The organism is Bacillus basilensis, assembly GCF_050630465.1.
GTDB lineage: Bacteria > Bacillota > Bacilli > Bacillales > Bacillaceae_G > Bacillus_A > Bacillus_A basilensis.
The window spans coordinates 115,344-203,256 of record NZ_JBNTQO010000008.1 but is presented as its reverse complement, the minus strand read 5'-3'; the positions used below and the strand labels follow the sequence as shown (position 1 = coordinate 203,256).

General features: G+C 32.7%; 71 protein-coding genes and 7 pseudogenes (1 of these 78 running past the window's edge). 23 read left to right on the top strand and 55 right to left on the bottom strand.

The genetic code is table 11. The features are described 5' to 3' along the window. Positions 1-138: 138 nt before the first annotated feature. The 7 genes from ACQVV1_RS17570 to ACQVV1_RS17540 form a co-directional block, all read right to left on the bottom strand. Positions 139-1,308 (bottom strand): serine hydrolase domain-containing protein, encoded by a 1,170-nt coding sequence (locus ACQVV1_RS17570; protein ID WP_431169269.1) that lies wholly within the window; start codon positions 1,306-1,308, stop codon positions 139-141. A gap of 1,065 nt (positions 1,309-2,373) precedes the next feature. Beyond that, positions 2,374-3,780: an MFS transporter gene (locus tag ACQVV1_RS17565; RefSeq protein WP_431169267.1), complete on the bottom strand. Its 1,407-nt coding sequence runs from the start codon at positions 3,778-3,780 to the stop codon at positions 2,374-2,376. Between the two features lie 570 nt (positions 3,781-4,350). Further along, complete coding sequence (locus ACQVV1_RS17560) at positions 4,351-4,776, bottom strand: MarR family winged helix-turn-helix transcriptional regulator (protein WP_199710729.1); 426 nt, start codon at positions 4,774-4,776, stop codon at positions 4,351-4,353. 579 nt (positions 4,777-5,355) lie between these two features. Next, positions 5,356-6,378 (bottom strand): sensor histidine kinase, encoded by a 1,023-nt coding sequence (locus ACQVV1_RS17555; protein WP_431169266.1) that lies wholly within the window; start codon positions 6,376-6,378, stop codon positions 5,356-5,358. Next, on the bottom strand, positions 6,375-7,046 hold the full coding sequence (locus ACQVV1_RS17550) for a response regulator transcription factor (RefSeq protein WP_431169264.1): 672 nt from the start codon (positions 7,044-7,046) through the stop codon (positions 6,375-6,377). The genes ACQVV1_RS17555 and ACQVV1_RS17550 overlap by 4 nt, the downstream gene beginning before the upstream one ends. An 81-nt stretch (positions 7,047-7,127) precedes the next feature. Next, the gene (locus ACQVV1_RS17545) at positions 7,128-9,110 is read right to left on the bottom strand and encodes an FtsX-like permease family protein (protein WP_431169262.1); all 1,983 of its coding nucleotides are present in this window, start codon (positions 9,108-9,110) and stop codon (positions 7,128-7,130) included. After that, positions 9,100-9,867 (bottom strand): ABC transporter ATP-binding protein, encoded by a 768-nt coding sequence (locus ACQVV1_RS17540; protein WP_431169260.1) that lies wholly within the window; start codon positions 9,865-9,867, stop codon positions 9,100-9,102. The genes ACQVV1_RS17545 and ACQVV1_RS17540 overlap by 11 nt, the downstream gene beginning before the upstream one ends. 534 nt (positions 9,868-10,401) lie before the next feature. Here ACQVV1_RS17540 and ACQVV1_RS17535 point away from each other — a divergent pair. The 5 genes and pseudogenes from ACQVV1_RS17535 to ACQVV1_RS17515 all read left to right on the top strand — a co-directional run bounded on the left by ACQVV1_RS17535 (position 10,402) and on the right by ACQVV1_RS17515 (position 14,464). Further along, positions 10,402-11,163: an ABC transporter ATP-binding protein gene (locus ACQVV1_RS17535; protein WP_431169259.1), complete on the top strand. Its 762-nt coding sequence runs from the start codon at positions 10,402-10,404 to the stop codon at positions 11,161-11,163. A 16-nt stretch (positions 11,164-11,179) separates the two neighbouring features. Then, the gene (locus ACQVV1_RS17530; protein WP_431169258.1) at positions 11,180-13,042 is read left to right on the top strand and encodes an FtsX-like permease family protein; all 1,863 of its coding nucleotides are present in this window, start codon (positions 11,180-11,182) and stop codon (positions 13,040-13,042) included. 327 nt (positions 13,043-13,369) lie between these two features. Then, positions 13,370-13,525: pseudogene (locus ACQVV1_RS17525) on the top strand (recombinase family protein); the annotation flags it as partial. Beyond that, complete coding sequence (locus ACQVV1_RS17520; RefSeq protein WP_431169276.1) at positions 13,470-14,303, top strand: hypothetical protein; 834 nt, start codon at positions 13,470-13,472, stop codon at positions 14,301-14,303. The pseudogene ACQVV1_RS17525 and the gene ACQVV1_RS17520, both read left to right, overlap by 56 nt. A 2-nt stretch (positions 14,304-14,305) precedes the next feature. Next, positions 14,306-14,464: a hypothetical protein gene (locus tag ACQVV1_RS17515; protein WP_252209292.1), complete on the top strand. Its 159-nt coding sequence runs from the start codon at positions 14,306-14,308 to the stop codon at positions 14,462-14,464. Positions 14,465-14,776: 312 nt separating this feature from the next. Here ACQVV1_RS17515 and ACQVV1_RS17510 read toward each other — a convergent pair whose 3' ends face one another. From ACQVV1_RS17510 to ACQVV1_RS17500, 3 genes are read right to left on the bottom strand one after another with little or no spacing between them, the layout of a single operon-like run. Then, positions 14,777-15,295 (bottom strand): hypothetical protein, encoded by a 519-nt coding sequence (locus tag ACQVV1_RS17510; protein WP_431169257.1) that lies wholly within the window; start codon positions 15,293-15,295, stop codon positions 14,777-14,779. Positions 15,296-15,304: 9 nt separating this feature from the next. Further along, positions 15,305-16,117: an SAR2788 family putative toxin gene (locus tag ACQVV1_RS17505; protein WP_252209294.1), complete on the bottom strand. Its 813-nt coding sequence runs from the start codon at positions 16,115-16,117 to the stop codon at positions 15,305-15,307. Positions 16,118-16,130: 13 nt separating this feature from the next. Further along, positions 16,131-17,024, bottom strand: coding sequence for a S8 family peptidase (locus tag ACQVV1_RS17500; RefSeq protein WP_431169256.1), 894 nt, complete (start codon positions 17,022-17,024; stop codon positions 16,131-16,133). A gap of 1,001 nt (positions 17,025-18,025) precedes the next feature. Here ACQVV1_RS17500 and ACQVV1_RS17495 point away from each other — a divergent pair. Together ACQVV1_RS17495 and ACQVV1_RS17490 are read left to right on the top strand one after the other, a co-directional pair. Beyond that, positions 18,026-18,208: a hypothetical protein gene (locus ACQVV1_RS17495; protein ID WP_431169255.1), complete on the top strand. Its 183-nt coding sequence runs from the start codon at positions 18,026-18,028 to the stop codon at positions 18,206-18,208. 104 nt (positions 18,209-18,312) lie between these two features. Then, positions 18,313-19,155 (top strand): M23 family metallopeptidase, encoded by an 843-nt coding sequence (locus ACQVV1_RS17490; protein WP_242253583.1) that lies wholly within the window; start codon positions 18,313-18,315, stop codon positions 19,153-19,155. Between the two features lie 576 nt (positions 19,156-19,731). Here ACQVV1_RS17490 and ACQVV1_RS17485 read toward each other — a convergent pair. From ACQVV1_RS17485 to ACQVV1_RS17470, 4 genes are all read right to left on the bottom strand, one after another. Next, entirely contained in the window at positions 19,732-19,914 is a 183-nt protein-coding gene (locus ACQVV1_RS17485; RefSeq protein WP_242253584.1) for a hypothetical protein, read from the bottom strand. A gap of 92 nt (positions 19,915-20,006) precedes the next feature. After that, positions 20,007-20,234: a hypothetical protein gene (locus ACQVV1_RS17480; protein ID WP_000206850.1), complete on the bottom strand. Its 228-nt coding sequence runs from the start codon at positions 20,232-20,234 to the stop codon at positions 20,007-20,009. A gap of 158 nt (positions 20,235-20,392) precedes the next feature. Then, entirely contained in the window at positions 20,393-20,992 is a 600-nt protein-coding gene (locus ACQVV1_RS17475; RefSeq protein ID WP_252209298.1) for a hypothetical protein, read from the bottom strand. 447 nt (positions 20,993-21,439) lie between these two features. Continuing rightward, positions 21,440-21,658: a hypothetical protein gene (locus ACQVV1_RS17470; RefSeq protein ID WP_252209299.1), complete on the bottom strand. Its 219-nt coding sequence runs from the start codon at positions 21,656-21,658 to the stop codon at positions 21,440-21,442. A gap of 370 nt (positions 21,659-22,028) precedes the next feature. On the opposite strand from ACQVV1_RS17470, the gene ACQVV1_RS17465 reads away from it, so the two are divergent. Together ACQVV1_RS17465 and ACQVV1_RS17460 are read left to right on the top strand one after the other, a co-directional pair. Continuing rightward, complete coding sequence (locus ACQVV1_RS17465; RefSeq protein ID WP_242253587.1) at positions 22,029-23,129, top strand: response regulator aspartate phosphatase; 1,101 nt, start codon at positions 22,029-22,031, stop codon at positions 23,127-23,129. Continuing rightward, positions 23,129-23,287: a Phr family secreted Rap phosphatase inhibitor gene (locus ACQVV1_RS17460; protein WP_000721407.1), complete on the top strand. Its 159-nt coding sequence runs from the start codon at positions 23,129-23,131 to the stop codon at positions 23,285-23,287. Before ACQVV1_RS17465 ends, ACQVV1_RS17460 begins: the two co-directional genes overlap by 1 nt. A gap of 250 nt (positions 23,288-23,537) precedes the next feature. Here the strand turns inward: ACQVV1_RS17460 and ACQVV1_RS17455 are convergent. The 8 genes and pseudogenes from ACQVV1_RS17455 to iolG form a co-directional block, all read right to left on the bottom strand. Further along, positions 23,538-23,954: pseudogene (locus ACQVV1_RS17455) on the bottom strand (Rpn family recombination-promoting nuclease/putative transposase); the annotation flags it as partial. A 3-nt stretch (positions 23,955-23,957) separates the two neighbouring features. Then, positions 23,958-24,749, bottom strand: a complete 792-nt coding sequence (locus tag ACQVV1_RS17450; RefSeq protein WP_336376782.1) for a 5-deoxy-glucuronate isomerase — start codon at positions 24,747-24,749, stop codon at positions 23,958-23,960. Positions 24,750-25,152: 403 nt separating this feature from the next. Beyond that, complete coding sequence (locus tag ACQVV1_RS17445) at positions 25,153-26,040, bottom strand: class II fructose-bisphosphate aldolase (protein WP_431169254.1); 888 nt, start codon at positions 26,038-26,040, stop codon at positions 25,153-25,155. Between the two features lie 128 nt (positions 26,041-26,168). Beyond that, positions 26,169-27,065 carry a myo-inosose-2 dehydratase gene (gene iolE / locus ACQVV1_RS17440; protein WP_252209302.1) on the bottom strand — a complete coding sequence of 299 codons (897 nt, stop codon included), beginning with the start codon at positions 27,063-27,065 and terminating at the stop codon, positions 26,169-26,171. 122 nt (positions 27,066-27,187) lie between these two features. Next, positions 27,188-29,122, bottom strand: a complete 1,935-nt coding sequence (gene iolD, locus ACQVV1_RS17435) for a 3D-(3,5/4)-trihydroxycyclohexane-1,2-dione acylhydrolase (decyclizing) (protein ID WP_431169253.1) — start codon at positions 29,120-29,122, stop codon at positions 27,188-27,190. Between the two features lie 154 nt (positions 29,123-29,276). Next, positions 29,277-30,740, bottom strand: coding sequence for a CoA-acylating methylmalonate-semialdehyde dehydrogenase (locus ACQVV1_RS17430; protein ID WP_431169252.1), 1,464 nt, complete (start codon positions 30,738-30,740; stop codon positions 29,277-29,279). A gap of 77 nt (positions 30,741-30,817) precedes the next feature. Next, positions 30,818-31,816 carry a 5-dehydro-2-deoxygluconokinase gene (iolC, locus tag ACQVV1_RS17425; RefSeq protein WP_431169251.1) on the bottom strand — a complete coding sequence of 333 codons (999 nt, stop codon included), beginning with the start codon at positions 31,814-31,816 and terminating at the stop codon, positions 30,818-30,820. Between the two features lie 103 nt (positions 31,817-31,919). Continuing rightward, entirely contained in the window at positions 31,920-32,945 is a 1,026-nt protein-coding gene (gene iolG / locus ACQVV1_RS17420) for an inositol 2-dehydrogenase (protein ID WP_431169250.1), read from the bottom strand. Positions 32,946-33,435: 490 nt separating this feature from the next. Between iolG and ACQVV1_RS17415 the strand changes: the two genes are divergently transcribed. Further along, positions 33,436-34,716, top strand: coding sequence for an MFS transporter (locus tag ACQVV1_RS17415; RefSeq protein WP_431169249.1), 1,281 nt, complete (start codon positions 33,436-33,438; stop codon positions 34,714-34,716). 86 nt (positions 34,717-34,802) lie between these two features. On the opposite strand, the gene ACQVV1_RS17410 is transcribed toward ACQVV1_RS17415, so the two are convergent. The 5 genes from ACQVV1_RS17410 to ACQVV1_RS17390 all read right to left on the bottom strand — a co-directional run bounded on the left by ACQVV1_RS17410 (position 34,803) and on the right by ACQVV1_RS17390 (position 41,786). After that, on the bottom strand, positions 34,803-35,807 hold the full coding sequence (locus tag ACQVV1_RS17410; RefSeq protein WP_431169248.1) for a LacI family DNA-binding transcriptional regulator: 1,005 nt from the start codon (positions 35,805-35,807) through the stop codon (positions 34,803-34,805). A gap of 743 nt (positions 35,808-36,550) precedes the next feature. Continuing rightward, complete coding sequence (locus ACQVV1_RS17405) at positions 36,551-37,117, bottom strand: acyltransferase (protein WP_431169247.1); 567 nt, start codon at positions 37,115-37,117, stop codon at positions 36,551-36,553. Beyond that, positions 37,110-38,240 carry an aminotransferase class I/II-fold pyridoxal phosphate-dependent enzyme gene (locus tag ACQVV1_RS17400; RefSeq protein WP_431169246.1) on the bottom strand — a complete coding sequence of 377 codons (1,131 nt, stop codon included), beginning with the start codon at positions 38,238-38,240 and terminating at the stop codon, positions 37,110-37,112. The genes ACQVV1_RS17405 and ACQVV1_RS17400 overlap by 8 nt, the downstream gene beginning before the upstream one ends. Positions 38,241-38,259: 19 nt before the next feature. Then, a complete protein-coding gene (locus ACQVV1_RS17395) occupies positions 38,260-40,818 on the bottom strand; it encodes a glycosyltransferase (RefSeq protein ID WP_431169245.1) in 2,559 nt (852 codons plus the stop codon). A 176-nt stretch (positions 40,819-40,994) separates the two neighbouring features. After that, entirely contained in the window at positions 40,995-41,786 is a 792-nt protein-coding gene (locus ACQVV1_RS17390; RefSeq protein ID WP_431169244.1) for an enoyl-CoA hydratase, read from the bottom strand. A 343-nt stretch (positions 41,787-42,129) separates the two neighbouring features. Here ACQVV1_RS17390 and tnpA point away from each other — a divergent pair, with 343 nt between their 5' ends. Beyond that, positions 42,130-42,528 (top strand): IS200/IS605-like element ISBth16 family transposase, encoded by a 399-nt coding sequence (tnpA, locus tag ACQVV1_RS17385; RefSeq protein ID WP_000762752.1) that lies wholly within the window; start codon positions 42,130-42,132, stop codon positions 42,526-42,528. 11 nt (positions 42,529-42,539) lie between these two features. Next, on the top strand, positions 42,540-43,652 hold the full coding sequence (locus ACQVV1_RS17380) for an RNA-guided endonuclease TnpB family protein (protein ID WP_431169243.1): 1,113 nt from the start codon (positions 42,540-42,542) through the stop codon (positions 43,650-43,652). 699 nt (positions 43,653-44,351) lie between these two features. Here the strand turns inward: ACQVV1_RS17380 and ACQVV1_RS17375 are convergent. The 3 genes from ACQVV1_RS17375 to ACQVV1_RS17365 form a co-directional block, all read right to left on the bottom strand. Further along, a complete protein-coding gene (locus ACQVV1_RS17375) occupies positions 44,352-45,161 on the bottom strand; it encodes a class I SAM-dependent methyltransferase (protein ID WP_431169242.1) in 810 nt (269 codons plus the stop codon). A 384-nt stretch (positions 45,162-45,545) separates the two neighbouring features. Then, positions 45,546-45,956: a hypothetical protein gene (locus ACQVV1_RS17370; RefSeq protein ID WP_431169241.1), complete on the bottom strand. Its 411-nt coding sequence runs from the start codon at positions 45,954-45,956 to the stop codon at positions 45,546-45,548. A 114-nt stretch (positions 45,957-46,070) separates the two neighbouring features. Beyond that, positions 46,071-46,259: a helix-turn-helix transcriptional regulator gene (locus ACQVV1_RS17365; RefSeq protein ID WP_001213250.1), complete on the bottom strand. Its 189-nt coding sequence runs from the start codon at positions 46,257-46,259 to the stop codon at positions 46,071-46,073. Positions 46,260-46,418: 159 nt separating this feature from the next. Here ACQVV1_RS17365 and ACQVV1_RS17360 point away from each other — a divergent pair, with 159 nt between their 5' ends. Further along, a complete protein-coding gene (locus ACQVV1_RS17360; RefSeq protein WP_000468121.1) occupies positions 46,419-46,742 on the top strand; it encodes a helix-turn-helix domain-containing protein in 324 nt (107 codons plus the stop codon). 193 nt (positions 46,743-46,935) lie between these two features. Here the strand turns inward: ACQVV1_RS17360 and ACQVV1_RS17355 are convergent. The 5 genes and pseudogenes from ACQVV1_RS17355 to hsdR all read right to left on the bottom strand — a co-directional run. After that, positions 46,936-47,129 (bottom strand): annotated as a pseudogene (locus ACQVV1_RS17355) (DnaD domain-containing protein); the annotation flags it as partial. Between the two features lie 260 nt (positions 47,130-47,389). Beyond that, complete coding sequence (locus ACQVV1_RS17350; protein WP_098646208.1) at positions 47,390-47,842, bottom strand: JAB domain-containing protein; 453 nt, start codon at positions 47,840-47,842, stop codon at positions 47,390-47,392. A 550-nt stretch (positions 47,843-48,392) separates the two neighbouring features. Next, positions 48,393-49,883 (bottom strand): restriction endonuclease subunit S, encoded by a 1,491-nt coding sequence (locus ACQVV1_RS17345; RefSeq protein WP_431169240.1) that lies wholly within the window; start codon positions 49,881-49,883, stop codon positions 48,393-48,395. Further along, positions 49,880-51,316: a class I SAM-dependent DNA methyltransferase gene (locus ACQVV1_RS17340; protein ID WP_431169239.1), complete on the bottom strand. Its 1,437-nt coding sequence runs from the start codon at positions 51,314-51,316 to the stop codon at positions 49,880-49,882. Before ACQVV1_RS17340 ends, ACQVV1_RS17345 begins: the two co-directional genes overlap by 4 nt. 90 nt (positions 51,317-51,406) lie before the next feature. Continuing rightward, positions 51,407-54,625 carry a type I restriction-modification system endonuclease gene (hsdR, locus tag ACQVV1_RS17335; protein WP_431169238.1) on the bottom strand — a complete coding sequence of 1,073 codons (3,219 nt, stop codon included), beginning with the start codon at positions 54,623-54,625 and terminating at the stop codon, positions 51,407-51,409. A 182-nt stretch (positions 54,626-54,807) separates the two neighbouring features. On the opposite strand from hsdR, the gene ACQVV1_RS17330 reads away from it, so the two are divergent. Further along, a complete protein-coding gene (locus ACQVV1_RS17330; RefSeq protein WP_431169237.1) occupies positions 54,808-55,728 on the top strand; it encodes a DUF5655 domain-containing protein in 921 nt (306 codons plus the stop codon). 238 nt (positions 55,729-55,966) lie between these two features. On the opposite strand, the gene ACQVV1_RS17325 is transcribed toward ACQVV1_RS17330, so the two are convergent. Further along, the gene (locus tag ACQVV1_RS17325) at positions 55,967-57,079 is read right to left on the bottom strand and encodes a tyrosine-type recombinase/integrase (RefSeq protein ID WP_431169236.1); all 1,113 of its coding nucleotides are present in this window, start codon (positions 57,077-57,079) and stop codon (positions 55,967-55,969) included. A 374-nt stretch (positions 57,080-57,453) separates the two neighbouring features. On the opposite strand from ACQVV1_RS17325, the gene ACQVV1_RS17320 reads away from it, so the two are divergent. Beyond that, positions 57,454-58,479 (top strand): hypothetical protein, encoded by a 1,026-nt coding sequence (locus tag ACQVV1_RS17320; protein WP_431169235.1) that lies wholly within the window; start codon positions 57,454-57,456, stop codon positions 58,477-58,479. Between the two features lie 2 nt (positions 58,480-58,481). After that, positions 58,482-58,988, top strand: a complete 507-nt coding sequence (locus tag ACQVV1_RS17315) for a Bsp6I family type II restriction endonuclease (RefSeq protein ID WP_431169234.1) — start codon at positions 58,482-58,484, stop codon at positions 58,986-58,988. A gap of 113 nt (positions 58,989-59,101) precedes the next feature. Here ACQVV1_RS17315 and ACQVV1_RS17310 read toward each other — a convergent pair whose 3' ends face one another. The 4 genes from ACQVV1_RS17310 to ACQVV1_RS17295 form a co-directional block, all read right to left on the bottom strand. Beyond that, entirely contained in the window at positions 59,102-59,968 is an 867-nt protein-coding gene (locus ACQVV1_RS17310; protein WP_431169233.1) for a ubiquitin family protein, read from the bottom strand. A 201-nt stretch (positions 59,969-60,169) separates the two neighbouring features. Continuing rightward, positions 60,170-60,391 carry an HNH endonuclease gene (locus tag ACQVV1_RS17305; protein ID WP_431169275.1) on the bottom strand — a complete coding sequence of 74 codons (222 nt, stop codon included), beginning with the start codon at positions 60,389-60,391 and terminating at the stop codon, positions 60,170-60,172. Between the two features lie 10 nt (positions 60,392-60,401). After that, complete coding sequence (locus ACQVV1_RS17300; RefSeq protein ID WP_431169232.1) at positions 60,402-60,617, bottom strand: hypothetical protein; 216 nt, start codon at positions 60,615-60,617, stop codon at positions 60,402-60,404. Positions 60,618-60,686: 69 nt separating this feature from the next. Next, entirely contained in the window at positions 60,687-61,448 is a 762-nt protein-coding gene (locus ACQVV1_RS17295; protein WP_431169231.1) for a hypothetical protein, read from the bottom strand. 350 nt (positions 61,449-61,798) lie between these two features. On the opposite strand from ACQVV1_RS17295, the gene ACQVV1_RS17290 reads away from it, so the two are divergent. Beyond that, the gene (locus ACQVV1_RS17290) at positions 61,799-62,263 is read left to right on the top strand and encodes a hypothetical protein (RefSeq protein ID WP_431169230.1); all 465 of its coding nucleotides are present in this window, start codon (positions 61,799-61,801) and stop codon (positions 62,261-62,263) included. 251 nt (positions 62,264-62,514) lie between these two features. Here ACQVV1_RS17290 and ACQVV1_RS17285 read toward each other — a convergent pair. Beyond that, positions 62,515-62,620, bottom strand: a pseudogene (locus tag ACQVV1_RS17285) (recombinase family protein); the annotation flags it as partial. Positions 62,621-62,976: 356 nt separating this feature from the next. Between ACQVV1_RS17285 and ACQVV1_RS17280 the strand changes: the two are divergent. Next, positions 62,977-63,483 carry a hypothetical protein gene (locus ACQVV1_RS17280; protein ID WP_431169229.1) on the top strand — a complete coding sequence of 169 codons (507 nt, stop codon included), beginning with the start codon at positions 62,977-62,979 and terminating at the stop codon, positions 63,481-63,483. Between the two features lie 540 nt (positions 63,484-64,023). Here ACQVV1_RS17280 and ACQVV1_RS17275 read toward each other — a convergent pair. The 5 genes from ACQVV1_RS17275 to ACQVV1_RS17255 all read right to left on the bottom strand — a co-directional run bounded on the left by ACQVV1_RS17275 (position 64,024) and on the right by ACQVV1_RS17255 (position 70,638). Beyond that, positions 64,024-64,590: a hypothetical protein gene (locus ACQVV1_RS17275; RefSeq protein WP_431169228.1), complete on the bottom strand. Its 567-nt coding sequence runs from the start codon at positions 64,588-64,590 to the stop codon at positions 64,024-64,026. A gap of 120 nt (positions 64,591-64,710) precedes the next feature. Continuing rightward, entirely contained in the window at positions 64,711-65,310 is a 600-nt protein-coding gene (locus ACQVV1_RS17270; RefSeq protein ID WP_431169227.1) for a protein kinase domain-containing protein, read from the bottom strand. After that, on the bottom strand, positions 65,300-69,148 hold the full coding sequence (locus ACQVV1_RS17265; RefSeq protein ID WP_431169226.1) for a hypothetical protein: 3,849 nt from the start codon (positions 69,146-69,148) through the stop codon (positions 65,300-65,302). The genes ACQVV1_RS17270 and ACQVV1_RS17265 overlap by 11 nt, the downstream gene beginning before the upstream one ends. An 11-nt stretch (positions 69,149-69,159) precedes the next feature. Beyond that, positions 69,160-70,365: an MBL fold metallo-hydrolase gene (locus ACQVV1_RS17260; RefSeq protein WP_431169225.1), complete on the bottom strand. Its 1,206-nt coding sequence runs from the start codon at positions 70,363-70,365 to the stop codon at positions 69,160-69,162. Positions 70,366-70,509: 144 nt separating this feature from the next. Beyond that, positions 70,510-70,638 carry a hypothetical protein gene (locus ACQVV1_RS17255; protein ID WP_431169224.1) on the bottom strand — a complete coding sequence of 43 codons (129 nt, stop codon included), beginning with the start codon at positions 70,636-70,638 and terminating at the stop codon, positions 70,510-70,512. 655 nt (positions 70,639-71,293) lie between these two features. On the opposite strand from ACQVV1_RS17255, the gene ACQVV1_RS17250 reads away from it, so the two are divergent. Further along, the gene (locus tag ACQVV1_RS17250; RefSeq protein WP_431169223.1) at positions 71,294-72,262 is read left to right on the top strand and encodes a DUF4062 domain-containing protein; all 969 of its coding nucleotides are present in this window, start codon (positions 71,294-71,296) and stop codon (positions 72,260-72,262) included. 1,647 nt (positions 72,263-73,909) lie between these two features. Here the strand turns inward: ACQVV1_RS17250 and ACQVV1_RS17245 are convergent. From ACQVV1_RS17245 to ACQVV1_RS17235, 3 genes are all read right to left on the bottom strand, one after another. Beyond that, the gene (locus ACQVV1_RS17245; protein WP_431169222.1) at positions 73,910-74,524 is read right to left on the bottom strand and encodes an SLATT domain-containing protein; all 615 of its coding nucleotides are present in this window, start codon (positions 74,522-74,524) and stop codon (positions 73,910-73,912) included. A 599-nt stretch (positions 74,525-75,123) separates the two neighbouring features. After that, complete coding sequence (locus ACQVV1_RS17240) at positions 75,124-76,143, bottom strand: DUF4062 domain-containing protein (protein WP_431169221.1); 1,020 nt, start codon at positions 76,141-76,143, stop codon at positions 75,124-75,126. 978 nt (positions 76,144-77,121) lie between these two features. After that, complete coding sequence (locus ACQVV1_RS17235; RefSeq protein WP_431169220.1) at positions 77,122-77,655, bottom strand: hypothetical protein; 534 nt, start codon at positions 77,653-77,655, stop codon at positions 77,122-77,124. A gap of 675 nt (positions 77,656-78,330) precedes the next feature. Between ACQVV1_RS17235 and ACQVV1_RS17230 the strand changes: the two genes are divergently transcribed. Next, a complete protein-coding gene (locus ACQVV1_RS17230) occupies positions 78,331-78,558 on the top strand; it encodes a hypothetical protein (protein WP_431169219.1) in 228 nt (75 codons plus the stop codon). 315 nt (positions 78,559-78,873) lie between these two features. Here ACQVV1_RS17230 and ACQVV1_RS17225 read toward each other — a convergent pair whose 3' ends face one another. The 3 genes from ACQVV1_RS17225 to ACQVV1_RS17215 form a co-directional block, all read right to left on the bottom strand. Beyond that, the gene (locus ACQVV1_RS17225; protein ID WP_431169218.1) at positions 78,874-79,152 is read right to left on the bottom strand and encodes an AbrB/MazE/SpoVT family DNA-binding domain-containing protein; all 279 of its coding nucleotides are present in this window, start codon (positions 79,150-79,152) and stop codon (positions 78,874-78,876) included. After that, a complete protein-coding gene (locus tag ACQVV1_RS17220) occupies positions 79,149-79,604 on the bottom strand; it encodes a (deoxy)nucleoside triphosphate pyrophosphohydrolase (RefSeq protein WP_431169217.1) in 456 nt (151 codons plus the stop codon). Before ACQVV1_RS17220 ends, ACQVV1_RS17225 begins: the two co-directional genes overlap by 4 nt. A 426-nt stretch (positions 79,605-80,030) precedes the next feature. Then, the gene (locus tag ACQVV1_RS17215; protein WP_431169274.1) at positions 80,031-80,840 is read right to left on the bottom strand and encodes an HNH endonuclease; all 810 of its coding nucleotides are present in this window, start codon (positions 80,838-80,840) and stop codon (positions 80,031-80,033) included. Between the two features lie 239 nt (positions 80,841-81,079). Here ACQVV1_RS17215 and ACQVV1_RS17210 point away from each other — a divergent pair. Continuing rightward, a pseudogene (locus ACQVV1_RS17210) lies at positions 81,080-81,898 on the top strand (DUF5123 domain-containing protein); the annotation flags it as partial. 160 nt (positions 81,899-82,058) lie between these two features. On the opposite strand, the gene ACQVV1_RS17205 reads toward ACQVV1_RS17210, so the two are convergent. Next, complete coding sequence (locus ACQVV1_RS17205) at positions 82,059-83,549, bottom strand: hypothetical protein (RefSeq protein ID WP_431169216.1); 1,491 nt, start codon at positions 83,547-83,549, stop codon at positions 82,059-82,061. A gap of 130 nt (positions 83,550-83,679) precedes the next feature. Further along, on the bottom strand, positions 83,680-84,369 hold the full coding sequence (locus tag ACQVV1_RS17200; protein WP_431169215.1) for a hypothetical protein: 690 nt from the start codon (positions 84,367-84,369) through the stop codon (positions 83,680-83,682). A 215-nt stretch (positions 84,370-84,584) separates the two neighbouring features. On the opposite strand from ACQVV1_RS17200, the pseudogene ACQVV1_RS17195 reads away from it, so the two are divergent. Further along, positions 84,585-86,396 (top strand): annotated as a pseudogene (locus ACQVV1_RS17195) (DNA/RNA helicase domain-containing protein). Positions 86,397-87,018: 622 nt separating this feature from the next. Beyond that, positions 87,019-87,439: pseudogene (locus ACQVV1_RS17190) on the top strand (DUF2691 family protein). Positions 87,440-87,497: 58 nt separating this feature from the next. Here the strand turns inward: ACQVV1_RS17190 and ACQVV1_RS17185 are convergent. After that, positions 87,498-87,913, bottom strand: the 3' portion of a protein-coding gene (locus tag ACQVV1_RS17185; protein ID WP_431169214.1) for an N-acetylmuramoyl-L-alanine amidase. 631 nt of this gene lie beyond the right edge of the window; 416 of the gene's 1,047 nt are visible here — the last part of the coding sequence; its start codon lies beyond the right edge, outside the window; the stop codon is at positions 87,498-87,500.

The following is an 87,913-nucleotide window of genomic DNA, read 5'->3' as shown; positions in this document are numbered from 1 at the left end:
CGTGACCATCAACTTAAGAAGAATAAACGCCACCAAAACAAAAAAAGCCCCAAATTTTTCTTGAAAATAAGTTGGGGCTTTCGAACCAGAAAAGTATATTTTTAACTATGAAAACTACGATGAATTTTTCCTTTTTTCCTACTTGCTAAATTCAGCAAGTAAAATATTTTTAAAAGGATTAGGACTGTCAGTTCTACCCAAACTATTCCAATTGACGACCAACGTATGCTTGCCTCCAAGTTTACCTCCAACAAGAGTTGTAAACCCTAGAATGCCACCTGTGTGTCCCCATATCGAGACACCGCTTGGAAGCTTAGTTTCATGGATTCCAAGACCATATCCATCGATTCCTTCTTTTCCTGTAGGAACTGTAGTAAGCATTTGTTTTAGTTGCTGTTCCTTCAGTAATTTGCCACCGAGCAAGTAAGAGAAGAATTTGTTTAAGTCATCAGCAGTAGAAATCATATCTCCAGCCGAGCTAGCTGCACTTGGGTTATAATAAGTAACGTCTTTTAGCTCACTTGCTCGGTCTGGTTGGACATATCCACGGGCATGGTTAGTGCCTGGAATAACACTTGAATTGCCTGGTAGGAATGTATTCGACAATTCAAGTGGTTCAATAATCCGATTTTCAATCTCTTCCGCATAGCTGTTTCTAGTTACTTTTTCAATAAGAATGCCCAGTAATACGTATCCTGTGTTTGAATAAGACCAGCCCTTTCCTGGGGCAAAGTCTGGAGGCAGAGAAACCCCCATCTTCACTAACTCTTCAGCCGTATACGATTTTTTTGTATCCGTAAAATCAGCGTCTTTTGACCTTGAGTATTCAGCGATACCACTTGTATGGTTCAATATATGCCGGATAGTAATCTTGTTACCATCATATCCATTTCCTTGAATGACACCAGGCAACCAGTCTTCGATGTAGTCGTCTAGATTCAGGCGATTCTCTCCAGCTAATTGAAGTACAACTGTTGCGGTGAACGTCTTCGTCACACTCCCAATGCGAAAGCGAAAATCTGTTTTCATTGGTTTCTTGGTTCTCAGATCCGCTATTCCAGCGGCATACCCCCACGTTTTTCCACCCTCAGAAGTTTTAGCAAGTATCCCCGGGTATCCAAGTTGCAATGTATCCCGCATTGCTTGCTTGACGGAAGTACGATCTCGTTGAGTATTTGTTTGTAACGAACTAGATACATTTTGAGTGAGCTCTGCTTTTACAATTGAAGTTGGTGTTGTATATAACAGGGAACTTCCAGCTATTAAAAGGGCCAGACTTGCACATGTAATTTGACTACGTATTTTCATAAGGCATTCCTCTCCTCTATTCATATTGTATAAGTGTTTGCTTACTGTTCCTTACTTCCTGACAAGACTTAAGGAAAGGCCTTCACGCATATAGATTAAAGCCCCATTACAAAGGTATCTATCAATACCAACAATTTGAGCCATTTAAATCTCCATCCCTCCTATAACAAAATTATCCAAAGGTATGAAAGCATACTATGTACCCTTAGTTATTGTTAGTATTAACACAACATAAGACATAACCCCAACCCATATTTTACTTTATTTATCCATAATATGTATTGAGAAATAATGTAAATTCGAATCCTTTCCGTAACACAACTATTTATCGTTTTTTTTATCTATTATAATTAATTATTTAGAATTTCATAATAAAAAACTGTAAAAAAAATAACGAGTCACTTAACGTACAGGAAGCGGTTGAAAAATATGTCTATACGCACAGTTTTCTTTTTTGATATGGTGAACCCATCGCCATCAAGGTAAGGTTTTGAAGTACCCACTAAATGAAATTTTTTCTTTCTCTACAGGTAGTTATTTTGAGAAGTCATCTCATTTTTTGTTTTTGAGGTGTTACTTTTTCTTAAGTTGATGAATGTGGGGTACCGCCACATCACTATCAAGCTTAGAAAAGCAAATACCCCCAAGATGAAAAATTAGTTGTTTTCTGTAAAAAATACACAAAATTTTCATCTTGAGGGTGTAAATTCTTAAGTTGATGGGCATAGGGTATCCCACATGCCTATCAAGCTAAAAAATGGTATCCATAAAAAGAAAAAAACGCTATTCTTTTTGTAGAAATATACAGAAAGGATGGCGTTTTGTATGAATCTATTAATTCAAGATAAGTTTCATTTATTCGCTAAAGAACTAAAGCGATACCTATCTCCACATGTCCTTCAACACCTCGCACAGAAGACAGGATAGTATGTGATGGTATCCCAGTCCTAGCCCATTAGAATTATTAGAAGCTGGATTAATTTTTTAAACTTCAAGTCTATTTTTTAAAGCACCATAGCCGAAGCGTTAAACCTTAATATTATGCATTTCTGGGCTCACCGAACATCATTTCGGTATTGATAAGTCGTCCTCAGAGGCTAATTTCGTCTGTTTTATACGAAAGGATATCGACAAACTCAGAATGACGAAAAACAATTGAAGAGACAAAGCCAACAGAATTCCCGTTAACAACCACAAATTTAGCGATTGACTAACGGCAATGAAAGCACCGCCGATTCCTATACTTAAACCCGGACTGAATGCGTCTGTAAATTGAAGGCTGGCAGATATCTCCCCTTCTTCACCTGCATTCGCATGCTGCAACGCAATAGCTCCGGTGGTTGGATGTGCTAACCCTATACCAAATCCGATGAAAATTTGCGAAATCACTGCAAATACGATTCCCCCTCCGTGCAGACCTACAGCTAGCATAACAGCGGCAACACCAATGACCATAAAACAAATACCAGCCGTTACCCGTTTGTTTCGACCTGCCCCGTGGTCTTTGGCATCAAACTTTGACTGGATCCAAGCTGCCATCGACCAACTTAATGCACCCGCCGCCACAATTAACCCAGCCAGATCTGCAGGCATTTTTTTCACTTCTGTCAATGCTAGGACAACATAACTTTCGGTAGCAGTATAACAAGCGACAAACAAACCTCTTGACGCAATAGTCGCAGGCAAACCTTTCCTTGCACTAAAAGTACCCCCGGGCAGCAACTTTCGCAAAGGTTGGATCATGAAAAGCACCCCCACCGCCGAAAGTACCATACCCTTCCAATCGGTTATAGAACCAAGGCCCATCATCAACAAGCCCGTTCCAATGGCCAGCACCACCGCATATCCTTCTTTCTGGATATTTTTAGAAGCTTCTTTTTCCTTCACCGAAAATTTGCGATAAGCGGGAAGCGTCAGCACTACAGCCAAACCAATGAAAGGAAGCACCATCCAAAAAACAACTCTCCAGGAGAAAAACTCAGCTAAAAGTCCAGCGATATAGGGTCCAATTAAGGCAGGTAAAATATAAGCACTTGAAAACACGGCAAGTATTTTCGTTCTCAGCTTATCGGGATAGCCTAAAGTAATGCTATAATATACGCACGTAATGATTGCTCCTGCGCCAAACCCCTGAAACACTCTCCCTGCGATTAGCATAACCATATTCACCGAGGTGGCCGCAATAACAATGCCAATCACGAAAAAAAGAATCGATGCCATAAACGATGTAAAAACGCCGTTTTTGTTAATTCGCTGACCTATAATCATGGTTCCGACGATTTGTGCCAAAAGAAAAGAACTGAATATCCAACCATACAAATGAAGAGCATGTAAATTTCGCGCTAAATTTGGAGCAATAGTGGTAATCGCCAGTCCTTCAAATGCCACGGTAGTCACAGCAAGTATGATCCCTATAGTCAGAGCTCTATACTTGGCGTCAAAAATCCCGATACTTTTATCTAATATATCCATCCTGTATCCTCCTCATTATTGTTGTCGTAGCAATACTTGACACGACAAGTATTTAATCTGTTAATATTTTTCCTAAAAAAAAGCATAGAAATAATAGTCTTGATTATAATGGTCGCAGCAACTATATATCCCATCTATTAACACTTACCAGTCCGACTCATCGATTCTATCAAGTTTCTTTTAAAACACCTAAATATTTACTCCACAGCCCACGCAGAGAGTGATTCCCTTAATATAACGACACCGAAATCATGATGCCAACCCTTGAATTTGATTAATTTTAAATATATTATTTTTTCTGACTTTTAATCAGAGTGAGAAAAACAATCAAATGAGGGAAACGCTTTACTTTCATATACCTTAAGAATAAATTCTAATCATGGTATCCAATTATTTTTCTCTCCCTCAATGAGATGCTCAATCACTTTATGGACATTCCAGGTTTCTTCACTTTCATTGCTACTCTCGGATAAACCGGATAAAAAAATACTCCAATGTGTGTGATGTACGCTCGAGTACCTCAATCCCTTCTTTTAAGATTGAAATGCATTCCTCTACTCTTCTCTCTGATTATAAATCCTTTACATTGTTATACATTACAGAAAGAATTCTCCTAAATGTTTCTACTTCCTCTTCAGACAAACCCTTGATGGTGTTCTTATACGCCTCTATGGATGGAGAAAGGATGTCATCTTTACTTTCGCGACCTTTAGGAGTCAAATATACACGTAAAGACCTTCGATCAGTTTCATGGACTACACGATAAATAAATTCCTTCTTCTCCAGTTTGAAAAGCATTCGTGCAACGTTTGTCTGATCCTTGTGCAATCTTTCAGCAAGCTCTTTTTGGGTAATCCCTTCTTTTTCCCAAAGAACGACCAATATTTCCCACTGATCCACAGTAATATCAAAAGGATTCACCACTTTTTGATAATAGTTATTCAGCTTAAGAGCCGCACGCTGTACATTAACACCCATATATTTTTCTAATTCCACGGTCGGCCCCCTTTATAATAGACATGACTATAGTTGCTACGATTATTATATTCGTGTCTCTTTCCATTGTCAATTTCCCTAAAATAAGGTACCGTTACATCGCTATCAAGCTAAGCAAAAAAACAATAAGCTGTCCATATGGACAACTTATTTACATAATTCCCGTTAGCTGAAGTCATTTTAAAATTCTATATGTCGATTTTTTCTTTGCCCTTGCGTATAAACCACCATATCAAAAAAAGAAAATTGTACGTTTGGACACAATTTAGAAACAAAATATCCGATTCCTTGTACGATAAGGGATCGGATATTTATTTTACTGTTTTATATAGTGTACAATTTCTCGCTTACGAGGTCTGTGTAGCAACCGAATCAAATCTTACGTTAAGTATTAGTGGCCATCAAAAATAGTAATGACTACTTCAGATTAACATCCATCCGATTCATAATTAAATATACCAATATGTTAAATGGCTAAATAATACAAACGGTATGAAGAGAATTTCTACTCTTTGCATACTGTTTTACATTTGTTTATAAGTTTCATACGAAATTCATGGAAAGATGGCAGCATCTCTTTTATAAATAAGTCTCAAAAGTTACCATACCTGATAAAGGAAATATTAATGTAACTCTAGTTCCTTTATTCATTTCAGATTCAATGCCAATTTGCAATCCTAATTTTGAACACAGTTTTTCGCATAGATACAAGCCCATTCCTGTACTTTTGCTAAATCTCCTTCCATTCTCTCCAGTAAATCCTTTTTCGAAAACTCTATTTATATCTTTAGGTATTATCCCTACTCCATTGTCCTGTATGGTTAGTATTACTGAGTTAGCTTTCTTAATTGCATATATACGTATCATTGATTCTTTGTTATTTGAGTACTTTATGGAATTTCCTATTATTTGATTAATAATAAATTCAATCCATTTTCCATCACTATATACAATCTCATCAATATCCTGTATATCTAATTTTATTCTCTTATGAATAAAATCCCTATAGTTTCTTTTAATTACACTCCTTACTACATTATCAAGGTTAATTGGCTTTATCATATAGTCTTTATTAACATTATTACTTCGAGAATAATACAGCACCTGTTCTACAAACCCTTCGATTCGATCCAATTGTGAGTCTATTTTATTAGATATTTCGTTTTGATTATTTTCAATTATTAGCTTTGTAGAAGCTATCGGCGTCTTAATTTCATGTACCCATGTTTCTATATATTCTCTGTAATCTATTTGCATATCTCTATAATATTTTACATTTTCATGCATATCTCTACTTACTTCTTTCAGTATAGCGTTAAGCTTTTCCCCATGTATAAAGTTTGATTCCCTTACTACCTCTGGAAGTAGGTATTTTTTCTCCAAGTTTTCTAATATGCCATTAATCTCATTATAATAATTTTTACATTTTATAAATTCTATAGCCATATATATAATCAATGGAAAAAACCAAATACAAAAGACAAAGAATATGATAATGAACGGAACATTCACAGTCAGCAATATACCTGCTAGTATAATAAATACCAGTACATTAGATAGCATTACTACCATTTTATCTTTAGTAAATTCACCTATATTCATGGCATTATATACCCTAAGCTTCTTCTTGTTGCAATTGGATTTTCTATACCTATCTCTTCAAGCTTTTTTCTTAATCTATTTATATTAACAGTTAAGGTGCTATCATCCACAAAATAATCAGATTTCCATAAAGTTTCTATGAGTGAATCTCTTTTTACAATATTTCCGCGATTATTTATTAAGCATGAGAGTATTTTAACTTCATTTTTAGTTAATTCTACAGACTTGTCTTGATAAGTAACTGTTGCATTTGAAAGATTTAAATTAAAATCCCTATAAATTAAGATATGATTCATCTTGAAATCTCCAGATGTTCTTCTTAAAATGTTTGTTACTCTTGCTAATAGTATTTCTGTATTATAAGGCTTTGTTATAAAATCATCTGCTCCTAAATTCATACTTATCAGTTCATCTACATCACTATCTCTACTTGTAACCATGAAGATTGGAATATCTGAAGTTTTACGTATTTCTCTGCATATATAATAGCCATCGAACACAGGAAGATTTATGTCTAGTAATATAAGGTCTGCATTCTCACTTTCTATATATTCAATAATATGATTAAAATCTGTGGGAGCCTTTACTTCATATCCATACTTTATAAAAAAATGTTGTAATTCTTCTCTGATGATTTCATCATCTTCAATTAGAATGATTTTTCCCATGACTTTTCTCTCCCTATACAGAATATAAGGCTATTACATCTTGAGAAACAAGGTGTAATAGCCCTAATGAGCATTATAAAATCAAGTATTACTTTTTACAATATTTTTATACCCGACATATGTCGTGTAGAAATATACTACATAAACTACAAGAAATACTAAGCCCGTCATCAATGCTGGTAAAATAATGTCTGTTTGTTGAAATGTGTTAATATAATAATTGACTACATAAATTCCAACTATAGAATGAATTATGGCAAGAAAAACTGGAAGACTAAAATATACGAAAGTTTGAATGAAAATCGTTTTGTCGATCATTGTTCCGTTTGAACCAATTCTCTTCAAAGATTTATATCGATCTATGCTATCACTGGCTTCTGATAATTGTTGAAGAGCTAATACAGCCATACTCGTTATAAAAAAAACAATACCTATATATATCCCAATAAACAGTACGATAGTTTTCAATCCCTTACTTCCTGCATAAACTTCATCCTTTGATTTGCCTGCTATACGATTAATATTTAATTTCGGACCATTTTCGTCATAAAAACCTCGTGCAACGTTATCATATTTTTTATTATATTCTTCCCTATTTCCATCTAAATAATTTACATTAAGTACGGATGCAGTAATTTTGTGACCTGATAAAAACTCATCATTTATAACAATTGTGAAGTAATTAGTTCGCACATCATAAGTATAAAGATTCTCTTGTATAACTTTAGCGTTTTTTACCAAATATTCTTTTTCTTTAATATTCACCTTATTGCTATTTTTTAATCTTTCATTTATCGAATTAACCAATCGGCTTTCATTTGATAAAAGTAAAATTTCATTGTTATTTAAAGTGATTTCCTTTTCACCTTTAAGATTTAAAATTCTATTATAATCAGATACTTTAATGAAATCTATACTGTTATTATAATCTTTAAGTTCTGGTACAAAGTCCACCACTTCCATCCCTGTTCGATATACATTATAAGATACATATTTTTCGTTATTACTTATTTTAAAATTAAATTTATTTAATACTTCTTCTATAGTGTAACTTTCATCCTTATTCTCCAACGTAATACTGGCATCAAATGGTGTTACTTCTTTCGTTGTTGCATCCATCATTCTGTTAAAGCTGATTCCTGTAGATAAAGCCACCATTGTAAGGCATAACATTAAACAGATTACAGACATTGATATAAAATTTGTATTAACCTTACTATTTATTTGTTTGATGATAAATATATTTAACCCTTTAAAATAGACTTTTCTATTCTTCTTTACAACATATAATATAAATCCAGATAAACTAAAGAAAAACAGCAATGTACCTAATATGCCAATAATGATAGATACCACGAGCATAGGATTAGTAAAATTCAATCCGATTTTTAGTACAGTCACATATGCATATCCAAGTGATGCTACACACAAAATAAATGTGATTACATAGATAAGAGGATTTCTAAATTTTACATCTTCGTTTTTTCTACCTGCTGTTAACAAATCAATTATTTTGTATTTAGAAACAACATATACATTAAATAACATAACAAGTAAAAACATGATTCCAAAGTATAATGAGCTTTTAACTATAGCACCTGTTGAAATTGCAAATTTATATTTATTGATGGGCAAGTCAAATAGCTTTAATGCAAATGTAGATAACCCCTGCGATACTCCAATACCTATTATAAGTCCACTCACTAAAGATATAACGCCAACTAGAAATGTCTCTGTTACTAATATTCTGGATATGTTTCTTCTTCCCATACCTAAAGTCATGTATATTCCTAATTCTTTTTTACGTTTTTTAATTAAGAAATTATTTGCATACAATATTAAACCACCTAATATTACGGATACAAATACTGACACATTTGAGATAGCGTTCATTACTGTAGGCACATACTTTCTATCTGAAGCGTTAATTTCCATAAGTGCCTTTTGTGATTCTATTGAGTTAAAGCTATAAAATATACAAACAGCCAGTGTTAGTGTCAAGAAATATATTGCATAATCTTTAAAACTTTTCTTTACATTCCCAATAGCAATCTTAGAGTACATTATTATCGTCACCTCCAAGAAGGGTTATAACTTCGATAATTTTAGTAAAGAATTCTTTTCTGGAATCATTTCCTCTTACCAACTCGATAAATATTTTGCCATCATTAATAAAAAGAATTCTACGAGCATAGCTTGCTGTAAATGCATCATGAGTAACCATAAGAATTGTAGCTTTTAAATCCTTATTAAGACTTTCAAATCTTTCGAGTAATAATCTAGCCGATTTAGAATCTAACGATCCTGTTGGTTCATCTGCGAGTACTAAAGATGGCTCTGTTACGATAGCTCTTGCCGAAGCAACCCTTTGTTTTTGTCCGCCTGATATTTGATAAGGGTATTTGCTTAATACTTGTTCAATGTCTAAATATTTTGCAACTGCTTGTATTTTGTCATCAATTTTTGAACTTTCCTCACCTTTTATAGTTAACGCTAGGGCAATATTTTCATAAGCAGTAAGGGTATCTAATAAATTAAAGTCTTGAAACACAAACCCTAATTCATTTTTTCTAAACTTATCTAGTGACTTTGATTTTAACCGAGTAATGTCACTATTATTGATTATTATTTTTCCCGTCGTAACATGATCAATCGTTGATATACAGTTAAGTAGTGTAGTTTTGCCACTTCCTGAAGGCCCCATAATACCAACAAATTCCCCCTCATCTACCTTAAAACTAATATTATCTATAGCCTTTGTTACATTATCTTTATTACCATAATATTTTTCAATTTTTTCTACACTTAATATATTTTGCATTAATACTTCTCCTTTTTCATTATAAAAATTCTTTAACTCCCATTCATTTATGTTATTCATTTTATATAATTTCATTTATAGTATCGATGGAATTACATTTCATTAACATTACATTTTTGTTATATTGAGCGATACCTCTACATGTAAGTTACCAGAAATTGCGATAGTATAAGTAGGGTGTTTTTGCCCATCCCCTCGAAATGGGGGAATAAGCAAATCAATATCGCATATCCCTAACGTTCATATATATATATGAATTATATAGTTCATAAAAGTGTATATTTGAGGTCATTTAAACCATTTATCCTTCATTGTAACAATCCGATCCGCATTTGGTGTTTTTTTATGTGTATCCTTCCTATATTAAAGTAGATGGTTTCAAGCGAAAAAAATACCCCCTTATATACCACAGAACTCATTACCGAATGAATGGATTCTTACAAAAATGTTAGGTTACTGTTATATAAATCAATTGCAGTTCATCTCAAAAAAACGCAAAATAGGCAATGGAAAAACAAATGTAGGAGGATATATATGATAAAACCAGTTGTAGACGTGAAAAACGTTCAAAAAGTGTATGGTAAAAAAGGTGAGAACCAATCACACGCATTAAAAGGTGTATCATTCTCGATTCAAGAGGGGGAGTTTGTTGGTATTATGGGGCCTTCTGGTTCTGGTAAAACAACATTATTAAATGTAATTTCAACGTTAGATAAAGCAACGGGCGGCATTGTTGAAATTACAGGTACGGATATAACGAAAATGAAGCAAGGTGAGCTTTCGGATTTCCGTTCACAAAAGTTAGGATTTATTTTCCAAGACTTTAACTTATTGGAGAACTTATCTATTTACGAAAACATCGCTCTTCCACTTTCCCTTCAAGGTGTCTCATCACGAAATATTGGAAAGAAAGTAGAAAAAGTAGCTGATGTGCTAGGCATTACAGAAATACTTCAAAAATATCCATCTGAAGTATCTGGTGGGCAGAAGCAACGTTCAGCAGCAGCGCGCGCGTTAGTCCATGAACCAGCAATTATTTTAGGGGACGAGCCAACAGGAGCTCTTGATTCTAAAAATGCAACAAGTTTACTGGATGCGATGACAAACTTAAATAAAGAACAAGGTGTATCTATTATGATGGTTACGCATGATCCGTACAGTGCAAGTTACTGTCAGCGTATTTTATTCATTCAAGATGGTGAGCTATATAAAGAAATTCACCGTGGTGGTTCACGTGAAGAGTTTTATAAAGAAATTTTAGATGTGCTTGCGGACTTAGGCACACAAAAAGCGTAAGAAAGAAGGATCATGTATGTTATTTAAACTTTCCATGTCAGGACTAAAAAGTAAGTTTCAAGACTATATTGTCTTACTTGTTGGTCTTATCGTATCTATTTCTACTTTTTATATGTTTCAAACGTTATCACTAAATAAAGCGTTCCTTGAATCCAATCCACATGCTGATACAGTTGCAATTGCATTCCAAATCGGTTCCTTTTTATTAGCGATTGTAACGTTTTTCTATATTTTATATGCAAATTCTTTCTTATTATCTCTTCGCCAAAAAGAATTTGGTATGTACATGATGTTAGGGGCAAAAAAGCATAAAGTTACCTTACTTATGTTTATCGAAACAATCGTAATAGGTGCCATATCTCTTGCAATCGGAATCGCAGTTGGTGTAGGGCTTGCAGAAGGTATTGGTCAGTTATTAATGAAGCAGTTGGAATTCTCTGGTGAAGATTATAAAGCATTTTATATTCCATCTATGACTGTTACTTGCCTGTATTTCTTTGCACTATTTATAGTATCAGCAATCATGAATAGTATGAAATTATCTCGTATTTCTGTATTACAACTTGTACATGCAGATGCAAAAACAGAGCGTATCGCTGTAAAAGGAAAAATGACAGGTATAGTTGCATTTCTTGGTCTAATTTTGCTAGGTATTGGGTATGCATCACTGATCCATATAGCACATTTACAGGAAAAAGAGCTATTAACCGTACCTAAATTCATGGGTATTGGATTAATTACAGCAACAGTCGGTACTTACATGTTATTTGGATCACTTCTCCCAGTTATGCTTAACAAGATAAAGAGTAATAAAAAACGTCGTGAAAAAGGGCTGAATGCTTTTACTTTTGCACAATTGAATTTCCGAATTAATAGCCTAACACGGGTACTTGCAACGGTAGCAATCCTAGTAGCTCTTGGCGCTGGTGGAATTGCGTGTGGTATGGCATTTAAAAATAACGTTCTAAAGACGACTGATAAGGAAAAAGTTTACGACTCAGTCGTTCATAATCCAACAGCGGAAGAAAAGAAAATTTTGAGTGGCATCTTATTTCAAAAGAAGTTTGAATATCGATACAAGGTAGATAATCAGTATGTGTATTATATAAAAGAAGATGTAGAGAAAAATCGTCCTTTAGCACAAGATAGTGAAAATAGGAAGAAGATGAAAGTTTCAGAGGAATTTCCTAAGGATGCATTTACATTGCCAAAACAACTGTATAAATTGTATAACGATGATACGAAAACAAAACAATGGAAAGAAGCTTTCTTCACAATCCAGCCAACTTATATGTATCCTGATCATGAAATAAAAATTATAGACCAAAGCATATACGATAGTATGAAGGATAAAGAAAATACTGTGTTTATTGGGAAAACAGATGATTTTGGAGCAAATTTAAAAGAATGGAAAAAACTTGATGAATTACAGGTAGCGAAATATAAAAATGTGAAAGCGGAGGAATTAGGTAGTACGTATCAAATGTATAATCTGAGTCATGGTATGGCCAGTGGATTCATGTTTATGGGCCTCTTCGTTGGAATTGCGTTCTTAGCAATGATGGCAAGTTGCCTAATGTTTAAAATTCTATCTGGCGCATCGAAAGACAGCACACGTTATCAAATGCTTCGTAAAATTGGTGTCCGCCGAGGGTTATTAACACAATCGATTTATAAAGAGCTGTTCTTCATATTCTTAGTACCGGCAATTGTGGGTATTGCTCATATATTAGTTGGTATGAACATGTTCGGTCCGCTTTTGATTGATCCGTATTTCCGAATTTGGTTACCACTTGTCATTTTCGTAGTGATTTACTTAATTTATTACTTGATTACAGTTCAATTGTATAAAAGAATTGTACTTCCGAAAGAAAAATAGTTTTACAAAACATACAAAATGTTAAACTCATAAAGCCCAGTAATATCGGTACCTATGCATGATATTACTGGGCTTTTATTTGGATATTCAACGGCGTGTATTACAAATTATACAAAAATACCTAAACATAGTTTTACTTTTTACATATGAACCTCTTAAAAAAACACTTCAAAAGGTACACCTTTTGAAGTATCTTAAAATCCACTCGTTTCAATATTTCGAAAGGTCAAAAAACAAACTTTTGAATTACTAAATAATTATTGACGCCTTTTGAAGTTTTTTGTGCAAATTTTATTAGAAACACTTTTGAAAAAATGGCTTTTTATTTTGAATACAAGAAAAAATGGATATATAAGGGTTAGTAGGAAATATCAAAATGAAAATCGATAACTCGAAGCAATAAAACAACATATCACTGACGAACAAGATGTTTTTATCGACAAACAAAGCAGAAGAGATTTTAATCGTAATCAATACCACCTCTTCCAAACTTATCAACTTTTTGAACAATACCAGTTACTCTCATAATATTATTCCCCCAATTGAACTTCGTTTAGAAGTGAACGTGGGGGTAGTTCAAAATAATGCCTTTATAAATCTTACTGAGCAAATACCTTTATCAAAAATTCCAAGTATTCTTGAAGAACTTACAACGGTACAGTATAAAATAAAAAATTCTGTTTATGCAGCGACACTTATTGAAATTGCCTTAGTTAAGCTTCTTCAGCTGGAGCAGGAAATATCAACTGAACAACCGAATATCAAAAATAATAAAAATGAAGCTTCTAGTGAGCTTAATCAGACATTATTACAAAGTTTACTTGATACCATCGCAACATTCAATCAACGCTTAGACAAATTTGAAAAACAAAAAGAACAACCAATTACTAATCAAAGACGCAGAAACATCCAAATTTATCGTGATTCAAAAGCTAAGGAAACTGCAAAAGATATTGTATTACCAGAAATCACTTGGGAAACCAGCAAATTATTAGAAAAATCCCTCCCTAACTGTATTGCTCATACAAAGAAAGATAATCCTTTAATCGCAAATAGTTTAGGAGAAATAGTTCATGCTACTGGATCAAAGCACCATATTATTTTCGTGATGGAAAATCCCCAACAAGTTGAAACATTATATAATCCATTAAATGACTACATAGTTACTAAAACCATTTCACAATTACTTAGACGTCACATTAAAATGATTTACTTAGAAAAAAGTGAGTGGGAAGAGATAAATACTAATAAGGAAGTGTAGAAATGAATCGTATCAAAGTACCGTTCGGAAGAAAAAAGAAACCTAAACTCCCAGTTGAAGATATTTCCGCCTTATCTTCTATGGAATTTGATCATCTATTGTATGTACTTAACGAACTTGCAAATAAATTAACAAAGCAGCATACATTCTCTAATATCTAATTAGGTGTCCTAAACGTTATACTTGAAAACAGGCTCCTACCAATTGAGAAAAGTAATAAATTAGGTGATTTTGTATTATTAGAGGAAATTGATAAGCAAAACAATTCAAATGAATTTATTACCCAATTAATAGAAAATGACTTTCAATTAGTTGAGAACATTGCATATGTACGGATAAATAACAACACTCAATGTAATTAAATACTTCATTATGGAAGAAAAATTAAAAAAGACCAACCTCTTAATAAATAAGGGGTTGGTCTTTTGGGAATTCTCTATAATCTCTTAATATATTCCTTTAAAATATATCAATTACTCATAATATTTATCATATTCCACTGCATATTTAGTTTTTAATTGTTCTATTAACTTCTCATTAAATGAAATTATATCAAGTACATCCTGATTTATATACAATAAATAATTGTCATTATAAAATGAGATATATGCTGATGGATGCCCTTGTGATACATTTTGACAGTATTTATATACATCTTGATAATTTAAATTTTTTATAGATGCAAAAATTGTTGAACTTGTAAAATTATCGTTTTTTATTAACATTTCTTTCCAATTTATAATTTTAGTAAATTTACCTAAACCTGTTTTTTCATGAATTCTTTTACCATTTATAATATATCCACAGATAAAGGAAGAATTTATTTTTTCGTTTTGATTGAATAAATTATCCAAGATATTTTTTAATAATCGAGTGTTATTATTCACAAATAAATCCATATCGAATCTAATTCTATGATTCGAAGTTACTTGAAAAAAGGGAGTTTCTTCAGTATTTGTAAAATCTACTTTAAATTTTTTAAATTTATCCATAATTAGTTATTAAGCTCCGATTCTTCTTAATTCTAAATCATAAGTTCCAGATCTAGTTTTCTTATTTGCAAGAGCTTTTACTGTATCAGCACCTTTAAAAGCTCCACCAATGTGGCCATCTTTGTCTCTAGTTATATATTTAGGTTTTCCTTTTTTGTTATAATATACTCTTGCACCATGAGAGTAAAATTTTGTTTCTGCGTATCCTAATCTGCTTGCAACTGCTTTAGCAAGAGGTTCAGAGTTTTTCATTAGAGTTCTAATAGCAGTTGGTCCATATTTTTTTATAGCTGCTTTTAGACCGCTTTTAACTATGAATGCAACAAGAACGGGAACCAAAGGAAGAGCAGATGCAGTTATTTCTTGTGTATCAATAGAATATTGCTCACCAGTTTCTTGATCCACAAAAATGGCTTTTAAATCTTCACCTTCTACATCAGTCACAAGAATTGAAAAATTCTTCTCTATTTCATTTCCATTCTCATCATTTAGTATTGCTTTAGCACTCATTTCACTTGTTTCAATATTATATTCCAATGTACTTTCCATTTGTACTTGATCAGTATCTAATATTGATTCAAAAGTGTCTACATTATCAACAACATTTTCAGTTATTTCAATTTGTTCGGATGATTCTATCCCTAAATCTTCCTTTACATCAACTTTAACTTCGGCATCTATTTTACTAGTTTCAGTGTTTTCGGTAACATTTACAATTTCTTTTAATGCAGAATCATTTTCTTGCGCTGCATATACAAACCCTGTAGGAACATATGTAATGAAAAGCGCTGTAATTATACTGAAGATAAAATATTTCTTCATTAAATTCTCCACCTTATTCTTTTATTTGTACTAATCCCATCCCAAATTTTTCTTTCGCACCTAATTTTATTGCTCCAAAGCGTAGATCCTTTTCTATGTCTTTACTCCCATTTTGAAGCAATATAGAAACAATCCCTGTTGTATAAGCTGTTGCATAAGAAGTCCCGCTTTGCATTTCAACCTCTCCATGTATATTTAATACAGGTACATCTACGCCTGGTGCCACAAAATCAACCTTGCCTTGGCCGGCATAAGCATATAATTTCATATCCTTATCAATAGCAGAAATAGATAATACTTCAGGGTATTTAGCAGGGTAATCAGTAGATAAGCCAATGGTATTTCCTGTAGCAGCAATAATTATTATCCCTTTATTTGATGCATTTCTTATCGCTTCCCTTAGGTTAGGGTCATCTTTAGAAAAGCCAAAACTTAAATTGATAATATCAACACCTTGTTCAACACTCCAGTTTATCCCTGATATTATATCCGCTATTTTTCCACTACCCTTTTCATTTAAAACTTGAACATCATACAATTCAACAGCAGGATTAATTCCCACCACATTATTTCTACTTTTTGTAGAAGCAATGATACTTGCAATCATAGTTCCATGATCTAATATAGCCTCTGTCTCAAAAGTATTATTAAGCGCATTATAACTTTTCTTTACCTGGCCTTTAAGTCCCTTTATGTCCTGATTAATCCCACTATCTAAAACAGCTACTTTCACAGTTTTAGAACCTGCAATTTTGATTACATGTTCAGGAAATAACGTACAAACTGCCCAGTTTTTCTGGCAACTTTCCTCTGAGATAACATAATTATTAGATACTTTTTTAGTACATCCAAACATGATAAATAACACTAAAGCGCATACAAATAATATTATTTTCTTTATTAACACCACTCCTTTTTAACGATTCCTTCAAAAAACGTCCCCTTGTAATGAAGAGGATTAATCAACACAAACTTAAAGTTCATATGACCCTTTAAATATTAAAGTCAATTGAATGTAATAAAAAGACTGTTTTTTACCAATATTTTCTGGTATATTCAATGAGAACAGATACCATTATTTAACTTATTTTATTATTCATATAATACTATAAAATAATTTTTAATAGATACGATTACTCAATAAATACGGATGAAAATTATCCAAAAATAATATTATTGCATATATAATTATTTAGGTTCCAAAGTTTAATAGGACAAAAATTAGGAACAGAAGCAATACATAAGTTATAAATCAACATAAAAATCAAAAATTACCTCCCCGAAAAATACTGTAAGAGATTATTGCAGTTATTTAAAATGACATTATTACGCATAAAAGATTTTTGGACATAGCTTTATCAAAACTACCATAATTTCCCAAAACCATCTTTCCATGCCTAAAAAGCCTTATCAAAATATAATTTTTCAGCTTTTTCATTACATATCAATTCTGAAACTAGTAACTAGCTATACCCATTATGATACGATCCCATATAAAATTAAAACATTCTATCTAACAGATAAATTAACAAAACAGCAACCCTATTGAAATATTGAATTAAAAATTCTAAACCTTATACTTATGCATAGAAACGTAGCATCTACTAAACGGAATAATAGCTAACTGAAATTCAAAACATGCTATAAAGGCCTCTTCAGTTCATTTGAAGAGGCCTTTATAGCATGTTTATAGATAAATAAACTACTGATAGGTTAAGGGATGTTAACTTTAGATGATTATTTTACAAAAGCTTGGCAAATGCCGTTTCAAGGAATAAACAAGCTGCATTTATTAATAGTACAAGCTATGAAGGGAGGATAATCTAAAACATGCCTAAACATAATTCTCATGGACCTAGAAAGAATAGAAATTGTAATTGTAACAAAAAACAAAAGGATTATAATTTTGTGGTTACTAGCACGCATGTAAATTGTAAAGAACCAATTTTAATTGGACCACCACCAACTTCAACCCCATCAACTCAACCACCACTAAATGGACCACCACCAACTTCCATCCCATCAACTCAACCACCACTAATTGAATCACCACCAACTTCCATCCCATCAACTACTCAACCAGGTTATTAGTTTTTGTTTTTTGTACAAAATGCATTCATAGAAGTAAAAAATGGATACTAATCCTAAAATTTTTAATTTCAATATATTAATTTAATAGGAAGGATGAATAAGATTTGCCTTTTCAGTATCAACGTAATCCCTTTAGAACATCAGAACAAGTTGTAATGACCGATGGTTGCCATGAAACAGGGGCTAAAGATTTAGGCTTTAATAATATGGAATTTGGAACACAAGTTTTTGCTGTAGAGAGTGGCACAGTAGCATTTATCAGACGCGATGCCCAATGTTTCAGCAGACCAACTGAAAACCCCAATGATGGGGCTAATATGTGGGAAGTGTTTGATATTAACACCAATGATACAATATTAACTTTTGATAGAAGCAGTCTTCAAAGTATAGAAAATGCTAGAAGGTTGTTACCAGATATGTGTGGCGCTAATGAGATAGTAGTTAGAGGTAGTGATAACTTCTTTACTGTCTATGCTCACGTTCTCCCTAGTAATAATTTAGCAGTGGGTTCCATAATTCGAACTGGAGATTTACTTGGCGAAATAGACGATTCAGCTTTAGTATCAGGACCCCATATTCATTTTGAACGCATTAGACCTAATCCTGATTTTGATCCGACTAATCCTTTTAATAGCCCTTATTGGACTAATGGTGGAACTTGTAATTGGACGATGTTTAACGTCTCAGGCATTGTTCCTACTCCCCAAAATGGATGGGTAGAAGATGAAGATAGCGGAATATGGTACGCTTATATTAATCGCACGCGCCAGAGAAACCGATTTGTGTCAACTAATAACATCAGATGGTACTACGTAGATAATAACGGATTCTATACAGGAAGCTTTTACTACTTTGATAATGATCCAAATAGACAATATTTTCGCTTGTGGTGGGCTCCTAATCGGACATGGTATAGATGGAATGGTTCGGAATGGGTAATTGAATAAAAAAGTAATGCACTTTTTAGCACAGTAGCCTCTAACCAACTCACTATATTATTTCATAACGTTATTCAAAAGCAACTATACTAAGTGAATCGTATTTCGTTACCGATATAGGTAATAATTTTCTTTTTCAAAAATAGGTGTAATAATAGCAAAGCTTACAATATATCACACTTATCGCCAAGCTTTCCTAGAAAATAAGCTGAATTAATAGGGAAGCTTGGCGAAGGACTAAAACTAGTATATAAGTTTCAACTTCAGAACAACTATCAAACTATCGTTAATTGTGTAAAAAATATAAATACATACATCATTATCTTTCGTAGCCCAATTATTTTTATAACCTTAGGTCACTACGATAGTATAAGGTGTTGCAAAGTACATAAAAATGTATAAAGAAGTAGATATAGTCTTATAATTTAGATGCATAAAAAGTAAATCCTAAACCTTTATTAAAGACATCATAAATACTGCCCTTTACAAAAACAGTTATAACATAGTTATTCTTTTTAAAAAGCATGAGATTTTAAAAAAAATTAATCAAAATAATATCTCGAAAGCCCCATTCCAATATAGCTTTTAAGCCTTTTCATTTCTTATCACTTCTAAAACAATAGCGTTCCCTTTTTCATCTTTAATAATTTTTATGAATTCTACTTCTTGAATATCCCCTTCACTATTAGGGTTATCCAATAATATAAACCCAGATGTCCCCTGGTCACCAATTGCTGCTTCCTTAGTTCTAAATAACCTGCTGTCCATCAGTATTTAACTTCAGCTCCCATTGAAATCATCCTTTCTGATTGCACTAAAACTTTGTAAATATATTTGAAACTGATAATCCTATTATGAATTTATCTGTCACCCTTTATTTTATATATACTACTCTTTAGCTTAGGCTTCTTGTGTAACCGTACTTTAGTTCCATTAATATCTAAGTCAATTTTTTCTTCCTCTAAAACCTCCATTTTCTCTTCATGTTCCTTTTTAATTCTGTCTCTTTCTTCTTTTTTCTTAGTTGCTTTTGGACCAATTACGAACAGAATTAAGAATATACTTACCATTACAACAAAAGTAGTCACTAGCACCTCTCCCCCTTGGCCAAAGCCACGTACCATATATTTTTTAATCTATTAGATTTAACCTTGAAATCGACAGGAGAATGAGCACTAGCATCATTACACAGAAATATTATAGAAATTACTTGCACTACTCCTCCTTCTCCTTTTATAAACCGAAATTATAAATGACGCAGTAAGGCCGGTACTAGTAATGTCATTACAAATATAAAAATGGAACTATATCTCAAACTTGAACTCCATTTTCCATATTTGGGATGTTCTAATTTCTTATAAAGCATACCTAATGCTAAAGATATCAAAAACATTAATACAGCTGTTCCTAAAATTATAGAAGTAATTAAGCCCACCATATTACTCATAAAGGTTTGAAAATCAAAAGAACGTGTCGTCAACATTAACACTGGTAGAATCCTTATTAAAAGTATGAGAATAAATGAACCTACTCCAAAATATATAGATCTTTTTTTCCACTTTATATGTTTAAACCATAACGAAGCCCCAAAAACTAATAATGATATTAAAATTACTACAGAAAGTATAAGGAAAATAACATCAAAGAATGCAGGCACACTCGCATGGACTACACCATCTATTTTACCTCCCCCATCTTTTATTACATCACTGCCACCATTAAACAAAGAACCAAACCAGTCTACAATCCAATCGGTCATCCACGAAATATCGAATGGTAAATCTTCGTTTTTTGTTTGCGCAGGAGCAACTGAGGTGAAAATTTTCAAATTCTCCTCCCCCTTCATTAAAAATTATCCCCTTTACTTTAAGTATATAAATTTCCTTAACCAAAACTAAGAAAGTATTAAATCATCCTTGATTAAATAGAAGAACCACACTTATGAATAGAAATTTCATTTGTTACATTTGTACACTCGCTTTTTGATAACTATCCATTGCATTTAGCTTTGTCCCTATTTTGGAATAAGTAAAAAAGTACCCATCCAATTGTGATACACATAATAATTGGATGAGTACTTCATTACACATTCTTTATTCTATTTTTATTGATATAGAAGAGGTTTATACATTTCATGGTGATAGAAACTATAGTAACCAATTAAATAATTGTTAAATATTACTACGTAATTCAATCGATATAAGAAAATAAAATTTTACAAACCTTTGATGATAGCTTCTTGGTTTATCGGATAGAACATATGTATGAAAAACGCAGTATAATATCGGTTTTTCTAACCTTGTAAATGACTTAATATATATCTTTGCGTATTTATGTCTTGGCGTTTTAATGCCGTTACTAATTCTCGATTAACATCTGATACAGGTAATGGTTCTCCATATATATCAAATAATCTTATACCGAACTTACTTAAAATCCGTATATTATTAAGATTCCTACTCTCTTGTGTATAACTAATAATATGGCGGAAATTAATCCCAAAACTTATCATAAACTAATGCTCCCTCTTCAATGTAAATAGATATTGATATACTTCTATTTATTCTCGAGGAATCCCTTGAAGCTTAATAAGCCCTATATATTTCTCAATACCATAACAGTATAAGCTCTCTCTTTTTCTACTATAGTGCTACGCCACTTCTTATAAGAAGTATTCAATAGACAACAATTGATAAATCAAAATCAAAAAAAGCATTAACGAAACTTGTACTGTCTTAACTATACTTTTTCAAAATTAAAAGCATGTACATTATTACGATTCAGAATATTCTGTATATTAGTGAAAAAAAACGTAGTTAAATTTAATTTATCTAATTCCTGTTATTATCAGAATAAGCCTTTACAGAGAAATGGGGGATATTATGACTGTTCAAGAAAAAAGTAATAAGCAATTGATGGAATTATTACATGAATGGTATGAAGAAATTCGTTTATATCATGTAAAAGAAGCAAAACAGACATATCTACAAGTAAAAGAACGTTTAAAGGAAATAGAAACAGACCAATATGTATCATTCTATTATTCCCTACTAAATTTTAGATATAAAGTCTTGGTAGATGGAATGAGTATTACAAAAGATTCTTTTAATCAAATAGAAAAACTCCCTAATATTAAAGAGGAATTTTCATTTTTAGCTTACTATTATTATTTCTTTAAGGCAATCCACTCTACAATTTTAGCAAATTATACTGAAGCGAAAACACACTATGAAAAGGCAAAAGAACTTTTAATTGATATACCTGATGAAGTAGAAAAAGCCGAGTTTGAGTATAGATTTTCAACTTACTGTTATCAATCTTATCAACCATTTGAAGCGATTCAACATGTAGTAAAATCCAAAGAAATATACCGGAATCATGTAGGCTATGAAATTAATATTGCTTTATGCGACAATGTATATGGACTGGCTTGTATAGATCTAAGAGAATTTGAAAGAGCGGAAGAATGTCTCAATACGGTTATTGATGTTTGTAAGAAGTATGATGAAGAACAATTATTATTACGAGTACGATCCAATTTAGGCTGGTTATATAATATTCAAGATTTATATCCATTGGCGATTAGACAGAGTTCTGAAATTATAAATACCATACCGAACCATTTTAAAGCATTATTTGTCTTAGCAAGAGCATATTATAAATTAGAAGGCGTTGAAACAGCAAAAGCATATATCGAGAAAGGAATAAAGTATACAAATGAATCAGGAAATGAGGAATATAAGCATCGTTTCGCAGTTTTAAATGAACTAATCACAGAACTACCTAGAATTAAACTAGAAAAAGTTGTTACTGATGCAATTTCTTATTTTGAAAAAGAGGACATGTGGGATTGTGTAAAAGAATATGCAGAGATTTTAGCACTCCAATTTTACGAGGCAAATAATCATGTTAAAGCGAGCAAATATTTCTATATTAGTAATAATGCTGATAAGAAACATTTGAGAAAAGGAGCGTTAAAGTAATGAAAAAAATAAAAAAAGTGTTATTGAGTATGGTAGTAGTAAGTGCATTAGCATGTAGCATGATTAGTTTAAATGTATCACAAAACTCTTCGTTTAATGGTGGAGATACGCCAGCACCAACAAAACCGATTGTCTCTAGCGGGGTATCTATTGATTAACGAAATACATTTTTCTCGCTTTTTAAATCAGAAAATTCAGCCTATTAACCCTTGAAAAATGTTGAATAAAATGGATAAAATATCGAACCCCTAGTCCGAAACACATTTGTTTCGGACTATTCACGTTCTTCTTTCAACTTTTCTATATAATTGTGAGCAGAATGAAAAATATCAAAAAGTTGATTGAGAAAAAGCACTGCTAAAATCTTCAGCAATGCTTTACGATTAGACGTACCATGATAATGAGGATCTACTTTCTTTTATTCATGAGTACTATAGGTTCATATATATTTACTTTAAATTTCAAGATACGTTCTATTTCCTCTACACTCAACTTACTTGCTTTTGCAATAGTTTCAAGTGGTACGCCAATTCCATGCATTCCTCGGATCATTTGCATCTTACCTTGCTCAATGCCTTTTTCCATGCCCTCTTGTTCTGCATGCGCTAGCTTAGCCTATTCATCTAGAAGTAGTTTCTCTCGAGCTTCATATGCTGTTCGGAAAGAAGAATCATGGCTCATATTTTCCCATTTATTTATTGCCTTTTGTAAGATTGGATCTTGATTCATTGCAATCTCCTCCAACGTTTGAGTTAAATGTTCATCTTCATGTGCTGGTAATAATAACATTCAACGAACAAATGTATTTTCCCAAAACTTTATTTTCGTTTATTCTTTTTCTGGCCAAATTTTCGCGTTTGGTTCTAATAACCACTTGTGGTCTTCCTCCATGATACGATCATTCCATGGGTTATTCTCAAGATGTCGAATCATCCAACAAAAATACATTGCATATCCAGGCGCAGTTGCTTGCGGATGGTCTAGTTCACCTGGAATTGTAATAAAACTATTATGTACAACGCGATAAGCATCCTCACCTACCATCGCACATCCAAATCCCTGTGGCTTGTTAAAGCGATAATAATATACCTCCGGTTGATCATGGTGATGCGGTGGATAACTGGACCATCTCCCTGGATAAGAAATAACTTCTCCTACAACCATATTCGAATATGCTGCATTGTTATAGTCAAAAATTGTACGAATAACACGCTGAGCTGTTCCCTCCCATACGCCTTCTCCAGCTACGACACTTTGACAATCATTTGGAGTATATAACTTTGACGCAAATTCTTGGTCATTATCTGTTTTTTGGACAAGCACTTCACTATCTGAAAGAGCAGTAATTGTAACCTTCACATTTTTAGCCACATGTAAACACCAAGGATTTTCTTCAAAAACAGACTGCCTTTGAATAACTTGTTCCATTCCATCCCACTCTAAGCATATTGCCCCTTCTAGTAAAAGTACTGCCGTTTCATTCTTATTATCAAATAACAGCTCTTCTTTTCCATTAAACATCTTATATATGCCTATATCCATTAACATATCACCGCAATGACCGTTCATTTCTGTTAATACATTATATCCTTCATTTAATTCACCTAATTTACCTAACATGATGTTCTCCTCCTTTTTTAACGTATTCCCCGCAAGAATTCTCCTTCCTCAAGCGTGTGAAGGGCGTAGCCCTACGATAGGTGGGAGATGACTTTCGGTTTGGCATAGCCAAAAACTTTTGATAAACTTGCTATTTGAAGTTCTTTGATAACTTGATATAGAAGGTTGCAAGAAGAAAATAGAGTGCGAAAACCAAGCCATTCGGTTCCTGCGTAAAATATCAACCGTACCAAAAGAGCATCCATGCGTTGGACATCTAGGGGTGGAACACCCCGAAGTAACGCTCAGGGAGACGAAAGGTTACTTTCGTCGTGGAACTGAGAAGCTCCCACTTCAAGCTTTGCTAAGTGGCGAGTAGTTCACTGGCTACTCTATCATTCTCTACCTTTGTCAGCTAACTAAATTATGAGTTCCTTCTATTATTTAATGAAGAAACCTTTTCTGGTTGTGCTTTGTTTTCACTTCCGAAAATGAGCATATGATTTTTAACGTTTTCGTATGCGGCCTCAATTACATCTTGATGATACATAAAGTAATCTGAATAAGGAGTATTTAGGACAGCAGTGTTAACCGTAGAAACTATATTCTGAAACGTCGCTGTTGCTACATTAATTTTTCGAACACCATGTTGAATACATTGCTTGAAATCCTCCGGGCTAATGCCAGACCCACCATGTAATACTAAAGGAATATCGACTATCCCATTAATCTCCTGCAAGCGGTCTAATCGTAAATCAGGGTCTCCATTGTACATCCCGTGCGCATTTCCAATCGCAACAGCTAACGCATCAACATCTGTTTCTTCTGCAAATCTTTTTGCTTCTTTAGTATTTGTCAGCATCATTTCAATATCTTCTGATCCGTCCTCACTACCACCTACTCTGCCAATCTCAGCCTCTACTGTCGCTCCGTACTGTTTCGCAAGCTCCACAACTTCTTTTGTCCTTTGGATATTCTCTTCTAACGGATAGTGAGAGCCATCAAACATAACCGAACTAAAACCAATTTCTAATGTCTCTTGAATCTTTTCAAATGTCATACCGTGATCAAAGTGAACTGCTACTGGAACAGTTGCTTTTTTCGCTGCAGCTACCATCAAAGGACCAATTATATGAATGGGCGAATGATTCAAACGAACTTCCGCAATTTGTAGAATGAGCGGGGAACGTAACTCTTCAGCTGCTTGAATAGCTCCCATTACCATTTCCATATTAGCGACACTAAAAGCACCAACCCCATAATTCTCTTGATTTGCCTTTATTAAAATATCCTTCATTTGAACTAATGGCATTACACATTCACCTTTTTCAATATTATTTATTAAATGTAAAATCAACCTTCTCGTCTTTTTACCCCTTTTGTAAGAAGACATGTTGATTACCATACCATTTACTTAGGGATAATCTTAAAACGCTTAAATTACAAACCTGCTTTTTCTTGTATAAATTTTCGAGCTTTTAATGCGTATTCAAAAGGATTCGCTAGAGCCGGGTCTTGCTCTGCTTCTACCACAAACCATCCTTTATACTCAGAGTTCGCAAGGGTATTAAACACTTCATCAAATACAATTACGCCATCTCCAGGAACTGTAAATGCACCATTCTTCACTGCCTGTAAGAAGCTTAAATTGTTTTCCTTTACAGCATCTACTACTTCCTGGCGAATATCTTTTAAATGTACATGTTTAATACGAGGTAAATATTTTTTCAAAACATAAAGCGGCTCTTCTCCTGAAAAAACAAGATGACCTGTATCAAAAAGTAGGGATACAAGCTCTGGATTCGTCATATCCATTAACTTTTCAATTTCTGCCGTTGTTTGAACACCCGTACCCATATGGTGATGGTATACAATATGTAGCCCCTTTTCCTGAGCTAATTTACCGAGGTGATGTAACCCATCCGCTAGCTTTTCCCACTCTTCTTCTGTAAAAACGGGTTTATTGCGAAATAGTGGTACATCCATTAAACCTTGAATACTATGTCCTTGCTCTGAAACAACGATGACTTTTGCACCCATATCATGTAAGAAATCCCTATGCTTAATAAATTCTTCTACCGTCTCTTCAATCGGATTCGTTGTTAAAAACGTACTAAACCATGCACTAGCAATCTCCAAGTTTCGTAATTCCAAAGATTTTTTTAATACAACTGTATTTCTCGGGTATTTATTCCCTACTTCACTTCCATTAAATCCAGCTAGTGCCATCTCACTAATACATTGTTCAAACGTATTTTCTGCTCCTAGCTCCGGCATATCATCATTTGTCCAAGCAATTGGTGCAATTCCAAGTTTAATTGCATTTTCTTTGAACATCCCCTTGTCTCTCCTCTTTACAAAATGTGATAGAATTTCGCCAAATTCTCTTAACTGGTCATTAAAAAGAGAGCTTCCTAATCAATATGCATGTAGATAAAAAGCTCTCTTTGTGCTCTAATCTAATAAGACCTTGCCTGTTGCAAGTTGCTTATTTTATCCTCGTACGCAGCTTGTACACTTTGACTATTAGATACCTCTGCAACACCTACATGCCACCATGAATCGTATCCATTTGTCATTGTTTTTGGTAATACTTTAATATCAATTAATGTAGAAACTGTTTGTTTTTTCGCATCCTTAAGCGCTTCCTGTAATTGTTCCATTGATGTAACTTGATACGTTTTTACGCCATATCCAGCCGCGCTAGCTGCAAAATCTATTTTCATAATAGCCCCGTTTAATTTACGAGTTTCCTGGTTTCGGTAACGAAACTCTGTTCCGAAGCTCCCCATTCCATTACCCATTTGTAAGTTATTAATGCAGCCAAATCCAGAGTTATCAAACAATAAAACATTAATTTTTTTGTTTTCTTGAAGACTTGTGACAAGCTCAGAATGTAGCATTTGGTAACTTCCATCCCCTACCATTGCATATACTTCCTTCGATGGTTCAGCTAGCTTTGCACCAAGCGCGCCGGCAACCTCATAACCCATACAAGAGTATCCATACTCCATGTGATATGTATTAGGTTTTCTAGGTGCCCACATTCTTTGTAAATCACCTGGAAGACTTCCTGCTGCACCAACAATAATCGAATCTTCGTCAAGTAATGTATTGATTTGTCCAATGACGGCAGTCTGTGTTAATTCTGTACCAAGTGCGTCTACATACTCATTTAAATTTCCATCGAAATGGCCTTCAACTTCTGGCGTAAAATCTTGACCTGTAAAGCGAATATTATGTAGACGTGATAATTCTGTTTTCCAAGCCTCTTTTGCATCAGCAATTTCTACCGTATAACTAGATCGATAATCAATTACTTGCAGTTCATCTATTAAAGCAAGAAGCGCTTCTTTCGCATCTGCTATAATCTTTAATGCATCAAGCTTATTCGCATGGAATTCTGAAATGTTGATGTTTAAAAACTCAACCTCTTCTTTTTGGAATAATTGCTTAGATGCCGTTGTAAAATCAGTAAATCTCGTCCCAATTCCAATAACAAGATCCGCTTCCTTTGCAATTGTATTAGCTGCTAAATTTCCAGTTACCCCAATACCGCCAAGATTATATGGATGATTGCTTTCTATCGCACTTTTCCCAGCTTGTGTTTCTCCAAATGGAATACGGAATGTCTCAGCAAACTGTTTCAGCTCCTCTGCCGCTTCGGCGTATCTTACACCACCACCGCAAATCATAATTGGCTTTTTCTTTCTCTTAATCATTTCAACCGCATCCGCTAAGCTTGCTTTTGTAGGTAGGCGACGCTCAATACGATGAACGCGCTTTTGGAAGAAGTAACTTGGAAAATCCCACGCTTCCCCTTGGACATCTTGTGGTAAACAAATTGTTACAGCTCCTGTATCTGCCGGATTCGTTAAAACACGCATGGCTTGAATCATAGCTGTCATCAATTGTTCAGGACGATTTATCCGGTCCCAGTACTTACTTACCGCACGAAAAGCATCATTCGTAGAAATAGATAAGTCATGCGTTTGTTCAATTTGTTGAAGAACAGGATCAGGCTGTCTCGTTGCAAATACATCTCCTGGAAGTAATAAAACGGGAATATTATTTGCAGAAGCAGTTGCTGCAGAGGTAATCATATTTGCTGATCCAGGACCAACTGAAGAAGTACATGCCATAATTTGTTTTCTATGTTTTTGTTTTGCAAAAGCCATTGCAGCATTTGCCATTCCTTGCTCATTTCTCCCTTGATATACTTCTAATTCCCCTGCGTCTTCTTCTAAAGCTTGACCTAGGCCTACTACATTTCCATGACCAAAAATCGTAAAGATTCCCTTAACAAACTTTTGTTGCTTTCCATCAAACTCTACATATTGCTGATTTAAAAATTTTACCAATGCTTGCGCCGTCGTCATTCTAACAGTTTGCATATGATTTGCTCCTTTCTATCTCTAACAGTCATTCTGCATATGAAAAAGGAGTATTAGGAATTTGATAGACTCCTAATACTTCCTTCTTATGTTTTACTACTTTCCTTACTTTTGCTTACAAGCAACTAGACAGATTCTACTTTTCACTTAAAGATTACTTTTCCCAACGAGATGTAAGCATTTTCTTTCTTGTATAAAACTCAACGCCGTCCGTACCGTTCGCATGAAGATCACCATAGAAAGAGTCTTTCCAGCCAGAGAATGGGAAGAATGCCATTGGTGCTGGAACCCCAACATTCACACCTAACATACCTGATTCAATTGTTTCACGGAATTGACGTACACTTGCCCCGCTATCTGTATAAATACAAGCTCCATTTGCAAAGCGAGACTCATTCGCAATTTCAATTGCTTCATCTAATGATTTCACACGAACAATGGATAAAACAGGAGCAAAAATCTCATCTTGCCAGATTTTCATTTCTTTTGTAACATGGTCAAAAATTGTTGGGCCAACGAAGTAGCCAGCTCCTTTTACAGCCGTATCTTCGCGTCCATCACGAACTAATGTAGCTCCCTGTTCTACACCTGAATCGATGTAACCAATTGTACGCTCTTTATGGTTATCACGAATAACTGGTCCTAAAAATACATCTTCATCAAGACCATTGCCGATTACGATTTTATTTGCTTCTTCTACGAGTCTTTCAACTAATTGATCAGCAATTTCTTCTTCTACTGTTACAACAGAAGCAGCCATACAACGTTCACCAGCTGAACCGAATGCAGCACTAATAATTTGCTTTGTTGCTAGTTCAAGATTCGCATCATTTAATACAATGGAATGGTTTTTCGCACCTGCTAATGCTTGCACGCGTTTTAAGTTTTCTGTTCCCTTTTTGTATACATATTCTGCGACAGGCTGAGAACCTACAAATGAAATTGCCTTCACTAATTTATGTTCCAGAAGACCGTTTACTACATCGTGAGCGCCATTTACGATATTTAATACACCCTTTGGTAAGCCTGCTTCTTCAGCTAATTCGGCTAATTTTGCTGCTAAGAGTGGTGTACGCTCTGAAGGTTTTAATACAAATGTATTACCACAAGCAATTGCAAGTGGGAACATCCAGCATGGAACCATCATTGGGAAGTTAAAAGGTGTAATGCCGCCTATAACACCAATTGGGTAACGATACATACCAGACTCAATACCTGTCGCGATATCAGGAAGTTGTTTTCCCATCATTAATGTAGGAGCACCTGCAGCAAACTCCACGCACTCAATACCACGAAGAACTTCACCGTAAGCTTCGTTATAGCTTTTTCCGTTTTCAATCGTAATCAGTTTCGCTAACTCTTCCCAGTTATCTACTAATAATTGTTGATATTTAAATAGAATACGAGCACGTTTTGGCACAGCCGTTTTGGACCAAGATTTGAATGCTTCATTTGCTGCTAATACAGCTTGTTCAACATCTACTTTTGTTGAAAGTGGTACCTGTGCAATTACTTCTCCTGTTGCAGGATTATATACAGCTTCCAACTTAGTTGAAATAGATTCTACCCATTCGCCGCCAATGTAGTTTTTTACAATTTGTGCTGTTTGTACTGTCATATTCATTCTCTCCCTTTTATGTAATGTAGAAGCGTATATAAGATACGCCCTTGCTTAATTAATGGTTTATGATGTTTCTATACAATTTCCTCAGCCGTTTCCATGAATGTAGAAATCTCTGCCCTTGTTGGCATTGCATCCGAACAGCTATGTTTAGAAATAACAATGGAAGCAGAAGCACCACCTAATCGCATCGCCTGAGGAATTTCAAGCCCTTGCATTAAGCCATAAATAAACGCAGATGCATACGAGTCGCCAGCGCCAAACGTCTTTAATACCTTTGTTTTAAAGATACCGCCGCGGTGCGATTGACCGTCTCTCGTATAAGCGATTGAACCATCCCCGCCATGCTTAATTACGACGATTTTTGCATGATGAGAAAACCATCTTTCAGCTGTAACTTGATCATTAGATTGTTCGTAGTTTAATAGTTTTTCCATCATATCGAATTCTTCACGCGTTCCAATAATGACATCAGATTTTTCAGCCGCTAGATTGTAATACACAGCCGTTTCAGCTTCTGACTGCCATGTATAAGGGCGGTAATCAACATCAAAAAATACGACTACATCATGTTTACGCGCATATTCTAGCGCTAAAAATACCGCCTCGCGAGAAGGACTTTTCGCTAAAGCTGTTCCTGAAATTAAGAGAGCCTTTGATTGTTTAATATAGTCCTCAGATACTTCTGTTGGATCAAGATTTAAATCTGCGACATTGTCGCGGTACATTAAAATACTACAATCTTCAGGGCTTTTAATTTCTGTAAAAGCTAGACCTGTCACTGCACCAGTGCGATCAATACATATCTGATCCGTATTAATATTGTTGTCCTTTAAGTAGCCTGTAATAAAGCGGCCCATTTGATCATCGGACACTTTACCGATAAATCCTGTTTGTAAGCCAAGACGTGCCGTACCAATTGCGATATTCGCAGGAGATCCCCCCACATACTTAGTAAACGTTCTTGTTTCTTCCATAGGACGTTGTGTTTCATTGGCATTTAAATCAACGCATAAACGTCCAACTGCAATTAGGTCTAATGGACAATCTTCTTTAAAAATAAGTGGATTCATTGTTACTACCTCCTATGCTTTATGAAAGAGTGAATGATATGGTTCATATTTTTATAAACCTAATATTCATAACCCTTTATCTTTCTAGAAGTAAGCGCTCTCTTTATTGGTTTAACGCAGGCTGTTTATGTTCAATTTGAACAGGTTTTCCTGTTAGTAAAGATTCCTTCGCAGCTTTCGCAATTCGTTCTGCTTGTAACCCATCATTACCACTGCAAATAACAGCTTGTCCTTCTATAATTGACTTTGTAAATTGTGTTACTTCCTCAATGTAAGCTTGCGTGTAGCGCTCTAAGAAGAAATAAAGCGGCTTATCTTTTACAACACCTTCTGTTTTTGAAACTTGTACTGTTGTCGGGCAACAATTATCCGCAGCAACCGCGCCTTTTTCACCAAACACTTCCACACGCTGGTCATATCCATAAACAGCTTGGCGGCTATTATCAATTACCCCTAAAGCTCCATTCGCAAATTTTAATGTGACAATTGCAGTATCAACATCATTTACTTCCTGAATAGATGGATCAATTAATGTTGTTCCATATGCAAATACTTCAACAACTTCACTATTCATCAAATATCTAGCCATATCAAAATCATGAATCATCATATCCATAAACAATCCACCTGAAGAACGAACATATTCTATACTTGGCGGTTGTGGATCTCTAGACGTAATTTTTAAAATATGTGGGTGTCCCACTTCTCCTTGTTGAATAAGATCATAGACTTTTCTGAAGTTAGGATCGAAACGACGGTTAAAACCTACTTGAAGAGATACTCCTTGTTCTTTTACCACTTCTAATGCATCTAATGTTTCTTCTACTGAGAAACTAACAGGCTTTTCGCAGAAAATGTGTTTTTTCGCAAGAGCCGCTTCTTTAATAATTTGCGCATGTGTATTTGTTGGTGAACATATAAAGACAGCATCAATTTCTGGATCTGCTAATAAATCCTGATAGTTTGTAGTCAGCGTGGAAATCCCTTTATCTTCAGCCCACTTTTCTAGATGACTAATCACTACATCTGAAACCGCTTTAATTTTTACTTGTGGCATAAGCTGCAAATTATCTACATGCAGTTTCCCAATTCGTCCAGCACCAATAATACCAATCGTTAAAACATTCATATGATTTCTCCCTCTTTATTAAAATTTAAGAAACGAAATGAAAGTCTATAAGGTTTAGCACATCAATTTAGTTAAGCGCTTTCCCTGTTTTTCTTCATTATACACACTTGATTCTAAATTGAAAACATTTTTATTTTTTGAATACTTTTCTTTTCATCCGAATTTTGCATTCCCTCAATATACGTATTACATAAAAATAAAAATTAATAATTAGAAATAAACACTCTAAAAAGCTACAAATATATTCTTTTAAAATACTGATATAACAAAGAAAACCCAGCCTTTTAAATAGTAACCCCCCATCTATAAGGTATGCCTTTCTTTTCATATTCATCATTACTTTATTCTCCAATAAGTAAATAGAATGTTCTATAAAAGAAAGTTGTAAATTGTCAAAAAATTTAATTGACGCCTCCCATAATGTAAGCGTATACTTTTTTTATCAAAAATAATTAAGCGCTTAACCAAAAAACTTATCGGTGGTGGGAGAATGAACGCTATTAGTTCAAACAAAACATTTATGGACAAGATTGGTATCCCTTCTAATTTAACTTGGGGATACATAGGAATTATCGTTTTTATGATTGGGGACGGGTTAGAACAGGGATGGTTATCCCCTTATCTCGTTGAAAAAGGACTAACGCTAGAACATGCTGCATTTTTGTTTACTATTTACGGTATTACTGTATCTGCTTCCTCTTGGTTTTCAGGGGTATTTGTACAAATGTGGGGACCAAGAAAAGTAATGACATTTGGTTTAGTATCATTTATTTTAGGATCAATTGGTTTCATCGGTATAGGAATTCAACATATGAATTATCCAGTAATATTAATTTGTTATGCCCTACGAGGGTTTGGTTATCCCTTATTTGCTTATTCTTTCCTGGTTTGGGTATCTTACAGTACTCCGCAGCAAATGCTCTCAAGAGCAGTAGGCTGGTTCTGGTTCGTATTCCAGCTTGGACTTAGTGTTATCGGAGCCTTCTATTCTAGCTATATGGTTCCTAAAATCGGAGAAATCGCTACTTTATGGAGTGCTTTAATTTTTGTTGTCGTCGGGGGATTGTTCTCAATTGTTGTAAATAAGGACAGATTTAAAGCACAAACCGTAAGCGCTAACAAATCAAGCGAATTACTAAAAGGCATTACCATCGCATTTGAAAATCCTAAAGTTGGTATAGGTGGTATTGTTAAAATTATAAACTCGGCCGCTCAGTTTGGATTTGTTGTTTTCCTGCCTACTTATATGATGAAATATAATTTTACGATGACTGAATGGCTTCAAATTTGGGGTACTCTATTCTTTGTAAATATGGTGTTTAATATTATTTTTGGTATTGTTGGAGACAAGTTTGGCTGGGTAAATACGATTAAATGGTTCGGAGGAGTCGGTTGCGGAATTGTAACTCTTGCACTCTATTATGTACCACAAATGGTAGGGCATAATTATTGGGCTATATTATTTGTTGCATGTTGCTACGGAGCAACACTTGCCGGTTATGTACCTCTTACAGCGTTAGTCCCATCTTTAGCTCCCGAAAATAAAGGAGCTGCAATGTCAGTCTTAAATTTAGGTTCAGGATTATCAGCCTTTGTTGGACCATTAGTCGTAACTGTTTTCATCGGTCCATTAGGTGTAGGCGGTGTGATGTGGCTCTTTGCTGGATTGTACTTCTTTGGGGCATTTTTAACTCATTTCCTTACTATTCCAAAGGAAAATGAGATGGAGCAGGATTTAAATACGAAAAGTGGAGAGCAATTCTCTGTATAAATCCTATATATAATAGAAGGTCATCATAACTGTATATGGTTAAGATGACCTTCTTTTTGTTACATTCAAGTAGGATATCGAAAATGCTAACATGTAATATCTTTTACTGATGATCGCTCTACTAATTGAGGAATAATAGTAATTTTTTGCTTAGCATGTTCCTTCATTTCCATCGTTTTTAAGAGTTGTTCAAACGTACAAGCTGCCATTTGTGTAATTGGCTGTTCAATCGTCGTTAACCCCGGATCTGCAATCTCAGCATAGATTGTATTATCAAATCCGATAATTGATAAATCTTCTGGAATCGAAAGCCCTTGTTTTCTTGCTTCATTCAATAGGCATATAGCAATCAAATCTGTACAAGCAAAAACCGCTGTAGGTCTGTTAGGCAAATGAAGTAACTCTTTACTTGCACGTTTGCTATCTTCCACTGTCGAATAGCAACTAATAATAGCATCGTCATCTAACGAAATTCCTGAATCCGTAAGAGCTTGTTTGAAACCAGTCAATCTCCCTAAGCTACTTTTTCTATCCTTCTCCATCATAATCGTTAAAGATGTATGGCCTTTCTGCGTTAGATAACTTCCAGCTAGATAGCCTCCTCTCATATCATCAGTTGTCACAACATGAGTCGTGATGGAAGGATGATCTACAGTGAATAATACAAGTGGCAAATCTCGATTTACGATTTTTTTTACAAGTTTATAATCATTTAGCTCCGTTGCTATAATAATGCCATCTACTTGCTTTTTAAATAATAAATCAATGTATTCATGCTCACGTTTTGTTTGATGGTCTGTACTACATAAAATGAGTGTATACCCTGATTCTCGTGCACTATTTTCGAACGCTCTTGCTACTTCAGCAAAAAAAGGATTTGAGATATCTGGGACAAGTACCCCAATTGCATATGTTTTTTTACCTGTTAACGCTGCCGCTACACTACTTGGCTGGTAATCTAGTTCATCCATTACCTGATTTACTTTGTTTATTGTTTTTTCACTAATACGCCCAGTTTGATTAATTACCTTGGATACTGTCGCTATTGATACACCTGCTTTTTCTGCAACATCATAAATTGTTGGTTTCACTTTAATTATCCCTTCTTAATCATCTTTTTCTATATTTTATCATAAAAATATTTTGCTTCTTGGTACACAAATGGAATTCTTTTAAAATTTGTAAGTATTTCTATCTTATAGCGTAATGCTTCATATTTACGAATTAATCTACCTTTATGAAACACCTGTAGAAAAAATTTGACAAATTTACTTAATAGACATTTAATATCCAGATGCAAGGCTCATTACAACCAGAGCATGCAGTAATACTTATGGTTCTTTCTCCTATTTACACCACCTCACGGTAATCTTTACTTCTTTATTGTAATTCCTAATATTAAGATGTAAAATAACATTATCTTATATGCGCTTAAGATAGATCGGAATAAGAAAAGGGACCCTTCTGGGTTCCTTTTTCTATGCAAAATAAAAAAGCATCCCATTTAGATGCTCTCTGCACTTATTTTTTCTATATAACACTAATTCCTATTGCCCTAAGGATACCTCATACAATACATACCATACTAACCCTACTCATATATAAATTTAATCGAGAAATTCATAAAAAAAACGTTATTCTTTCCTATTTAGCTTATTTAGAAAGAATAACGTTTTTTTACTTTGGAATAGCAATGTGTTACAACAACCCTCTTTACTACAAAAAGACAACTATAAAGATAGCCCCATAAATAATACAGTAATCACATAATATCCCCTCATACATGTCTTTTTTTATTTTTTTGAGAAATGCTGCAACAAAATCTTTTAAACACTCAGGAATTAATGCTTTTTAAAAATTCATTTTCTAATTCTACTATCTTTTTTTTACGAGCTTTTATTTTTCTTACGGGCACCCCAACATACATATACCAATCATCTAAACTTTCTTTTACCATACTCATCGCACCAACTGCCGCTCCTTCTCCTATTACTACATTTGGAAAGATAATAGAATGCGTACCAACAATGGCATGCTTTTTTAAAATAACTTTTCCAGCTTTCACATTTTTATATTGATGTGGAACAGTCGGTCCCATTAATGTATTTCCGCTAAAATCATCGATTGCTGCATATACAATTGTTTTTGATGAAATATTTGCAAAATCATGCATTTCAATCCCCATTTCTCCTCCAAATAACGCTGTATATGCCGCTATATGCGAATAACTTCCAATTGTAATTTTGCCACTTAAAATGCAAAAGTCATCGATTCTTACATTATTTCCAACAGATATAGCACCTGGATTATATATGCTGGTTTTTTTACTTATTAATACATTTTCCCCGACAGATAAAAAGCCAATTTCGCTCAACTCTTCTTGACTATAAAAACTATTCATCTGTGGACATCCCCTTCTGCATTAAACATATTATAATTTTCTCTACGATTTCTTTTTTCATTCCCTCCCATAAAGGTAGACTAATTATTCGTTTTGATATTTTATTTGTATTTGTTAAATCTGTAGACTTATATTTTTTAAAAAAATCTTGTTGATGACAAGATGGTGAAAAATATGATCTAGCTTCTATCTTTTGCTTTTTCAACTCTTCTATTATCTGCATATTGTTAATTTTTTCTGAAGAGAGGATAGGCATAAATTGATGAATAACTGCTTTTGTCTTTTGAACTTGCCAGCCTTTTTTTATTAATCCCGTACTTTTTAATAACTGTTTATACCATTCAGAGATACGAGTTCGTTCTTGCATTTTTTGATTCCATTTATTTATCGTTGTAATCCCAATAGCTGCTGCATATTCAGTCATTTTACAGTTAAACCCCATCATCGTACATTCACGATTATGATCAAATCCAAAATTACCCATTCTTTTAATTTGATTTATCTCTTCCTCATTATGGCTATATATCATACCACCTTCACCAATTCCGAAAGGCTTTGTTGCATGAAAGCTATATACAATCATACCACTAAAATTCTGACCGTAATGTACACCCTCATGCATTAATCCAAACCCTGGTGCTGCATCTACAACAACCGGAACGCCCTTTTTCTCTAATTCTTCATAGTCTTTCAAGTCCATCCATGATCCGAATGTTGCATATGGAACAACAACTGCAACCTCTTCTTTTAATTCATCAATCTTATCCAAAAGTACCGTTTTATCCATACACCAATCATCTAATGAAATATCAATAAAATAAGGCTCCAAGCCACACCAAATAGCTGCCAATGGAGTAGCAGGGAATGTAAAACTAGGCATAAGAGCATACTTTCCTTTTTTTCTTTTCTTACATTGAATTGCCGCCATTAACCCTAGCGTTGCGTTTGCTACTGTTGTAACTGCTCCCCTGTTCTGAAAAAATTCCGACATAATTGTTTCTTCAAAACGTTGATTTATAGGTCCATAATTTGTATATATGTGGGATATATCAATTTGCTCTAATTCATCTAAGTACTCGTTTGCAGGTACAATTGAAGCACGTAAAAAAGGAATATTCTCCATATGCATCTATTCCTTTCTATCATTTTCGGACAATATAGAGCATATCCGTTTCAGATAATCCGAATTTCCTAGCAATTTCTATTCCTTGTTTCTGAGCTATGTTATACAATTCCACCTTAAAGCCCGCATCTGTTAATCGTTGAATAAATCCCGATCGATTATAAATCCTAACATGATCTTCTTGACCAAAGGCTATTTTTCTCAATAATGGCGTTACAATAGATTTATCCTCTATAATAAAATCTACATTCATTACGATTGGCACTTGAATAATTCCCCATCCATTTGGCTTTAGTACCCTATATAATTCTCGCATTGCTTTTTCATCGTCAGGCACGTGTTCTAATACATGACTACATAAAATAACATCAAAGGTATTATTTTCGTATGCAATTCTCGTAATATCAATTTCCTCCATTAAAGAATCCTTTGGTTCTAAATCCCCACATATATAAGTAATGTTTTTAAACTGGTTAAGCCATCCTCTTACCTTCACTTCAGGTGCAATATGAAGCATAGTATAATTCCTACTTAACAAATCCGTTTCTGTTTCAATGTACGCACGATACAACCTGTCACGATCCATCGAATAGCAAACTGGACAGATACCTGTATCTTTATTCCACATCTCAAATTCATATTTTAGAAAATCATAATGTGCTGGCCAAGGAGAAAAACTTTTAAATTCTTGATTGCAATATTGGCAATAACAAATATTTTTCTCAAATATATGAGTAACTAGTTTAATTAACCCGCTTTTTATCTTTTCATTATAAATTTGATCTAGTTCTCCACTTCTTACTGCATCCTTAAGTATAAATCCCGCATTCTCCAAACAATAAGATAAGCTCTCTTTATAATCTTGTTCAGTATTTAAAAACCCACTATTATGTGCATCTGTAATTAATTCAATCCATTCTTCAATTGTCATTAATATAAAGTACATTTGTTTTTGATTTTGTCCACTATGTTGTCTAAAGTAGCTAAGAGGTTCCTCTATATAAACTACTTTTCCTTTCCTCATCATATCTAACCAAGTTGCAATGTCATTAATAGACGAATACGCTTTCCCCTTAAAATAACCAAATTTTCCTCCAAAAAAATTGCGATTAAACAAAACCGTTGTCGGTTCTCCAACTACGTTTTTCAAGTGTTTCAACATATAATTCCCTAGTGTTTCCCCTTCAAAAATTGTAGTTTCTGTGGCAATTTTCACATTCAATGTTGAGGGGGGTAATACCTCTCCATTCTCATCAATCAGTTCACGGTACGACGTCACAAATGCAATATTTTCACATTCAAAAAAGTATTTCATCATTCTCTCAATCTTTTCAAGATGAAATAAATCATCATCTAATAAAAAATTTATATATTCACCAGTAGCAAGCTCTATACATTGATTAAAATTTTCAGCCACCAATGGATTTTCATTTTTAACATATGTTATACATTCATGTTCTTTTAAGTATGGCTGGATCATTGTTTTTACTTCATCATTTGTACTATCGTCAGAAATTATAATTTCAATATTTTCATAGGTTTGATTCAAAGCACTTTTGAGGGCTAATTCTAAGTAATGAGGTCTATTGTAGGCAGGAATTAGTATACTGACTTTTGGGAGGTGCGAGTTGATATTCATACGCTGTTTTTTCTTTTCAATATTTATTTTCTTTAGCTTGATTTGTTGATAGTAGTCTAATGAATATAATATGGATGATGGAACAATTCTTCTTGCATAGTCTAGAAAATTTGTAATAGCTCTGTCTAACTCCTCTTCGGAGGATAAGAAACCATATTTTTCTCCAGCTATAATAATACTATGAGAAAAATCTTCTAACCCATCCATCATTTTATTAGATTCATTTAACTGCTGATTTGAATGTAATCGAAAGTAACTGAGTGTCTCCGCTATATATACTGCTTTCCCTTTACTCAGTAAGGATAACCATGAAGCTACATCTACGTTGCAAAGATACCGCCTTTTATCAAATACACCATACGGTTCTGTTAAATCACTTTTACGAAATAAAACCGTTGTCGGTTCTCCTATATAATTCTTTTGATTCGTAATCACCATTTTTCCTAATTGTGGCCCATCTATAATCGTATCTGTATAAAATAAACGCATCGTTGAATAAACATCTGGCAATAAGTTTCCTTCTGCATCCATTACTTGGCGATGGGATGTTACAAGCTTAATTTCATTATCTAGGTCATTTAAAAAGTATTTCATCATTTTTTCAATTTTATTTACATGAAATAAATCATCGTCCATTAAGAAGTTTATATACTCACCTTTCGCTTTATGAAATAACATACGTGAGTTCTCAAATTGTCCAAGAGTTGACTTATTTTTTATATAAATAATATTTGAATGATCATACAAGTACTTTTGTAACACTTTCTCTGTTTCGTCGTTTGTACTATCATCCCCTATTATAATTTCTATATTAGGATACGTTTGTTCTAATACACTACATAAAGCTTTTTCAAAGTAGTGTGGACGATTATACGTAGGAATTAATACACTTACTAAAGGCGTTTGATTTATTTCCTTTTCATTTGTACCATTTTCCATTCTATTCCTCCGCCTTTTTATTTATTTTCACTTTTGAAATAGACATGCTACTACAAATCTATTTATTAGACGAACTAGATCTGAAAGGTGTTACGAAAAACAAATAAATAGCTTTAAAAACAGCAGCTATGTTGACATAGTGTAGAATAAACCTGGATAACTTTTTTCGTCCCATTCTATTTATTTGTAAAATGCGGCATTCTTTTTTCAATAAATGCCTTTACCCCCTCCTTCACATCTTCTGTTTGAAATACTTTTCCAAAGTAACGCGCTTCAATCTCAAGCCCTTCTTGTAAAGGTACTGCTGCCCCTTCGCGAATTGCCAACTTCATATAGGCGAGAGCTGGAAGAGAAAATTTACTTATATCCCTTGCAATCTCTTTTGCTTTATTTAACGCCTCTCCTCGAGGGGTAATGTAGTTAGCCAAGCCTATTTCTTTTGCTTCTTTAGCTGTAATCGATTTCCCTGTGAACATCATCTCTTTTGCTTTCCCTTCTCCAATTAATCTAGGTAAGCGTTGGGTTCCTCCAGCCCCAGGAAATAAACCTAACGTAATTTCGGGTAATCCAATTAAAGATTGTTCTTCTATTATCCTTAAGTCACACGCAAGTGCTAATTCACATCCACCACCTAGTGCTACCCCATTAACAGCAGCTATAGTCGGTTTGGACAGATTCTCTAGTTGATTAAGGGGTTGTTGCAATTCTAATGATTTCATCTCGGCATATTTTTCACCTTTGCCCATCCAATCTGGAAATTCTTTTATATTCCCTCCTGCTACAAAGGCCTTTTCTCCACTTCCAGTTATAATTACGACTGAAATATCATTATCAATTTCTATTTCCTCTAATACATCTACTAATTGTTGAACTACTTCTAAACTTAAAGTGTTGACTGGTGGATTTTGAATTGTAACGACTGCAATACTTCCTTTTTTATTACAAGTTACTACTCGTTCATTCTTCATAAAAAATCCCCTTTTAAACTACCTAATTTTTCACAACACCAAGCATCTTTACTTCCCTCACCATCAGCCTAAAATTCCGAATATAGTTACGCTTTTAAAAATTCATCAATTTATTGTATGAACTGTAGAAGCATAAAATGAGCAATCCTTTCTTGGCACCATTTTATAATCACAACATATTTTTAACGAATTTCCCGAAAGAATTCTCCTTCCTCAAGCGTGTGAAGGGCGTAGCCCAACGGTAAGTGGGAGATGAATTTCGGTTTGGCGTAGCCAAAAGGTTTTCCTTTTTATTTTGCCTCTGATATAATCAGTCTTATAAATGATAAAGGCTGGTATATAAATGAAATTAGATAGTAATAACCATTCAGTATTCTTGTTGTATTATCACCTTGTGTTGGTCGTGAAATACAGAAGAAATGTGTTTGATGATGATATGTCAGACTATGCAAAAGATATGTTTGTTCGACTATCTGAAAACTATAACATCACATTAGTTGAATGGAATCATGATGTAGACCATGTTCATATTTTGTTCAAGGCACACCCTAATACAGAAATGACAAAATTCATCAATGCTTATAAAAGTGCAAGTTCTCGACTTATTAAAAGAGACTTTCCACAAGTGAAAAAGAAACTTTGGAAAGAGATGTTTTGGTCAAGAAGTTTTTGCTTGCTAACTACTGGTGGCTCGCCAATAGACGTAGTAAAAACATATATTGAAAATCAAAGTGAAAAGTGAGGTGAAATGATATGACAAAGCAGAATAAAGCATATAAATTCCGTTTGTATCCAACAGAAGACCAAGCACATCTTATGCGTAAAACCTTCGGTTGTGTACGTTTCGTGTATAACAGAATGTTAGCTGAACGGAAAGAAGCGTATGAAAAACATAAAGATGATACGGATCAACTAAAGAAACAAAAGCTTCCCACTCCTGCGAAATACAAAGCAGAATTTGAGTGGTTAAAAGAAGTTGATTCATTAGCTTTGGCAAATGCTCAACTAAACTTGCAAACTGCCTATAAAAATTTCTTTCGTGGTCAAAATGACTTCCCAACATTCAAAAGCAAAAAAGACAGAAAGTCTTATACAACGAATGTAGTGAACGGAAATATTATGTTGCTTAACGGTCATATCAAATTGCCAAAACTGAAAATGGTACGTATCAAACAGCATAGAGAAATACCACAAGGCCATATAATCAAGTCATGTACGATTTCTATGACACCCACTGGTAAATACTATGTGTCCATTTTGACTGAATACGAAAAAGAGATCGTACAAAAAGAAGTAGAAACAGTTGTTGGATTAGACTTTGCGATGGATCAATTATACGTCAGTTCTGAGGATGAGAGAGCCAATTATCCTAAGTTCTATCGTGAAATGTTAGACCGATTAGCAAATGCTCAACGAGTATTATCAAGACGTACAAAAGGTTCAGGGCGTTGGAATAAACAACGTATCCGTGTAGCTAAGCTACATGAAAAAGTAGCAAACCAACGTAAGAACTTCCTTCATCATAAGTCTAAAGAGTTAGCTACTCATTTTGATGTTGTAGCTATTGAAGATCTAAATATGAAGGGAATATCGCAAGCACTTCATTTTGGAAAAAGCGTCGCTGATAATGCTTGGGGTATGTTCACTTCTTTCTTAGCTTATAAACTAAATGAACAAGGCAAACGGCTTGTGAAAATAGACAAATGGTTTCCTTCCACAAAAACATGTAGCAGTTGTGGAAATGTGAAAAATATGTCATTGTCTGAGCGAGTCTATTCTTGTATATGCGGTGTAAATCTCGATAGAGATTATAACGCAGCTATCAATATCAAAAATGAAGCAATACGCCTATTGGCGTTAGCATAGATAGCAATAAAATAACCCTTGGAACAAGGGAGTTAGCTCGGCTGTCTTAGGACGAATTCGTTAGCTACCAAAAGTAACGACTAACCGAGAAGCCCCCACTTCAAACAATCCGTTAGGACGTTAAGTGGCGGGTAGTTCACATTGTTCTTTTACTGTATTAATTTGGCTTCATGTTTCTTTGGTTTCCGTTACACAGTTTCTGAAGCTGGGATGACTCTTAGAAAAAATGAGATAAGAAGACTGTTACATGAGGAACATTAAATGAGAACAGTTTAAGAAAGACACTATTTTAGTAACCACTTGTATTTAAGTCTTTCTTAACTAATTTGTTGTAATTACAATTGAACTACCCCCACTTTCACTTCGTTTAGAAGTGGGGAATTCCTAAGTAAAGAGTTCTATCGAACGCTAAATAAAAAAGCTTATCCTTTAACACGTAATGATAAGCTTTTTTATTATTCTTTTCATTTTTTGTTTTCGGAAGTATTTCTTTAAGTTGATAGCAATGCGGTGCTATCCCATCACTATAAAGCTAAAACTTTATAGTGCCCTCAAAACGGAAACAACAAGTTGCATTTATATAAATAGCTTTTAAAAATTGATAATTTTGTTTAGGGATACTTTAAGATTTTAGCTTGAGAGGCATATAGTGCAACCTCATACAGAGTGATTAGGATATTAAACTTAAACGTGTTATTTTTAGCATTCTAAATAATCGGGTTCAATGTATTTTTCTGTTTCAGGAGAGCTTTTAATTTCTATAGGATATTTCTTAAAAGCTACAACAGTAACCCTATCTTCTTGAACTAAACTTCTGGATTCATTTATAGAAGAGAAACCTGTTCGCGTTAAAAAATTGTATAGAGAGGATTTTGTCATCCAAAAACTAGTAATGTTATCTAATGATGCCCATTTTGATTTTAAACGTTCTTCTATTGATGAATTAGCAGAGTGTTCTAGCATTGTGTGCCCCTTATATTCATAATTTTTATAGAGTACTGATACATTGGGAGTATGAGTGATATGAGTATCAATTATTACAAACCTTTTGCATACTTCATACACTTTTTCTAAAAAAGGGAATACATCTGAGCAATCTAAATGATATAAAATACCAGAGCATAAAACAATATCAAATTGACCATATTTTTCGGCACTTAAATTTCTTACATCATCTTGATAAAAGGTTAAGTTTTCCAACCTTAATAAATCTTTAGCGAATATAGCTTTTTGTACGTTTGATTCTCTTCCTTCTATCCCTACAACAGTTGCTCCTTGCATAGCAAACTCAATAGCGTAATGCCCCTCTAAACAAGCTAAATCTAAGATTCGAAGATTTTTAAAATCACATTGTGTGATATCTTGAATCATTGTCACAATTTTTTTTAACGCAGGATTTGGTTGTCGAATACCTCTTGTATATAGAGTATCCGTTAATTTAATATCATAAGCGGTCCATTCACCATATTTACGAATAATGTTTTCTTTTTCGAGAACAAAATCTTTCATGATACAATTCGCCACCTTTAACATAATATTATGTGTAATATATACCTTTATAAGATCAATATATGTGTGTATAACTTGTATTTAGACGAAGGTAAACATTTTAAGTCTAATTCTAGAGTATTCCTGTTAAATAAAATTCTGACTAATAAAAAATATGTTATATAACTATAAAAACTCTACCAAATTATTAAAGGAATCTCCTTCCCCCTATCGAATTATTGTATAGGAAAGGAGAGGAATACATGGAAATTCTAGGATTAGATCCTCGCGCATTAGCGACTTTAGGTGCACTTGAATACACCAATCGTCGCAATAAATTAATCGAAGACTCGGAGAATAACATATACGAGTGTAAAGAAATAAAAGAAATACTTCAATCACTCCCTAAAGAGAAGCAGATTGAGGTTCTTGAGAATCAAGCTCACTTTGAAGCTGTGGCAAAGATGATTGAACAAAACAACTTAATTCTTTTAGAACAGATGAAAGCTCTACAGCTAATTCAGAAATAACAAACTTATGATTAATTAATTCTACATATGCTTCTATATATAATGTCTCTTTATCTATACTACCAGCCTCTGTTTTTACAGGGGTTTTTGTTATGCGTTGATTCATATTTTGAATTTGAATGGTTTCTTTCACATGTATGAATAGATCTTCTAACAAACCTGGTGTAGACTCTAATTCCTGCTTTTCAATTTCCTCTGTGACGGCATTGATAAATTCCCATAGTACTTTTGCACCTAGTAGTTCTGCTAAACGTTTTTCACGCATTTCAAATGTTTTCATGTTCATATTAAACACTTCCCTTCTCTAATATTTTTTTAAAAATAAGTAATAATTTATTTCGTTTTAGGAAAACAATATAGAAATTAAATTCTCCCTCTCGAAATTACACGTATCGTGACACTAATCTTCAAAAAAAAGAGTCCAATCAAAATTTAGTACCTTAGCTATATTCTTTGCGACAGGAACACTTGGATTTCTTTCACCACTTTCAATCATTGCATACATACTTCTAGATATTCTTGCCTTATATGCAATACAATCTTGTGTTTTCTCTTTATTTTTACGTTTTTCTAATAACCAAAACCTCATTATTTCCCCCTTTCATTGTCACAAAATGTGTAATTAATAATTATATTACACAATGATAAGTATGAAATCAATGTTTTTTACACATTTCGTGTACTTTGTTAAATGTTACATATTGTGACGTTATAATTGATATAGAAAACACCTAAAAGGAGGTAGCATATGTTTGGCACTAGACTACACACTCTTCGAAAAGAACGCAAACTGCGTCAAGAAGACATGGCAAATCAACTAGGGATTGCTCGAACTACATATGCAATGTATGAACAAGGAAATCGAGAACCTGATTATAATACATTGATAAAATTAGCGACTTTCTTTGAAGTATCAATTGATTACCTCCTCGGTACAACTGAAATGAGACAAGTTACAGACATACAAGATCCTGAGCTTTATCAATGGTTTGAAGATATAAAAAATGCGACTCCTCAAAAGCGAGAGGAATTAAAGAAGTTTTGGGAATTTATAATACAGAAAGAAGATTAATATATCAAAAAGACCGCCACCTTAACAAGGTGGCGGTCGCTGGTTCGAACCCAAACAAGATTATACCGTTCTCTCCTTGATATTCAAGGGGGCTTCTTATGTATAACAATGGAACAGCTCTTTTAGGGAAGAAAATTCCATTTGACTTAAGCTTCTTTTCGATATTTAGCTAATACTTGTTCTAAACGTTTACGTTCACCTTAGGCGCATTCTTTTCTAAGGCTATTTCCATTGCTTTGAGAACAAGTTGTGTATTCAAATCTTCAATCCCCTTATTATTCCCTTCAGCCACAAATGGTTTACTAACTCCAAAGTTTACTCGTTGAATGCTATTGGATTTTCTTCTACTACTTTTCTATCACTTGGGCAGCTTGCTACTTCTTTTTCCTTCATATCAAAAGCCTTTAAGCTAATTTTGCTCGCTTTAGGTTAGAGCTATCTTGTTAGTTTATTAGGCATAGATCCTTTTTTCTTATCCTATATTTCTGACCTTTTAATCTGACCATTTCCACGAATCACATATTATGAATACATTTATAAATCACCCTTACAAATATAAAAATAAGAAGATCCATGCGAATAAACGCTTTAGAATCTTCTTATTCCTCCATACACACCCTTAAAAATAGTTGACTTATTGCTTTGTATTAGATAATCCCCTTTTTCAATAAACTTACATAACTATTATCTCCAATGATGACATGGTCTAGAAGAGGGATACCAATAATAATTCCACATTCCTTTAATCGCTTAGTTACTTCGACATCTTCATGGGATTCCATACTATGGCCTGAAGGGTGGTTGTGAAAACATACTATTGAAGATGCATTGTTTAATATTGCTGTGCGGAAGGTCTCACGCGGGTGAACGAGCGATGAATCAACAGTTCCTTCGAACACAATGCTACAGCCAATGATTTCATTCTTTGTATTTAAGTTAAATACACCAAAAATTTCATTTGGCCTTGATTCTATATCAAATATAATCTGTGCAAAGCGTACAGCATCAGCTGGACAAGTGATTTTCTTTTTCTCAATATCATAAATCCGATTACTGTCTTTTACCAACTTTACAGATTGAACCATAATTTTCTTACCCATGTCCTTCTCCTTTCGAAATAAAAAAGACGAGACTGCTCTTCTCATCTTTTTTCACCTTCTTTTGTAATTTGAAATCCAAAATTCTCATTTCCCCACTACAATTCTTAATAATTTAAGATAATCCATCACATCCTTGTTAGTTCATTACTTGTCCTATTCCTACAACGCAAAAAAACCTCCCAGGAATACATTCGTATTACAAATTAGCGTATATGTTTTATACACTTCCTTGTAATGCATCGTAAACCCGAGAGGTTTGTGGTTATTTAGGAATGATTAAAAAGGAAAAAATTTCTTATTGTTATTATACAATAAACGAAACATTCTTTCAATTACTCTTTAGAACATATACTATTTAATATTTTCTAAGAACACCCAACAGTTAAGAGCTTTCAGTAATAAAAATAACTATTTCAATCTAAATTCTACCCAAACTATATCAAAACTTTATTAAGGCTCCGTTCATCTATTAAAATTTAATTTACAAGTATCTACTACCTTGCTTATAACAAAAAAGGGCATCCTGAGATAGATGTCCTTTTTTATTAATTTATTTAATTTTTTCTTGTAATATTTCTTTTAACAATCCCAAAGAACTTTCCTCATTCAAATCGTTTGTACCTAACTCTCCACGAAATGCTTTATTCAATATGGATTGCTTTAGGATCTCTAATTGCTTTTCCATACTTGCTAGTCTCAGTGATTCCGTCTCATTTGTAAGTAATTTCTCAACCATATTAACAATAAACTGCTGTTCTCCTATTGGTGCCAAAGGAATTTTAATATTTTTAATATCCTCAAGGCTTAAAACTGGTCTACCTATTCCATAAGCTCTTTTTTCAAGCTCTTTACCTCCACCACAAGGAGAAAGTAAACTTAAATGAACATATTTAGCAATAGACTTTTCTATAAGTTTAGTAAGCGCAACAGACTGACTAACATATGCCTCTTTAATATCGGTTTCAACTAAAGCACATTTTCCAACATTTGCCCCCGTAATAGTAGTTAATATATCCGATTTCTCTACTAAGCTTCTTTTTCCCTCTACCTTTTCTGGTAATGAAACAAAGGCGATATCATCAAGGTTTAAGCTATTTTTGTTTATATCCTGTGTTCTTATAAACATTGCCCCTTCACTTGAATAATATTTTGACCAATCCCTTGAACCACTTGTTACATAATAAGAAATTTCCCCTAATCTAATCCATACCCATCCCTTGGGCAAGTCAAATGGTTCTTCTTCTTTAGTTACTGAATTAATTTTTAATGTATTTGACTTAATGGAACTATTTCTTTTTTTTGTTTGAATTCGTTCTAAAAGTGAAAATGCATCCTCAACAACAAAATTATCTTCACGCCATTGGGCCGACAACTCCCCACGAAACGCTTTATCCAAAATAGCCGCTCGACGAAATTCAAACGTTTCCTTCGCATCATCAATCAACTGTTTTGCTTCCTCAATTTTGTTTAAAAGACGCTCTACTTTCTTAACAATACGTTTTTGTTCATTCATAGGAGGTAGAGGAACTGGTATTTTTCTACATTTCACTCCTGAGAGCTCCTTAAATGTACTTCCACTAGCCATTGATTCTAGATAAAGTTTTGAAGCTTTTAAATACCAATATAAATATTTAGGATAATAAGCATTACTTGGAACAAAACTCTTAAATCCTTGATTTGTACATAACTCTTCAGCAGCTATTGCAACATAACCTATTGGAGCTCTAGAAGATAATAATACCGTATCTACAGGCAACATTTTAGCAGAACTTTTATTTAGACCTAGTAATGTTATGTTGCGATTCCCCTTACTAATATACATACTTTGATATTTCGATAGGTCAGCTGGTGTTATCCACGGTATAGTCCCATCTTCATAATATTCCTTGGCTGTAGACTTGGGTGTTCCGCCACTTCTTACTTCAGCAACAGTACCTGTCCATGTCCATACCCAATTTACAGGCGTATGAAATCTTTGTTCATCCTTTGGCACTAATGCCTCTTCTAATAACTCCTTGATGTTTTTTTTTTTCTTACTCATTGTTTGACCACCTCATCTTCTTCCACTGCTCGTAGCTCTTCGACAACCTCGTTTAATAGCTCCATTGCTTGTTGAAGTTTTACAATCGCTTCTTCTGCTGATTCAATCGGATTGGATAAATTTTCATAAAGGAATAACGATTCATCTGCAATAAGCCCAATATCTAAACTGTCCTCGTTTTTTGCAATTTCTTCACGTGTATACTTATTCCAGCGTTCATCCTCAATAGCTTCACGATTTTCAGCGCAATATACTTTTATAAAGTTCTCAAAGTGTTTATCCGTTAAAGGTGTACGTTTACCAAATGATGGCATATTGGTACGTAGATCATACACCCACACATCTTTCGTATTATCTTTGTCTGTTATGCCACGATTAAAGAATAAAACATTGGTTTTTACACCTTGTGCATAGAAAATACCTGTTGGTAAGCGCAGGATAGAATGTAAATTACACTTATTCATCAAATCACGACGAATTTCAGCACCTACACCACTTTCAAACAATATGTTATCCGGTAAAATAACGGCTGCACGTGCGTTGCCATTTGTTTTTAATGAGTTGTAAATTAACTGCAAGAAATTGAACTGTTTATTTGACGTTTCAAATGTTAAGTCATCACGTGTTGCTCGTTCGCCACCTTTTTTCGTACCAAATGGAGGATTTGTTAATACAACATCAAAATTTTTCATCCACTTACCATTGGCAGATAGTGTATCACCTTGCTCCAGTGGACCTTCAATATCATGTAATAAAGCGTTCATGAGAGCTAATCGGTGAGTATCTTTTACAAGTTCCATACCAGTAAATGCTTCATTCTTTTGGAACTTTGCTTGATCTGGTGATAATTCAAAATAATCATCTGTTTTTTCTTTTAAATAGCGATCAGCCGCAATCATAAAGCCGAATGTTCCCGCTGCCGGGTCATTCAATTTTTCACCTGGTTTTGGATCCATTAATTCAACCATTACATCAATAAGTACACGTGGCGTAAAGTATTGTCCTGCACCTGATTTTTTCTCACTGGCATTCTTCTCAAGAAGACCCTCATATAAATCACCAAGTCCCTCTTCTTTTGCATTGTACCAATCTAATTCATCAATAGATTTAATCAATTTCTCTAAATTTTTGGGTTCATCGATGCTTGTAGCTGCCCCACTATAAATCGCACGTAAACGTTCATTTTCTGTTTCAGAAGATCCTAGTTTTAATAGTAATGCTTGATAGAATTCTTTTAACTCAATACCTTCTTTTGAAAGTAAATCATCCCAGCGATATCCTTCTGGAATAACACTCTCCGTTTCTTGCTCTTTCATCATTTTTAAGAACAATATATATGTTAATTCAGTTACATATTGTTGATATGTAATCCCATCATCACGTAATACATTTGCTAATCCCCATAGTTTTGAAACAATCTCGTTGTTATTCATAATCTTCCTCCTAAAATAAAACACTGTCTATTATTATACCTTTTTTTTATTCAAATCAAAAGGAGCTCAATAATAGAGCTCCTTTTTACATTAACTAGCATAAAGACCCTCATTAATAGCATAAACCAATTGATTTACTTCTTCTTCACCTAGATCCTTTTTCAGCCTTGTATACCCACCTTGACTTTTAAATGGTTCTTCTGAAAAAGCATCCTCTGGTGTAGGTGCTAACACTGGGAACTTTAATAGTTGTGTTTCGATACGCTGTAGCCATTTTTTCTGTCTAGGCGTCCAATCGTGCATCTCATACACTTTCTTCATCGCATTTTTCACCCTTGCTTCTTGGTCAACCAATGCTTCACCTAGTGCAGCTTGTCGAATAAAGCTAATGATATCCGCTGCAATTTCTTCATTCTTCGCTTGCTTCCAAGCATTTCGTAAATCATTTTCTTTATATCCTTCTGTACTTAATTGCACAATAATATTACGAAGATCATCTTTTGTTAAGTCTTTCGGACGCTGACAGATGATTTGGAGTGCAGGTATTGTATTCATATTCTCCCGAATATATTGTACAAAACCATCTAAATAATCGACTGGCCTTGTTTTTCCTTCCCCATATCCACGATTCACAGACGTAACATGATCTTCATGCTTCGAAATTACTTGAAGTTCCTTTTCCATTCTATATTTGTCTAGATAGTCAAATAAACGACTATTTGTTTCCACCTGTTTTTGCGTGTAATCCTGAATGTCATGTGCAAAGTCATCAACTGTAGTACCTTTTGATAGTTGTTCAAATTCTTTCTTTGCGGTTTCATCTAGCTTTTGTTTTTTACGTTGAATTTTTGCAACTAATTGATCTAAGAAATGCTTCGCTTCATCTTTCGTCTCTGATTGAATATATGCATCTTTTAAATCACCAATTGATACATTTTGTTTTTTTACAACAGGTTTCATATCTGTATATTTTTGTAGTTGATGATAAATACCCACTGCATCAAAAATACGGAATACTTCTTTATTGATATCAGGACATAATCTTGTTGCACGACCTAACATTTGATCGTATAAAATACGTGATTTAATACGACGTAAAAAGACGATATTAGTAATGGACGGTACATCAATTCCTGTCGTTAATAGATCTACTGTTACAACGATATTTGGTAGTTTTTCATTTTTGAAGCGTTTAATCATTTCATTGGGACGATAAATAGAACCTGTGATTTTTACAATCGCATCATCTGATACTGTATCGCCTCGCCCCTCAAACGCTTCTTTTAATAGACGTACAATTGAGTCAGCGTGTCGATCTGTCGCAGCAAAGATCAATGTTTTTTCATCACTTTCAGGATCGATATAGTCTGTTAATTTCGTTAAAACTGCTCGATTAAACCCATCTGAAATAACTCTCTTATTGAAATGTTCCACTTCAAATTTCAATTCATCTTCAAGTTGTTCTAAAATGATTTCACCCTCATCAGGGTCATACAATTCAATCTCTTCACCTTGATTAAACGTAATACCATTTTCTTTAAGTTCTGTTTCAAATAAGTACGGAGGTTCATGATCTACTAAGTAACCATCTAATACAGCCTCTGTATAAGAATACTTATAAATTGGATTACCAAAAATCTCCGTTGTATGTAGTGCTGGCGTTGCAGTTAATCCTAAAACCGCTGCATCAAAATAATCAATAACGCGTCGATACTGACTCACATAATCATTTTGATTACGGAATAATAGTTCATCTTCTGTCATTTCTTTATCACTTGTATAACCCCTGTGCGCTTCATCGACAATAATAAAATCATATTGTCCGACAGAAGGAAGTTTTTCCCCATCATTATAGAACAAGCGTCGAACCATCCCTTGAACGGTTGCGATTTGAACTTTTGTTTCAACATCAGGCGTCATATCTTCTAAAGTTTTAACGTCATAAATAGATGAAAACGGTAAACCATTTTCCATTTTAGAATCTTTTAATGCGTCTTCTGTTTGTTGTCCTAGTGAATTACGATCTACTAAGAAAAGAATACGACGACATTTTTTTGCTTTAATTAAACGATACATAAGTGCAATCGCTGTACGAGTTTTACCTGTTCCTGTTGCCATTGCAACAAGCATTTTACGTGCACCCTCTATTAATGCGTTTTCAACAGATAATACGGCCTTTTGTTGATACTCACGTAAACTAAACTTTGTAATATCGTCCTCTTTTAAGCGCTTATCTGCTTCTTCATTATTCACATCTAATAATAGTTTTAAATCTTCTGGTGAATGCCAACCTTCAATAGCATGAGCTCGCTTTGTTTGGTGGCGTGTATCCCAAAACCAAATACCAGATTGATCTTCTAATTGGCGAAGAAACGGACGACCATTTGAAGCATATACAAACGGTACTTTATACTCACCATTTGGAGGTAATAATTGAATACCTTCTATTTGCGTAACATTACGTGCATAATCCTTCGCTTGACTATCAAGAGCTGCAGGAATATCACGATGCTTTGCTTTCGCTTCAACTACAGCTACTAATTGCTCACCGATAAATAATGCATAGTCAGCATATTGGCTACCAATTTTCCATTCAGCAATCGCCATATTTCTATTTTTTTCAGGCATTGTTTTATATTTTTTAAAGTTAATAGTTTCTGTATCAACTTCCCAACCAACTGCACGTAATTTATCATCGATTAATGTACGTGTTTGTTCTTCTGACATTTGATGTTTACGTAAATGATTACGCGATTTTTCTTTACGTTGAACACGAAGTTCTTTTTCTACTTCACGGTCAGAAATGACTTCCAATTGTTTTTCTAAAGCTTTTTCTTTCTTATCAATCTCTGCTTGTAGTTGTTTGATTTTTTCTTGTAATGCAGAAGAATCGGCTTCTTCAGTAGGAGGAACATAACTTGGCGCACTAAACTCCCAGTCTACGTAAACCTCCATAAACCAAATAGAAACTTGATAAGCTAATGCTAGCAGTTGCTTTGCTTCTTCTGCTGTTCCATAACTACCATCATGTGCAGCTTTATTTCCCTTTTTACGAAGTAAGTGGAAAATCTCTAACATTTCTGGTTCTGCTAAACCTTCCCGCTGAATTGCATTTAATCGCTCAATCTGATTGGTACCCTGTAGTTCTTTAATATTGTCAGAAGCAAGTACAGATTTTGCAATTGTTTCTCCTAGTAAACGCAGTTTACTGATTGTTGTATTTGAGTCAATATATACATTACGCTCAGCACTTTCACCAATCTTTGCCAACACTTCCCATTCACCTTTAAAAAATGAAAAGTTACTCATACCATCACCACTTTACAAGTAAATTATTATATTTATATACAACTATATCAATAAACATTATACTTACCTTTACAATATAATACAATTATATACTATTAGTGACATTCAATTGTATCTTTATTTATACACTACAAATGCATATACAAAAATAATATAATTTTAATTATAAGGGGGCATACAAATTGGGCGATATTAAAATTTTCCGTTTAAATGAAAATAATGTAGAAGAATTAGTTGGGCAAGCACTAGCGGTGGAAAAATCATTACAAACTATAATAGAACGACACCTAGATACATTTTTAGGAATACGTTTTCTAGCCTCTGAGTATAGCACAGGTAAAAAACACGCGGGTAGAATAGACACATTAGGCATAGATGAAAATAATTCACCTGTAATCATCGAGTATAAACGCTCTGTAAACGAGAATGTTATAAACCAAGGCTTATTCTATTTAGATTGGCTACTTGACCATAAGGCGGAATTTGAATTGATGGTAATGCGTAGGTTCGGTGAGGAAGTCTCTAATGCTATTGACTGGAGTAGTCCACGTTTATTATGTATTGCAGGTGGTTTTACTAAATACGATGAACACGCAGTAGAACAAATTAACAGGAATATTGAATTATATGTTTATAAGCACTATGAAGACGGGCTATTGCTACTCGACTTAGTTAATGCTACAACTGCTCAAACTGTATATATTAATGATGATACAACTGCTCTGACTACTAACAGAAATACAAAAGTTAAAACAGTCTCAGATTACCTTGAGCAATCAAATAGGCAACTAATTGATAGATTTGAAGCACTAAAATTGTACATGTTGGCGTTAGGTGACGACGTCCAAGTAAAGATATTAAAGCATTACATTGCTTTTAAGAGAATTAAAAACTTCGCATGCTTAGAAGTACACCCCCAAAGCAATAAGATCTTATTGTATTTAAAGGTGGATCCAAACTTTGTAGAACTACAAAGTGGTTTTACTCGCGATGTTAGTAATATAGGACATTATGGTACGGGAGATTTAGAAATAATAATTGCAAGTGACGAAGATATCGAAAAAGCTAAACACTTTATTAATATGAGTTATGATGTAAGTTAGTTAATACACCTTTTTACGAGTTAAGAGAATTTATTTTTGAAAATGTTAACTTTATATAGGAAATTTAGATCATGTAACTCAATAAGAACCGTACCACCTTGACAGGGGGGAGGTCGTGAGTTCGAGCCTCTCCGGGGTCATAGTTGTAGAAACCGTGTCAAATCAACATTTGATGCGGTTTTTTCTTTTGTAAACTTGTATTCAAAAGGGGTCGTGGTCACAGAATTGGTCACATTCCCTACAAAATCTCTTCTATTTTGTTAACTGCATCTTCTTGCATCGTTGGTAATACATGCGAATAAGTGTCTAGTGTGATTTTGATGTTACTGTGTCCTAACCGTTCGGAAATCACCTTCACATTCACACCTTTAGCCAATAATAGAGTTGCATGTGTATGACGTAAATCATGAAAGCGAATCTTTGGCACAGCTGCTCCCTTAGTCAAAGCGTTTAGACTTCTTCTAACATTAGCAGGATTAATTGGCGTTCCATAAGGAGTACACATCACCAAGTCATTGTCTTGGTATTCCTCACCTTGACTCAACTTCTCTTTCAATACGGCTGCTCTGTGCTTCTTTAGCTTTGCTACTGTTGATGCAGGTAATAGTATCTTTCTTAAACTTGATTTCGTCTTTCCTCCAAGCAAGAACGTCTTCCCATCATGACTTAACGTTTGGCTAATAGTTAAATGCCCCTTTTCTAAATCAACATCTTTCCATCGCAACCCCAGTAATTCACCTTGTCGCATTCCAGTTACAAGAGCCATATGAAAGACGATAGAATACCTGCTATCCTGTGCAGCTTTTAAAAACAACTGTACTTCATGTTCATTCCACACAGTTAACTCTTCCTTATCAGCTTTAGGCAACTTTGTTTTAGCTGCAACATTTTTACTTATTAACTCCAAATCAATTGCATGTTCAAGAGAGTTCCGAATGACTTTTATTATCTTCTCAATTGTCCCTTGCTTTAAACCTTCATCTCGCAGCGAATTAACGTAGTTTTGCATATGCAATGATGTTAACTTAGCTAATTTGATATTGCCTAGAGAAGGAATGATACGACTATTCAAGTACCCTTTCAGTACCTTCGCTGTTTGAATACCAACACTGTGCTTCTTTGTATTAAACCAACTTTCCAGATATTCACTATAGAGAAGTTTGCTAGGTTCTACATATGTTTCAGTGTGGACTTCTGAGAGTAACTTTGTTAAAGAATTTTCTGCTTCTTTTTTAGTAATGAATCCCCTTTTCTTTTTTTGCTTCCTTTTACCTGTTAGAGAGTCAATACCAATGTCTACAATATAAAAATACTTTCCTGTTTTCTTATCTTTTTTGACGCTTCCTTTCATCGTTAAAAGCCTCCTTGGAGTCCCTAACTGTGCTGTATATGGTAAGTTTATTATAGCGGATAATCTTAGTTTTACGAATTATTGTATTGCACTGTACATATATAATTAACTTTCATCTAATCTCGGGGTGTATTAATATTTCCATAAGCTTTTGCAATGTACCACTATTCTTGAAATGAAATTGTACAAACTAAAATAAAAAGATTGCTATAAATACAGATTATTGCTAATAGCAATTTCATAGATTATTAATCGCTTTATCAATTCACATATCTAGTTAGAACGTTTCCTGGTATAATTAAATATATTTTAAACAAACATTAATAATATCAACTTAAATTTAGGGGAAATTCACTTAAGAGGGGTGTTAAAATTTGGAATTTGGATTGGTAGAAAACGGATTAGATTCTCTTAAGATGGGAATAACTTTTTATGATAAATACATTAAAAAATTAACTCTTCAAGATACTCCTGAGGATACAGATTTTGAAAAAGATAGTTATCTTAAGTTAGCAGTAATTTGTGTTCAAAATTCGGTGGAAATTTTAAGTAAGAAAATCCTGAGTGACATTAATGATTTACTAATTTATACAGATATTGATAACATTGTAGAGGAGCTTTCACAGAAAGAAGACCCAGAGGGAAACTTTCATGATTATTTAATAGAAAACGATAAACATATTGAAACAATAAGCTATTCATTATGCATAAAACGGTTGGGGAAATTATACAAAACGGAAATACCCAAGGGTCAACTCCAGGCATTGATTGATATTGGTCACGAACGAAACAAACTTACCCATTTTGGAATTTCCAAACCTCTCGATTACCATAAATCTATAGGATTAGTACATAGAGCTCTACAGTTTATAGAGGAATTTATATTCGATAAATTGAACTCAGATATTGTGGAGACGCTAAGACAAGAGATTACTATTATACGTCCATTAGGTAAATTAGTAGAAGACAGTGAATGGTCAAAGTCTACTACCGAAAAGTTTGAGTATTTAGAAGCAACATTATCTACATGTTGTGAAAAGCTTAAGGAAACAAATCCCGACTTAGAATTTTATACAGATGAAACAACATTTTACATAGATTTTCCAAACGAGGATAACACTTTATCTATAGAAAGTATTATTTTACCTCACTTAGACTCTGTCACATTTGTACTTAAAGACGATGATGAAAGGAATTACATTTTAGCCGTAGTCGATTTTTCAATTGAAAATAACACTATTTATGTATGTAAACATCCACACAATGAAATTTTTGACCAATACATTAACAAAAAGGTGTGGGCAGGTAACAACAAATTATATGATAAACGGACTCTTAATGAGCAGCAATTAGAACTTATACTAAAAGACTTTACAAAAATAACCTTAAAGGAGGATTAAATGTGAAAAAAGACACTATAGAAATTAACGGAGCTTCAGTGGAAGTAATAATTTATGATAAAAATGATAGGGAGTCCTTTAAAGATATTTACAATAGCTGGAGAAATTTGAGTAATCAACTTGATACTATGGGTGCAAGAAGAATAGCTTTTCCAAATGAAATTGCAGAAGGACTATTCTGTCTAGAAATGAATGCTGTTAAACCAAGAAAAGGGCATTTTCGTTTTGATTGTTTTATACCAGAAAATAATAAACGTATTGAGATTAAGGTAACTAGCTCTTTACCAGACTTTACTGTAATTAGACCAGACAAAGATGACTGGGATGAATTCTATTTCATGGATTTTTATGTGAACGGTGACTGGGATGGTACATTCAAAATATTTCTAATTGAAAAGGAACTTCTTTATAAGAACCTCAACTGGAATTCTTCTAGACCTAAAGTGAGCATTTATAGAGATATAATACAAAAATATGAAATACAACCTGCTGTGACAGCCAAAATATAGTTGTATCATACGTTACTCAAAATAAGGTAAGATTACTGCATAATAAAACAGTAAGTAAACAAATTAATTTACTTACTGTTTTATTTCCATACTGTAATTGAGTAAAATACTTATCATTTAAGACTGTCATCAAAAGTATTAAAACATTGCTTGATATAACTTTTAGCTTGTTCTAAATATTTTTCTTTTTCATTTACTGAATCGAAGCTAGAACTAGTTAACCACTGCATTGCATTATTAGTTCTTTTAGTTCCGCTTCTTCCCTCAAAACTATAGCTAAGCCAATATGTAAAAACGCTATTAGGAATAATACCAACATCCCGTAATGTTTTATCCTCTTCTTCTTGCTTTTCACCTTCTATAATCAAAAAATCGTATATATATACTAAGCCATTTTGACCTATCAGTCCCTTAGGAATATCCAAGAAAGACCTAATTATATTTTTTAATTCTTTGAGGGTAAAATCTAAAGAAACTTTCATCTGATATACTCTATCATGTTTCTCATAGTAGAAGAAAATCTCTAAAGTATCCTTTTCCATTTTTGTTTTCGATTTCTCTAGATAATGCTCTTCTAAACTGTTAAAAGTAGTATGAATAATATCACTAGGAATTTCAAGTAGCACTCTAAAATTCCTTTTAACTTGTTGACTATATTTCTCACATAGACCAACCCAATAATCATGCCCCTTAGTATCTACATTTGAATATACTTCCTTTAACTTAGTTATTTGATTTCCTGTAAGATTTACATTGGAACAAACTATATACTGCTCCCATGGTAATGTCTTTTGTATGCATAAAGCCCTTTCAAGGGATTTAACTGCCTTTGTAATATTAAACCCACTAATACTACCTACAACACTCTTACATTGGTATGCGATACCCTTTTCCTTGAAATGTAAGTCAACACCCTGTTCTGGAGGTGTTCCCCTTTCAATATCATTATTTATTTTTCTAATTTTAACAATTTTAGGCAAAACGCTTCCCACTCATTTTCAAATCCATTTTCTTCTGGAACAGTAAGAAGTGGTGGGTAAAGTAAATATTTCATCATTATTATTTCCTCCAAAACATATTCTTTCGTATGTTTATTAATATTTTTATATACTAAATTCAAAACTTAACTTTCTTTTTAATCACTTAAATATGTAATCTCGATGCCATTTCATATACTCTCGCTATTTCTCACTCATATTAATCTTCATATTTTCATTGATATTAAGAAAAAGCCTAGTCGTTTCATCCAAACTAGCTGAAATCAAAATTGTCCCCTCCCTATTAACACAAATATATCCCTTATCAAATAACACATCCTGGTTAGGGCATAATAACAGTCCATTATTAATAAATAGTCGCTCTTGATTATCAGATTGAACCCATGGCTTGGTATGACTTGCTATTAAAAATCATTTATCTGAGACAACACATAACCCGTATTGTTGTTGAATAGCTAAAGGAGCTTTTTTTAAAGTTGATTGACCAATTGAGACGAGTAGATGGCTTTTCATCTTCATATACCCCATGCGCTTTTGGTATTAATGTTTCTCTGGTAAAATAGGCTTGGAGGTTATCAAACTCCGTCCAGCCAATTGAAGCCACTTTCTTTTGTTTCCATTTTGGAATCAAATTAGTATTGCCTCCTGCACGAACCATTCTATACCCAGCATATCTTCTTCAATACTAATTTCCCTTATTTTACACTGACCGTCCCTTTTTCTCTTCAATCCAAAGTGGGTCAAAGTCATGATTGTCAAGAGGATTGATTCTATGAGTCTCAAGATAAACTTTGACGTTGTTTAGAGCTTTATCAATCATTTTATTAATAAATCCAACTGGTTGATACATTTCCCATCTTTTCGTTGTTATAATTAGTCCAGTTTCACTGTCTTTTCCTAATACGCTGTAATGAATATAATGAGGTTCAATTTCATCTTCAAATAACTGGGTGACTCCTTTCGCTCTTGCTTCGTGGACCAAACTATTTCGAAGTTTCCACAATAAAGAGACATGATTCAAACTCTTTATTTCAACTTTGAGAATAGTTGTAACACCCCTAGGCATTTGTCCCCTCAATTGTTCATATGTTGGGTCATAACTGAAAGGAACTGGTTGACAGTCTGGATACTTATGTAATTCTGTTTTAGCAAAATTTTTGAGTCCTGAGAATGTCGCTTCCTCTGTTTTATCTAATAAATGAACCAACTGTTGAAGACTTATTCTTTCAGTATTTTCCCACTCACAAAACTCCAAAATAAACTTCTCAAACATATCCGTTCGTCTGTTCCCAAAACTATTTCCATAAGCACCTTTTGCCAACAAGTCAATAACGCTGAACAACAGTGTCTTTTTATAATTTTCTATGTATTTTTCTCCTTGTATAACGTTTATGGAATTTCGTATTTCGTTTACAGCGTACAGATACGTTTCAATATTTTCCTGTAATTGAACATCGGACATATTGAATTCCTCACATTCATACGTTATTTCTTCTCTAGCTCCTCCAGCAGAAAACCCTCGAATATCCCATTAAATTACAGTTAATACTATCCTTTGTTAACTATAACCTTATTTTTACAAAGAATTGGAAATGTAGTGTTTCCTTTTACAGTGAAAATGAATTTTTATTACTCAAAGTAGCAAGCTACCCTTTGCAGATTAAAGCTGCTGAGCATAATCTTCTACTGCATTTTGCCTACGAATAAGTATCCTGTACCTTTCATAATTTCAACTTACTTATTTTGGTTGCTTCCTACATGAAACTACAAGCTAATTCATAAAATTATAGAGAACAGAGAGGAGGAACATTCTTGGAACAAAAAGTGTGGCACTTTCCACCACCAATGGTGGTAAAAAAACTAAGTCAAGAAACTGAACAACAATTGTTTTATGACTTGGCTAATGAGTTTTCCAATATACTTCAATGTGACGTCAACATTAATAGAGGGTTACCTATAAGATTTGAGTATGGTAGTACCCCTGTCCATTATCATTCGAAACAATTTGAACTAAGCCTCCTTTTACAGAAGGAATACTATTTTGATGAATATCCTGAGTCTCTAATAAAGATAGCATGGTTGGGTGTTCATCCTTACAATCTCGGCTATGGAACTAAACTAATGAAACGCTTCCTTCAACTATTAAGCCTTACTTCATATGAGCGAGTTATATTAGATACTCGTGATGAAGATGGTCGTCGTTTTTGGCGTAGACTCGGATTTATTCCTGCATGTGGGGATTCGCACTTAGATTATTTTTTTAAAATTCCACACTAAGACAGCGACAGAATGTAAAAAATTATTTGTTAAACTACGAATACTTTGGTTGAACAGACATACAAAAAACTAATTAGAAATATTCTTCATCCCTTGTCCACTTGCTCATTTTTCCTACGGATGAGGGTTCTCTTGTTTATTCCTCTCACAGTTTCATCTTACTTGTATGTATATTTAAGGTACTCTAACTATTGCTTTCTTGGTCTATCCTCTCTAAAGTCTTCATTTTGCTTTGCAAGAGCCTTACCTTAATGTGTACGCTCCACGATTAGGTTTCTTTCCATTTCAACTACAGCTAACAATGTAGTCAAAAAACCGTCCCATTGTCGTATTCTCCAGTAGACCTATATTAAATACAACATATTGGATTTTTCAAAAATATGGCATAGTAAGGGGACTATGTGTATCTCTACTTGATGTCATCCTATCCTCCTTATAGCACTCTTTCAATGTGTTGGTTAACACATACTTTGACACAATCTAAGGGGTCCTCTCTACCTTTTGAGTAAAAAATACCTCTTCTTTTACCTCTGATTCTCCTTCACATAAGTTGTAGGATTTTATACTCACATATGAGTAAGGAAATAAACTCAAAATCCTCATCTGTTATTTTTTAAAATTCAAATAATAATAATTCCTCAGAAGCTTTTATTACTTTATAATCATAATAGTAATAAGATATTGTACTTTATATTCAGAAAGAAGGTTTTGGAATGCAAGATTTTATGCCAGGAGATTTTCTTATTGGGTCTGTGCTAAAGAATAAGTCACAAGAAATTTTTACAAATCTATCAAGTCAGAACTTAAAATTTGCAGTTGCATATCGAGAAGGGCATAACTATTCGAAAAACAATGTTGGCATAGCCTCCTTACAACAATCAGCAATTTCACAAAAAGAAGTGTTTGTGGCTTTTAATAACGTGAATATTAGAAATGATATAAGCTTATCAGATAGGTCTGTTTTAAAGAACTCTCACTTAACACTATGTCTGAAGGACGAAAAAACTTTACCTGTCAGACGTCTTGGCATAAATAATTTAGCGATTTATATTCCAAAAAAATTAGGTTATGCAGACTCTAAATCGCACTGTACTGAAAGAAAGATACTTTCAAAGATACTCAGAATGATGAAAAAGAAAAAATCCCACAAGGACAACTCGGAGGAATTATTAAGACAAACAAAAAGAAACACCCACTATATCAAACATGGAAAAATATGAAAGATAGATGTTATTGCAAAGCAATCGTAAATATAACGCTCATATTTTATACAGATAAAAAATCCCAATAACTATAGCCCTCAGTGACTTAGGCTTTCTAAATAGGTATTTCTAAATCTATCTTTTCATTTCTCTGATAAACTAACTGTAGAATTCCACGAACTTCTCTCTATAATTTATGTATTCAATTTCTACAGCATACTACAACTCCATTACTAATTAAAAAGACATCTAATTTTAGATGCCTTTTTATAATCACTACTTTCTATTAATTCACTTACTTTTTATGCCCTGTTAACATTTTTTCTTCACATCTTTTTTTGTCTTACTAGCTTTAGTCGTTTCAATCTCTTTATGTTACCCTATGGAAATATAACCATTTTTAGGACTAATTCCCTCATTTTTTAAATATGTCTCATCGAATATAAGGGAATATTGTGGGTCAAAACCAATCACATTATATTTGTTAGGCTTTAAATTAAGCAAACTCCTACTTTCTAATAATTTTATATTACAATAGGATGTCGTCATCCGCACCGATTACTTCATACGTATTGACATTTTTATTTTTAGGAGCACTTGCTCAAATAAGTTTTCTAAAATATTATTTTTATCCTTATTCGGTAAAATACCTTCCCGTTCTAGTGCTTTTCTATCAATTTCAGTAGTATTTAAAAACCACTTATTATCAATACACCTCAACATAGATGGGCTAAATATATATTTTTTATTTTTAGTATCTAACCTAAAACAGTTTTTTATGTTTGCTCTTTTTATATCTAAAATAGGCCCTATTATCCCTATGCTTTCCTTATAAAGGTTATGTTCATTTATTAACTTAATTAATATTTCATAAATTTGATTAGACTCTCTATAAACATATTCAGTTGGATTATATTGATTAGGTATCTTTTCATACAATTCTAAATTATTTTCTTCTCTTATGCGATTCTCATCATTTAAAACTTCTACCCAAAGCCTTATTTTTTCTAAAACTTCATCAATATTAGGTCTCTTTGAAGATAAATTTTCGGTTGTTTGTTCTAATAGTTCATGTATTATTCTCAAACCACCTACTTTAATTTTTTCATTTAAACTAAGGCTCATTATATCGTATCGTGAGTATTTACCATCAAAGCAATGTTCATCTTCAGTAAGAATAATCCAAATCAATTTACCAAACGAATAAATATCTGCTGCTTTGGGTACCGTAAATCGACTTGCAACTCACTTCATCTCTGGTGCAATTGTATTCCAAGGTCCAATGGGTTCATTTAAATCAGTAAGTCTCTCCAATGAATTATGCCGTATTAAGCCAAAATCACAAAGCACAGTTTTATTTTGATAAATTAATATATTATCTAATTTTATATCACGATGCGCATAACCATTATCATGTAAGACTTTGATTGCATTACCTATCTCAATAATTAAACTAATTTTCTTTTCTAAAGATAGATTTGAAGTAAGTATTTTTTTCTTAAATGATGCTGCAAAAGGCATAACAAACCATGGCTTATTATTTTCCCCTGGTATATTTGGTAAGTTATAATCTATTATATTTAAAAAGCAGCTATTTAATTTGCTTATTTTTTCTCCTTGTTCAACTTCTATTTTAAAACGGCTATACTTTTTTGGCGAATATGGTTTATTCTTATAGTTAGAAGAATTCAATATTTTCACTACTAGTTCTTCACTCGATGAAGGCTCGCATGATATTCTATAAACTGTACCATTACCGCCCCTCCCTATTTTCTCCCCTAGTGTAAATGCTAATTTTCTCCCCTTATATAGAAGCACCTCTTTACTGTTGGTTTTATAAGTCATAAGACGCACGCTCCCTCTCTTGGAAAGCTTGTCTCTTATAATCCTCTGATACCTTTAATAATTCAGACGATACTTTAGGGAATTTAATTCTAATTTTCCTTGCATAATTTTCATATTTAGTAGCTAGGGATTCCTCTTCTCTTCCATTAGTTCCCCAATAAACACCTCTACTATTAAGAATTCCTAATACAAACCCTTTTCCTATATCTTCTGTGTAATATTTTTCAAACATTGTACATAAGGCCCTATGTGGGAATATTTCTTCATTATTTCTAGGAGAATATGCAAAGCATTCACCTAGAATCTGTCTTCCTATTTTCTCCTGGCCATTTTTATCAATTTCGCCTAAAAATATTTTCACCCATGTTTCTAGCTTTTCTTCTGCAATATCGTTATTTTCTTCTACACATGGGCAAAATTTTAACTTAAATAAGATATTCCATGCCTGTTTCCCTAGCTCTTTTTTCATTTCATCAATATCATTGTCTTCTTTAGAAGATTTATAAGCAGCTTGAATTAATGATGCTAATAATATAGGATTAGTCCTAAGTTCCTCCATTAAATATTTAGGAGGTAATTGATCAATTAACAAACTAAAGTATGCCCACTCTAAATGGCAAATTCTCAAATAAAAACTTCTTTCAATATTTGGATGGGATTCCCCATAAATATTTTCAAATACTTCAATAATTAAATAGCTATTTTGACTATTTATTGTGAAGAATTCTTGATTTAATAATATTTCTTCTAAAACTATGAGATTTTTTTCTAAATCTTTTTTAAAGTATAAATCTATTATGTTTAGCAGAGCATTAAAGTTTTTATATTCAAGAAGTTTTGACCATACTTTCTCTTTAACTGGTTTATCAACTATATCCCAATGGGTAGCAAATCCCCCCCAGTATTTAAGTTTTATCTCATCTGATAATGAATCTAGTATTTCTAAAACTTTTTCATCAACGCGTGCCACTTTCAATATAGAAGTAACTAATTTATTATTTTCCTTGAAAAAATCTAATGTACTTTCTATTACTTCGATTCCATCTTGGTTATAAACTGTTTCGATATAAGCGATAAATAATGTTTCAGCTGAATTCTCTAAAGCCTCATTTAAAATTTTAAAATTCAAATTACAATTATAAATATCGCTAGCTAAAATCCCTCCAATAGCGCGTTGAGAACGTTTAGTCGTATCGTAGGCTTTCAGAAGTCCTACTAGATTCCAAATAGAGCCCTCTGGGTTTTCAATAATTTGTTTTAAAGCTTTTAAGCGCTCGTTTCTTAGCTCCTGCTTTTTTTGGTTCCAGTCCGATTTTTCATTTCTGTTATATGGAGATGGATTTAAATCAACTAACTTTTCATTTGTGAATAAGTACAAATAATTATAGGTGTCGTATTCGAAAGTAATTAAATTAAATAATTCCTCAATTTTCCCAACATTTTCTTCACTTAAAGCCCATTCAGAATCTTTAAAGTATCTATGTCTATATATAATGTCCCTTATCTTTTCTTTAAGTACATATTTTTGTTCATCAGATTTATTATTAGAAAGTACTTGAATTAATTTTTCTTTTACTGAATCATATAGCCCTAATTCAATAAATAGGCACTTATCAAATAATAATCCCCATTTATTCAAATCATTATTAGCAGCATTTATAGCTATTAAAGTGTATTCCTTATATGTTTTGTATAATTGATCAGTGTATTCTAATTTGTATTCCAACTCATAGGGTCTGTAATCTAGACAAGTCATACTTAAAAATGAACCATTATTGCTTCTATCAGGTAAAATTTGTTCTAGAAGATCCCATCCAATCGAGCTACTTTCAACTATATATTCAACTATTTCAATTTTTTCATCTACACTCACATTAATTACATGTAACCCACCAGATAATGCCTGAGCCAATGTAGACATAGGAGAATTTGAAATTTTATATTTTATTCTTCTTTCAGAGAGTTTAACTAAGATTTTTATAGATCTCAGCACTGTATTTTCTAAGCAAATTAACTTTTCAAGTGCCCATAATACATTTGTATAGTAATTTCTTGCAAACAAACCATCCGCTGTTTTCTCAAACAAGTCCCATATTTTTGATTCGGAATTATCGACTTCTTTTTCTATGAAATCAATAAAAACTAGTGGTGAGGCTTCCGCAAACAATGGTAAAAACTCTGCTATAGCAAACCACTGTTGTGATTCTTTTATTTGAATAAACAATTGCTTGATAACCTCATCCACAAAAGTTTGATTATTAATTATATTGTTATTCTCTGTTACAGCAAGAGCTATTAGAGACCTACCTATTCCTTTTTTCAAGGTACTAGAGTACTCTAAATTCTCATCCATTAATAAACTAGACTGATAATGCTCAACTATAGGTAAATCAAATTTAGCTGGTATATGACTTAAAACTTCCAAGGCCAAATCTTTAAACAATTGGAGTTTATCTTGGGTAATTTTAGAAAATAAAATCTCCCAACTTTCTTCTACATTTGCCAATTTAAATATATCTTCATGACCTGTATTGTAGTGTGAAACAAATGGATCTTCACCATTAGTGATATTTTTGATAGAATCTATATATTTGTTATAACTTGTACTCGTTAATCGTTCTATAAATAATTTATCTTTAGTATTATTTCTCCATGAACTTGCTAATAATGCAGGTAGTAAATTCGTCCCTGCATGTTCTTCCCATCCAGGTTTACCATTTTTACCTTCAAATACTTTTCTTTTAAAAATAGAATATAACCCATTGCATTGTCTCACTAACTGATGGGCTAATGTTAAATCATCAATCTCTCCATTTAATTTATCGCGCATATTATTTAAAGTTCGCTTGTTTAATTTTAAGATTTCTTTATTGCCTACAAAATCTTCTTCACCATACAAGATAATATTAACATTTTTAGGAATTACAGTAATTTCATTGGCGTTAAAATTAGGAACTAATATTTTTTCTTCGCAACTATCTTTTAATTCATTCCATTTTTCTAATCCATCTACTATTATTACCCTTGGAATAAGGTGTCGAGCTTTGGTTTTAATAATGTATAAGGCATAGCCCATTACTTCCTCTTTAGTTTTACCTTGCAAATATATGGTACCTCGAGTGCTTAACATACTTAAAAATTCCTCTTCAAAATCTTCTTCTTCATAATCAAAAAAGTTCAAGGAAATTTTAGGGTTAGTACAGCCCATTAAATGCTCATCAAATTGATAAATGTCAGAAGCCTTTTCAAATAATTCTATACCTATTTCTTCGAAATATAATTTATATTTATTTAAACTTACAACATCGATACGACTTGCACTACCATCTTCAGAAATTTGGGCTAACATTACTCCGACAACAAAATTTTTATAAATAAGCGGTCCGCCAGAACATCCCTGGTAGTCTTGAATAGGATCTTTAACTTTCAAATCCAAATATCCGTTACTATTATGTCCCAGGACCTTAAGTTCAATTTGTGTCCCATCATTTTGTCGAACCGCTGGATATCCATATGTAAAAACATCAGCTACATTTTCAAAAGTATAATTAATACATTCCAAATAATTTATATTATGAATAGGCTCATTAAGTTTCACCGCAATTAGCTCAAAATCATCAATATCGCCCATTTTAGGTTCAATAGAAGTTGCTTCTCTAATAATTTCATTTCCATTTTTATCTTTAAAAATAATTTCTATTATTTTCGTATTATCCAAAATATGTTTACTTATAGAATGTACAGTAGTAATAACTATATCTTCCGATACCAAAAATCCTGATGAAATCATACCTTCACATTTTATTTTTGGTATAGAAAATCTATATTTAAATTTCACTATTCTTCCCCCTAAAAATCAATCACTATAGGTTTTTCACCATCATCAATAATGATTTCATAATTATACTTCTCTTGTAATTCTTCTTTTTCAAATATACTTGAAGTTTTCGTTTTATAATTAAAGTACAACCGCTTCTTAAATTTTGAATTTCCAGCTAACAATTTTATAATACTTTGAGCGTCTGGATGATGGTGTTTTTGGCCATTAGTTGAAAATAGGTATCTAGTAGAACCTAAAATTTCAGCTAGTTTATTAGAAGTATTTTTTAAACTTCCGTGATGTGATATTTTTACTAAGTCAAAATCATCTTCATCCATTTCTATCAATTTATCATAAATAATATCTGGATGAGCATCACCCAAAAATAGAAGTTTTCTTTGATTAAACTCTATTAAGATAGCAATTGAAGAACCGTTATTTACACTTTTATCAATTGGATAATCCTTCTCTATATACTCTTCTAATTTAATTAGCTCTTTTTGGCTTTGTTTAGAAATTTCACTAATTGTTATTTTCGATTCCTCTTCTAACATTAACTGCATAAATTCATATGCATCATCAAATAATTCATTATCATTTATAGTGAAATTCCATCTTTTCTTTCTCAACTCTTTAACCCATCTAGCTCCCAATCTATTCAACTTATCCTCATTAGGGGATAATATTTTGATTTTAAAATCATCTATATTTATAGTTTGATTATTTTTTGTTACAACTGCATTTCCATCAAACGTGCTATTCCAATTATATTTTCCTTTTAAAAGTAAAGCCCCTAAAGTTGAACCTTGTTTTGCACTTATTTCATCTTTAACTATATCAAGTTGGTTAACCCTTTTAAAATATGATTTTCCTAAAGCTATTTCCCTTTCCAAAATACCTCTTTCCGAATCTTTTAATTCATTATTATCTTTTTTTGGAAATTGCAAGTGTCTGTATGCGTTAAACCAAACTTCATCAATTTCAATAAAATTATTTTCATTATTATCTTCTATGAATCTAATCGCACCAGAAATATGATCCGAATCTATATGCGTAATAATCATTAAATTCAACTTTTCATTACGTTGAGCTATCTCTAGAAGATCTCTTTTTAAAAATTTTTCATATGTTTCTATGAATCCACAATCTATTAATATATGTTTTTTCTCTATATCTCCAGTAGAAATTAAAAAGCAGTCCCCATTCCTAGCTGGATACATTTTAATTTGAATCATATATGCCTCCAATATCTTTCTCACAAATAATCTCGCTCTATACTTAATATTTTCATTTTTTTAAGTTAAATATTTTATTTGCTTAAAATATAAAATATTTTTATTCCAAGATTCAGAATTATTAATTGAACGAGTTAAAATAAATTAATTATTAATTCTTCTATCCTTCTTATCTTCTAAAAAACAAATTAAGCATGATATCAATCTATTTTCAGGCTCAACTTCTAGCACAAAAACTTCTTTATTAGAAAATTTCTTAACTCCTGCAATCACATACTTCCTCTCTTTCAAACATCACTCAAATAAAAAATCGTTTCTTATCTGAGGACTCTTTTAGGCTACCTTGAATAATATTAATAAATTGAACTTCATTATAATTCGACAATACTTTAAAAACTTTAATAAACCCACTTTTCACCTTCAACTTGAGTATCAGAAAGCTATTTATTTTCAATCCTCTTATAGCCCAACTTCCACCAATATCTAGTCCGTAGCTTTATACTATTTAATTACGGAAGTTGCCCTATTACTTTTGTAATATCTAGCTTATATTGTACCTCTAACTGATGATTATTTTCCATACTTTGTATGTTTATTTCGATACATTCTGAAAATTAGTAATTGATATTCGAGCGAACGTAAGGGAAATCTTTCATACTTTGGCTTCTTCTAATTCAATGACACTTTATCGCATATCTTATCATTCGACTTAACTTATCGAGATTTACCTTCTATTTACTTCAACATATTTAACCATAATTGGATAAAGTTTATCCCGATTATGGTTAAATATAATACCCCCTAGTTAGATTAGGGAAATACTTAATATTTTGGAAGATCTATTAAAAGTAATAATTTTACTTCAATCCATAGTTAAAATGTTATAATTAATGGTATAATAAAGTTTTTTATAAGAGGAGAAAAAATATTGGCTAACCCAAAAGTATTTATTAGTTCTACTTGTTATGATTTAAGGTACATTAGAGAAAATCTAAAGTACTTTATTAGAACACTAGGATATGCCCCAGTTTTAAGTGAAGATGGGGATGTTTTTTATGATCCTAAAGGCCATACTCATGATTCGTGTCTTGAAGAGATTCCTAACTGTCAAATATTCGTACTAATTATCGGAGGAAGATATGGGGGGAATTTTAAAGAAACTAACCATTCAATTACAAACGCAGAATATAAAGAGGCAGTTAAGTTAAAAATCCCAATCTTTACATTGGTAGAACATGGGGTTTATAGCGACCATCATGTTTATACGAGGAACAAGAAAAATGCCTCTGTGGACTATTCTAAAATTTTCTATCCATCTGCAGATAATACCATGATATTTGAGTTTATAGATGAAGTTAGAAAGAAATCGATTAACAATGCCATTGTACCTTTTAAAAATTTTGCAGATATTGAGGATTACCTTAAGAAACAATGGGCCGGGATGATGTATTCCTTTTTAACTAAACAAAATGAAGCTGACCGTCTTATAGATACTTTATCAATGCTAGGAACAATGAACGAAAGAATAGAATTACTTTCAAAAGAAATTCTAAATTCTGTAGGCACAAATGATTCAAAAATCACTATAAAACTATATGATGAGATGATAGCAAATGAGTGTATTAGAGATTTGGGATTATGGCACATAAAACCTTCACCTGTAGATATTCTTCTAAATGAAACAGTAGACGATTTGGTTTTATATTATGAAATGTCAATTAATATTAATGATGATGAAGGGTATAGCATCACCCATGGTAGAGCAGATTTATCCAAATCAAAATTTGAAGATCTTGTAAATTGTTATAGAGAGCTACGGGAATCAATGGTTAATATCTTAAATGAAAATGATATTTCTATTGAAAACTACATAAGTAAACATAAAGAAAATAGGTAATAACCTATTAGTCATGACGTGTGGAGAAACCGGCTATCGTTTTCTCCACCTTTAGACTCTATCCAAAGTACAGAAAATCATCCTCTTATCATTTGCAAATATAGAAAGAGATTCTTAAAAATCCCCCTTGGTTTTCTTCATAATCCTTAATCCTACCATAAAAAGTAGTTTTCCATTTAAGATTGTTTCATTACTTAACTTGCAGCGACTTCCTCTACCTCAATTACTTATAACCCTAATCAAATTCAAATATAGCAGATGTTTAGTTATTTCTTTGCTGTGGCCTTTGCCGAAGCTATGCCCTTCAGCTTAATAACCCATGGTCTACGTTCTCCTTCTCTTCTTTAGCAATCCATCATAATATTTGTAACCTCAAGTAAGCTACATTAGAACCGATTGAATCGTTATATTCTTGTATATCTAATAATGGAATGTCAAGTACAACAATATACAATTTAATGTTATATCATTCCACACTTTTAGAATCATCACTTTGTTATAATCTAATCTATCTAATATATGTATCATGTACCTAATTTAGGAAAACACCGTTTCATGTCTTGGTATTAAGGGCTATGAAAACCTTTGTCGCTTTGCTTATCAATATGTATAATATATATATCAATTTCCTGAGCATACAGAAATCCCAATTGTCCTTATTAGTTTTGATTTTTATAACTTATTCGTAGTTATCTGCACTCTTTGTTATCTACGATTTATTCCACCTTGTCATTTAATACCCTTAACTTATCAAATTTATCTTTTGAAACGTATGGTAAATCGCAAATAGTATGAGACGTATATTCTTAAATAATAATACACTTAGGTTTCACGCTGCTTTCAGATATCCTTTTCGAACTATACCATTTTATTTCTATATACTTTACTGCAATAAAAATTAGCTATTATTTGATTCTTTATAATAAATACATTGGTAAGAGTTAGAGAATCCCTGTAAGCATCACTATTTAAAGTTTGATGATTATTACCTTTCAAGAATTTCTGGATTCTTTTTGATAATGAATTCCCTCTTATTTTTGCCTCCTTTTATCTGTTAAAGGTGTAATATCAATGTTTACAATGTAAAAATACTTTCCTATCTTCTTATTTCATGAAGCTTCCTATCATCGCTAAGGACCTTCATAAAGTCCTTAAGTGTACTGAATACTATAACTGATAATCCTTCATATCATTGACTATAATTTTACGTCATACCAGTATCAGGATAAATGAACGCCATTTACACATATTATTTATTAACAATAAGAATTCTTTTCCAAACCAAATATGTTAAATGCTTTTTTGGAATCATAAGTAAAGTTTTCTCCTTGCTATATGTCTTGCTCCCCCTAAACAAAAAGACTAGATTCATTAATCTAGTCCTAATACGTTTTTTATGTATTTCTCACAACGTTCATAAATATGTTTCCATAAGAAATCCAATAAGCTTCCAGGCTTCTGTACAAAAAAGCTCAAGCTTCTATCCTTTATTGGGGGTGATTCACTAAATCTTTACTTTTTAACTCGTTCTCTTTTTAGCTTTCCTGTATCTCATCAAATAATATAAGTAACCAAAAACAGCCCTATTTTCGTTTGCATTACGCTTCATTAAAAAACTAAATTCAACATACTAGATTATATAATCTGTTAATCTACCTTTGTATCTTTATTTGATTCTTGCATTTCCATACTATTTGTCTGTTTAATTTTCATATAAATCTTAAAAAAGAATACATTTGTAAAGGGTTTACCTTCCAACATTTTACTAATTTCAATTCTTTGGTGTAATTGTTTTTTTGCTTTAATAATGAACCTTGTAGGTATAGTTGGAGCAGCTTCATTAAGCATATTATAGTGCATAGTTACTTGTGTAACATTATCTTCATTAAGTAACCTTAAATTCTTAACAGAATCTGCATTTCTTATAAATGTTGTTAATTGTTTCCCCATATTTTCATGTTCAGCAACTTTCTCACCAAACTTTAAAAAACCTTCAATTACTGTAAAAATAAAAATAATAGATGCAAATACACCAACAAATAGTTTATATTTCACTTCAGTTAAATTGTTTGTGACAGGTAAAAATGTATCGAAATTTGCAAATGTCAATATTGCAATAATTGTTGAACCCGTTATAATAATAAACTGAAAAAAAATGTGATAAATCTTATATCGTGAAGCCACCATAAAATGAGAATCTCTTGAAAGGTTAGCTTTTTTTCTCAATTTATTTATTTGCTCTTTATAGCAATCACTATCCATAATTCCACCACCTATTATTCAAAAAATCCAAACTTTCTTAGTTACCTATTTTAGTTTAATTCTAATACCCTTATTAATTTATATTGCCTATATGCCAATTCCAACTAACCTTCAAATTCGTCTCAGAACGATGTGCATCTATAACCTCTTATTTAGTTTCACACGAGTCTTTAATAAAAATCTTTTCCATTACTTTCAATATCTTTTATTATGAAATCAATATTCCCATTAATACCAACCGCACATTTGTCCTTCACCAAAATAAAAGCACATATATGCTGCCTAAAATTATTCAAACGGGGGTTTATATATTCTTTTATTTCCTCTAATCCTATTCCTTAAAAATTTTATTAAAATCCATTTCTAAAAGGATTATATCCTGATCTTAAACTGGCATTACATTAAAAACCCTTATAATCTTCTAAACTTAACAATTCCTATTGCTACTATCTTTGAAAATATAGTCTTGTATAATAAGCAAAATCTCTATCCAAATTGATGACAACTTTTACTTCTTTATTTGCTAACCCTCGCTCCACCCCGAAATTTACCATTTACTTTTAGAAGCCTTAGCTTGCTCCAAGATATGTATTTTCATTTCAATATTTAAAAGGATTATTCCGATAAGCCAACTCTATTGCCTTATGTCTCTCGTTATCAGATAGACTTTTTAGCAATTCATATGACTCAAAATACTTTCCAGTATGAGAAATTATAATTCCTGCAGATGTTTTTATATTGAAAATCCCATCATCTTCTGTTCCTTCTTCATGATAAAGAAGTGGGGAATGCTGATATTCAATATCAGCACTAATTGACAAAACATATTCCCACCAGTTATTAGGTAAAGCAATATTCTTTATCATTTCCAAATTTTCTCTTTCGATTAATCTCATTCCAAAAGATTTTTCAAGCATATTATAAAACTTAGATGCTTCAATTTCTTTATTTAGCTTTTCAATATCATCTTGGCTACCACCTGTTCGCTTATAAATCTTTTCAATAAGTTCTTCAGTTTTTTTATTAGCCAGAGTTAGATTTTCTAATAAATTATTGGTAAATAACAACTGATTATTTTGTTGACGATTTGTTAATAAATCTTTATACAAATATGCCCATTGTCTCTTTAGGGTATATATTATATCACGTGCAAATTCAAAGACAAAGACACCATTATTAAATGAAGATTTATGTACTTCATCAATAAAGCTAAAAATTTTTGTAACATGTTCTTTTCTTTGTATTGCTGGAAAATGTAAATCCTTATCTTTGTTTGCTTTGTATATATGTTGACTCATATATACATCCTGTTTAACAAATGAAAATATAGGTATCCCACATTGTTTTGCAGCGGAAAACTCTGCATTAACTATTGATTTCGAAGTATCGGCAGTATAACTCCCACCATACCTACCACCTATTATTAGAATAAATAAATCACAACTTTGAATTTCTTGTATACAACTATCATGAGTATGGAGGTCTGGATGGTAAAAAACATCACCTTTATCACTTAAAACAGCATCGTAGCCGAGATTTTCTATAAATAACTTTAGATTGTCCCTTATCTCGTTTAAGTCAAAACACGTAGAACTCACAAACACCCTTGGTGCAGCCATTTTGTTCCTCCTTTTATTATTAGATATTTTGTCGCAAGTTTAGACTCAAATATTATACAGCAAATGTCCTACCAAATAAATCTAATTGATAAAATCAACGTTTTATTACGATTGTATTCAAAAAAGGGGGAATTGTAATAGCTGTTCTTTTCATCCAAGTATCAATTATACACTTACTATCATTTATTAGTTCCTTTTAGCATTTTAATATAAAGTTGCACTATCTTACTCTTATTACATTTTTTGTAATAATCCTTTATTTCTGTTTTGATGTTAGTTATTTTCCATCTACTGACAAAAATTTTTATCTACTAACTTATCAAATTAATCTAAATTTTCAATCGAACATTAATAGCATCTGCACCTAATGAAAAATGTTTTATTGATGTAACATATTCGAGATTTGGAGAGCATCTCTTATATCTTCCTACAATCGAGGTTTTCTTTGATAGTGAAATTATTAACTAGGGGGGATAATTGAATCATCAAGAATTCAATTATCTATAGAGACATTAAAACAAGCATCAAGAGTACTAAATAAAGAAGGTATTATTTTACATCCGGATTAAGCAAGCACCTATACAGCAAAATAATTTCTGATGTGTATCATAGAAAAAGACATTCTCACAAGTATGTCTTAGAAAGAAAACTACCATGATTTTTCTAGAATTTAGAAAAATACTTAAACTGGCTATCCCCTAAAGAATATAAGGAACAGGTAGTTTAAGTGTCTTAATGTATGTTTCCCTTTTTGGGTTTAAAGTTAAAGCAACTCCCCCATACAGCTTAGGTATATAAATCCTAATATGATAAACGTTATGTAACAATAATAGCAACTCAGATATTTAAAAAATTACATTAAAAACAGACAATCAATCGAACCTTCATTTATCTGAAGAATTATTTTTATATTATTTTTATATTATTTTTATATTATTTTTATTAATAAGGTTTTCAGTACTTAACTAATTAATAGAATCATAATTTTTCTTTTATTAATTTAATCTCTTCACACATGCCTTTAATATTATTATATAATTCAAGGTTATGCCGATAAGTTATTTCAATAGATTCCGGATTATTTTGTTCATATGGGTCATCAATTTGATACATATAAATTGATATTCCCCATAAATTATCGTTGATTTTTCTAATTTTATTCTCCACTATCTTATCAACAAAGTGTTCTTCACTCTCGTTTAATTTATCTATCAAATTCTTATATAAATCAAACTTTAGAAACTGTCCTTTTAATATTCTTACCGCCCTATCCTTTTCAAGATCAACAGGTTTAATATCCTCATTGATTTGCATACAATAGTCTATCTTTCGTAATAAATTTCCTAATCTTCCTTTAAAAGCATTTAGTTCTTTTTCATACTGTTTACGTGTATCCCCCTTTCTCAAGCAAAATTGTACTACAATCGTCCCTATTACACCAAGCATAGCCGCTATAATAGGGACTAAAGATTTCCATTCTGAAGCAATTGTACTTATAAATCCATTTTCCATATTAACCTCCATATACTTTTATATTCTATACATAATATTAAATCTTTTTATAATATTATTCAAACTATATAATTAATATTAGAAAGTCATTACTCCTCCTGAATTCAAAGTAAGCCTAAAATAGAGGGAATTTACTAAAATATCTTTACCTTAGCTCAATTCGCCCCCTTGTTAGAGGTAAAGAAAAATTAAAAAGTTGTAGTTTCAATTGAAACTACAACTTTTTAATTCATATAACTGTTCATGTGAAATAATATATTCCTTAGCTTATTAGAAACTTACTGTAAAATCTACTAACAGTAAAATAAAGACGCTTACAATAATAAAAAGGGGTATCTTTACGAAAACATAAATCTCCTTATTCAAGTAGAAGATATTTTTCTTAATACTGCCAATTCTTTTCCTAATTGTTCTGCATCAGACTTCAAGAATAAACGCATATTTTTTGTCCAAATAATTTTGTTATAGAATTTTACCATGAAGGTGAAATCATGATTGGTTTTGGAAAAGACCGTATTTAACAGCCAACATACAAAGATTTTTTTTATTTCTAGATATATTGATGCGTTATGTAAACTTAATATGAATACCTTATGCAATCAAAATACCTTTCATCATCTATATTCTTGATGTAGTACACTCTGGATAAAAGGTGGAGGTAGAAAGAGATAGACAATGAAAGAAATCATTAAAGAGATTGTTTCTACAAGTAAAAGATACAAAGTTCAAGTTATCAAACGAAATGATGGTTTTTACACCACAGAAGTTTTTGCGTGGTTTGAGGATTACGGATATGAGTATTGGTCTCCTATTAAGCAGGGGATATCGGTAATTGATACAGAAAAACATGCCATATCTATAGCAATAGAACACTTAAAAGTGTATTCAGGTGAGAGTATTTAGTGAGGATCAACCGAGATTTATTTACTTTATCAAGGTTTACTTTAGTAAATAAAAGACTAGTTAGCTCTTATAATGGGCTAACTAGCCTTTTTATTATTTTTTCCTTTTTACATATGTTTCTCATGCAATTTTCGTTCTAAGAATTCGATAAATTCTTCTAGCTTTTGTTTATCTAAAATCGATACGAAAATATACACTAACTAAATTTCGACAAAAAGAATGGAATTGATTCTATTTTTAGTAAATGTTTTTATAAATATTACGATACACGAAATTACTATATTAATTTTAATAAAAGCCCTTGAAAGGAGCCACTTATTTTACAAGGTACTGTTCTACTTCTTTTATTAATAATTCTGCACCTTCTGGACTTAATGTTATCTTACCGTTTGCTAATGATATGTTACGATTTGATATCTCTCCTGTTAATGTACAAACACCACCAGGCTGATATTTCTTTAAAACAATGTCTTCACCTTCTACAAAGATCTCTAATGGTGATTTTTCTTTAATACCTAGCGTATTTCTAAGTTCCTTTGGAATTACCACACGCCCTAAATCATCTACTTTTCTAGTCACTCCTGTTGCTTTCATCTAGGATCTTTCCCCATTTCAATATCAATTGTACTTAAGTTATTCTCTACTATATTTTTAAACTTTAAACATATAGCTCCTACGGTTGGAAGATCCGCCGGGGCCCACTTTAACTCCAATAAATTATTGACATGAACCCATATCAACTCGGCATGCTCAAGAGCTTTAGGTATACCGGACTCTATGCATGCCTTATAAGTAGTAAGATGAACTATAATATTCTCATACTCATGATCCACTTCTTCTATTTTTTCACCAACAGTAATTAAACATCCTAATTCTTCTTTAATCTCACGCACCAATGCATCTTGCGGCATTTCCCCTTCATTAATTTTCCCACCTGGAAATTCCCAATAGTTCGGTAATGACATTGCAGGAGAACGTAATGCACATAAGACCTCATTTCTCTCATTAAAAATGACCGCACCAACAACCGATACTTTCTTCTTCATGAACCATCACTTCTTTCACATCTTATTTAATACTTATACTCTCTACTTCTCGTCTTCTTGTTTATACCACAGTATCTTCTTCACTAATTTTGAAACATCTTCATGTAGGTTTAAAACATGTAACTTCCGATGATAATTTGCACATATTCCAACAGTGCTACAAATTTTATCTTTCCCGCCTTCTGGTAGTCATTCCACATGATGTGCTTCTAGATATGGATTCCTTTTTTATCTTGGAAGGGAGCATGCTATTCACATAACTCCCATATACCTTGCGCACGTCTTGTAGCTAGCTCAGCTACATACTCATTACGTTGATATGCTGTATATTTTATAAAGCATCTATTATAACCATAAGATACTACATTTGTAGCTCGATCCTTTAATTTGTTATAACTTATTACGCCAAAAAAGTTTTTTAGTCACTTAAGCCTGAAATTCATTCTCTCTATGCCATTGCATGTATTGACGCTGCATTTCATTCATTTGGATCTGTAACTTTTCATGTATATTCAAGAAGATTTTTAAAGCTTCGTCTAAAGTGTTCGAAATTAAAATTCTCCCGTCATCTCCAAAGCTAATATAACCTTTATCAAATAAAGCATCATGGTTAGGACAAAGTAGTAGTCCATTGTTTATATCTAACCTTTCCCTATGATTAGATTGGCTCCAAGGCTTAATATGACTTGCTATTAGAAAACGTTTATCAGAGACTCCACATAATTTACATTTCTCTTCATTCTTCAACAAATTCTTTTTAAAAATGGATTGTCCAATTCTAGATTTTATAACTTGTTCTTTTTCAGTTTGATCTAATACATACGACAAATCCTTCTCTATTTCTTCCAGAATAGTTTCTTCATCACTACTCCCTATGTTTGATAGCTTGTTCCAAGTATCCCTATTTTTTTCTTTAACTATTGTTAATAAATAATTTGCAAGTTCTAGAGTTACTCTAAACAGGTAACCTGTATTACCACGCCCAATTTTATTAAATGGAGCGTATTTATCACCTTGTAGCTTTAATATGTTTTCCATGAAACTTTTATATAGAATAGGGATCTCCAAATCATGGTATTCTACATTTACAATCCATCCCTCTTTTTCCCAGAGTTCAGTCTGTTCTAGTCCAATTGGCTTATCATGGACCTTATAGTCTTCTTTTGCAACCAAAATTGATACTAGATTTCCTTTAAAACTATTAAAAATGATGTCGCCTTTTCTTATCATTTTCATATCTGTCCAGTGATGAAATGTTTGTCCCTTGTTATTTTTTTGTGGCGCCCAGAGAAATCCTCCCTCCCTCTCTTCCTTATAACTTTTATTTTGAAATACAAAAAAATAATTCATTTTTCTACTCCCCATATATTAGATTGGAAACTTATCTTATCAATATTTAAGTAACTGTTTATATTCAAATAAAATATTATCAAATCTAGTACTCTTTTTCACATGAAACATCTAAATTATTCCTTATTGCTTATTATGGTACTTCATCTCATGCACAAAATAATTTTAATCATCTTTTCATAGACAATAACGAAGTAACAAATTTGAAATTAGGACTAAGTGAAACATTTGCTGTGAATGGGAATGTAGATTCTTTTAAATTTACCAACAACAACATCGGAATTGTTCTGATTGGACATGAAGGCGTATCTCCAGTAGCTGTTTTAGATCAAGCACGGAATGAAATTGTTCGTAACAATATCGTTCATCACAATTCATCCATCAATAATACTAGTTATAATGAATATTCAGCTGATGGTATTTACGTGGATGGTGGGAAGGGAATTATCATTGAGCAAAATCAAAGATATAAAAACGACCTTGGTATTGAAGTAGCCAGCGAACATGCTGGAAAAAGCGCAAGCCAAATTACTGTTAGAGACAATACAATATCAAATAATATCATGAGTAGTATTGCAATTGGTGGGTATGCCAGTCAACAAGGATACGCTGAAAATAAAACGATTACGAACAATGTGATTTATAAAAATGATACAAAAGATCAAGAGAGTGGCCAAATCGAATTAAATTACGATACCCGCAAGAACGTAATTACCAATAATCACATCTATGCAAGCAATAGCCGTATTTTCATTAGCAATAATTTTAATAAAAACACTGGGAACAAACTTGGTTACAATCATTACTATGGTGAATTCGATCAAAATAATGGCTTATGGAAATGGAAAAGAAAAACGTATAAAGGATTTTCACCTTATCAAGCAAGTATGAATCCAGAAGGAAATGAACTACATAGTATATTTAGCAAATTACCCCCTTCATAATCAAGGGGGGTCTTTATATAACGAATCAATTTTCTTTTTTAATAGTGATTTCCTGTCACCTGGGCAAGATTTAGCCAACAATAATTTCTTTTAATCAACTGTTATTGCCTTGTAATACTTTAGTTTAGTATTTCCTTTAAATCTACTTTACTGTAAATAGTTACTTAGTGTTTAACCTAAGCTCCCTCTCTAATTCCTTAAAAAAATAAGAATCATACTCATCAAATATACTTGTAAAGCTATTATTTAAAACTATGTTAATATTCATACCTAATTCTGGGTACATATGATAATTAGGAGAAACCCAATAACCAAACTGTGCTAGTTCATCACAATGTATTGATTCTATCGCTAAATTATTTTGTGTTCTATATTCTAAGTACTCAAAAAAAGTATTTATTCCATTAATTCTATTGGTAACCCACAATATTTTATGCAATGCAAAAATATTGACTACCCATGTATCTTTGTACATTTCTTCTAAATATCTGTTAGATAACTCTGCTAAATCTAAGTATTCATCCAAAACAACTACAATCTTAAATATTTTTTTATGATTTGTATTATTAACTTCTAATACTTCTTTCCTTCCTTTTTTCTTATTGGAATTATAATAAATAGCAATCTTATTATTTAACAAATACTCTTTTCCTCTTTGACACTGCTTACAAGCTTTTACAATAACTTCTTTAAAGTGCTTCTCTCTTATTTGAGTTGCATCTTTTCCGTCTATAAATATACTTTTAAAATTCTGCGATTTACATTCTATAAATAAAATTTTATCTTGAAATTCTATTATTAAGTCTTGCTCATTTCCCTTATTGTCATACGAGGTATGATATATATGTTTAAAAAATTCCCCGATAATATCTTTTGAATACGCCTCTAAAATATCTCCTTTTTCGTCCTTAGACTTCTCATTTTCTATAATTCCCCTAAATATATTCTCGAATATATGATACGCTCGTGGTACATACATCCCATCAGAAAATTTTATTCCTAATTTTCCTTTAAATGCCGTTCTTAAATTATCCTCAATAAACGCTCTTTCTTCTAGCTCATTACCATCTAAAAATAAATTCTCTAAATTTTTTATATTCCCGAATTTTTTTTGAAAGATGTTACTTTTAATATATAAATTTTCTGTTGATGCTAGTAAAATAAGCAAATCATTAAAATTGTTATGTATTGATAACCCATATATTTCTTCAGATAACCCATCTAAATATTTGAATAATCTAAAGTAACTATATGAATCGATAGATGGATAATCATACTTGTAATTTAAGTATCTTCTAAAATCATTTTCTCCAAACTCATTATTCTCTAATTGATTTAACCAATCTAATTCACTTATTTTTTCTACTATAATAATAAATATTTCCTTTTCTTCCGCTAAATTAAATTTACATTTACTAAATATCCTCACAAAGTTAGTCTTATATAATATAAATATACAACTTAGCTCTACAGATAACCTTAAAGAAAATTTAAACTCTTCTAGATTTATTTGTCTATCTTGTATAACTTCATTAAAAATTTTAGCCCTATCTTCCCTTGTTAATTTTCTATAATGTAATTTAGCAAACCTAAACACATCTTTTATATCTTTTAATTCCCTTATTTCTTCTCTCATTCTTTTATAATCCATCATATCAAACTCCATTTTCAATTTTATAATGAAATTAACTGCATTTTAAATATTTTAGAAAAGTTCACTAATAACGAGGATCTTGTTTCACAAATTATATTAACCAATAAAAAATATAATTATCGATTTTTTACTTAGTATGCTGTAACGCTTCCATATAATCCTCTTTTCTCTCAAGAGTCTTTTTTGCATTTTCTGCCGTTAATACATAATCTACTACAATATTTTGTAATAATTCCTTCTTAGCGCTTGGCAGCTGAATCGTTATATCTTCCACGCTACTCTTATTATTTTCAATTGTTTTATTAAATTCTTGAACACTTCTTGCAAGCTCCGCTAATTTTTCCATATGTGCGGGATTGTTTACATCCAAAAAGATATTACTTCTAAACACCGCTGTAACATATTTTTGTGGATTTTTCTTTTCTATTTCTGCTTCATCCTTTTTATCGAAAACAGCATCTCCTGTATACATTTGTTCAAACGTAAATAAATCATTATTCCCTTTTCCAGCATAATATGTATTGAATTTTTCTTTTAAATCATTCGCTTCTTTTTTTATTTTATAATTATCATTCACTACTTTTGGAGAAACTTGTCCATCGAATGATAATTGAAATTGTAAATACGGTTTATCTACTTGCTGTACATGGGCTATTCGTACATCTGGTCCTAGTATATCCTTACCGTTTCCAATTGTTTCAACTTGATCTAGTTTAACAGAAAGACCATACTCCGATTTTGTATAATTTTGTGCTTTTTGTTCAATTTTTTCATTTGATATATCACATGATGTTAATAGTAGTAAACTAATCATCATGCTATATGTTATTTTTTTATTTTCATATAGTAGCCCCTCTTATTTTTACTTTATATACACAAATGCTAATATAGATCTAGAACAAAGTCACGAAGTTTCATAGAAAGAAGAAGAATTTCGAATAAGTTTGCTATATGTATAAAATTAAAAGGTTTACATATATTCTACTACTTCTTAAGGAGGCATTTATCTTGAACTATGGCTAGGATGGAACTATTGAACAATTTAAAGAATTAGATTTAAAATCATTCATTAAACAATGGCAATATCATGTTTATAAAACCAATGCAAATGATCCCAAAATAGCTTCTCAAAAGAGAGCATGGATTGATAGTTACAATAAACTACAAGATTTATTTAATCGATTTTCTAATTTAGATGCATCACTTATTTTTGAATATGAGATTTTACGTGGAGGTGGCCGTCGTCCAGATATACTTTTATTAATTAATGGTTATTTGATAGTCATCGAATGTAAAAGTTATAATAACGTTTCACCTTCTGAATACATTCAAACATCGCTTTATATGCGTGATCTTCAGCATTATCACTCAGCTATTCAACAATCTAACATGCAAGTCATAGGTGTTCTATTGCTTACAAACTATGAAGGTGAACGATGGGAATTCCAAAAAGATTATCAAGTAACCCTTTCAACAGTGGATGGATTGGAAAGTATTATTAACCGAATATTAGATAAAACAAAAGTACAAACTTTGACGCTAGAGGAAATAATCAATGGTTTCTATGAACCTTCACCTTCTATGCTAGAAGCTGCTCGTTCCATTTTACATAATGAACCACTCCCTGACATTAAAGCAATATCAAGCAGTAATTTTCCAAAAGTACAACAAACTATACGCACAATTATTCAAGAAGCACAAAATACAAATACCCATCACTTAATTTTAGTATCTGGTGAGCCAGGAGCAGGTAAAACATATTTGGGTCTGACCATTGCACATGAAATGAAAAATGCAGTTTATTTATCTGGTAACGGGCCATTAGTAGACGTATTACAAGATACGTTGAAAAATAGAACGTTCGTACAAGGCCTATATGGATATAAAATGGATTTTCTCGAAAAGAAAATGATTCCAAAAGAACAAATTATCATTTTTGATGAAGCACAACGAGCATGGGATACAAAAAAAGTCGACCAGTCACTCACTTGAAGAAAGCGAGATGCCCAACACTTAAGTGAACCGGATATTATAATAAATATTACAACAAATAATAAGCCGTGGAGTGTAACAATTGGCTTAATTGGTGAAGGTCAAGAGATCTATTCTGGGGAAGAAGGCAGTCTCCCTCTGTGGAATACTGCGATCGCTGGAAAAAACGTGACTGTTCATTCTAAACACCCTAATTCTGTATTCACAAATGCAGCACATTATAGAACTCATTCTCAGCTACATTTAAATTCATCTTTCCGTGCTCATGCAGCTTTAAAATACTATGAAATTATTAATACTTTATTAGATATTAATTTTGAACAAACCAAACAGCTTATTCATAACCTACCGAAGGAACATTATCAGCTTTTTATTACGCGTGATTTAGACAAAGCAAAAATTACTTTAAATCAGCTTTATCAAGATGATACAACAACAGTTGGTGTCGTCTGTGCCGGTGGCGCTGATCGCCAAAAAGAAGTCCCTGTTCTACCACGAGATGAACGATATGAAAAGCCTAGTAAGATCGCTCAATACTTTAACTATCCAGGATCTCAATACTATTGTAAAAACCTCAACTACAGCGCAACTGAATTTCAAACACAAGGACTTGAACTAGATATGGCGCTCGTTCATTGGGATGATGATCTTTATCTACAGAATGAGGCTTGGAAAGGACAACACTATCAATGGGGTGTCGAAGATCCATTCCAAATTAAACTCAATGCATATAGAGTTATTTTAACAAGAGGGCGAGATGGAACAATTATTTACATACCACCCAAACCCATTCTAGATGAGACTTGGAACTTACTTAAAAATCAATTAAAAATCCCTGAATTAATGTTTTAAAACCTATAATGATAGACTATATTCTAGATTCCCTCAGAATATAGTCTATTATTTTTATATTTTACAGCAACCAGGGAATTAGTCTTAAAATACTTAAAATATTTGACTCTTATATGATAATAACGTTCTTTTAGAAGGGGTTTTCAAGAAAATATTGGTTAAAACAAAAAAAGCCGCCTCGATTAAGAGCCGGCAATTCCCTTAAATAATATAAATAAAGGGAGACTAGCATTCAATGAATATAGGAATACATTTTCACGCTCCAGAAGATGAAAACTTTAACGTATTCCCCGAAAGAATTCTCCTTCCTCAAGCGTGTGAAGGGCGTAGCCCAATGATAGGTGGGAGATGAATTTCGGTTTGGCATAGCCAAAAACTTTTGATAAACTAGCTATATGAAGTTCTTTGATAACTTGATATAGAAGGTTGCAGGAAGAAAATAGAGTGCGAAAACCAAGCCATTCGGTTCCTGCGTAAAATATCAACCGTACCAAAAGAGCATCCATGCGTTGGACTAGGGGTGGAACACCCCGAAGTAACGCTCAGGGAGACGAAAGGTTACTTTCGTCGTGGAACTGAGAAGCTCCCACTTCAAGCTTTGCTAAGTGGCGAGTAGTTCACTTTGTCCATATTAAAATTACTAGAACTTTTTTAATTCTAACAATTTCATTTGGTAAATAGATACTGCCGAAATATACCTAAAAGACTCTGATGGTAACTTTACATTTGAACAATTACTCGGCGACGAACGTTTCATAACTGAAAATAAGTTAAAACAAACCTTAATAAACAAAAAATACTTTTTAGTCTTCTTAACAATGTGCGCTTTTCCTGATATGAAAAAGAATAGCCCAACATGGATAAGAACAGCATCAGACTTTAATACTAGTGATTGTGAATTTTTATTGAGTATAGTTGATGGTTTTGATATTAGTATTTTATGCAAAGATAAGCACTTACTTCAGAAGTTACATCAACATGTTCAAGACCTAAGTTATTTAGATACTAAGTATTTAACAGAACGTACTGCAGGAACTTTTTAACTAGATCTTAAAAAGAAGGATTCAATATTCCTATTAAATCCTTCTTTTCCATTACTCACTACTTCACATATACATAATAAGAACTAGCTGTAATATAGAACACATTACCTCTACTATTCTTCACTTTATATTGTGGTGAACCATTTACAGATACTTTATCAACGATAGTGAACCCTAAACCTTCACCGACAGTTCCTACAACATCGCTATCAGCCCAGGAAGCTTTTGAATAGAATCGTAAGTCATTCACTTTAGAAACTACACGTTTACCTTCCACAGATGAAGTTTCTTCTTTATAGCGAATGTATGATGAATCGTTATAAATCCACTGATTCCCTCCAAGATTCAACCAGTTTCCTACTTTACCCCAGACTTTATATGATTCACCCTTTTGTAGCTTACGGATGACATCATTGCTTGTGGATGGGCCAGATCGAAGGTTTACATTTAAACCTTCGATATAAGCTACTCCTG

What these genes read in the sequence shown, in the direction of transcription:
- ACQVV1_RS17260 (WP_431169225.1), bottom strand. Translation starts at nt 70,365, where the DNA reads ATGATTCAAATTAAAATGTATCCAGCTAGGAATGGGGACTGCTTTTTA.
- ACQVV1_RS17280 (WP_431169229.1), top strand. Translation starts at nt 62,977, where the DNA reads ATGCAAGATTTTATGCCAGGAGATTTTCTTATTGGGTCTGTGCTAAAG.
- iolE (WP_252209302.1), bottom strand. Translation starts at nt 27,065, where the DNA reads ATGTTCAAAGAAAATGCAATTAAACTTGGAATTGCACCAATTGCTTGG.
- ACQVV1_RS17445 (WP_431169254.1), bottom strand. Translation starts at nt 26,040, where the DNA reads ATGCCATTAGTTCAAATGAAGGATATTTTAATAAAGGCAAATCAAGAG.
- iolD (WP_431169253.1), bottom strand. Translation starts at nt 29,122, where the DNA reads ATGCAAACTGTTAGAATGACGACGGCGCAAGCATTGGTAAAATTTTTA.
- ACQVV1_RS17345 (WP_431169240.1), bottom strand. Translation starts at nt 49,883, where the DNA reads ATGAGTAAGAAAAAAAAAAACATCAAGGAGTTATTAGAAGAGGCATTA.
- ACQVV1_RS17390 (WP_431169244.1), bottom strand. Translation starts at nt 41,786, where the DNA reads ATGAAGAATGAACGAGTAGTAACTTGTAATAAAAAAGGAAGTATTGCA.
- ACQVV1_RS17570 (WP_431169269.1), bottom strand. Translation starts at nt 1,308, where the DNA reads ATGAAAATACGTAGTCAAATTACATGTGCAAGTCTGGCCCTTTTAATA.
- ACQVV1_RS17460 (WP_000721407.1), top strand. Translation starts at nt 23,129, where the DNA reads ATGAAAAAAATAAAAAAAGTGTTATTGAGTATGGTAGTAGTAAGTGCA.
- ACQVV1_RS17405 (WP_431169247.1), bottom strand. Translation starts at nt 37,117, where the DNA reads ATGAATAGTTTTTATAGTCAAGAAGAGTTGAGCGAAATTGGCTTTTTA.
- ACQVV1_RS17340 (WP_431169239.1), bottom strand. Translation starts at nt 51,316, where the DNA reads ATGAATAACAACGAGATTGTTTCAAAACTATGGGGATTAGCAAATGTA.
- ACQVV1_RS17235 (WP_431169220.1), bottom strand. Translation starts at nt 77,655, where the DNA reads ATGGAAAATGGATTTATAAGTACAATTGCTTCAGAATGGAAATCTTTA.
- ACQVV1_RS17450 (WP_336376782.1), bottom strand. Translation starts at nt 24,749, where the DNA reads ATGTTAGGTAAATTAGGTGAATTAAATGAAGGATATAATGTATTAACA.
- ACQVV1_RS17515 (WP_252209292.1), top strand. Translation starts at nt 14,306, where the DNA reads ATGAATCGTATCAAAGTACCGTTCGGAAGAAAAAAGAAACCTAAACTC.
- tnpA (WP_000762752.1), top strand. Translation starts at nt 42,130, where the DNA reads ATGAAATTAGATAGTAATAACCATTCAGTATTCTTGTTGTATTATCAC.
- ACQVV1_RS17380 (WP_431169243.1), top strand. Translation starts at nt 42,540, where the DNA reads ATGACAAAGCAGAATAAAGCATATAAATTCCGTTTGTATCCAACAGAA.
- ACQVV1_RS17465 (WP_242253587.1), top strand. Translation starts at nt 22,029, where the DNA reads ATGACTGTTCAAGAAAAAAGTAATAAGCAATTGATGGAATTATTACAT.
- ACQVV1_RS17545 (WP_431169262.1), bottom strand. Translation starts at nt 9,110, where the DNA reads ATGTACTCTAAGATTGCTATTGGGAATGTAAAGAAAAGTTTTAAAGAT.
- ACQVV1_RS17200 (WP_431169215.1), bottom strand. Translation starts at nt 84,369, where the DNA reads ATGATGATTAGTTTACTACTATTAACATCATGTGATATATCAAATGAA.
- ACQVV1_RS17370 (WP_431169241.1), bottom strand. Translation starts at nt 45,956, where the DNA reads ATGAACATGAAAACATTTGAAATGCGTGAAAAACGTTTAGCAGAACTA.
- ACQVV1_RS17550 (WP_431169264.1), bottom strand. Translation starts at nt 7,046, where the DNA reads ATGGGAAAAATCATTCTAATTGAAGATGATGAAATCATCAGAGAAGAA.
- ACQVV1_RS17205 (WP_431169216.1), bottom strand. Translation starts at nt 83,549, where the DNA reads ATGGATTATAAAAGAATGAGAGAAGAAATAAGGGAATTAAAAGATATA.
- ACQVV1_RS17240 (WP_431169221.1), bottom strand. Translation starts at nt 76,143, where the DNA reads ATGGCTGCACCAAGGGTGTTTGTGAGTTCTACGTGTTTTGACTTAAAC.
- ACQVV1_RS17540 (WP_431169260.1), bottom strand. Translation starts at nt 9,867, where the DNA reads ATGCAAAATATATTAAGTGTAGAAAAAATTGAAAAATATTATGGTAAT.
- ACQVV1_RS17350 (WP_098646208.1), bottom strand. Translation starts at nt 47,842, where the DNA reads ATGGGTAAGAAAATTATGGTTCAATCTGTAAAGTTGGTAAAAGACAGT.
- ACQVV1_RS17220 (WP_431169217.1), bottom strand. Translation starts at nt 79,604, where the DNA reads ATGAAGAAGAAAGTATCGGTTGTTGGTGCGGTCATTTTTAATGAGAGA.
- ACQVV1_RS17270 (WP_431169227.1), bottom strand. Translation starts at nt 65,310, where the DNA reads ATGACTTATAAAACCAACAGTAAAGAGGTGCTTCTATATAAGGGGAGA.
- ACQVV1_RS17400 (WP_431169246.1), bottom strand. Translation starts at nt 38,240, where the DNA reads ATGGAGAATATTCCTTTTTTACGTGCTTCAATTGTACCTGCAAACGAG.
- ACQVV1_RS17360 (WP_000468121.1), top strand. Translation starts at nt 46,419, where the DNA reads ATGTTTGGCACTAGACTACACACTCTTCGAAAAGAACGCAAACTGCGT.
- ACQVV1_RS17565 (WP_431169267.1), bottom strand. Translation starts at nt 3,780, where the DNA reads ATGGATATATTAGATAAAAGTATCGGGATTTTTGACGCCAAGTATAGA.
- ACQVV1_RS17535 (WP_431169259.1), top strand. Translation starts at nt 10,402, where the DNA reads ATGATAAAACCAGTTGTAGACGTGAAAAACGTTCAAAAAGTGTATGGT.
- ACQVV1_RS17475 (WP_252209298.1), bottom strand. Translation starts at nt 20,992, where the DNA reads ATGAAGGGGGAGGAGAATTTGAAAATTTTCACCTCAGTTGCTCCTGCG.
- ACQVV1_RS17470 (WP_252209299.1), bottom strand. Translation starts at nt 21,658, where the DNA reads ATGATAAGTTTTGGGATTAATTTCCGCCATATTATTAGTTATACACAA.
- hsdR (WP_431169238.1), bottom strand. Translation starts at nt 54,625, where the DNA reads ATGAGTAACTTTTCATTTTTTAAAGGTGAATGGGAAGTGTTGGCAAAG.
- ACQVV1_RS17510 (WP_431169257.1), bottom strand. Translation starts at nt 15,295, where the DNA reads ATGGATAAATTTAAAAAATTTAAAGTAGATTTTACAAATACTGAAGAA.
- ACQVV1_RS17530 (WP_431169258.1), top strand. Translation starts at nt 11,180, where the DNA reads ATGTTATTTAAACTTTCCATGTCAGGACTAAAAAGTAAGTTTCAAGAC.
- ACQVV1_RS17430 (WP_431169252.1), bottom strand. Translation starts at nt 30,740, where the DNA reads ATGACAGTACAAACAGCACAAATTGTAAAAAACTACATTGGCGGCGAA.
- ACQVV1_RS17375 (WP_431169242.1), bottom strand. Translation starts at nt 45,161, where the DNA reads ATGAAAGATTTTGTTCTCGAAAAAGAAAACATTATTCGTAAATATGGT.
- ACQVV1_RS17520 (WP_431169276.1), top strand. Translation starts at nt 13,470, where the DNA reads ATGTTTTTATCGACAAACAAAGCAGAAGAGATTTTAATCGTAATCAAT.
- ACQVV1_RS17485 (WP_242253584.1), bottom strand. Translation starts at nt 19,914, where the DNA reads ATGGACAGCAGGTTATTTAGAACTAAGGAAGCAGCAATTGGTGACCAG.
- ACQVV1_RS17365 (WP_001213250.1), bottom strand. Translation starts at nt 46,259, where the DNA reads ATGAGGTTTTGGTTATTAGAAAAACGTAAAAATAAAGAGAAAACACAA.
- ACQVV1_RS17415 (WP_431169249.1), top strand. Translation starts at nt 33,436, where the DNA reads ATGAACGCTATTAGTTCAAACAAAACATTTATGGACAAGATTGGTATC.
- ACQVV1_RS17325 (WP_431169236.1), bottom strand. Translation starts at nt 57,079, where the DNA reads ATGAAAGGAAGCGTCAAAAAAGATAAGAAAACAGGAAAGTATTTTTAT.
- ACQVV1_RS17555 (WP_431169266.1), bottom strand. Translation starts at nt 6,378, where the DNA reads ATGAATATAGGTGAATTTACTAAAGATAAAATGGTAGTAATGCTATCT.
- ACQVV1_RS17225 (WP_431169218.1), bottom strand. Translation starts at nt 79,152, where the DNA reads ATGAAAGCAACAGGAGTGACTAGAAAAGTAGATGATTTAGGGCGTGTG.
- ACQVV1_RS17295 (WP_431169231.1), bottom strand. Translation starts at nt 61,448, where the DNA reads ATGTCCGATGTTCAATTACAGGAAAATATTGAAACGTATCTGTACGCT.
- iolC (WP_431169251.1), bottom strand. Translation starts at nt 31,816, where the DNA reads ATGAATCCACTTATTTTTAAAGAAGATTGTCCATTAGACCTAATTGCA.
- ACQVV1_RS17215 (WP_431169274.1), bottom strand. Translation starts at nt 80,840, where the DNA reads ATGAAAATGATAAGAAAAGGCGACATCATTTTTAATAGTTTTAAAGGA.
- ACQVV1_RS17395 (WP_431169245.1), bottom strand. Translation starts at nt 40,818, where the DNA reads ATGGAAAATGGTACAAATGAAAAGGAAATAAATCAAACGCCTTTAGTA.
- iolG (WP_431169250.1), bottom strand. Translation starts at nt 32,945, where the DNA reads ATGAATGTTTTAACGATTGGTATTATTGGTGCTGGACGAATTGGGAAA.
- ACQVV1_RS17245 (WP_431169222.1), bottom strand. Translation starts at nt 74,524, where the DNA reads ATGGATAGTGATTGCTATAAAGAGCAAATAAATAAATTGAGAAAAAAA.
- ACQVV1_RS17505 (WP_252209294.1), bottom strand. Translation starts at nt 16,117, where the DNA reads ATGAAGAAATATTTTATCTTCAGTATAATTACAGCGCTTTTCATTACA.
- ACQVV1_RS17275 (WP_431169228.1), bottom strand. Translation starts at nt 64,590, where the DNA reads ATGAGCCTTAGTTTAAATGAAAAAATTAAAGTAGGTGGTTTGAGAATA.
- ACQVV1_RS17230 (WP_431169219.1), top strand. Translation starts at nt 78,331, where the DNA reads ATGAAAGAAATCATTAAAGAGATTGTTTCTACAAGTAAAAGATACAAA.